General features: G+C 70.1%; 87 protein-coding genes, 1 tRNA gene and 1 pseudogene. 53 read left to right on the forward strand and 36 right to left on the reverse strand.

Annotation, left to right across the window (positions count from 1 at the left end; all coding sequences use genetic code 11):
* Nucleotides 1-541: 541 nt before the first annotated feature.
* Nucleotides 542-727: a hypothetical protein gene (locus CIW48_RS23560; RefSeq protein ID WP_149312920.1), complete on the reverse strand. Its 186-nt coding sequence runs from the start codon at nt 725-727 to the stop codon at nt 542-544.
* Between the two features lie 307 nt (nt 728-1,034).
* Here CIW48_RS23560 and CIW48_RS23570 point away from each other — a divergent pair, with 307 nt between their 5' ends.
* Entirely contained in the window at nt 1,035-1,571 is a 537-nt protein-coding gene (locus CIW48_RS23570) for a hypothetical protein (protein ID WP_149312921.1), read from the forward strand.
* A 64-nt stretch (nt 1,572-1,635) separates the two neighbouring features.
* Here the strand turns inward: CIW48_RS23570 and CIW48_RS23575 are convergent, their stop codons facing one another.
* The 8 genes from CIW48_RS23575 to CIW48_RS23610 all read right to left on the reverse strand — a co-directional run bounded on the left by CIW48_RS23575 (nt 1,636) and on the right by CIW48_RS23610 (nt 10,451).
* Nucleotides 1,636-2,817, reverse strand: coding sequence for a hypothetical protein (locus CIW48_RS23575; RefSeq protein WP_246695395.1), 1,182 nt, complete (start codon nt 2,815-2,817; stop codon nt 1,636-1,638).
* 335 nt (nt 2,818-3,152) lie between these two features.
* Nucleotides 3,153-5,195, reverse strand: a complete 2,043-nt coding sequence (locus CIW48_RS23580) for a hypothetical protein (RefSeq protein WP_149312922.1) — start codon at nt 5,193-5,195, stop codon at nt 3,153-3,155.
* The gene (locus CIW48_RS23585; protein ID WP_149312923.1) at nt 5,195-7,150 is read right to left on the reverse strand and encodes a hypothetical protein; all 1,956 of its coding nucleotides are present in this window, start codon (nt 7,148-7,150) and stop codon (nt 5,195-5,197) included. The genes CIW48_RS23580 and CIW48_RS23585 overlap by 1 nt, the downstream gene beginning before the upstream one ends.
* On the reverse strand, nt 7,150-7,428 hold the full coding sequence (locus tag CIW48_RS23590) for a hypothetical protein (protein ID WP_149312924.1): 279 nt from the start codon (nt 7,426-7,428) through the stop codon (nt 7,150-7,152). The genes CIW48_RS23585 and CIW48_RS23590 overlap by 1 nt, the downstream gene beginning before the upstream one ends.
* 11 nt (nt 7,429-7,439) lie before the next feature.
* Nucleotides 7,440-9,269: a tail fiber domain-containing protein gene (locus tag CIW48_RS23595; RefSeq protein ID WP_149312925.1), complete on the reverse strand. Its 1,830-nt coding sequence runs from the start codon at nt 9,267-9,269 to the stop codon at nt 7,440-7,442.
* 14 nt (nt 9,270-9,283) lie between these two features.
* A complete protein-coding gene (locus CIW48_RS23600) occupies nt 9,284-9,544 on the reverse strand; it encodes a hypothetical protein (RefSeq protein ID WP_149312926.1) in 261 nt (86 codons plus the stop codon).
* On the reverse strand, nt 9,544-9,744 hold the full coding sequence (locus CIW48_RS23605) for a hypothetical protein (protein ID WP_149312927.1): 201 nt from the start codon (nt 9,742-9,744) through the stop codon (nt 9,544-9,546). Before CIW48_RS23605 ends, CIW48_RS23600 begins: the two co-directional genes overlap by 1 nt.
* Nucleotides 9,745-9,836: 92 nt before the next feature.
* Nucleotides 9,837-10,451 carry a TraY domain-containing protein gene (locus tag CIW48_RS23610; RefSeq protein ID WP_149312928.1) on the reverse strand — a complete coding sequence of 205 codons (615 nt, stop codon included), beginning with the start codon at nt 10,449-10,451 and terminating at the stop codon, nt 9,837-9,839.
* A gap of 151 nt (nt 10,452-10,602) precedes the next feature.
* Here CIW48_RS23610 and CIW48_RS33450 point away from each other — a divergent pair, with 151 nt between their 5' ends.
* The 5 genes from CIW48_RS33450 (at nt 10,603) to CIW48_RS33460 (ending at nt 15,040) form a co-directional block, all read left to right on the forward strand.
* Nucleotides 10,603-10,863 carry a hypothetical protein gene (locus CIW48_RS33450; RefSeq protein ID WP_173009374.1) on the forward strand — a complete coding sequence of 87 codons (261 nt, stop codon included), beginning with the start codon at nt 10,603-10,605 and terminating at the stop codon, nt 10,861-10,863.
* Nucleotides 10,864-11,185: 322 nt separating this feature from the next.
* Entirely contained in the window at nt 11,186-11,470 is a 285-nt protein-coding gene (locus CIW48_RS23615) for a hypothetical protein (RefSeq protein WP_149312929.1), read from the forward strand.
* The gene (locus tag CIW48_RS23620) at nt 11,467-13,293 is read left to right on the forward strand and encodes a DUF927 domain-containing protein (protein ID WP_149312930.1); all 1,827 of its coding nucleotides are present in this window, start codon (nt 11,467-11,469) and stop codon (nt 13,291-13,293) included. Before CIW48_RS23615 ends, CIW48_RS23620 begins: the two co-directional genes overlap by 4 nt.
* Before the next feature lie 61 nt (nt 13,294-13,354).
* Nucleotides 13,355-13,849: a hypothetical protein gene (locus CIW48_RS33455; protein WP_173009375.1), complete on the forward strand. Its 495-nt coding sequence runs from the start codon at nt 13,355-13,357 to the stop codon at nt 13,847-13,849.
* Between the two features lie 144 nt (nt 13,850-13,993).
* Nucleotides 13,994-15,040, forward strand: coding sequence for a site-specific integrase (locus CIW48_RS33460; protein ID WP_246695396.1), 1,047 nt, complete (start codon nt 13,994-13,996; stop codon nt 15,038-15,040).
* Nucleotides 15,041-15,142: 102 nt separating this feature from the next.
* On the opposite strand, the gene CIW48_RS23635 is transcribed toward CIW48_RS33460, so the two are convergent.
* Nucleotides 15,143-15,217: transfer RNA gene (locus CIW48_RS23635), tRNA-Val, on the reverse strand.
* 342 nt (nt 15,218-15,559) lie between these two features.
* Here CIW48_RS23635 and CIW48_RS23640 point away from each other — a divergent pair.
* The 9 genes from CIW48_RS23640 (at nt 15,560) to scpA (ending at nt 27,839) form a co-directional block, all read left to right on the forward strand.
* Nucleotides 15,560-16,603 (forward strand): hypothetical protein, encoded by a 1,044-nt coding sequence (locus CIW48_RS23640; RefSeq protein ID WP_149312933.1) that lies wholly within the window; start codon nt 15,560-15,562, stop codon nt 16,601-16,603.
* A complete protein-coding gene (locus tag CIW48_RS23645; RefSeq protein WP_149312934.1) occupies nt 16,603-18,789 on the forward strand; it encodes a glycosyltransferase family 2 protein in 2,187 nt (728 codons plus the stop codon). Before CIW48_RS23640 ends, CIW48_RS23645 begins: the two co-directional genes overlap by 1 nt.
* Nucleotides 18,790-18,957: 168 nt before the next feature.
* Nucleotides 18,958-20,289, forward strand: a complete 1,332-nt coding sequence (locus tag CIW48_RS23650) for an MFS transporter (protein WP_149312935.1) — start codon at nt 18,958-18,960, stop codon at nt 20,287-20,289.
* A 113-nt stretch (nt 20,290-20,402) separates the two neighbouring features.
* Nucleotides 20,403-21,632, forward strand: coding sequence for a ubiquinol oxidase subunit II (gene cyoA / locus CIW48_RS23655; protein WP_149312936.1), 1,230 nt, complete (start codon nt 20,403-20,405; stop codon nt 21,630-21,632).
* A gap of 95 nt (nt 21,633-21,727) precedes the next feature.
* Nucleotides 21,728-23,728: a cytochrome o ubiquinol oxidase subunit I gene (cyoB, locus tag CIW48_RS23660; protein ID WP_149312937.1), complete on the forward strand. Its 2,001-nt coding sequence runs from the start codon at nt 21,728-21,730 to the stop codon at nt 23,726-23,728.
* Between the two features lie 4 nt (nt 23,729-23,732).
* Nucleotides 23,733-24,365 carry a cytochrome o ubiquinol oxidase subunit III gene (cyoC, locus tag CIW48_RS23665; RefSeq protein WP_149312938.1) on the forward strand — a complete coding sequence of 211 codons (633 nt, stop codon included), beginning with the start codon at nt 23,733-23,735 and terminating at the stop codon, nt 24,363-24,365.
* Nucleotides 24,362-24,766 carry a cytochrome o ubiquinol oxidase subunit IV gene (gene cyoD / locus CIW48_RS23670; RefSeq protein WP_149312939.1) on the forward strand — a complete coding sequence of 135 codons (405 nt, stop codon included), beginning with the start codon at nt 24,362-24,364 and terminating at the stop codon, nt 24,764-24,766. The genes cyoC and cyoD overlap by 4 nt, the downstream gene beginning before the upstream one ends.
* Before the next feature lie 74 nt (nt 24,767-24,840).
* Nucleotides 24,841-25,566, forward strand: a complete 726-nt coding sequence (locus tag CIW48_RS23675; protein WP_246695397.1) for an SURF1 family protein — start codon at nt 24,841-24,843, stop codon at nt 25,564-25,566.
* Nucleotides 25,567-25,673: 107 nt separating this feature from the next.
* Nucleotides 25,674-27,839 (forward strand): methylmalonyl-CoA mutase, encoded by a 2,166-nt coding sequence (gene scpA / locus CIW48_RS23680; RefSeq protein WP_149312941.1) that lies wholly within the window; start codon nt 25,674-25,676, stop codon nt 27,837-27,839.
* A 210-nt stretch (nt 27,840-28,049) separates the two neighbouring features.
* On the opposite strand, the gene CIW48_RS23685 is transcribed toward scpA, so the two are convergent.
* Nucleotides 28,050-29,162 carry an alpha/beta fold hydrolase gene (locus CIW48_RS23685; RefSeq protein WP_149312942.1) on the reverse strand — a complete coding sequence of 371 codons (1,113 nt, stop codon included), beginning with the start codon at nt 29,160-29,162 and terminating at the stop codon, nt 28,050-28,052.
* 217 nt (nt 29,163-29,379) lie between these two features.
* On the opposite strand from CIW48_RS23685, the gene CIW48_RS23690 reads away from it, so the two are divergent.
* Nucleotides 29,380-31,014 carry an alpha-D-glucose phosphate-specific phosphoglucomutase gene (locus CIW48_RS23690; RefSeq protein ID WP_149312943.1) on the forward strand — a complete coding sequence of 545 codons (1,635 nt, stop codon included), beginning with the start codon at nt 29,380-29,382 and terminating at the stop codon, nt 31,012-31,014.
* A 155-nt stretch (nt 31,015-31,169) separates the two neighbouring features.
* Here CIW48_RS23690 and CIW48_RS23695 read toward each other — a convergent pair whose 3' ends face one another.
* The gene (locus tag CIW48_RS23695; RefSeq protein ID WP_149312944.1) at nt 31,170-31,676 is read right to left on the reverse strand and encodes a GNAT family N-acetyltransferase; all 507 of its coding nucleotides are present in this window, start codon (nt 31,674-31,676) and stop codon (nt 31,170-31,172) included.
* Nucleotides 31,677-31,868: 192 nt separating this feature from the next.
* Between CIW48_RS23695 and rpsD the strand changes: the two genes are divergently transcribed.
* Nucleotides 31,869-32,486 carry a 30S ribosomal protein S4 gene (rpsD, locus tag CIW48_RS23700; RefSeq protein ID WP_007558459.1) on the forward strand — a complete coding sequence of 206 codons (618 nt, stop codon included), beginning with the start codon at nt 31,869-31,871 and terminating at the stop codon, nt 32,484-32,486.
* Nucleotides 32,487-32,597: 111 nt separating this feature from the next.
* On the opposite strand, the gene CIW48_RS23705 is transcribed toward rpsD, so the two are convergent.
* A complete protein-coding gene (locus CIW48_RS23705) occupies nt 32,598-32,903 on the reverse strand; it encodes a hypothetical protein (protein ID WP_149312945.1) in 306 nt (101 codons plus the stop codon).
* 102 nt (nt 32,904-33,005) lie between these two features.
* On the opposite strand from CIW48_RS23705, the gene CIW48_RS23710 reads away from it, so the two are divergent.
* From CIW48_RS23710 to CIW48_RS23730, 5 genes are all read left to right on the forward strand, one after another.
* Nucleotides 33,006-33,347 (forward strand): DUF2293 domain-containing protein, encoded by a 342-nt coding sequence (locus CIW48_RS23710; RefSeq protein ID WP_149312946.1) that lies wholly within the window; start codon nt 33,006-33,008, stop codon nt 33,345-33,347.
* Between the two features lie 97 nt (nt 33,348-33,444).
* The gene (locus tag CIW48_RS23715; protein ID WP_091776215.1) at nt 33,445-33,654 is read left to right on the forward strand and encodes a molybdopterin-binding protein; all 210 of its coding nucleotides are present in this window, start codon (nt 33,445-33,447) and stop codon (nt 33,652-33,654) included.
* 219 nt (nt 33,655-33,873) lie between these two features.
* Entirely contained in the window at nt 33,874-34,938 is a 1,065-nt protein-coding gene (gene tsaD, locus CIW48_RS23720) for a tRNA (adenosine(37)-N6)-threonylcarbamoyltransferase complex transferase subunit TsaD (RefSeq protein ID WP_149312947.1), read from the forward strand.
* Nucleotides 34,935-35,792 (forward strand): GNAT family N-acetyltransferase, encoded by an 858-nt coding sequence (locus CIW48_RS23725; RefSeq protein ID WP_149312948.1) that lies wholly within the window; start codon nt 34,935-34,937, stop codon nt 35,790-35,792. Before tsaD ends, CIW48_RS23725 begins: the two co-directional genes overlap by 4 nt.
* A complete protein-coding gene (locus tag CIW48_RS23730; RefSeq protein ID WP_149312949.1) occupies nt 35,789-36,787 on the forward strand; it encodes an NAD(P)H-dependent glycerol-3-phosphate dehydrogenase in 999 nt (332 codons plus the stop codon). The genes CIW48_RS23725 and CIW48_RS23730 overlap by 4 nt, the downstream gene beginning before the upstream one ends.
* A gap of 27 nt (nt 36,788-36,814) precedes the next feature.
* Here CIW48_RS23730 and CIW48_RS23735 read toward each other — a convergent pair whose 3' ends face one another.
* Nucleotides 36,815-39,181 carry an EAL domain-containing protein gene (locus tag CIW48_RS23735; RefSeq protein WP_149312950.1) on the reverse strand — a complete coding sequence of 789 codons (2,367 nt, stop codon included), beginning with the start codon at nt 39,179-39,181 and terminating at the stop codon, nt 36,815-36,817.
* Between the two features lie 229 nt (nt 39,182-39,410).
* Between CIW48_RS23735 and CIW48_RS23740 the strand changes: the two genes are divergently transcribed.
* Nucleotides 39,411-39,827, forward strand: a complete 417-nt coding sequence (locus CIW48_RS23740; protein WP_149312951.1) for an EVE domain-containing protein — start codon at nt 39,411-39,413, stop codon at nt 39,825-39,827.
* 23 nt (nt 39,828-39,850) lie between these two features.
* On the opposite strand, the gene CIW48_RS23745 is transcribed toward CIW48_RS23740, so the two are convergent.
* Nucleotides 39,851-41,386, reverse strand: coding sequence for a HAMP domain-containing sensor histidine kinase (locus CIW48_RS23745; RefSeq protein ID WP_149312952.1), 1,536 nt, complete (start codon nt 41,384-41,386; stop codon nt 39,851-39,853).
* Nucleotides 41,387-41,670: 284 nt separating this feature from the next.
* On the opposite strand from CIW48_RS23745, the gene CIW48_RS23750 reads away from it, so the two are divergent.
* The 5 genes from CIW48_RS23750 (at nt 41,671) to CIW48_RS23770 (ending at nt 46,339) form a co-directional block, all read left to right on the forward strand.
* Nucleotides 41,671-42,126 carry a (2Fe-2S)-binding protein gene (locus CIW48_RS23750; protein ID WP_149312953.1) on the forward strand — a complete coding sequence of 152 codons (456 nt, stop codon included), beginning with the start codon at nt 41,671-41,673 and terminating at the stop codon, nt 42,124-42,126.
* 61 nt (nt 42,127-42,187) lie between these two features.
* Nucleotides 42,188-44,383, forward strand: a complete 2,196-nt coding sequence (locus CIW48_RS23755) for a xanthine dehydrogenase family protein molybdopterin-binding subunit (RefSeq protein ID WP_149312954.1) — start codon at nt 42,188-42,190, stop codon at nt 44,381-44,383.
* A 137-nt stretch (nt 44,384-44,520) separates the two neighbouring features.
* On the forward strand, nt 44,521-45,138 hold the full coding sequence (locus tag CIW48_RS23760) for a uracil-DNA glycosylase family protein (protein WP_149312994.1): 618 nt from the start codon (nt 44,521-44,523) through the stop codon (nt 45,136-45,138).
* 69 nt (nt 45,139-45,207) lie between these two features.
* A complete protein-coding gene (gene pyrF, locus CIW48_RS23765; protein WP_149312955.1) occupies nt 45,208-45,900 on the forward strand; it encodes an orotidine-5'-phosphate decarboxylase in 693 nt (230 codons plus the stop codon).
* Nucleotides 45,901-45,994: 94 nt separating this feature from the next.
* The gene (locus CIW48_RS23770; protein WP_149312956.1) at nt 45,995-46,339 is read left to right on the forward strand and encodes a DUF1330 domain-containing protein; all 345 of its coding nucleotides are present in this window, start codon (nt 45,995-45,997) and stop codon (nt 46,337-46,339) included.
* Between the two features lie 195 nt (nt 46,340-46,534).
* Here the strand turns inward: CIW48_RS23770 and CIW48_RS23775 are convergent, their stop codons facing one another.
* Nucleotides 46,535-47,164 carry a TetR/AcrR family transcriptional regulator gene (locus tag CIW48_RS23775; RefSeq protein WP_149312957.1) on the reverse strand — a complete coding sequence of 210 codons (630 nt, stop codon included), beginning with the start codon at nt 47,162-47,164 and terminating at the stop codon, nt 46,535-46,537.
* Between the two features lie 152 nt (nt 47,165-47,316).
* Here CIW48_RS23775 and CIW48_RS23780 point away from each other — a divergent pair, with 152 nt between their 5' ends.
* Nucleotides 47,317-48,087, forward strand: coding sequence for a glucose 1-dehydrogenase (locus CIW48_RS23780; RefSeq protein WP_149312958.1), 771 nt, complete (start codon nt 47,317-47,319; stop codon nt 48,085-48,087).
* 85 nt (nt 48,088-48,172) lie between these two features.
* On the opposite strand, the gene CIW48_RS23785 is transcribed toward CIW48_RS23780, so the two are convergent.
* The 3 genes from CIW48_RS23785 to CIW48_RS23795 all read right to left on the reverse strand — a co-directional run bounded on the left by CIW48_RS23785 (nt 48,173) and on the right by CIW48_RS23795 (nt 49,814).
* A complete protein-coding gene (locus tag CIW48_RS23785; protein ID WP_012318739.1) occupies nt 48,173-48,370 on the reverse strand; it encodes a hypothetical protein in 198 nt (65 codons plus the stop codon).
* Between the two features lie 202 nt (nt 48,371-48,572).
* A complete protein-coding gene (locus CIW48_RS23790; protein WP_281407382.1) occupies nt 48,573-49,217 on the reverse strand; it encodes an isochorismatase family cysteine hydrolase in 645 nt (214 codons plus the stop codon).
* An 87-nt stretch (nt 49,218-49,304) separates the two neighbouring features.
* The gene (locus CIW48_RS23795) at nt 49,305-49,814 is read right to left on the reverse strand and encodes a ferritin-like domain-containing protein (RefSeq protein WP_149312996.1); all 510 of its coding nucleotides are present in this window, start codon (nt 49,812-49,814) and stop codon (nt 49,305-49,307) included.
* Between the two features lie 418 nt (nt 49,815-50,232).
* Between CIW48_RS23795 and CIW48_RS33465 the strand changes: the two genes are divergently transcribed.
* Nucleotides 50,233-50,409, forward strand: coding sequence for a hypothetical protein (locus CIW48_RS33465; protein WP_173009378.1), 177 nt, complete (start codon nt 50,233-50,235; stop codon nt 50,407-50,409).
* A gap of 12 nt (nt 50,410-50,421) precedes the next feature.
* On the opposite strand, the gene CIW48_RS23800 is transcribed toward CIW48_RS33465, so the two are convergent.
* From CIW48_RS23800 to CIW48_RS23820, 5 genes are all read right to left on the reverse strand, one after another.
* Entirely contained in the window at nt 50,422-51,012 is a 591-nt protein-coding gene (locus CIW48_RS23800; protein WP_149312959.1) for a PAS domain-containing protein, read from the reverse strand.
* Nucleotides 51,013-51,187: 175 nt separating this feature from the next.
* Nucleotides 51,188-52,045 carry an ABC transporter permease subunit gene (locus CIW48_RS23805; RefSeq protein WP_149312960.1) on the reverse strand — a complete coding sequence of 286 codons (858 nt, stop codon included), beginning with the start codon at nt 52,043-52,045 and terminating at the stop codon, nt 51,188-51,190.
* Nucleotides 52,042-52,833 carry an ATP-binding cassette domain-containing protein gene (locus CIW48_RS23810; protein ID WP_149312961.1) on the reverse strand — a complete coding sequence of 264 codons (792 nt, stop codon included), beginning with the start codon at nt 52,831-52,833 and terminating at the stop codon, nt 52,042-52,044. The genes CIW48_RS23805 and CIW48_RS23810 overlap by 4 nt, the downstream gene beginning before the upstream one ends.
* A gap of 23 nt (nt 52,834-52,856) precedes the next feature.
* The gene (gene tauA, locus CIW48_RS23815) at nt 52,857-53,870 is read right to left on the reverse strand and encodes a taurine ABC transporter substrate-binding protein (protein ID WP_149312962.1); all 1,014 of its coding nucleotides are present in this window, start codon (nt 53,868-53,870) and stop codon (nt 52,857-52,859) included.
* Nucleotides 53,871-54,687: 817 nt separating this feature from the next.
* Nucleotides 54,688-55,233 carry a TetR family transcriptional regulator gene (locus tag CIW48_RS23820; protein WP_149312963.1) on the reverse strand — a complete coding sequence of 182 codons (546 nt, stop codon included), beginning with the start codon at nt 55,231-55,233 and terminating at the stop codon, nt 54,688-54,690.
* A gap of 163 nt (nt 55,234-55,396) precedes the next feature.
* Between CIW48_RS23820 and CIW48_RS23825 the strand changes: the two genes are divergently transcribed.
* On the forward strand, nt 55,397-55,978 hold the full coding sequence (locus CIW48_RS23825) for a sugar O-acetyltransferase (protein ID WP_281407384.1): 582 nt from the start codon (nt 55,397-55,399) through the stop codon (nt 55,976-55,978).
* Between the two features lie 331 nt (nt 55,979-56,309).
* On the opposite strand, the gene CIW48_RS23830 is transcribed toward CIW48_RS23825, so the two are convergent.
* Nucleotides 56,310-57,971: an outer membrane beta-barrel protein gene (locus tag CIW48_RS23830; protein ID WP_246695398.1), complete on the reverse strand. Its 1,662-nt coding sequence runs from the start codon at nt 57,969-57,971 to the stop codon at nt 56,310-56,312.
* A gap of 378 nt (nt 57,972-58,349) precedes the next feature.
* On the opposite strand from CIW48_RS23830, the gene CIW48_RS34230 reads away from it, so the two are divergent.
* Nucleotides 58,350-58,865, forward strand: coding sequence for a hypothetical protein (locus CIW48_RS34230; protein ID WP_246695399.1), 516 nt, complete (start codon nt 58,350-58,352; stop codon nt 58,863-58,865).
* Nucleotides 58,866-59,042: 177 nt separating this feature from the next.
* Nucleotides 59,043-59,360, forward strand: a complete 318-nt coding sequence (locus CIW48_RS23840; protein WP_091776167.1) for a hypothetical protein — start codon at nt 59,043-59,045, stop codon at nt 59,358-59,360.
* 30 nt (nt 59,361-59,390) lie between these two features.
* Here CIW48_RS23840 and CIW48_RS23845 read toward each other — a convergent pair whose 3' ends face one another.
* Complete coding sequence (locus CIW48_RS23845; RefSeq protein WP_149312965.1) at nt 59,391-62,093, reverse strand: glucosidase; 2,703 nt, start codon at nt 62,091-62,093, stop codon at nt 59,391-59,393.
* 330 nt (nt 62,094-62,423) lie between these two features.
* Here CIW48_RS23845 and CIW48_RS23850 point away from each other — a divergent pair, with 330 nt between their 5' ends.
* The 6 genes from CIW48_RS23850 (at nt 62,424) to CIW48_RS23875 (ending at nt 69,315) form a co-directional block, all read left to right on the forward strand.
* The gene (locus CIW48_RS23850; RefSeq protein WP_149312966.1) at nt 62,424-63,557 is read left to right on the forward strand and encodes a branched-chain amino acid ABC transporter substrate-binding protein; all 1,134 of its coding nucleotides are present in this window, start codon (nt 62,424-62,426) and stop codon (nt 63,555-63,557) included.
* Nucleotides 63,558-63,677: 120 nt separating this feature from the next.
* Nucleotides 63,678-64,568 carry a LysR family transcriptional regulator gene (locus CIW48_RS23855; protein ID WP_149312967.1) on the forward strand — a complete coding sequence of 297 codons (891 nt, stop codon included), beginning with the start codon at nt 63,678-63,680 and terminating at the stop codon, nt 64,566-64,568.
* A gap of 131 nt (nt 64,569-64,699) precedes the next feature.
* Complete coding sequence (locus tag CIW48_RS23860; protein WP_149312968.1) at nt 64,700-65,464, forward strand: HpcH/HpaI aldolase/citrate lyase family protein; 765 nt, start codon at nt 64,700-64,702, stop codon at nt 65,462-65,464.
* Nucleotides 65,465-65,487: 23 nt separating this feature from the next.
* The gene (locus tag CIW48_RS23865) at nt 65,488-66,375 is read left to right on the forward strand and encodes a 2-hydroxy-3-oxopropionate reductase (RefSeq protein ID WP_149312969.1); all 888 of its coding nucleotides are present in this window, start codon (nt 65,488-65,490) and stop codon (nt 66,373-66,375) included.
* Between the two features lie 44 nt (nt 66,376-66,419).
* On the forward strand, nt 66,420-68,009 hold the full coding sequence (gene garD / locus CIW48_RS23870) for a galactarate dehydratase (RefSeq protein ID WP_149312970.1): 1,590 nt from the start codon (nt 66,420-66,422) through the stop codon (nt 68,007-68,009).
* 88 nt (nt 68,010-68,097) lie between these two features.
* Nucleotides 68,098-69,315 (forward strand): PepSY-associated TM helix domain-containing protein, encoded by a 1,218-nt coding sequence (locus CIW48_RS23875; RefSeq protein WP_149312971.1) that lies wholly within the window; start codon nt 68,098-68,100, stop codon nt 69,313-69,315.
* Between the two features lie 126 nt (nt 69,316-69,441).
* On the opposite strand, the gene CIW48_RS23880 is transcribed toward CIW48_RS23875, so the two are convergent.
* The 6 genes from CIW48_RS23880 to CIW48_RS23905 all read right to left on the reverse strand — a co-directional run bounded on the left by CIW48_RS23880 (nt 69,442) and on the right by CIW48_RS23905 (nt 77,796).
* Nucleotides 69,442-71,622 (reverse strand): TonB-dependent siderophore receptor, encoded by a 2,181-nt coding sequence (locus CIW48_RS23880; protein ID WP_149312972.1) that lies wholly within the window; start codon nt 71,620-71,622, stop codon nt 69,442-69,444.
* Between the two features lie 423 nt (nt 71,623-72,045).
* Complete coding sequence (locus CIW48_RS23885; protein WP_149312973.1) at nt 72,046-72,684, reverse strand: TetR/AcrR family transcriptional regulator; 639 nt, start codon at nt 72,682-72,684, stop codon at nt 72,046-72,048.
* The gene (locus CIW48_RS23890) at nt 72,681-72,980 is read right to left on the reverse strand and encodes a hypothetical protein (protein ID WP_149312974.1); all 300 of its coding nucleotides are present in this window, start codon (nt 72,978-72,980) and stop codon (nt 72,681-72,683) included. The genes CIW48_RS23885 and CIW48_RS23890 overlap by 4 nt, the downstream gene beginning before the upstream one ends.
* A gap of 377 nt (nt 72,981-73,357) precedes the next feature.
* Nucleotides 73,358-75,208, reverse strand: coding sequence for an NADPH-dependent assimilatory sulfite reductase hemoprotein subunit (locus CIW48_RS23895; RefSeq protein ID WP_149312975.1), 1,851 nt, complete (start codon nt 75,206-75,208; stop codon nt 73,358-73,360).
* Between the two features lie 191 nt (nt 75,209-75,399).
* Nucleotides 75,400-77,169 (reverse strand): flavodoxin domain-containing protein, encoded by a 1,770-nt coding sequence (locus tag CIW48_RS23900; protein WP_149312976.1) that lies wholly within the window; start codon nt 77,167-77,169, stop codon nt 75,400-75,402.
* A 111-nt stretch (nt 77,170-77,280) separates the two neighbouring features.
* A complete protein-coding gene (locus tag CIW48_RS23905) occupies nt 77,281-77,796 on the reverse strand; it encodes an Lrp/AsnC family transcriptional regulator (protein WP_149312977.1) in 516 nt (171 codons plus the stop codon).
* A 265-nt stretch (nt 77,797-78,061) separates the two neighbouring features.
* Here CIW48_RS23905 and CIW48_RS23910 point away from each other — a divergent pair, with 265 nt between their 5' ends.
* Genes CIW48_RS23910 through cysN form a run of 3 tightly spaced genes read left to right on the forward strand, consistent with a single transcriptional unit; the run spans nt 78,062 to nt 81,236 of the window.
* Entirely contained in the window at nt 78,062-78,886 is an 825-nt protein-coding gene (locus CIW48_RS23910) for a phosphoadenylyl-sulfate reductase (protein WP_149312978.1), read from the forward strand.
* The gene (cysD, locus tag CIW48_RS23915) at nt 78,883-79,833 is read left to right on the forward strand and encodes a sulfate adenylyltransferase subunit CysD (protein ID WP_149312979.1); all 951 of its coding nucleotides are present in this window, start codon (nt 78,883-78,885) and stop codon (nt 79,831-79,833) included. Before CIW48_RS23910 ends, cysD begins: the two co-directional genes overlap by 4 nt.
* Nucleotides 79,833-81,236, forward strand: coding sequence for a sulfate adenylyltransferase subunit CysN (cysN, locus tag CIW48_RS23920; RefSeq protein ID WP_149312980.1), 1,404 nt, complete (start codon nt 79,833-79,835; stop codon nt 81,234-81,236). The genes cysD and cysN overlap by 1 nt, the downstream gene beginning before the upstream one ends.
* Before the next feature lie 233 nt (nt 81,237-81,469).
* On the opposite strand, the gene CIW48_RS23925 is transcribed toward cysN, so the two are convergent.
* From CIW48_RS23925 to CIW48_RS23940, 3 genes are all read right to left on the reverse strand, one after another.
* The gene (locus tag CIW48_RS23925) at nt 81,470-82,501 is read right to left on the reverse strand and encodes a fumarylacetoacetate hydrolase family protein (RefSeq protein ID WP_149312981.1); all 1,032 of its coding nucleotides are present in this window, start codon (nt 82,499-82,501) and stop codon (nt 81,470-81,472) included.
* A gap of 106 nt (nt 82,502-82,607) precedes the next feature.
* Nucleotides 82,608-83,630, reverse strand: coding sequence for an LLM class flavin-dependent oxidoreductase (locus CIW48_RS23930; RefSeq protein ID WP_149312982.1), 1,023 nt, complete (start codon nt 83,628-83,630; stop codon nt 82,608-82,610).
* 392 nt (nt 83,631-84,022) lie between these two features.
* Nucleotides 84,023-84,304 carry a type II toxin-antitoxin system ParD family antitoxin gene (locus tag CIW48_RS23940; RefSeq protein WP_149312983.1) on the reverse strand — a complete coding sequence of 94 codons (282 nt, stop codon included), beginning with the start codon at nt 84,302-84,304 and terminating at the stop codon, nt 84,023-84,025.
* Nucleotides 84,305-84,474: 170 nt separating this feature from the next.
* On the opposite strand from CIW48_RS23940, the gene CIW48_RS23945 reads away from it, so the two are divergent.
* The 4 genes from CIW48_RS23945 to CIW48_RS23960 all read left to right on the forward strand — a co-directional run bounded on the left by CIW48_RS23945 (nt 84,475) and on the right by CIW48_RS23960 (nt 88,420).
* Nucleotides 84,475-85,677, forward strand: a complete 1,203-nt coding sequence (locus tag CIW48_RS23945; RefSeq protein ID WP_149312984.1) for a pyridoxal phosphate-dependent aminotransferase — start codon at nt 84,475-84,477, stop codon at nt 85,675-85,677.
* Nucleotides 85,678-85,705: 28 nt separating this feature from the next.
* Nucleotides 85,706-86,548, forward strand: a complete 843-nt coding sequence (locus CIW48_RS23950) for an NAD(P)-dependent oxidoreductase (RefSeq protein WP_149312985.1) — start codon at nt 85,706-85,708, stop codon at nt 86,546-86,548.
* A gap of 423 nt (nt 86,549-86,971) precedes the next feature.
* A complete protein-coding gene (locus CIW48_RS23955; RefSeq protein ID WP_149312986.1) occupies nt 86,972-87,352 on the forward strand; it encodes a hypothetical protein in 381 nt (126 codons plus the stop codon).
* Between the two features lie 114 nt (nt 87,353-87,466).
* On the forward strand, nt 87,467-88,420 hold the full coding sequence (locus CIW48_RS23960; protein WP_149312987.1) for a DMT family transporter: 954 nt from the start codon (nt 87,467-87,469) through the stop codon (nt 88,418-88,420).
* A 20-nt stretch (nt 88,421-88,440) separates the two neighbouring features.
* Here CIW48_RS23960 and CIW48_RS23965 read toward each other — a convergent pair whose 3' ends face one another.
* Nucleotides 88,441-88,710 (reverse strand): hypothetical protein, encoded by a 270-nt coding sequence (locus CIW48_RS23965; RefSeq protein WP_149312988.1) that lies wholly within the window; start codon nt 88,708-88,710, stop codon nt 88,441-88,443.
* A gap of 332 nt (nt 88,711-89,042) precedes the next feature.
* Between CIW48_RS23965 and ileS the strand changes: the two genes are divergently transcribed.
* The 7 genes and pseudogenes from ileS to CIW48_RS24000 all read left to right on the forward strand — a co-directional run.
* The gene (gene ileS, locus CIW48_RS23970; RefSeq protein ID WP_149312989.1) at nt 89,043-92,009 is read left to right on the forward strand and encodes an isoleucine--tRNA ligase; all 2,967 of its coding nucleotides are present in this window, start codon (nt 89,043-89,045) and stop codon (nt 92,007-92,009) included.
* A 508-nt stretch (nt 92,010-92,517) separates the two neighbouring features.
* Entirely contained in the window at nt 92,518-93,033 is a 516-nt protein-coding gene (lspA, locus tag CIW48_RS23975; RefSeq protein WP_149312990.1) for a signal peptidase II, read from the forward strand.
* Between the two features lie 160 nt (nt 93,034-93,193).
* Nucleotides 93,194-93,859, forward strand: coding sequence for a hypothetical protein (locus CIW48_RS23980; protein ID WP_091776100.1), 666 nt, complete (start codon nt 93,194-93,196; stop codon nt 93,857-93,859).
* 160 nt (nt 93,860-94,019) lie between these two features.
* Nucleotides 94,020-95,429: a pitrilysin family protein gene (locus CIW48_RS23985; RefSeq protein WP_149312991.1), complete on the forward strand. Its 1,410-nt coding sequence runs from the start codon at nt 94,020-94,022 to the stop codon at nt 95,427-95,429.
* Between the two features lie 106 nt (nt 95,430-95,535).
* Nucleotides 95,536-96,831 carry a pitrilysin family protein gene (locus CIW48_RS23990; protein WP_091776094.1) on the forward strand — a complete coding sequence of 432 codons (1,296 nt, stop codon included), beginning with the start codon at nt 95,536-95,538 and terminating at the stop codon, nt 96,829-96,831.
* 247 nt (nt 96,832-97,078) lie between these two features.
* Complete coding sequence (locus CIW48_RS23995) at nt 97,079-98,029, forward strand: ring-cleaving dioxygenase (protein WP_149312999.1); 951 nt, start codon at nt 97,079-97,081, stop codon at nt 98,027-98,029.
* A 313-nt stretch (nt 98,030-98,342) separates the two neighbouring features.
* Nucleotides 98,343-98,494 (forward strand): annotated as a pseudogene (locus CIW48_RS24000) (ferredoxin--NADP reductase); the annotation flags it as partial.

A 98,494-nucleotide genomic window follows, 5' to 3' on the forward strand; every position in this document is an offset into this window, starting at 1 on the left:
GCGGGGCGGTCGGATCGGATGACATAGCCTTACCCATAGGCCAACGCCTATGCCTTCGTGAGCTATGCCGCCTGTCCGGTCAAAACGGGGTGCGGTTCAGCATGCCTGCGCAGCATGACCACAGCAACGCCTTCCAAGAGGAGCAGCCCACACCTTTAGTGCGTGTGGTGTGATATCCGTCCTCTTGCCGAACCCGCTACCGTACCGCTGCCGTGGGCTACCGTTCGCTGCCGTGCCCTGCTTCATAGAGGGGACGATGAGTTCGTGGCGACGCCGTTATCCCCGAGCCTCGAACGCAGTCTCGATCATCTCGAACCCTACCTTCTGCGGCCAGTGCGTCATGACCCCGGTGCAGGAGTTACAGCGAGCATCATCTTCCGTCAGAACAGAGTCCTTCTCTGCCGTAGCCGCATAGACGGCGCCGCAGGCGAGGCATTCGAGGCTCTCGCCGTAGTCATAGTCGCTTTGCATGCCCTGCCGTGACACGCTCACGCCTCGGGACCAAGCGAAGCCGGGATCAAATCAACCCACTACGTGACGCTCAGCTCTTGGATTGACGATCCCGTGCGGCCTCCTCAGCCGCAACCGCAGCGATGACGTTCTCCAGCTCGGCCACTTGGCGCAACGCGCTCCTGGCCGGCAGTCCATCGTGCTCAGCCATCGCAAGAATGAGCGTTCGCTGGTGCGCGTTGAGGCGTTCGAGGAGGGCGTCGAGCTTGTCGGACATGGGCGGCCTGTAAAGGCCCGGTACATGCCTCGCAATGCGACGCGTTCTTCAACCGCGATGCCGCTCGTGGCGCCAAAGCGCGACCGCGACACGCCGAGCCTCATAGGTCTGCCGAAGGGTCGTTCCGAGTCCGCCCTGGCCTTCCGGCGAAAAGGCGTAAATCAGCACCCCGTCCGGCCCATAGTTTCGTTGCATCTCCGCTCGCCAGAGGCTGTCGGCGGAAGTGAGGGCTGACTCAGTCAGAGCTAGGCGGGCGACGTCCGGCGCAGGTGCTTGATGAGCGTTCATCTCTCCCAACGTGCTGATCATGCGGAAGGTCCGTATCGACACCACCGGTGGCATTCGCCATCTTGAGCGTATGCCTGGACAGAACGGCCAGACCTACGAGCCTCGAGAAAAATCAGCTTCTCGCAGAGGCGTGGCACAAAGCGTGCGATCTCTCGCTGTCAGTCGCCTCTCCGTGGCACGCTGTGCGCTGACCATATTCACGCTCGCGATCTGCAATGCGGTCGCCGGGCCGGCCAAGGCGCCTGAAGCTGCGCTGCATAAAGATACTACTCGCCTCGATCAAGCCGCACGGATGATCGTCCGCGTGACCCTCATCGGTCGGAATTGCGCGCCGTTTTACGCTGTCGATCAGGCCCAGCTGCAGGAGATCGGAACCACGCTCTTTTCGCAGTCGCTCGACCGCTTCGGCCAGGACCGGCTGTTGAAGGCAATGAACGTCGCCGAGACCGAAGACACGGCGGCGCTCCGCGAGAGCGGTGCCGCATTCTGGTGTCCTCTCCAGCGGGCCTACCTCAACAGCCTGAGAATGCGAGGCCTGATCGGGGGACACCGGTAAGGGTTCGGGCTATCCCAGCCGCTTTGCGCAGCTCACCCGACGCTCGGATCCCGACGGCAACGCCTCAGACGCCACGCAACCCCGCACCGCGCAGCATTCCATAGAACCGGCCCGGGTCGAACAGCGCCTTGGCCTGCTGCAGGCCAATAGGGCTCGGCCGCCCTGGTTGGGCGAGCTGCATGCCGCCGCCCTTCTGCCCCTGCTTCTGCTGGCCTGCCGCCGCGGCTTTCAGGGCATTGCCGATCTGAGCGTACTGGTTGCTCGGCTGCTGGGGCTGGGCAGCAGGGTCTGACGAGAACGCGATCGGATCGGGTGCGAGCGCTGTCGGCTCGGCAGACAGCGAGGCCACGCCAGGCACGGGCGACGCCTGCCCCGGCACGGCCGAGCCCTGGCCGACAATGCCGTTCAAGCCGAAGCCGCCGCGCTGCGCGGTCGAACCCATCGAGCCCCCGCGCGGGGCTGCCAGCGCCGGTAAGGCTCCCCCACCGCCGCCGAAGCTGTTCGCATAAGCCTGCGTGGTCGCCAGTCGGGCGGCGTTCTCTCCCCCAGGGCGGTTGTAGCCCGCGAACTTCCACGCATCCGCCATCAGGCGGTTGGCCTCCTGCGGGCTCTGGGCGTTCTGCAGGGCCTGCGTGAGCTGCGGGTTCTCCTGCAGCAGGAAGTTGGCTTGTGCCGCCACCGGGTCGGCGGCGCCCCGGGTGAATGCCCGCATATTGGCCAGGCGGTCAGCACGCCACGACAGGATGCCTCCGGACGTGCCGGCCTGCCCGCTCTCGCTCGGATCGGACCATGAGCCGGTGATGTTCGAGGGGTTGTACCGGCTCTCGTGCTGGGCGTAGGCCGCGACGGCACCGAGGCCGTTCGGGTTCGTGAGACCGCCCTGCTGCAGCGTCGAGATGAACCGGCTGCGGATGTCGCCCTGATCCGGGGTCGCCGCCTGCGCGCTTGACGGCCCCAGCGCATTCAGAGCCGCCACGCCGATCCCCTGCGCTTCCGGCCGGACGACACCCGTAGGGGCGCCCGTCGGCGGGGTTGGCGGATTGTAGCCGGTGAAGCCGGGCGGAGAGGCCGGCGGAACATCCTGCGGGCCCGGCCCAGGCATCTGAGGCGCTGCCTGCATCTGGGACTGAGCCTGGGCGAGCTGCTGCGCCTGAGCTTGCTGCAGCAGCCAATCCTGGATGGACGGGCTCAGTCCGAGATCGCCGCCCGCGAGAGATGGCAGGCCGCCGTAACCACCATCACTCATCCGAAATGCCCCTCATTTGCGAAATCCGGCCCGCTCACGGCGTTCGAGGGTTTGCGATGCGCCCTAACTGCGTATCGGCCAGACGGCCCCTGCAGACCATTCCTGCGCCTATCGACAGAACGGAGAGGCGGGGCCACATTCTCAGGCATGCGCCGCACGGCTGAGATCCTGACCACCCTCATCCTGTTCGCCGTCGTGATGACGGCACTCGGGTGGGCCCTGAACGTCACGGTGCCCCAGGGCGTCGATTGGATTGCAGACCGCATCGGCGATGCTGCGTTCCTCGGGATCCTCGGAGTGATCTTCATCGCGGCTGTTGCCTTTGCATGGCGCGGTCACCGCCCGAAGGCTGGCAGAGCAGCCGGGAAGTAGGGACGCGCCCGCTCCGACTGAGACAGGAGCGCTGCCTGCGTGCCGCGCCCTGCGGCGTTGCCGAGAGCCGCCGCCCGCTGCTGCATCGCCCCTCTCGCCTCAATGGCGTTCAACAGCATGTTCAGCCGGTCGCCTTGGGTCAGGGTGACGGCGTCCGCGAGCTGCCGGTTTCGAGCGAGGTCCGCGGCCTGCCCGGCTGCGTTCACGCCAGCACGGGCGACGCGCCCAGCCTGCGCCAGCGCCCAACCCTGAGGTCCACCGATGGCCCCAGCCACCGTGCCGCCGATGTCGTTGCCGAGCGTCGTGCGCGGCGCCACCCGATCGGCCGCCTGGGTCCGCTGTGCGGTCTGCGAGCCCTCGACGATCCGGCGGTTGGCCTGATCGAAGGCCGCTTCCCGGTTCACGGCCCCGACGATGCGATCAACCGGCGCCTGACCGTGGACCTTCGCGAGGTTGGCGGTGTTCCACCCGCCCTCCCCCTGCAGTAGGTTCTGCATCGCAGTGAGATCGTTGCGGCGAGTGCCGACGGCTTGGTCGATCGCCCCGCGGGTGCCGACGGCCATCGCGTCCCGCTCGCCCTGGGACATGCCGGCAAGGCGCGCAGCGAGGTCGGCCGGGGGCGTGGCGCTCTGGCCGCCCCGCAGAAGCTGCGATCCCGCCTCGACGGCCTCCATGCGCCGCGCGAGCGCCGCCGACACGTCGTTGGCTGCGCCGTAGCCGGCCACCTGGTCGCGCAAGGCCCGGTTGAGATCGGCCACCGTGGCGCCGAGGCCGCCCTCGCGCTGCGCCACCGATCCGCGCGGCACGCCTAACGACTCCGCGCCGTGCTCCATCATGCCCGACAGGGCGATCTTGGCGTTCTGCAGGTTCTCCGCGCTCGTCTGCGGGATCGCAGCGCCGGTCAGTGGGTGCTCGGTCATCAGCATGTTCCGCGCCTGCATCAGGGCGGCACGCTGCGGCCCCTCGGCAGTCCGGAGGCGGTCGGCGAGGTTCGCCAGCACGTCTGTCGTGTCGATCGGACCAGCGCCCCGCACGGCATCGCCGATGGCCTGGTTGGGGATCTGCCGTGCCGAGGCGAAGGCACTGGTGGCAGTCTGCGGGCTGACGGCCGGGCCGAATGCTCCGTTGATGTCGGTGGCGAGCCGGTCCGTCATGCCGGCGGCACGAGACACGATCGGCGCCGTGACGGCCTCCCGGGTCTCCGGGCGGACGGCGAGGCCCTGCGCCTGCCCCTGGAAGGAGGGCGAGGCGTCCAGCAGCATCGCGTCGGATCCAAGCTCGCCCATGCGGGAGCGGATCTGCGGCACGCCGCCCGAGTTGGCCGCATCCTCTGCCAGGACGCGCGTCGCGGCTGGGCCGAACCCGCTTGAAGGCCCCATGCGGGAGCCGATCATCTCGTAGAAATTCCGGATCCCGGCGCCGAGAGCCGAGCCGGCGGCAGGGGCTGCGCCGCCGAACCCGCCACCGATCGCAGCCCCCTTCCCTATTTCGCGCAAATCCCCACTGCTGCGCACGGCGGCATCAGATCCACCTAGAGCCAGCCCAGACGCTAGAGATGCAGCCGAACGCGCCGCAAAGCCTCCCGTCCCTGCCCCGAATGCAGCGGGAGCCGCCGCGATAAGGGGCGCGGTCCCGGCGATGCCGCCTGCAATCTCGCCGGCGGTATTGGCGTAGGGGTGTGCGGCCTTCACGTCGGCGCCGTACCGCTGCGCCTTCGCCACCTCGGTCCCGTAGTCCGTACCGCCCTGGTAGGACCGCAGGGCCGCGTCGGCGCGATCGATCCCGCCGAGGATGTACGGGCCAGCCACCGGGATCCCGTCGACAAAGCCACGAGCGGCGGCGTTCATGGCGCCGGCCTCGCGCCCCATGTCGGTGCCGATCTGCGAGGCCTTGTAAGCTGCGAATTCAGCCGGATCGAACCCGCTGGCGGCCGGAGCCGCCGGAGCGCCGGCCGCCTGCTTGAACGCCTCGAACTCGGCCGGGTCGAAGGTGATGCCGGACGCCATTACAGGCCCTCCTTACGCATCTGGGCGAAGGCGTCGGCCTTCGACATGCCGCTATTCATCAGCGCCTGAAAGCGAGCCGCGGCACCGCCGCCGGACTGCCCCTGCTGTCCGATCTTCGGCGGCGTCGGCGCTTCCGGCAGGTAGACCGACCGGCCCGGGTCGACCCCGTAGGATGTCGCGAGGTTGCGATAGCGGTCGGCGACGCCCTCGGCGGTCTTGCGGGCGGTGCCGTACAGCTCGGACGCCTGATTGAGGAAGTCGCGCCGCTGGGTGTCCGTTAGGAATTCGCCGTTCAGGGCCTTGTTGTAGGCGTTCGTCACCCGCTCGGGGATGCCGGCCGCGTTCTTGGCCGTCGCATACTCGCCCTCTCGGACCACCGAGCCGGGGTCCAGCATCTTCATGTAGCCGAAGATCAGCGAGATGTCGGAGGCCGGGGAGACCGAGCCCGGGTTCTCCTGCCGCTGCTTCGTGGCTGCGATCAACCGGCCGTAGCCGTCGTGCACGTCCGCGAAGCTGCCGAGCTGCTTGGAGAACTCGCCCCGCAGCTTCGTCTCTGTGTCGTAGCCGTCGGGCTTGGCCGGCGGAACGGTCAGGAGTGGCCGGAGGGAGCCGCGCTCGTAGACGGTCTGCCCCGGGCGGCCCTGGATCAGCGGCGGTCCATCGTTGAACGTCACCTTCCCATTCGGGTCGGCCCAAGCTGCCCGGGTGTCGCTGTCGGGGATGCCGACCTTGCGCCGCGCCTCGATGTCGAGGAGCGGGGTCTGCTCCTTGTCGGTGGCGACGGCCTTCGCGTTCCGCTCCTTCACGGCCGGATCGGCCTCGCCGCCGGGGATGAACTCCAGGCTCTGGCCGTCAGCCGCGAGGCGGTAGCCGGTGGGTGGCCCGGAGCTCGGACCGAGCTTCTGCCAAGTCGACGGATCCTGATCGGGGCGCCCGAGGAACACGTTGCCGCCGACGGTGAACTGCTGCGGGTCCTTGTTGATCTGCGCCAGGAGCGACGGGTTGAGCGTGCCTGCCTCGACGGCAGCCGGAGACAGGCCCTTGCTCCGCAGGAATGCGCGCGTGGCCTGCTGGCCCTGGATTTCCTGCTGCAGCTTGTACTGCTCGAGGAGCGACTTCACCGAACCCGTCTGGCTCTGCTGGTAGCCCTGCAGACCTGCCGCGATGCCGGGGCCGAAGCCGCGGTTCGACATCAGGCCGATGCCGACGTTGAGCAGCAGGTTGCCGACGGCCGGGTTGTTGAGGCCCTGCGCGAACCGCTCGAGGAAGCTCCCACCTGGCGAGGCGCTGCCCGCCGTCGACATCTGGCCACCACCCGCCGTCGGGCCGCCCATGCCAGGCGCCTGCAGCATCTTCGGCGAGCCCGAGACCGGCTGCCCCGTCAGAGGATCGAAGCTGTTCACCGGCTGCAGGTTGCTCGATGCCGGGTTGCCGGTGTCGGCTGCCGTTACGCCAGGCGCTGGGGCGACGTTCGAGCTACCGGACGGCCGACGGGGCGCGGACACAGTGCCTGTCGCCGAAGGAGATGCCAGCAGATCCGCATCCGACGGCCGCGCCGGCGGCACCGGCACGTCGCGCGAACCATAGGGGTCGGCGGAGCCTGTGAAACCGCTGGCACCACCTCCAAACCCTGACCGGTCGAACAGGAGCCGGTCAGTCGGCGAGCCACCGAGGGCAGAGAGCCCCTGCGGGTCGGCCTGCATCCGCTCGAGGGCCTGCGTCTGGTCCTCGGTCATCGCGATCGACGGCCGGCGCTGGTCCACCGGGCCGGTGCCATTCCCGGAAGGGCCGACGTCACCCGCCCCGCGCGTCGGCTGGAACGGGTTGATCCCCATCCTCGGGGCCGGCACGGCGGCCCGCGGATCGAGCCCCTGCGGAGCCATCCGCAACTGTTCGAGGAAGGTCCCCAGATCGAAGCTGCCCAGGTCGCCGAGGAAGGAAGGACCGCTGCTCATCACGCCACCCCCTGCGTAGAGATCAGGACGCCGTAGCGGCCGGCGAGGTCGGTCGCCTTCGCGTCGAGCTGCCCGAGGGCGCTGAATAGGCCGCAGAGGTCCTGCACAGAGCCGCCTGTTTCGAGGTTGCACGCAGCCAGGCCGGCGATGCCCTGAATGCCCCGGAACAGGGTCGCCAGTTCGGTCCGGCAGGCGAGCGTCTGCATCTCATGCTCGGACAGCGCCGACAGGTCGGCAGGGGCATCCTGTGCGGCTTCGGTCGCGTCGAGGTGTTCCATCGGTCTATCCGTCACGCTGCGGCGCGGCGCTTGCCGCGGATCGGGGACTTCGAGGAGCCGGTACGGACAGGCGGAAGCTCCGACGGTATCGCGGCGCGCAGGGCGTGGCCCATAAGGCGGTCGGCCTCGGCCCCGCTGGGGAGCATCGCGGCGAGAGCTCTACCGAGCCCGGCGGGCAGATCCGACGGAGCCCCGGAATGATCCGAAAGGACGAACGCCATCCGCGGCGGCTCGGCCGGGGGCGCTGCGGGCGAGGAGCCGCCCGGCTGGCCGCCCTTCCGCTTGCCCTTGGCCGCGAGCCGGGCTGCCTCGGACGTCGCCTTGCCGTAGTCCACGCCCAGCAGGTCGCCGAGGCCGATCGGGCCGACAGCATCCGGGTTCTTCTCAGCCACCTCGTGAGCCAGAAGCCTGATCTGTACCCGCGGATCGCCCTTGTAGCGGTAGGAGTAGATCGGCTGCCCGTCCTTCAGCTCGCCGACCGGATGGATGTCCTCCTTCAGGCGCTCATCCGAGCCGAGGAGGCCCATAGCCAGCGAGCCACCGAGGGTAGCGCCACCGCCGGTCCCGAGGCCCAGGAGCGAGGTGCCCAGCCCAAGAATGGATTGCAGGGGGCTGGCGCCGCTCGTCCGTGTCTGCTGCGTGCCACGCGAGACGGTCTGACCGCCCATCGACCCGATAGCCGTCGGAAAGGACGCATATTCCGAGAGGGCCTGCCACGGGGTCTGCTGAGTCTCCTGAAACCTCTGCATGTCTGCGTTGATGAGGTTCTGAGCCTGCGACTGCTGCAGGCCGCCGACCTGCAGGAGGTTCGAGGCGGGGGCGTAGCGCAGCGCATCGACACCCGGCAGGGCACCGGCCGCCGCCAGCCCCGCATTCGTCCCCTGCTGCCCCGCACCGATGAAGCCGTTGGCCTTCGTCACCCCCAGGTTGCTGTTGAACTGGTCCCCGCCGAGCACCTGACTCAGGACACCGGCAAGGGCCGACTGCTGCGCCTGCCCAAGGCCGGCACCGGCAAGCCGCTGCTGGTTGTTTGTCCCCTCGACGCTGCCGATCTGGCCGAGGACGTTGGACCCGAGGCCTAGGCGCCCCTGCATCGCCGCATCCATCTGGGAGTTGGCCGACGCCTGATTGGCCCGCTCCTGATTGTACTGCGAGGCGTAGAGCTGGCTCTGGGTGTCGTTCACCGCCTTGTTGGCCGCCCCCGCGAAGCTACCGGAGCCGTACCGCCCGGATGCCGCAAACGCCTCTTTCTGCGCCTGGAGGGCGTTGTGGGAGGAGGTATCTACGAAGTTCTGGAAGATCTTGTTCTGGGTCGGGTCGAGGTAGTCCCCGCGTGCCACCCCAGCGAGGTTCTGCTCCGCGTAGCTCGGCGCCTGCGTCTGGTTGAACAGGCTCTGCAACTGCGGGATCGTCGTGAGATCACGAGCCCCCGACATGAAGCTGTTAGCGGTCTGGTTGATCGGGTTCGAGGCCGAGCCGATCTGATCCGCGAGGGCTGATAGCCGCGCCGTGCTCGCCTCCGGCACGGCCGCCAGCATGTTTAGGCCCTGCTGCGTCGTCGGCGAGATCCCGCCGGACGCCATCAGGTTCTGGAGGTAGCTGACACCCTGCGCACCGGCATTGTCGGACGCAGCTTGGTCAATGGTGCCCTGGATGCCGTTCTGCTGCGCATCGGACAGGCCAGCGACGCGGTTGCCGCCATAGATGCCGTTACCGATGCCGGCGTCGTACAGTGTGCCCGCGTCGGTCAGGGCCTTCATCAATCCAGGCTGAGCCGGGTTCCACGGAGACTGCTCCGTGGTCTGGATCGAGTTCTGCGTTGAGGTCTGTCCGCCACCCATGAGGCCGGATCCTTTCAGGCGGCCCCGGCCGGGTGCTCGTCGCCGTACAGGGCGAGGGCGAGCGGCCCGACGGGCGCAAGCTGGGCGTCGAGGCGCCCGATCAGGGGGAAGATGTCGGCCGACGGTGCGCCGGCCTCAATAGAGGCAATGGTCTCGCCCATGGTCGCGTGAGCCGCCCGCAGACCGGTCAACAGCACGTCCCAGGTCTCAGCCGTGGAGAGCGCGCGGGCCGCAGGGGCATCCTGGCGGGGCTTGAGCGCCCGGACCTCGCCCATCAGGCGGCAGCCTGCAGAACAGCGGCGGGGGCCGCGGGCGGGGTCGGGAGCGCATCGTCCAGCGCTACGATCGCGGCGACGGCCTTGCGCACGAGGGCGCTGGCGGTGGTGCCTTCACGACGCGCGGCACCGTGCAGGGCCGTGTGCAGTTCGCGGTCGGTCCTGACGATTAGAATGGTGTCGAGGTTGAGCGGTCGCACGGGCGCCTCCCTTTCCATTTGGAAAGATTAGACGCCCAGGCTCATTTGTATATACGCCTCAATGAAGATTGTGCGCGCGAAGTTTACTGTGTTTAAGCTTCTAAACTGGCGTTCAATTCTTTTAGGGCGATGTCCCGGCGCGCTTTCTCCGGCGCGAGAACATCACCCAAGCCGACATTGCTTGGCGACAGGATGCCCCTGAGTTCATTAAGCAGGAGATCCCCGCCAGGGGTTGCGCTCAGATCGCCCATCAGCCGCCCGAACGCCTGCCCGATCCGGGTGGCATGGGACAACCGCTCAAGGTCGAGCCCATCTTTGGCCAGATCAATTCTGTTGTTCGCAACATAAGAGCTGAAAGCTTCAATGATCGCTGACTTCACGGCGGCGCGCGCATAGATATCGTCCACCCAAGACGCATCCAGCTTTGTCATAACGGTGCCAGCAGCCATCGAGATCGAGCGGAATAGCGCTTCGGACTTCTGATCGAGCGGACGCATCGGCGTCTTAGCCTTTGTTTCTGCCTCTACTTTCTCGGCCAGAAAAGATTTCTCAAGGCGAAACTCAATCTCTTGAGAAACAGAGCGCCCGCTGGTCTGAGCCGCATCTTTCAAGATTTGGTTCAGCTCGGCAGTTGTGCGGGCGCTGAGCCAATGACGCTTCGCGCCTTCTTCCTTCGCCTCTTTCGGCTCTTTCAGGGCTCGCGCCATAGGTGACACTCCGTCGGTCCGTGAAACTCGGTGCACGTATCGCAACAAAGCGCCCGACGGTCAATTAGTGTGGCAACAGGTTGCCACGTAGGGCTTGCCGATTAGCTGTTGACCTGTCATATGTGTGGCTACCAGTAGCCACGGAGGCCTCATGTCGGCCAATCCTCAGGTTCATAGCCCTGCGCAGGCCCCCGCCGTCAGCTCGCACGCTGCGGTGTTCGATCGGATCCGGAATGGTCTGAACGTGAGGGTCAGCGACCTCGCCCCGGTGATCGGCATCACCGAACAGGGCCTCTATCGCGCGATCCGCGAGAAGCGGGTCGAAGCCATCAGCATCGGACGGGCTGTGTTCGTGCCCGCTCGTGTCGCGGCGCCGCTCGTCGGCATGAGGGCCGACGCCATCGCCGCATGAAAAAGCCGCCGGCCCGAAAATCGGAGACCGGCGGCGGATGCTTTTCAGCGTCTGGACAACGCATAGATAGAGCATCCGACGTTTTGCGCCAACGATTTTCGACCGGCACCATACTGAGAGGTGCCACCATGCAGTCGAAAACCAAAATTCGATCCGTCTGCCGCTCGCGACGCCGGTCTATGCCGACTGCGCCGCCTGACTTGCCGCCCGTCGAAGATCTGCGGCTGCGCGCAGTTCTCGGTCGGGTTCGGAGCCCAGCGCTCGCCTCTGTGATCGCAGGACACTGCTTCGGCCTTGAGGTTGAGACCTGGAGGACGGCGCGATGAGTGCTTCTGATCCGCACAGCTACGGCACGCCTGAGGTCTATCGGCAGTTCATTGTCGAGACTCTGGCGGGCGCTGAGATCCACGCACGCATCGGCCAGAACTATGCCGAGATCGGTGACGATCCCGGCCTCGACTACGCGATCCGCTGCCTAGTTGCGAACACGCGAGCTGCGGTCTCAGTGCTCGCAAACTTGAAGGAGATGAATGCGAAACAGGCGCGCCGACGCGCTGAGACTGCCGCGATCTTAGCAGGGGGAAGTACGGTGGAGGCGCGGCCATGATGCGCTGCGACCCCTTCAGCGCTGAAATGGAACGGCTCGGTCCGCCCGAGTCGGATCCAGAGGAGTTCGCCGCTTCATCGGGTCGGAGCGGCAAGCCTGAGCGCCTACCCTCTGAGCTAAAATGGCCGCCCGCGTTTCAGATGCGGGCCTCCGGCCTTTGGTACGATCCTGAAGGCGATGAGCCGCCAGTGCAGTTGTCTGGTCCGTTCACCGTCCCGGGCCTCGCCCGGGATCCGAGCGGCGCAGGCTGGGCCACCACTATCGAGTGGAACGATCGCGACGGCATCCAACATCGCGCGTTCGTCCCACACGGTGATCTCGTCGGCGACGGCACTGAATGGCTGCGCCCACTGGTTGATGCGGGACTGCCTGTCACCTTCGGCCGCAAGCCGCTCGCTCTGCTGAAGCGCGCTCTCTTCGACCTCGACTGCCCCACCCGCGTTCGGCTCGTGAAGCGCTCCGGCTGGTTCGGGGCCGCCTTCATTCTGCCCAAGGTCACTATCGGCGAGGTAGATGACGAAGAGGTGCTGTTCGACGGACGCGCAGACGCGGCACGTTATGCTCAGGCCGGGACGTTGGAGGAATGGGTCACGGCCGTAGCCGTGCCCGCCGCCGGCAACTCTCGGCTGATCCTCGCTCTCTCAGTCGCCTTCGCTGGTCCGATCGCCGACCTGCTGCAGGACGAGGGCGGAGGCGTGAACCTGCGTGGCGGCTCCTCGACGGGCAAGTCTACAGGCCTAATCATCGCCGGCAGCGTTTGGGGCGGAGGTGGCCGCGCCGGCTTCACCCAAACCTGGAGAGCTACTGGCAATGGCTTGGAGAGCGTCGCCCGCGCCCACTCTGGCACTGTGCTGGTGCTGGACGAGCTAGGCGAACTCGACGCCCGCGAAGCTGGGGCGACCGCTTACCTGCTGGTCAACGGACAGGGAAAAGCGCGGGCGACCAAGGAGGCAGAATTGCGCGCCCGGCACGAGTGGCGGGTGATGCTGCTGTCGGCTGGCGAGATCGGCTTGGCCGATAAGATCGCTGAAACCGGTAAGCGGGCGCGCGCCGGCCAGCTGATCCGCGTCGTCGACGTCCCAGCCGACGCCGGCGCTGGGGCGGGGATGTTCGAGGACACGAAGGGCGCGGAGCCGGCGGCGTTCGCCAAGCGGATCAAGGGCGCCGCACTGAGACACTATGGCGTCGCCGGCCCGCAGTTCGTGTCGGTGCTGGCCGATGACCCTGACAGTACGGCTGAGGCGGCAAGAACGATGATCGCCGAAACCGTGCGCATCTTACTCGCGGACGTATCGGAGCCTGATGGTCAGTCACACCGTGCAGCAGAGCGATTTGCGCTAATCGCCACAGCCGGCGAGATGGCAAGAGTAGCTCTCGGACTGCCTTGGGACGAAGGCGAGGTGGTGCGCTCTGCCAAGGTGTGCTTCGCAGCTTGGCGCGGCACCCGTGGCGGCGATGGACCCGGCGAGTTCCTGGCGGCACGCGAAGCCATCCGCAGCGCAGTCGAGCGGCATGGTGAGGCGCGGTTCCGCAACCTGGACCTGCCCGAGCCGAGCGCCACACCAGTTCGCGACCTGATTGGCTACCGGCTCCGTCGCGATGACGCTCTGGTCTACGCCTTCACCGCCACGGGCTGGTCCGAAATCCTTAGCGGTGCCGCGGACCCTGTCAGCGCTGTCGCCATGCTGTTCGAGCGCGGGTTCCTGGTCTGCGGCAGAGACCGTACGCATCGGCTGTTTCTAAAAGTCGACGGCCGCTCGGTACCAACGTATGCGATCCGCGCCTCCGCCCTGTTCGACGCGGAGATGTCCGATGCCAACTAATCGTACGGCATTCCGGAAGCTCGTTCCGGTGCACACCATACCGAAAACGCGCGTGACTTGCGTGACCCGTGTGACCGCCAATCAAATCAGTGGCTTAGCTGGTCACATGGCTGATGTGGCGTGCGTGACCTGCGTGACCGAAGCACCTGTGAGGGCGGGTAGTCATCCACCGCGTGACCGGTTTGAGCAGGAGTGCGTGACCAGAAAAGACAATAACAGACAAATACTTATCTATCTTGGTCACGCAGTCACGCGGTCACGCACAAAAAGTGGCTGGGAGAAAAAGGAGTTGCTCGGCGGTGCGCCCCAGGCGGTCGGGCTGATCGATTGGCTTCCCTACTACGAGGAGCGAGCAGCAATCCGCGAGTACGATGGCGGCTTTGATCGTTCCGAGGCTGAGCGGCTGGCACTCGAAGACACGGCGGCAGAATACTTTGAAACTTGCCGTTTCAACGGTGAGCAGTACCGGCGCGAAGTTGAGTTGGCTGATTGGATTGGGTGCCGGATCTACGACTGGATGTCAGAAAAAGAGCAGGAGGCGCTGGATGAGGCCTGACATTCTGACACCTGGCGAGGTCGCCGAGGAATGGGGCTGCTCCGAGCAGCACGTCCGCAACATGGTCAATCGCGGCGAGCTTGGGCACTTCCGGCTCGGCGGCAAGCTACTCAGGATCCCTCGTTCAGCCGTGGAGGCAGCAGAATGCGCCGTGATAAGCGCCCCTATGACATCGGACGGCTCAAGACCCCGAGATTTCCCAGAGGCGAATGCACTCTCACCTTCTACCAAGAGGGTAAGCGACACCGGCTCCGGCTCGGCACAGATAATGAGGCTGAGGCAGAGCGTCGTGCGCCAGCGCTTTACGCCGAGGCCCTAAGGCCGACCGGCACCAGCGTCCGTGAGCTGTGGGACGCCTACTGCCGGGACAAGAAGGGCAACCCGTCTGTCGCGATCATGGCGCACCAATGGAAGGCTTTGGCCCCCTGGTTCGGAGACATGAATGCCGAGGACATCCGCATTGCTGACTGCCGCGCCTACACGGCTGCGCGGCGCGAGCGGGGGATCAAAGATGGAACGATCATCACGGAACTGGGCCGCATCCGGACGGTGCTCAACTGGGCCGTGAAGCACAGCCTGATTGAGAAAGCTCCGCACATTGAGCGGCCGCGAGAGGTCAAATCGGCCACTGGCCATTTGACGCTGCAACAGGTTCGGGCGCTCGCCAACGCCTGCACGGCGCCGCACCTGAAGCTGTTCGTCTGGCTGGCCTACGCCACCGCCGGGCGCGCAGGGGCCATCCTCGACCTGACGTGGGATCGTTGCGATTTCGAGCGGAACAAGATTGATCTGGAGAACCCTGAGATCCAGGTGGCGCACAAGGGTCGCGCCGTGGTCCCGATGAACCGGTCGATCAAACTGCGCTTGCTCGCGGCCCGAGAGGGCGCGCGTTCGGAGTACGTGATTGAGTGGGCGAAGCAGAAGGTCGGATCGGTCAAGAAGGGGTTGGCGAGCGCCGCCAAAGCGGCTGGGCTCCCGCACGTTCACCCGCACATGCTCCGTCACTCGGCGGCTGTCCGCCAAGCCGAAGAGGGCGTGTCGATGGAGGAGATTGCCAGCTACCTCGGCCACTCGAATTTGAACGTGACCCGCCGCATCTATGCGCGGTTCAGCCCCGAGGCTTTGAGCAAGGGCGCGAACGCCCTGGAATTCGACGATTTGGAGCCTTCGGAGGTGCGCCGTTCGGCTTGAGCCGACTGGCACGCTTTTGGTCCAACTGGCACTCCGCGACAGAGGTAACTACCCAATGTCGGCATTCTCGAAACTTAAGCCACTGTCCCCGTTGGAGAAAAGTGGTGGGCGCGACAGGGATCGAACCTGTGACCCCTACCATGTCAAGGTAGTGCTCTCCCGCTGAGCTACGCGCCCGGGCCGGAGCCGTGCAGCTCCGGTGGGCGGGGCCTATACCGGCTGCCCGGCGAGGGCGCAAGCGGAACCTGCATGGCGGGAGGGATCGAGCGCATCCGGCGGGAGCGCGCGCCGATCGGATCGCACCGGGATCCGATCGGATCCGCCGTTCTCGATCAAGGGTTTAAGGACGGAAATACCGGGCCGGTCGGATCAATCGGCGCGGATCCGGCACCAGGCAGAAGCCGCCCTGGTGCACGCCGACGGAAAAATGCGCTATGGCCCTGCCGCTCGGCATCCGGCCGCGCCGCCACACAGGGCGGACATAGGGCGCCGGCATGCCGCCGCCTCACGCTTCAGGACATGCGCTACTTCATCGACCACGATCAGGGCGATTCGATCCGCGGCTGGATCGTGCCGGACAATCCCCTCGCCATCAGCCGGGTCGTGGTCGCGGTCGACGGACGGCGCGTGGCCGAGGTCCCGGCCAGCGTCATCGACGAGGCCTTCAAGCGCAACGGCTGGCACGCCACCGGGCAATGCACCTTCGTGGTCACGGAGGCCGAGGTGCCGGGGTTGTCCGAGATCCCGCGGCTCGAACTCTACGACGCCGACACCAACGTGCTGGTCTACCGCCGCATGCCGGCCGAGGGTCAGGTCCGGCTGCGGACCATGCTGATCAACACCGGCATCGAGCCCGAGACGGTGCTCCAGACGGCGCTCTTCCCGTATTTCCAGCACTGCTATTTCGGCATCCACAAGCTGCCGGACGAGATCCTGAGCTGCGTGCTGGCCGGCCCGGCCGCCCCCTCGGCCTTCCTGTCGGGTGCCGTGACGATCCCGCGCTACGAGAACTTCATGACGCCGGACCTGATGGTCACGGCCATCCTGCTCCAGGACCCGCAGATCGAGATGGCGACCCGGATGCGCTGGCTGAAGGCCCGGACGGCGGATGCCGCCGATCCCGCGCGCAGCTGGCGCCTGGGTCCCCTGACCGAGGCCGCCGCCTTCGCGGACGGGTACGACTTTTCCGACGTGAAGAGCCTCAAGCGCTTCTTCCGCATGCTGCCCGAATCCGCCTACCGGCTGCTCTACAACCCGCTGACCCGCCAGCTCGGCACCCGCATGCCGGACGACCGGCTCCATCCGGGCAACTCGATCGCCGCAATCGAGATTCTCGCCCGGGTCGGGATCGTCGGCCACAAGACCCGGTTCACCGCTTTCGCGTCGACGCTGTTCGATCGCCTCGGGATCGGCACGCCGATCCCGGCCCTGCCCCCGGTGCCGGCCGAGACGCTGGCGCTGGCCGAGCGCCTGAAGAGCGTCAAGGCGGTCGAGGACATGATCGTGTTCGATGTGGCCATGTCGGATGCCGTGAAGGCCTCGGTCGACAAGAGCTGGAGTTGATGGTGCGTGCGACCGGGCCGGCGGTGCCCGAATTCCGCCTCCCGACGGCGCAGGTCACGGGGCTCTGGGGCAAGCGGCACCCCCTCGCGGCGCGGGCGGGCTCCGACGGGCTGCGCGTCGCGCTGCCGGATCTCGCTGGCCGCTGGGTCGAGATCATCCTGTCCAACGATCCGACCGAGGCCCGCGACACCCTGCCCGACATCAGCTTCGTCGGCCCCGACGGGCGCCCGGGCACGCTGCTGCCCCAGGAGGCCCGGGGGGGCGGTGCCTTCGCGTGGATCGGCTGCCTGCCCCAGGACGTGGTCGAGCTGCGCGTCGCCGATCCGGCGGGGCGCGTCCCGGTCCGGCTGCGCCGGATCGCCGTGCGCCGCCTCGCCCGGCCGGTCCTGGCCGCCCGCGGCCTCCTGCGCGATCCCGGCCTGACGATGCAGGCCTTCACCTGGCGGATCCTCGGCAAGAAGGTGCGCGCGCGGGGCTTCCTCGGCCGTGCGCTGCGCCACCGGCGCGTGAGCGGCTACGAGGCCTGGCTCGGCACCCACACGCTGCGCCGCGCCGAGCGGGACGGCATCACCGCCGAGATCGCCGCCTGGGCCGATCCGCCCCTGATCTCCGTGCTGATGCCGGTCCACAATCCCGACCCGAAGGTGCTGCGGGCGGCCCTGGCGTCGCTGCGATCGCAGCTCTACCCCCACTGGGAATTGTGCGCCGTCGACGACGCCTCCACGCGCCCCGAGATCCCGCGGATCCTGAGCCGGGCGGCCGAGGCCGACCCGCGCATCCGCGTCCTCACCCGGTCGGAGAACGGCCACATCGCCCGGGCGACCAACGACGCGCTGGGCATGGCCCGGGGCGCGGTCTGCGCCTTCATGGATCACGATGACGCGCTCACCGAGGACGCCCTGTACGAGGTCGCCCGGGCGCTGCGCCGCGATCCGGACCTCGTGCTGATCTACAGCGACGAGGACAAGATCGACGGGCGCGGCCGCCGGTTCGACCCCCACTTCAAGTCCTGCTTCGACCGCGAGCTGCTCTACGCGCAGAACTACATCAACCATCTCACGGTCGTGCGCACCGAGGCCTTGCGCGCCGTCGGCGGCCTGCGTCCGGGTTTCGAGGGCAGCCAGGACCACGACCTGCTGCTGCGGCTGACCGACGGGCTCGACCCCGCCCGCATCCGCCACATCCCCCGGATTCTCTATCACTGGCGCGCCGCGCAGGGCTCCGGCACCTTTTCCGACCGGTCGCTCGCCCGGGCGGAGGCCGCGCGCCTGCAGGCCCTGGAGGAGATCGTGGCGCCGTGGGGCGGCCGGGCGGAGCGCGGTCCCGGCGGCTTCAACCGCCTGATCCGGCCGCTGCCGGCACCGCCGCCGCGGGTCTCCGCGATCATCCCGACCCGGGACCGGGCCGAGATCCTGTCGGTGACCCTCGACGGGCTGCTCGGCGCGACCGATTACCCCGACATCGAGGTGATCATCGTCGACAACGACAGCCGCGAGCCCGAGACCGCCGCGCTGTTCGCCCGCTACCGGGACGATCCGCGGGTGCGCGTCGTGCCGGTGCCGGGGGCGTTCAATTTCTCGGATCTGTCGAATCGCGGCGCCGCCGCCGCCACGGGCGCGGTGCTCCTGTTCCTCAACAACGACATCGAGGTGCTCGAGCCCGGCTGGCTCGCCGAGCTGGTCCGCCACGCGGTGCGGCCGGAGATCGGGGCCGTCGGGGCCAAGCTCCTCTATCCGGACCACACGATCCAGCACGGCGGCATCGTCCTCGGGATCGGGGGCGTGGCCGGCCACAGCCATCTCGGCGCCGCCGACGCGGATCCGGGCTATTTCTGCCGCATGGTCATCGCCCACGAGGTCTCGGCGGTCACGGGCGCGTGCCTGGCCATGCGGGCGGATGTCTTCGCGGAGGTCGGCGGTTTCGACGCGCAGGCCCTGAAGGTCGCCTTCAACGACGTCGATCTGTGCCTGAAGATCCGCCAGGCCGGCTACCGGATCGTCTGGACGCCCTTCGCCAAATTGATTCACCACGAGTCGAAGAGCCGCGGGGCCGAGGACACGCCGGAGAAGCAGAAGCGCTTCGAGGGCGAGGTGCTGACCATGCTCGACCGCTGGGGCCCGGAGCTGCGTGCCGACCCCTATTACAACATCAACCTGTCACGGAATTCGGCGCATTACCGCGTGTGAGCGGTCCTCGCCCCGTGGCGCCGCCGGTGGCCGCGACCACGCGGTGCTATGCATGCGTCAGTGGGTGAACTTGCGTCCGGAGCCGGTTGCGATACCTCTGGACATGCCGCAAGAGGCAGTTCCGGCCAAGGCGTCCCGACGGGCGCGCGGCGAGGGCGACAATCAGAGATGAGTGCGAACACCCCTACGGTCACGGGCCTGGAGCGCGACGCCCAGCAGGCGATGGGAGACCACAAGGTCCATCCCAACGAGATCGCCATCGGCGTGGTGATCGGTCGCGCCTCCGAATACTTCGACTTCTTCGTGTTCGGCATCGCCTGCGTGCTGGTCTTCCCGAAGGTCTTCTTCCCCTTCGTCGACCCGCTGAAGGGCACGCTCTACGCCTTCTCGATCTTCGCCCTCGCCTTCATCGCTCGGCCGGTCGGCACCGTGCTGTTCATGGCGATCGACCGGCGCCACGGCCGCAGCGTCAAGCTGACCACGGCCCTGTTCCTGCTCGGCGGCTCGACCGCGGCGGTAAGCTTCCTGCCGCGCTACGACAGCATCGGCATCTCGGCGGTCTACATCCTGGCCGGCCTGCGGATCCTGCAGGGCCTGGCGCTGGGCGGCGCCTGGGACGGCCTCGCCTCGCTGCTCGCCATGAACGCCCCGCGCGAGCGCCGCGGCTGGTACGCGATGATCCCGCAGCTCGGCGCGCCGCTGGGCTTCATGGTGGCGAGCGCGCTGTTCGCGTTCTTCCTCGTCAACCTCGACGAGGCCGACTTCATCGACTGGGGCTGGCGCTTCCCGTTCTACTGCGCCTTCACCATCAACGTGGTCGCCCTGTTCGCCCGGCTGCGCCTCGTCGCCACCGACGAGTTCGCCCGGATGATGGACCTCGACCGGCTGCGTCCGGTCCCGGCGCTGGAGCTGTTCCGCCACCACGCGGGCGACGTGGTCCGCGGCGCCTTCGTGCCGCTCGCCGCCTTCGCGCTGTTCCACCTCGTGACGATCTTCCCGATCGCGTGGCTGGCGCTGAATGCCACCACCCGCTCGCCGGGCGAGTTCCTGATCGTACAATTCTCGGGTGCTATCGTCTGCGCCGGCGCGGTCGCGGCCTCCGGGCTGATCGCCGACCAGATCGGTCGCCGCAACTGCCTGATCATGAGTTCTTCGCTGATCGGCTTCTTCGCCGTCGGCAGCATCATCGCGCCGCTCCTGTTCGGCGAGAGCGCCATCGGCCAGACCATCTACGTCACGATCGGCTTCATGCTGCTCGGCCTCGCCTACGGCCAGACCGCGGGTGCGGTGAGCGCCCGCCTCGGCAACCGCTACCGCTACACCGGTGCCGCGCTCACCTCCGACTTCGCGTGGCTGCTCGGCGCCGGCTTCGCACCGCTCGTGGCCCTGTTCCTCTCGCAGCGCTACGGCTTGGCGATGATCGGCGTGTACCTCCTGTCGGGCGCGGTCTGCAGCTTGGTGGCCCTGTTCACCGACCGCTCGGAAATGCGTCAGATGTAGCCGGTCCGGCCGGCGGCGAAGGCCGCCGGCCACCCTTTGGCTGACAGGAACGCCGCCTCGCGCGGCACGGCAGAAGCGCCGCGGCAGCGGCATGGGATAACGAGACGCGTGCTGTGACCTCTAAGACCCATCGACCGGACAGGACCGACACCGCGACGCGCCGAGGCGGCCGCGGGCGGCGCCTCCTGCCGCTCCTGACCCTGCCGCTCCTGACCCTGCTCGGCGGCTGCAACTTCGTGGTCCTGCATCCGGCCGGATACGTGGCCGAGCAGCAGCGCAACCTCGTGCTGGCGGCCACAGGGCTGATGCTCCTGATCATCGTCCCGGTGATCGCCTTCACGCTGATCTTCGCGTGGCGCTACCGCGCCACCAACGAGGACGCGGTCTACGATCCCGAATGGCACCACTCGACGCAGCTCGAGGTGCTGATCTGGACGGCGCCGCTGATGATCATCATCGCGCTCGGCGCGCTGACCTGGATCGGGACCCACACCCTCGATCCGTTCAGGCCGCTCAGCAAGATCGACCCGAAGCGCGACGTCCCGGCGGGCACCGTGCCGCTGGAGGTCGAGGCGATCGCCATGGATTGGAAGTGGCTGTTCCTCTACCCGCAATACGGGATCGCCACGGTCAACGAACTGGCGGCGCCGGTGGACCGGCCGATCCGCTTCAAGATCACCGCGACCGACGTGATGAACACGTTCTACGTGCCCACGCTCGCCGGCATGGTCTACGCGATGCCCGGCATGCAGACGCAGCTCCATGCGGTGATCAACCGGGAGGGCGCCTACGAGGGCCGCTCGGCGCATTACAGTGGCGCCGGCTTCTCCAACATGTTCTTCAAGTTCCACGGCCTGACCAACGAGAGCTTCGACCAGTGGATCGCCAAGGCCAAGGCCCAGGGCGGCGAGCTGACCCAGGAGGCCTATCTGAAGCTGGAGGAGCCGAGCGAGGCGGAGCCGGCGCGGTTCTACAAGTCCTACATGAAGGGCCTCTACGACCGGATCATCGGCATGTGCCCCCGGCCCGACCAGATGTGCGTCGGCGAGATGGTGAAGATCGACGCGCAGGGCGGTGCCTCGGGCGCGGAGGCCGCCGAGAACTACAAGCGGCTCCAGTACGATAACCGCCTCGCCGAGCGCGGCGTCGAGGCGCCGGGCGCCACGGCGCCGGCCTCGGAGACCGCCCCGCACGGCCAGACCCAGCCCCAGGGCATGCAGCCGCGGCCCGACATGGGCAACCCGGATGTCCGGGAGCAGAAGGCGCCCGACAGCCAGGGCAAGGGCTCCGGCGAGGGCCAGAGCGAGGGCGGCCAGATCGCCCCGAAGCAGCTGAATCAATGATCAAGCAGCAGAACCAATGATTCCGCGCGTGACGACAGCGGACTCCACACACATGACCGGCGGTCGCCGTCGAACCCACTGAACGGGCCGATCCCATGTTCGCAAACCTGGACCTCCAGCAGCTGCTCTTCGGTCGATTTACGATCGAGCAGATCCCCTACCATGAGCCGATCCTGCAGGGGACCTTCGCCGGCGTGGCCGTCGTCGGCCTCACCGTCCTCGGGGTCATCACCTATTACCGCTTCTGGGGGCCGATGTGGCGTGACTGGATCACGTCGATCGACCACAAGAAGATCGGCATCATGTACTGCATCTTCGCGGGCGTGATGCTGCTGCGCGGCTTCGCCGACGCGATCCTGATGCGCTCGCAGCAGGCGGTGGCGTTCGGCCAGGAGCAGGGCTTCCTGCCGCCGCACCACTACGACCAGATCTTCACCGCCCACGGCATGATCATGATCTTCTTCGTGGCGATGCCGTTCGTCACGGGGCTCATGAACTTCGCGGTGCCGCTGCAGATCGGTGCCCGCGACGTCGCCTTCCCGTTCCTCAACAACTTCAGCTTCTGGATGACGGTCGCCGGCGGCATGCTGGTGATGGTCTCGCTGTTCGTCGGCGAGTTCTCCCGCGCCACCTGGCTCGCCTACCCGCCGCTCTCCGGGGCTGCGATGAGCCCCGGCGTCGGCGTCGACTATTACATCTGGGCCCTGCAGATCGCCGGTATCGGGACGCTGCTCTCAGGGATCAACCTGATCGCCACCATCGTGAAGATGCGGGCGCCCGGCATGACCATGATGAAGCTGCCGATCTTCGTCTGGTCGTCGCTCTGCACCAACATCCTGATCGTGGCCGCCTTCCCGATCCTCACGGCCGTTCTCGCGATGCTGTCGCTCGACCGCTACGTCGGCACGCATTTCTTCACGAACGACCTCGGCGGCAACGCCATGCTGTACTTCAACCTGATCTGGATCTGGGGTCACCCGGAGGTCTATATCCTGATCCTGCCGGCCTTCGGCGTGTTCTCGGAGATCACCTCGACCTTCTGCGGCAAGCGCCTGTTCGGCTACACCTCGATGGTCTACGCGCTGGTGGTCATCACCATCCTCGCCTACCTCGTGTGGCTGCACCACTTCTTCACCATGGGCTCGGGCGCGGACGTGAACTCGTTCTTCGGGATCACGACCATGATCATCTCGATCCCGACGGGTGCGAAGATCTTCAACTGGATGTTCACCATGTACCGCGGCCGGATCCGGTTCGAGGTGCCGATGCTGTGGGTGGTGGCGTTCATCGTCACCTTCGTGATCGGCGGCATGACCGGCGTCCTCCTGGCGGTGCCCCCGGCCGACTTCGTGCTGCACAATTCGCTGTTCCTGATCGCGCACTTCCACAACGTGATCATCGGCGGCGTGCTGTTCGGCATGTTCGCCGGCGTGACCTTCTGGTTCCCCAAGGCCTTCGGGTTCAAGCTCGACGAGTTCTGGGGGAAGATGGCCCTCGTGTTCTGGGTGACCGGGTTCTACGTCGCCTTCATGCCGCTCTACGTGCTCGGCCTGATGGGCGTGACCCGGCGCATGCAGCATTTCGACGACCCGTCGTTGCAGATCTGGTTCGTGATCGCCGCCATCGGCGCGGCGCTCATCGCCTGCGGCATCGCCTCGCAGATCATCATGTTCGTGGTCTCGATCCGGAACCGCGACAAGCTGCGTGACCTCAGCGGCGATCCGTGGGGCGGCCGGACCCTGGAATGGTCCACCTCCTCGCCGCCGCCGGACTACAACTTCGCCTTCACGCCGGTGGTCCATGATTCCGACGCGTGGTGGGACATGAAGAACCGCGGTTTCGACCGTCCGCTCAAGGGCTACCGGCCGATCCACATGCCCAAGAACACCGCGGCCGGCGCGATCCTGGCGGCCCTGAACTTCACCTTCGGCATCGCCATGGTGTGGTACGTCTGGTGGCTGGCGGCGCTCAGCTTCGTGGCGATCTTCGTCGTCGCGATCGCTCACACCTTTAATTACAATCGCGACTACTACATTCCCGCCGACGTCGTTAGTCGGACGGAAGGTCAGCGGACGCGCGAACTGGAGATGGCGTGATCCGATGATGCACGCGGAGACTGCACCCCCCGGCGCCGCGGCGCCGGTCTTCTACCAGACCGACGAGGAGGGCCATCATTCCGAGGGCTCGACCATGCTCGGGTTCTGGCTCTACCTGATGAGCGACTGCCTCATCTTCGCGACCCTGTTCGCGACCTACGGGGTGCTCGGGCGCAGCTACGCGGCCGGCCCCACCCCGAAGGAGCTGTTCGACTTGCCGGGCATCGCGGTGAACACCGCCATGCTGCTATTCTCGTCCATCACCTACGGCTTCGCCATGCTGGAGATGGACCGGGACCGGGTGAAGCAGACGCAGATCTGGCTGGCGGTGACCGGCCTGTTCGGCGCGGCCTTCGTGGCGCTGGAGATCCGGGAGTTCGTCCACCTGTTCCACGAGGGCGCGCCGCCCTGGCGCAGCGCGTTCCTGTCGTCGTTCTACACCCTGGTGTCGACCCACGGTCTGCACGTCTCGATGGGCATCCTGTGGCTCGTCGTGCTGATGGTGCAGGTCGGCAAGCGCGGCCTGATCGTCGAGAACAAGCGCCGGCTGATGTGCCTGTCGATGTTCTGGCACTTCCTCGACCTGATCTGGATCGGCGTCTTCACCGTCGTCTACCTGATGGGAGTGCTCGAATGAGCGCCGACGCACACCGCCTCACCGGCCACGGCCAGGACACGCACGACGCCCACGCCCACAGCGAGGGCGGCCACGGCAGCTTCCAGAGCTACATGACGGGCTTCGTCCTGTCGGTGATCCTGACGGTGATCCCGTTCTGGCTGGTGATGGGCAACGTCCTCGACAACAGCCTCGTCACCTCTCTGGTCATCCTGGCGCTCGGCGGCGTCCAGATGGTCGTGCACGTCATCTACTTCCTGCACATGAGCACGAAGTCGGAGGGCGGCTGGACCTTCATGGCGCTGATCTTCACCATCACGCTGGTGGTGATCATGCTCGCCGGCTCAGTGTGGGTCATGTACCACCTCAACCACAACATGATGCCGATGGATGCCCACGACGTCATGAACAACGCCCGCTGAGCGCGCGTTCGGAGACGGAACCCGCGGGGTCGGGAGGGGGGGCTGATCCGGGCCCGGCCCCCTCCCCGGCCCCGATGTCGTTGCTGCGGCGCGCCGTGTTCGGCGTCGGCGCGGGCCTCGTGTTCGTCGTCCTGCTCGGACTCGGCACGTGGCAGGTGGAGCGGCGGGCCTGGAAGCTCGACCTGATCGACCGGGTCGATTCCCGGGTCCACGCCGCGCCGGTGCCGGCGCCGGGCCCCGCCGACTGGCCGCGCGTCGGCCCCGACGACGCCTACCGGCACGTCCGGCTCTCCGGCACCTTCCTGAACGATCGCGAGACCCTGGTTCAGGCCGTCACCGAGCTGGGCGGCGGCTTCTGGGTGCTGACGCCCCTGCGGCGGCCGGACGGAACCCTCGTGCTAATCAATCGCGGCTTCGTGCCCGGCGACCGCCGGGATCCGGCGACCCGCGAGGCCGGGCAGGTGGCGGGCGCGACGAATGTGACCGGCCTCCTGCGGCTGACCGAACCCAAGGGCGCGTTCCTGCGCGCCAACGATCCGAAGGACAACCGCTGGTATTCCCGCGACGTGGCGGCCATCGCGGCGGCCCGGGGCCTCACCGACGTCGCCCCCTACTTCGTGGACGCGGATGCGACGCCCAATCCCGGCGGCCTGCCGGTGGGCGGCCTCACGGTGATCGCCTTCCCCAACAACCACCTCGTCTACGCGATCACCTGGTACGGGATGGCGCTGATGCTGGCCGGCGCCGGACTCTACCTCCTGTGGCGCGGCCCGAGGGACCGGGCCGCCGAGGCGCGCTGAGGCACCGGCGCTGCGCGGCCTTCCGCGGAAGCTTGACCGATAGGGGAGTAGCCCGCTCCGAGCGGGTCCCTATAATGGCGTGACAAACGCCACAACGAGTCAACGCCATGACCTCCCGCATCCCGAACTTCGCCGGAATCCCGCTCGCCGGCGACTCACTCGCGATCGCGGCCCCGGCGCTCGGCGAGCCCTGGATGACGCCGGAGGGCATCCCGGTGAAGGGCCGCTACGGGCCGGAGGACCGGGAGGGCATCGAGTTCCTCGACACTTATCCGGGGATCGCGCCGTTCCTGCGCGGCCCCTACCCGACCATGTACGTCACCCAGCCCTGGACGATCCGGCAATATGCCGGCTTCTCCACGGCCGAGGATTCGAACGCCTTCTATCGCCGCAACCTCGCGGCCGGGCAGAAGGGCCTGTCGGTGGCCTTCGACCTCGCCACGCACCGCGGCTACGATTCCGACCATCCCCGCGTCTCGGGCGATGTCGGCATGGCGGGCGTGGCGATCGACTCGATCTACGACATGCGGACGCTCTTCTCGGGCATCCCGCTGGACGAGATGACCGTCTCGATGACGATGAACGGCGCGGTCCTGCCGATCCTCGCCCTCTACATCGTCGCCGCCGAGGAGCAGGGCGTGCCGCCGCAGAAGCTCGCCGGCACGATCCAGAACGACATCCTCAAGGAGTTCATGGTCCGCAACACCTACATCTATCCCCCCAAGGGATCGATGCGGATCATCTCCGACATCTTCGCCTACACGTCGAAGAACATGCCGAAGTTCAACTCGATCTCGATCTCCGGCTACCACATGCAGGAGGCAGGCGCCACGAACGACCTCGAGCTCGCCTACACGCTCGCCGACGGCGTCGAGTACATCAAGGCGGGGCTGGCGGCCGGGCTGACCATCGACCAGTTCGCCCCGCGCCTGTCGTTCTTCTGGGCGATCTCGACCAACTTCTTCATGGAGGTCGCCAAGATGCGGGCCGCGCGCCTGATCTGGGCGAAGCTGGTCAAGAGTTTCGATCCGAAGTCGGAGAAGTCGCTGGCGCTGCGCACCCACTCGCAGACGTCGGGCTGGTCGCTCACCGCCCAGGACGTGTTCAACAACGTCACCCGCACCAACATCGAGGCGATGGCGGCGACGCAGGGGGGCACGCAGTCGCTCCACACCAACGCGCTGGACGAGGCGCTGGCGCTGCCCACCGACTTCTCGGCGCGGATCGCCCGCAACACGCAGCTGTTCCTGCAGCAGGAGAGCGGCACCACCCGGATCGTCGATCCCTGGGGCGGCTCCTACTACGTCGAGAAGCTCACCGCCGACATGGTGGCGCGCGCCTGGGAGCATATCCGCGAGGTCGACGGGCTCGGCGGCATGGCCAAGGCGATCGAGGCCGGCATCCCGAAGCTGCGGATCGAGGAGGCCGCCGCCCGCGCCCAGGCGCGGATCGATTCCGGGCGCCAGACCATCGTGGGCGTGAACAAGTTCAAGGCCGACGACGAGATGGCGATCGAGCTGCTGCGGGTCGACAACGGCAACGTCCGCCGGCTCCAGATAGACAAGCTCAAGCGCCTGCGCGCCGAGCGCGACGAGGCCGCCGTGACGGCCCGGCTCGACGCCCTCACGAAGGCCGCCGACGGCGCCGGCAACCTGCTGGAACTCGCCGTCGAGGCGGCCCGCGCCAAGGCGACGGTGGGCGAGATTTCCGAGGCCCTGGAGAAGGCCTGGGGCCGGCACCGCGCCGAGATCCGCTCGATCTCCGGCGTCTACAAGCGCGAGGTGGGGGGCATGTCGCCTGTGGTCGAGGAAGTCCGGGCGCTGGTCGAGGCGTTCGAGGAGAACGACGGCCGCCGGCCGCGCATCCTGGTCGCCAAGATGGGCCAGGACGGGCACGACCGCGGCCAGAAGGTGATCGCCTCGGCCTTCGCCGATCTCGGCTTCGACGTGGATATCGGGCCGCTCTTCGCCACCCCGGCGGAGGCTGCCCGGCAGGCGGTGGAGAACGACGTCCACATCGTCGGCGTCTCGTCCCTGGCGGCCGGCCACCTGACCCTGGTGCCGGAGCTGAAGGCGGCGCTCACCGAGCAGGGCCGCGACGACGTGATGATCGCCATCGGCGGCGTCATCCCGCCGGGCGACTACGCGGCGCTGACGGCGGCCGGCGCGGCGGCGATCTTCCCGCCCGGCACGGTGATCGCCGAGGCGGCGGCCAAGCTGATCCGCGCACTGAACGAGCGGCTGGGCTACGCGGCCCGGCAGGCGGCGGAATAGGGCTCGGCCGCCGGGGCGGCCGGGCTGGCCGCCCCGCCCCGAGCCCACCTGTTCGTGCCGTCATCCTGAGGTGCCGGAGCGGAGGCCTCGAAGGAGGCCTCCAGCCAGCCGGCCGCGCGATCCCTGGAGCCCGCCTGCGAGGCCCGCTGGCGCGGGCACCTCAGGATGAGGCAACGGTATGGGAAGGGCCGGCCCCCCGGGCACGGCCGCTCAGTTCAGCGCCTGCGGGTCGGCCTCCGTGAGGAAGGCCCCGACCTCGTGGAGGAACTGCATGCGGTTCTTCTCCATCATCACCGTGTGGGTGCCCTCGCCCAGCTCGACGAAGCGCTTGTAGGGCGCGTGCGTGAGCTTGGTGAAATACTCCTGCGCCTGGTAGCTCGGCAGATCCGCGTCCCACTCGGCGTGGATGATCAGCACCGGCACGCGGATCTCGCCCGGGTCGTAGAGGGGCTTGCCCGCCGCCCAGTAGGCGTCCTTGTCGGCGACCGTGCCGTTCGGTGCGCGCAGGACCGGTGGCGATCGCTTGGCTCCTGCTGTGTCGGTGGCGAAGGTCGCGTCGGCCCATTGGTCGAACCAGCCTGCCGGGATCAGGTCGGCCTTCTTGTCCTCGGGCACCCCGGTCAGCCAGCGCGCCCGGGCGCTGTCGCGGCTGACGGTGCGGTAGGCCCCCACCTTGCCGCCGCCGCCGATCAGGCCCGGCGTGCGCGCGAGCCATTGCGGCGCGTAGAGGACGAGGCGGTTGACCGCGTCGTTGTGGGTGCTGGTGTAGAGCCCCATGGTGGAGGTCCCCCAGGACCAGCCCATCAGGTCGATCTTCTCGACGTTGCGCCGCTTCCGGATGAAGTCGACCACCTGCCCCACCACCTTGGCGGCGTCGGGCGTGCGCATGAGCGGCGGGTTGTCGTCCGGCGGCGCGTCCATGGCGGCCGGGCGCCCGGACAGGCCGTAGCCCGGCAGGTCCACGCAGTAGACGTCGAAGCCGAGGCCCGCGAGGTAGTCCATGGCCGACATCCCGCCGAGCGGCAGGTCGAAGGCCGTGGAGGACGGGTAGGTCGAGCCGTGCACGTAGAGCAGGATCCGGTCGCCCGGGAACCGGTCGGTCCCGGCCGGGCGCTTGTTGCGCACGTAGATGTCGACGCCGGGCTCGCTCCAGGGCAGGCGGAACTCCTCTGTCGTCAGCCGGGCGGATGAGGCGGCGACGGCCGGTGCCGCTGCGGCCGCGACCGCCGCACCGGCGGCGAGCGCCCCGACCAGGTCGCGCCGGGCCAAGCCCCGGCCCTGCCGTGCCGCGTTCGGATCTGTCCGCATCGGTCTGTCCGCCATGATTTCCTCCGGGCCGCCTTGTCTGGCGGCTCGCGCGATACAACCGGCGGGTGTCGGCCGGCGCAACGCCTCGAGCCGACCGCCGGCGGACAGGCGGCGGATTCCGTCGCCCGATCCGGCGAAACCGCGTGAAAAAAGCCCGCCCCTGTCGCCGGGGCTGGTGACGCCGCGCCTCCGCACGGGCATGGAGGCGCAAGATTCCGGGAGACGCCCGCTCATGACGACTCCGACCACCGTCGCCACCACGCCCTTCCCCGACCAGAAGCCAGGCACCTCCGGCCTGCGCAAGAAGGTGCCGGTGTTCCGGCAGCCGAACTACGTCGAGAACTTCATCCAGGCGATCTTCGACACCCTGCCCGACAAGGACGGCGCGACCCTCGTGCTGGGCGGCGACGGCCGGTTCCTCAACCGCGAGGTGGTCCAGAAGACCCTGCGCCTCGCGGCCGGCAACGGCTTCGGCCGGGTCCTGGTCGGGCAAGGCGGCCTGCTCTCGACGCCCGCCGCCTCCTGCGTGATCCGGAAGGCCAGGGCGCTCGGCGGCATCGTCCTGTCGGCGAGCCACAATCCGGGCGGGCCGGAGGGCGATTTCGGCATCAAGTTCAATGCCGCCAACGGCGGCCCGGCGCCCGAATCCCTCACCGACGCCATCTTCGCGCGCGCCAAGGCGCTGACGGAATATCGCCTCGTCGAAGCCCCGGACCTCGACCTCGACACGCTCGGCGACACTCGCCTCGGCGCCATGACGGTCACGGTGATCGACCCGGTGGCCGACTATGCCGCGCTGATGCGCACGCTGATCGATTTCGACGCGGTGTCGCGCCTGTTCGCCTCCGGCTTCCGCATGCGCTTCGACGCCATGAGCGCGGTGACCGGACCTTACGCGACGGCGATCTTGGAAGGGATGCTGGGCGCGCCCGCCGGCACGGTGGTCAACGCGGTCCCGAAAGAGGATTTCGGCGGCCATCACCCGGACCCGAACCCGGTCCATTGCCACGACCTGTTCGACCTGATGCAGGGGCCGGACGCGCCGGATTTCGGCGCCGCCTCGGACGGCGACGGCGACCGCAACATGATCGTGGCCCCGGGCCTGTTCGTGACGCCGAGCGACAGCCTCGCGCTGCTCGCCGCCCATGCCCACCGGGCGCCAGGCTACGCGGGCGGCCTGTCGGGCGTTGCCCGCTCCATGCCCACGAGCCGCGCCGCCGACCGGGTCGCGGCCGCCCTCGGCATCAAGGCCTACGAGACGCCCACCGGCTGGAAGTTCTTCGGCAACCTGCTGGATGCTGGCCTCATCACCCTGTGCGGCGAGGAGAGCGCCGGCACCGGCTCGAACCACGTCCGCGAGAAGGACGGGCTCTGGGCGGTGCTGCTCTGGCTCAACATCCTGGCCGCCACCGGCGAGCGCGCCGACGCGCTGGTGCGGGCGCATTGGCGGACCTACGGCCGCGACTACTACGCCCGGCACGACTATGAGGAAGTGGATTCGGACGGCGCCAACGGCCTGATGGACGCGCTGCGCGAGAAGCTCGCCGGGCTGCCGGGGACGCGGATCGGCGATCTCACGGTGTCGACCGCCGACGAGTTCGCCTACCGTGACCCGGTGGACGGCTCGCTGACCGAGCGCCAGGGCATCCGGATCGGCTTCGCCGAGGATGCGCGGGCGGTGTTCCGCCTCTCGGGAACTGGCACCGCCGGGGCGACGCTGCGGGTCTACCTGGAGCGCTACGAGAACGCGCCGGACCGCCTCGATCTGTCGGTGGCCGAGGTGCTGGGGCCGGTGGCGGCGGCGGCCCGCGCGATCGCCGAGATCGAGCCCCGCACCGGCCGGGCCGAGCCGAGCGTAGTGACCTGAGGGGAGCCGGGAGACCGGGCTTTCACCGTGGGCCGGGGGGAACACGCCGGCTTTGCGAGCGCAGCGAAGCAATCCAGCGGCGCCACGCTCTGCGGCGGCGCGCCACCCTGGGTCGCTTCGCTGCGCTCGCGATGACTGGGGGCCGGGTCGATGAGTCAGGCCTGCCGGCGCTCAGCCATGTCGGCCGCGAGATCCTTCACCATGTGCACGGTGATGTCGTCGTCCCGCGTCCGGCCCGGGCCGGCATAGGGCTCCTCCCGCTCCACCCTGTAGCCGAGCGCGCCGTAGAGGCGCAGGTTCGCGACGTACTTCTTGTTGGTGTAGAGGCGCAGCCGCGCGAGCCCGGCTTCCGCCGCGATGGCGTCCGCCCGCTGCATCAGCCTGACGCCGAAGCCCCGGCCCTGGAAAGCCGGGTCCACCGCCACGTTCACGACCAGCAGGTGGTCGGCCTCCGCCTTGGTCTCGATCAGCCCGGCGAGCTCCGGGCCGGCCAGCAGCAGGTCGAAGCGGTTCTCCAGCACCGCCTGCGCGTAATCCGCCCGCATCGGGATCGGCAGGCGGCCGATCACCGGGATCCACTTGGTGTAGGCAGCCTCGACCAGCGCCCGGATCACCTCCACGTCCGCGGGCGCACCGCGCCGGACCGCGACTGACTCGTCCATCTGACCTCTCACGGTTGACCGCGGCGGCCCCGTCCCCTAAAGACCCGCCCGTCGATGGGGCTCCGCACGGGGCCCCGTCGCGTTTTCACGCGCACCCGTGGGCGGGATCCTCCCGCCCTGTCGTCCCGGACCTGACGTCCGGGAAAAGGAGGGCGCGTTCCTCATTCTCGGTCTCGAGAGGACGCGAAAGATATGTCGAAGCGGATTCAGGCGAAGCACAAGCTCGACCGCCGCATGGGCCAGAACATCTGGGGCCGCCCGAAGAGCCCCGTCAACCGCCGCGAGTACGGCCCCGGCCAGCACGGCCAGCGCCGCAAGGGCAAGATGAGCGATTTCGGCACGCAGCTGCGCGCCAAGCAGAAGCTCAAGGGCTACTACGGCAACATCACCGAGAAGCAGTTCCGCCGCTACTACGCCGAGGCGATCCGCCTGCGCGGCGATTCCGGCGAGAACCTCGTCGGCCTGCTCGAGCGCCGCCTCGACGCCGTGGTCTACCGGGCGAAGTTCGTCGCGACCCCGTTCGCCGCGCGCCAGTTCGTCAACCACGGGCACGTCAAGGTCAACGGCGTCCGCGTCAACATCCCGAGCTACCAGGTGAAGGCCGGTGACCTGATCGAGGTCAAGGAATCGTCCCGCCAGCTCGAGATCGTCATCGTGGCGACCCAGCTCCCCGAGCGTGACGTGCCGGACTACATCGAGGCCGACCACGCCAAGATGACCGCCCGCGTCACCCGCATCCCCAGCCTGTCCGAGGTTCCTTACCCGGTGCAGATGGAGCCGAACCTCGTCATCGAGTTCTACTCCCGCTGATCCTGTCGCCCCGGCGACCGATGGAGGGGCTGCCCATGCGGGCGGCCCCTTCGCGTTTCCGGAGCCTCAAGCCGAGCGGGCACTCCGGCCTCCGGCATGACGTGCCGGGCCTCAGCAGCCGTGGCAGATCGAGCCCATCGTGTGGCGCATCTTGCTGTCCCAGGCCTTCGAGCGGGCCTCGGCGGCCTTTTGAGCCTTGATCATCTCGGCCTGGTTCACGGGCTGCGGCATTCCGGTGGCTGCGGCGGCGCCCGGCGGCTTGGTCTGGCCCGTGGGGGGCACCCGGCGGCCGCCCACGATGGGGCCGGTCGGGCCGGCGGCGGGGCCGGGACCCGCACCCGGAGCCGGGCCCTGGGCCAGCGCCGGCGCGGCCCCGAGCAGGAGACCGAGAAGCAGCGCGGGACGAAGACTTGCCATGGACCTGATCTCCCCGGCGGAGGATCCTGTGCCGGCCCCGCCTTATCGAGCGTCGATCCTATCCGATCGCGCGGTTAAAAGCATGCCGTCGCCAGGCCCCCGATGAGTGCCGGACCACCGCCTTCGAACCGCCGGGATGCCGTCGCCGCCGCGCTGGCCCGGCTCGCCACGCGCCTGCCGGATTTCGAGGCGGAGGCCATTCTCGACCGGGCTCTGGCGAGCCCGGGCCTGCGCCGGGCCGCCCCGGAGACCGCGGCACGTCTCGCCCTCGTCACGTATGCGCGCCACGTCTTCACCGATTACGACGACCTTCTGGCCGACGGATACGACCGGGACAGCGCCCGGCACTTCGTCCTCGACGACCTCAACGCCGCGCTGGCCGCCTGGGGCGCCGCGCCGATCCCCGAGGACGAGGCCGGCGAGCCCGACGCCGATCCGCGCTGAGGTGGTCGCGCGGGGCCCCGCCATGCTGTAGGAGACCCGCCCGAGGCCGCCCGAGGCGGCCTGTTCCGGTGCGGCTTATGAAGCTGGGCAGCAGACCATGAAGATCAGCGCGCGCAACGTTCTCAAGGGCACGGTCCTTTCGGTGGGGAAGGGGGCGACCACCTCCCACGTCAAGATCGAGATCAGCCCCGGCCAGGTGGTCACCGCCTCGATCACCAACGAGGCCGTCGAATCCCTCAAGCTCGTCGCCGGCGGTCCCGCCTATGCGGTGATCAAGGCCTCCGACGTGATGGTGGCGGTCGACTGAGGGCGACCGGGGTCGCGCACCTGCCGGGCGGGGCGGGCCGGCGATGGCCATTCCAGCCGCGCCCTCGACCCGAGGTGCGGATCGGAGAGACGGCCGAGCGCTGCGTCGTTTTCCGAAGGCCCGAGGCCGTCGTTCGGGCCGCTGCGCTCGACGAGGCTCCGCCTTCGCGCCGTGACCGCCGGCGGATAGGATGCGGTTCGGATCGGAGGAGTTCCACCCGTGCAGAAGACCGTGCTCGGCATTGAGACCACCTGCGACGAGACCGCCGCCGCGGTGGTGTCGGTCGACGAGGAGGGCGTCGGCCAGATCCGCGCCAACGAGGTGCTGAGCCAGATCGCCGAGCACGCGGCCTATGGCGGCGTCGTGCCGGAGATCGCCGCCCGCGCCCACGTCGAGGTGCTCGACCGGCTGATCGCCCGCGCCCTCGACCGGGCCGGAACCGGCTTCCAGGATCTCGACGGCATCGCGGTTGCGGCCGGCCCGGGGCTGATCGGCGGCGTGCTGGTCGGACTCGTCACCGCCAAGACCCTGGCGCTCGTGACCCGCAAACCCCTGCTCGCCGTCAACCATCTGGAGGCCCACGCCCTCACGGCCCGGCTCACCGACGGCATCGCCTTCCCCTACCTGCTGCTGCTGGTCTCGGGCGGCCACACCCAGCTCATCGCCGTGCGCGGCGTCGGCGATTATGTGCGCCTCGGCTCCACCGTGGACGACGCCATCGGCGAGGCCTTCGACAAGGCCGCCAAGCTCCTCGGACTCGGCTATCCCGGCGGCCCCGCGGTCGAGCGCATGGCCGAGGCCGGCGATCCCGAGCGCTTCGCCCTGCCCCGGCCGATGCTCGGCCGCCGCGAGGCCGATTTCTCTCTCTCGGGCCTCAAGACCGCCCTGCGGATCGAGGCCGAGCGGATCGCCCCGCTGGCCGAGCGCGACGTCGCCGATCTCTGCGCGAGCTTCCAGGCCGCGGTGGTCGACGTGGTGGTGGACCGCGCCCGGGTCGCCCTGCGGGCCTTCTCGGACGTGGCCGGACGGCCCACCGCCCTGGTCGCGGCGGGGGGCGTGGCGGCCAACGGCGCCATCCGGCGGGCGCTGGCCTCCCTGGCCGGCGAGGCGGGCCTGAGCTTCGTGGCGCCGCCCCTGCCGCTCTGCGGCGACAATGGCGCGATGATCGCCTGGGCCGGGCTGGAGCGCCTGCGTCTCGGGCTGGTGGACGACCTCACCGCCCCGGCGCGGCCCCGGTGGCCGCTGGCGGCCGCTCCGGCCCGGCCGGCGGTCCCGGCCGGATGAGCGCGGCGGAGCGGCGCGCGCACTGGCGGGACTTGGTGGAGCGCCGGCTGCCCGAGGCCGCCCGTCCGGGCTGGCCGGTGCGGCTCGACCATTGCTTCGCCCGCATCCTCCTGGACCAGGCCTGCGGCGGGCCGTGGCGCGACCATGTCCGCCCGCCCGCCTACGCCACCATGCCCCCCGAGCAACTGGAGCTGGCGATCACGCTCGGCGAGGCCGTGCTCGCCGGCGAGGCCGATCTCGCGCTCCTGAACCGGCGCTCGCTGGCGTGGCGCGGCAAGATCCCGCCCGCGCCGGTGCCCGACGCCCTCCGGGACGGCGACCTGATCCTGCGCCGCTGGCGCCCGGATGACACGGCGCCCTTCGCGGCGCTCAACGCCGACCCGAGGGTGATGGCCCACTTCCCCCGGCCCCGGACCGAAGCGGAGAGCGCCGCCGAGGCCGGCCTTTTCGACCGGCGCTTCGTGGCGGACGGGTTCGGCCCCTGGGCCCTGGAGCACGCTGGCCGCTTCATCGGCTTCGCGGGCGCGATGCGGATCCTGCGCCCCCTGCCCTTCCCGGGCGGCGACCGGCCCGGAACGACGGTCGAGCTGGCTTGGCGCCTGGCGCGGGGATCCTGGGACCGGGGCTTCGCCACGCGCGCCGGGCGGCTGGCGCTGGCCGATCTCGCCGGGCGCTGCGGCATCCGCGCCGTCGTGGCCTTCACGGCGGCCGGCAATGCCCGGTCCCGGGCCGTGATGGAGCGCCTCGGCATGGCGCCGTCCGGAACGTTTCCGCATCCGGCCGTGCCGGAGGGGCCGCTGCGCGCGCACGTGCTCTACCGACTGGACTGCGCGGACAGGGAGGACGCGGCATGAGCGCGCAGAGCCCGATCAACGTCGTCGGCGGTGGCGCCTGGGGAACGGCGCTGGCCAACGCCGCCGCCGGGGCCGGCCACCCCGTCACCCTCTGGCTGCGCGACAAGGAGGCCGCCGCCGCCCTCCAGGCGGACCGCGAGAACCCGCGCTACCTGCCCGGCGTGCCGCTCCATCCGGGCATCGCGGCGACGGCCGATCCGCAACAGCTCGCCGGCGCCCGGGCGACCCTGCTGGTCGTGCCGGCCCAGACCGTGCGCGGCGTGCTGGCGAATCTGCACGGCCCCCTGGCCACGGCCGGTCCGGTGATCGTCTGCGCCAAGGGGATCGAGCGCGGCAGCGACAGCTTCATGAGCGCGGTCGCGGCGGAGGCCTTGCCGCCGGGCACGCCCGTGGCGGTCCTGTCGGGCCCGAGCTTCGCGGCCGACGTCGCCCGGGGCCTGCCCACCGCCGTGACCCTGGCGGCGGCCGATCCCGGTCTCGCCGCGTCGTTGAGCGGGTTGCTGTCCGGTCCGAGCTTTCGGCTCTATCACACCGACGACGTGCGCGGCGTCGAGATCGGCGGTGCCGGCAAGAACGTCCTGGCCATTGCGTGCGGGATCGTGGCCGGGCGCGGGCTCGGCGAGAGCGCCCGGGCGGCGCTGATCGCCCGCGCCTTCGCCGAGCTGATGCGCTTCGCCCGCACCTTCGGGGGACGACCCGAGACGCTGATGGGCCTCTCCGGCCTCGGCGACCTCGTGCTGACCGCCTCCTCGCCGCAATCGCGCAACTTCGCCTTCGGCCAGCGCCTCGGCGCCGGGGCGAGCCCGGCCGAGGCCGCGGGCGGCAAGCTCGCCGAGGGGGCGTTCACCGCCACGGCGCTGGCGGGCCTCGCCGCCGCCAAGGGCGTCGAGATGCCGGTGGCGGAGGCCGTCGCCGCCATCGTGGCGGGCAAGGCCAGCGTCGACGACGTGATCGCGGGGCTGCTGGCCCGACCGCTGCGCGGGGAGTCCGACTAGGTCGCGCGGCCCGGGCCGGAAACCGCCTCACGCCACCGAGGCCGCCCGCTCAGGCTGGGCGCCGTGGGTGTGGGCGGAAAAGCGCCCGATCGGCGCGGGGCGGCCCAGCAGGTAGCCCTGGGCGGAGGTGCAGTTCTCCGCCGCCAGGAAGGCCAGCTCATCGGCCGTCTCCACGCCCTCCGCCACCACGGCGAGCCCGAGGCCGCGCCCCAGCCCCAGGACGGAGCGCACGATCGCGGCCCCCTGCGGGTTGTTGTGGACCGCCCTGATGAACGAGCCGTCGATCTTGATTCGGTCGAACGGGAAGGAGCGCAGGTTCGACAGCGAGGAATAGCCGGTGCCGAAATCGTCCATGGCGATCCGCACGCCCAGGGCCTTGAGCTGGCGCAGGGTGAGGAGCGCCCGGGCCGGATCCCGGATCAGCGCCGTCTCGGTGATCTCGATCTCGAGGCGCTCGGCCTTCAGGCCGGATTCGAACAGGGTCCCGTGGACGAACTGCACGAAATGCGGGTTGTGGAGCTGCACCGCGGAGACGTTGACGGCGATCGCCAGCGGGTTCGACCAGCGAACCGCCGCCCGGCAGGCCTCCCGCAGGACCCAGGCGCCGATCTCCAGGATGGCCCCGGTCTCCTCCGCGATCGGCACGAACAGGGCCGGGGAGATGCTGCCGCGGTCGGGGTGGCGCCAGCGCAGCAGCGCCTCGAAGCCCGTCACCGCGCCGGTCCCGATCTGGGTCTGCGGCTGGTAGACGAGTTCCAGCTCGCTCCGCGCCACCGCGTGGCGCAGGTCGCGCTCCAGCTGCCGCCGGTCGCGGATCTGCGCGCCCATGCTGGCGTCGTAGCGCCGGCAGATGCCGCGCCCCTCGTTCTTGGCCCGGTACAGGGCAGCGTCCGCGTGGCTCAGGAGCGCGTGCTGGTCCGCGGCGTCGTCGGGATAGACCGCGATGCCGATGCTGGTGGCGATCACCGGGCCGGAGGCGGCCGGAACCGCGGCCAGGGTGGCCAGGATCCGCTCGGCCAGCCGCTCGGCGGATCCGTCCACCTGCGGCGTCAGGATCGCGAATTCGTCGCCGCCGAGCCGGGCCATCAGCTGCTTGGGGTCGAGGAGGCCGCCGACCCGGAGCGCGAGGTCGCGCAGCATCGCGTCGCCGGCCGCGTGCCCGAACAGGTCGTTGACCTCCTTGAAGCGGTCGAGGTCGAGGCACAGCACGGCAAGCCGGCTGCCCTGGGCGTCTGCGGCGCGGATCTCCCGCTCGAGCCGCGCATGGAAGCTCGTGCGGTTGGCCAGTCCCGTGAGCGCATCGTGGTGGGCGAGGTAATGGATCTCGCTCTCAGCCCGGCGACGGGCGCGCAGGTCACGCACCGCCACGGCGTGGTGCGGCAGGCGCCCGTACTCGGCTACGGGGCGCATGATCACCTCCACCGGGATGGGGCCGCCCTCCGCCGGTACGAGTTCCGCCTCGAGCGGCTGGTCGACCGTTCCGGCCCCGGCGGCGACGCCGGGCAGGTACGCGGCCAGCTTCGTGCCCACGAGGTCGGACGTCCCGGTGCCGGCGAGCCGGGCGAAGGCCTCGTTGGCGCTGACGATCTCGCCACCGCGGCAGACGACGAGGCCCTCCACCGCCGCATTGGCGAGGCTGCGCAGCCGCTCGCGCTCGAACTCGGCGCGCCTGCGCTCCCGCAGATCGAGCGCCAGCGCTGCCCCGGCGAGCAGCAGGATCAGGACACTCGCCGCCGCCACCGAAGCCGCCATCCACGCGGTGCTGATGGCGCTCGGGTGGATCGCCACAATGGGATCGGGCCGGATGGTCACGGCGGCCATCCCGGTGAAGTGATGGCCGCAGATCGCCAGGATCAGCAGCGCGCCGCCGCCGAAGCGGCCCCGCACCGTGGTGGCCGACAGCCCCACCGCCAGGGCGGCGGCGCCGAATGCCGCCCCGAGGCCGACCGAGATCACGACCGGGAGCGGATTCCACACGAGGTGCCCCGGCACCTGATAGGCGGCCATGCCGGTATAGTGCATCGCCGCGATGCCGCCGCCCACCACCGCACCGCCGAGCGCCGCCTGGACCGCCCGGCCGGTCGTGGCCAGGGCGAAGCCGAGCCCGGTGATCGCCACGGCATCGGCGTAGGAGAGGATGGTCAGCCCGACGCCGTAGCCCGACGGCAGCCCCGGCTCGAAGGCGAGCATCGCCAGGAAATGCGTCGCCCAGATCCCCGATCCGCCGGCGGCGGCGGCCACCGCGAGCCAGGTGTAGCGGCTGCGGTCGCCCGCCCTTTCGGCATGGATGAGCAGTTCCATCGCCGTCGCGCTTGCCAGCGCACAGACAAGCGCCGCCAGGGCTACAAGCCAAAAGTTATGTTCTCCGGCGAAGCAGCCGACCAGGGACAGCATGTATGCAACCGGAGATAATTACTGGGCGTTCCTCTCCGAGGTGTGGCATTCAGAATTTAATATTCAGCCAACATCATTCCTCGATAAACCAGATGTTACTGATTTTTTAACGGTGACTCAGGGCTTGCCCGGATGCGGGTGGGCCGCAGCGTCGACCTGTCCCGCGGGGGCGAAGCTGGGCTATGGCGGGGCCTGCCGCCCGGCCGGGCGGTCCTCGGGGATCTCAGCGATGGCGTACTGGCTGTTCAAATCCGAGCCCGCGACCTGGTCGTGGGCGCAGCAGGTCGCGGCCGGAGACGCCGGCACGTACTGGAACGGCGTGCGCAACCACCTCGCCAAGAAGCAGCTGATGGCGATGCAGGTCGGCGAGCAGGGCTTCTTCTACCACTCGAACGAGGGCAAGGCGGTGGTCGGCATCGTCGCGGTGATCCGCCCCTACTATCCCGACCACACCGACGAGACCGGCCGCTTCGGCATGGTCGACGTGAAGGCCGTGCAGGCGCTGCCGCGCCCGGTAACGCTCGAGGCGATCAAGGCCGACCCGGCGCTCGCCGACATGGTTCTGGTCAACAATTCCCGCCTGTCGGTTCAGCCGGTGACCGAGGCCGAATGGGCCAGGATCCGTGCGCTCGGCGGTCTCGCCTGAGCGCGGCCGCCCGGACGGGCGGCTCACGCCGCGCGGTTGAGGGGGCTGCGCAGGGGGCCCACGAATTCCGGCTCGACCTCTACGGGCGGCAGCGTGTCCATGACCCGGGCGGCCGGCAGCGTCACCACCACCTCGGTACCCTCGCGGGGCTTGGAGGAGAGCTGGAACTGCCCGCCATGCAGCTCCACCAGGCCCTTCACGATCGGCAGGCCGAGGCCTGAGCCCTGTTCGGCGGTCTTGATCGCGAGCGAGCCGCGCCCGAACGAGGACAGGACCGTGCCGAGTTCGTCCTCGGGGATGCCCGGGCCGCTGTCCTTCACCGACACGTATTGTCCGCCCGAAGCGGTCCAGCCGACCTTCAGCCAGATCTCGCCGCCCGGCGGCGTGAACTTCACCGCGTTCGACAGGAGGTTCAGCACGATCTGGCGGAGTGCCCGCTCGTCCGCCCAGAGCCGCGGCAGCGAGCCGTCGACGAGGTCGTGGAAGGTCTGGTTCTTCGCCTTGGCCCGCAGGCCCATCATGTGGCGGCACTCCTCCACCACGTGGGCGAGCTGAACCGGCTCCTCGTTGAGCTCGTAGCGCCCCGCCTCGATCCGCGACAGGTCGAGGATCTCGTTGATCAGGTTGAGGAGGTGCATCCCGCTGTCGTGGATGTCGTGCGAGTACTCGCGGTAGGACGGCGCCGTGTGGGTGCCGAACACCTCGTTCTTCATCACCTCCGAGAAACCCAGGATGGCGTTGAGCGGCGTGCGCAGCTCGTGGCTCATCGTGGCGAGAAAGCGCGACTTGGCGAGGTTGGCCTCCTCGGCCCGGCGGCGGGCCTCGTCCGAATTGGCCTTGGCCTGCTCCAGTTCGCCGAACACCGCGTCCTTCTCGGCGCGGGAGCGCAGGGCGCCCACCGTCGAGGTGTAGAGGCGGCGGGACAGGCCGAGGAAGAAGATCTGCGCGCCGCCGGCCATCACCACCAGCATCAGCAGGTCCATCCCGCGGGAGAAGGCGGCCAGCGACGCGGTGGCGAGGGCCAACGGCACCAGGGCGGCGATGGCGGCCAGCGGCACCGTCGCGGCCAGCATGGTGGTGACGGCGGAGGCGATGACGAGGCCGAACAGCGCGAAGGTCCAGCCTCCGGTGGTGCCGAGCCCGATCATCGCGGCCCACGACAGGCTCTGCAGCACCTCGCCGATCAGGAAGCGGCGGCGCCAGCGGGCGAGCGGGATCGTGGCCGGGTCGGCGCGGAGGAAGCGCCGGCTCAACGTCGTGTTGAGGGTGATCATCAGGAAGACGCCGAGCGCCCAGGCCGCCGCAACCGGCGGCGCGATCCAGAAGGTCGCCGCCGCGGCCAGCGCCGCCGCGAACCCCGCCAGCGGGATCCCCGCGCCGGCCCGGTACTGGGCATAGTGGCGCAACAACTCGTAGTCGAAAGCCCGCTCCAGGCCGGTCTGCGAGGTCAGCTTCTCGCGGGCCGAGCGGATTTCCCGGGCGACCCCGAGGCGGCGCGCCGCCTCCTCCGTCGAGGGGCCGCGACCGCGCTGGACCATCTCGACGGTGAGATCGGACATGCGCGTCTTGAAACTCGGCTCGAATGCGCGGACGGGCGGCGGTGGCTGGGTAGCACTCCGTGAGGATGAGGCGGATGTGTTAAGAAGCGGCTGCCGATATCGCTTCAATCTTAAGCATCGGGGGCTGTATCGAGGCTGTTCCGACGCCGGATCGGCGTGCGGTGCCGCACATCGTGTTCGGGCCCGCGCTCGCTATTCTGGGTTGCGGGCTCGCTTGCCCGAGCGAAGCCGCACGTCGCGATCCGGGGTGCCCGGATGCACGCGTCGACAGAGGGTCGCCGACCATGCCGAATCTCACCGTCAACGGCGTCACGCACGCGATCGACGCCGATCCCGACATGCCTCTGCTCTGGGTGCTGCGCGACCGGCTCGACGCCACCGGCACCAAGTACGGCTGCGGCATCGCGCAATGCGGCGCCTGCACGGTCCATCTCGACGGCCAGCCGGTCCGCGCCTGCCAGACCCGGCTCGGCGATGTCGGCGCCGCCCAGGTGACGACGATCGAGGGCGTGTCGGGCCGGGTGGCCGAGGCCGTCCAGGCGGCGTGGCGCAAGCTCGACGTGGTCCAGTGCGGCTACTGCCAGTCCGGTCAGATCATGTCGGCGATCGGCCTGCTGTCCGGCAACGCCAAGCCCACCGACGCCGATATCGACGGCGCCATGGACGGCAATATCTGCCGCTGCGGCACCTACCAGCGCATCCGCGCGGCGGTTCACGAAGCCGCGCGCAGCCTCGCCTGATCCGTCCCGGCGCCCACCTTCCCTCGCCCTGCCCCGCGGTCCCGACCGGAGCCTCGCCGCCATGCTGAACGCCCGTCGACCGAATCCCCTCCCCGCCCGTCCCAGCCGCCGCGGCCTGCTCGCCGGCGCCGGCGCCCTCGTGGTCGCGTTCCGGCTCGACCCGAAATCCGCCCGCGCGGCGCCCGGCCCGAACCTCGCCGACGTGAAGGCGCAGCCCAACGCCTTCGTGCGGATCGGCGCGGACGACACCGTGACGGTGGTGATCAAGCACCTCGACATGGGCCAGGGGAACACGACGGGGCTCGCCACGATCCTGGCCGACGAGCTCGGCGCCGACTGGGCGAAGGTCCGCACCGAGTTCGCCCCCGCCGACGCGACGCTCTACAACAACACCCTGATGGGCCCGATCCAGGGCACCGGCGGCTCGACCGCGGTGGCCAATTCCTGGTTCCAGCTGCGCAAGGCGGGCGCGGCCGCCCGCGAGATGCTGATGGCCGAGGCCGCCTTCCGCTGGAAGGTGCCGGTCTCCGAGATCACGGTCGCCGACAATCTCGTGCGCCACGCCCCGTCCGGCCGGCAGGCCCGGTTCGGGGAGCTCGCGGCCTCGGCGGCCTCGCTGCCGGTGCCCTCCGAGCCGCGGCTCAAGGATCCGAGCGAGTGGCGGCTGATCGGCCAGACGATCCCGCGCCTCGATTCGGTCGCCAAGACCAACGGCACGGCGGTCTACTCCCTCGACATCCGCCGCCCGAACCAGGTCACGGCCCTCGTGGCCCGCGCGCCGCGCTTCGGCGCCACCGTGAAGGGCTTCGACGCCGCCGCCGCCCGCAAGGTCGCGGGCGTGCTCGACGTGGTGCAGGTGCCGACCGGCGTGGCGGTGATCGCCCGCGACACGTGGTCGGCCATGAAGGGCCGCGAGGCCCTCACCGTCGCCTGGGACGACAGCACCGCCGAGACCCGCTCGTCCGACGCGATCCTGGCCGAGTACCGGGAGCGGGCCAAGGGCCCCGGCCTCACCGCGTCCGAGCGCGGCGACCCGCAGGCGGCGCTGAAGGGCGCCGCCAAGGTCGTCGAGGCCGAGTTCACCTTCCCCTACCTCGCCCACGCCGCGATGGAGCCCCTGAACGCGACGATCGAGCGGGCGGCCGACGGCGGCTACGACGTCTATGCGGGCTTCCAGTTCCAGACCGTGGAGCAGGCGACCATGGCGGCGATCCTCGGGGTAACGCCCGACAGGGTCCGTCTGCACAGCAACTGGGCCGGCGGCTCCTTCGGCCGCCGGGCAACCCCCACCGCCGACTACCTCGCGGAGGCGGCCGCCGTCTTCAAGGCGTCCGGCGAGAAGGCCCCCCTGCACCTCGTCTGGACCCGCGAGGACGACATGGCCGGCGGCTATTATCGCCCGACCGTGCTGCACAAGGTCCGGGCCGGCATCGACGGCAAGGGCGCGGTGGTCGGCTGGGACCACGTGATGGTCGGCAAGTCGATCATGATCGGCTCGCCCTTCGAGGCGATGATCGTCAAGAACGGGATCGATTCCACCACCGTGGAGGGCGCCTCCGACACGCCCTACGCGCTGCCGGCCTATCGGTTCGGCGTCCATAACGGGCGCGAGGGCGTGCCGGTGCTGTGGTGGCGCTCGGTCGGCCACACCCACACGGCGCACGTGATGGAGGTGATGATCGACGAGCTGGCCCATGCCGCCAATGTCGACCCGGTGGCCTACCGGCTCTCCCTCCTGACCCAGGCGCCGCGGCTCGCCGGCGTCCTGAAGCTCGCCGCCGACAAGGCCGGCTGGAGCGCCAAGCCGCAGGATCCGGGTCGCGGCCTCGGCGTGGCGGTCCACGAATCCTTCGGCTCCTACGTCGCCATGGTGGCCGACGTCACCGCGCAGGCTTCCGCTGTCCGGGTGAACCGGATCGTGGCGGCGGTGGATGTCGGCGTGCCGGTCAACCCGGACGTGATCCGCGCGCAGGTCGAGGGCGCGGTGGGCTTCGCTCTGTCGGCGGTGCTCCGGAACCGCATCACCCTCAAGGACGGGCAGGTGCAGGAGCACAATTTCGACGCCTACGAGCCGACCCGGATGAGCGAGATGCCGAAGGTGGAGGTGCATATCGTGCCGAGCCAGGTGGCGCCCACCGGGATCGGCGAGCCGGGCGTGCCGGTGCTGGGCCCGGCGATTGCCAACGCGGTTTTCGCCGCCACCGGCCGGCGCCTGCGCTCGCTGCCCCTCGACCTGTCTGGCGTGAAGGGCGCGTGAGGAAACGCACGTTCCGGTCGCCCGCATCGGCGTAGGAAAGTGGGGCCTTCCCCCCAAGGCAAGAGACCCGACTGACGACGGCGCGGCGCGACACCGCGCCGTTTCTTTTTTTGGCGCCGATGCGCCATCTCCGGGCCATGCTGGCCTTCGACGATACCGCCGCGCGCCTGCGCGCCTGCCGCCTCTGCCGGGACACCCCGCTCTACGGCCCGCCCCTGCCCCAGGAGCCCCGGCCGATCGTGCAGGGCTCGGCCACGGCCCGCCTCTGCATCGCCAGCCAGGCGCCGGGAACGCGCGCGCACCGCACGGGCCAGCCCTTCACCGATCCCTCGGGCGTGCGGCTGCGGTCCTGGCTCGGCCTCGACGAAGCGCGGTTCTACGATGCCGCCCGGGTCGCCATCGTGCCGATGGGGTCGTGCTTTCCCGGGCTCGACGCCAAGGGCGGCGACCGGCCGCCCCGCCGGGAATGCGCCGAGCGCTGGCGGGCGGAGCTGTTCGCCGGCCTGCCCAACCTCGAACTGATCCTGGTGATCGGCCAGTACGCGCAAGGTTGGCATCTGGGAAAGATGGAGGGGGGCCTCACCGGCACGGTGCGGCGCTGGCGGGAGATCCTGTCCGAGCCGCGCCGCCCCCTTGTCCTGCCCCTGCCCCACCCGTCCTGGCGCAACAACGGCTGGCTCAAGCGCGAGCCCTGGTTCGAGGCGGAGCTGCTGCCGGTGCTGCGCGCCGAGGTGGCGCGGGTGATGGCGGGGTGAGGGGGCCGTGGCGGCATTGACCTCGCACTCGTTCCGCGGGATCGCTGCCGCGACTCCGAAGGACAGCCGATGACCGAGAGCACCGACCCCCGGGACCGCCTGATCGTGGCCCTCGACCTGCCGAGCGTGCAGGCGGCCGAGGCGCTGATCGACCGGATCGGCGACGCCGCGACCTTCTACAAGATCGGCTACCAGCTGGGTTACGCGGGCGGCCTCGCCCTGGCCGAGCGGCTGGCGGGCCGCGGCCTCAAGGTCTTCCTCGACCTGAAGCTCCACGACATCGGCAACACCGTCGAGGAGGGCGTGCGCTCGGCCTCGGGCTCCGGCGCCACATTCCTCACCGTCCATGCCTACCCGCAGACCATGCGGGCGGCGGTCCGCGGCCGGGCTGCGGGGCTCAGGATCCTCGCCGTGACGGTGCTGACCTCCTACGACGATGCCGACGCCGCGGAGGCCGGCTACGGCCTGCCGGTGGCGGAACTCGTCGCCAAGCGCGCCGCCCAGGCGGCCGAGATCGGCATCGACGGCCTCGTCTGCTCGGCCGCCGAGGCGGGTTCGGTCCGGCGCATCGTCGGTCCGGACCGGCTGATCGTCACCCCGGGCATCCGCCCGGCGGGCGCCGAGGCCGGTGACCAGAAGCGGGTCATGTCACCGGGCGATGCGCGCCGGGCCGGGATCGACCACGTGGTGGTCGGGCGCCCGATCACGGGCGCCGCCGACCCCCGCGCGGTGGCGCAGGCGATCGTGGCGGATCTCGCCTGATACCGCGCCTGATCCGGACCGGGATTGCCTTCGCGCGGATCGGATCCACTTGCGCACCGCAAGGCAAATCGCCCCGCAGGACAGGAGACGCAGCATGACGAAGGGCTACTGGATCGCACGGGTCGATGTCCGCGACGCGGAGGCCTACAAGGACTACGTGGCGGCCAACGGCGCCGCCTTCGCCAGGTTCGGCGGCCGCTTCCTCGTGCGCGGCGGCGCCCACGAGGCGGTGATGGGCCCGGCCCGCTCCCGCAACGTGGTGATCGAGTTCCCGAGCTACGCCGACGCCCTCGCCTGCTGGAAGTCCGATCTCTACCAGGACGCGAAGGCCAAGCAGCGCGGCGGCGTCGAGGCCGAGATCCTGGTCATCGAGGGCTATGACGGCCCGCAGCCCAGCGCCTCCGAGCCGGCGCCGGACGCGGGGCCGGCCTCCGAGTAGACCGCGTCGAAGGAGCACCGAGCTTGATCGGGACCCAGCTCCGTCGGGACCGGCGGCGTGGTTCTGGATTCCGGGCCGTGCTCCGCAGTCCCGGAATGACGAACGTGGCCGCTCCCCGGAGCGGGATTGGGGGCGCGGGTCGTCCGAGGCGACAGCGCTCCTGCCGTCGACGGCCCCGGACTGCTACCGGTTGCGCTACGACAGAGATCTCCGCGGGGCGAGGCTCCGCAGCAGGAACGCCGACATCGCCGCGACCGGTGGCACCGGCTGAAGGCTGGAACAGCCCACCAGCAGCGGGTGGGTGTAGCGGGCGATGGCGACGTGGATGCAGGCGGCCGCCTCGGCCGGATCGGCGGCCTCGAACTCGCCCCGCGCCACGCCGTCGCGGATGATCCGCTCGAACCCGGCGGTGATCCGGGCCACGTGATGGCGGCAGACGTCCCAGCTCTCCGCCATGGCCGCCTCGATCATCTCGTGCAGGCGGGGAAATGTCTCGCAGCGCCGGGTGCAGTCACGATGCAGGGTCTCGATCGCCGCGACGAGGCGCGCGGTGGCGTCGAGGCCCGGCCGGTCGGCAATGCCGACGATCACCGCTTCGCTCTCGCCGATCAGCCGCTCCAGCACCGCCTCGTTGATCGCCTTCTTCGACTCGAAGAAGCGGTACACGTTGGCCGGGCTCATCTTCAGAGTCCGGGCGATGTCGGCCACGGTCGTCTTCTGGTAGCCGATCTCCCGGAAATACGCATCCGCCGTCGCGAGGATGCGGCTTCGCGTGTCGGGCGCGCACTCCTCCGCGATCGAGGGGGTCGTATCTTCCAGGGACATGCGTCCTCACTAGGCCATGCGGCCGCGGCGCGTCAAAGACGCGAGCCCGGATCCGGTTTCCCTGCGGCCGGTGCGCGCGCCCGGAACCGGCTTCGGCGGCACCCATTGCCCCGGCATCCGGCCGCCATGGCGGTGCCAGCGAGAGATCCGCGATGCGCTTCACCGACACCCGTGTCCTGGTCACCGGCGCCGATTCCGGCATCGGACAGGCGACCGCGGAGCTGCTCGCCCGCGAAGGCGCCGACGTGGCGATCACCTATCACAGCGACGCGGACGGCATCCGCGAGACTGCCGCGCGGATCGAGGCCGCGGGGCGCCGGGCCGTGGCGCTCCAGCTCGATGTCGGCGATCCGGCGGCGGTGACGGCGGCCTTCGACCGCATCGGCAGCGAGTTCGGCACCCTCGACATCCTCGTGGCCAATGCCGGACAGGCCATGAGTGGCATGCCGGTCGCGGAGATGGACGACGCGGTGCTGGAGCGGATCCTGCGGGTGAACCTGATGGGTCCGCTCTTCTGCGCCCGCCCCTTCATCAAGATGCGCCGGGCGCAGGGCGGAAACGGCAAGATCGTGTTCGTCTCCTCGGTCGCCCAGCACCTTCCCACTCCGGAGAGCGCGCCCTACGGCATGTCGAAGGCGGGGCTCGGCTCCCTCTGCCGCTCCCTGTCGCGGGAACTCGCCGGGGACCGGATCAACGTCAACAATGTCGCACCGGGCCTGATCGAGACGCCGATGACCGCGGACCGGTTCGAAAAGCCGGAGGTTCTCGACCAATCCCTGGAGCGGATCCCATGGCATCGGGCGGGCCAGCCGGAGGAGATCGCCCGGGCGATCTGCTATCTGGCGTCGGACGATGCGGCCTATGTCACCGGCCATACCCTGGTGGTCGATGGCGGCCTGACGATGCAGTGGGGCGGTGCCTGAACGACGACAAGCGGCGCCGGGGTTGCGCCCGGCGCCGCTTCAAAGATTCAGCGATGGCGGGCCTGAGGGCACCGCCGTCGGGGCCTCAGGATCCGAACTGGGAGCCCAGCCGCTCGAGGTACTCGGCCAGATCGACGCCCCCGACGCGCTTGCCGTAATCGAAACGCATGCCCTGGCGAATGTCGACGCTTGCATCCCGCGTGGTCAGGGTGAAAGGGCGCACGCAGACCCAGGCCCCGTCGCGGCGGTGCTCGAAGTAGCCGAGGATCTCGTGCTTGGCCATAACCTTTCCTCCAGAACCGTGTTCAGGAACATAACGGTCAGGCAGGCCGCTGGTTCGCGCGGCGCGACTGTTTTTCGCGTGCGACGGCGCACGGATCGAGTGTTCGTGAACCGGGAGGGTCGCGGACGGTGCCGGCAGTTCTCGCCTGAGCTTGGCTATTACAGCGGGATGTTCGGTCCCGACCGGCAGCCTGCCGGCGGGTTCAGTGCCAGCGATCGAGGATCTCGGCGGTCGACATCGTCTCGACCTGGTGGCCGTAGCGCATCCGGTACATCAGCAGGAGGGCGTCGTGCGCCTCGTCGCAGGAGCTGCACAGGGCGTCGGTAGCCAGCACGATCCGATAGCCGAGATCGACCCCGCCGAGCACGGCGGCCAGCACGCAGACATCGGTCTCGGCGCCGGTGACGATCAGCGTATCGACGTCCCGCGCCCGCAGGCGTGCGTCGAGATCGGTCTCGAGCCAGGGCGAGTAGACGGTCTTGTCGACGACCTCCGCGGCCGGAGCCAGCCGGGCGAGATCCGGGACGAGGTCGATCATCTCCGGGGCGAGGCGCTCCCGCGTCATCGTGGCCCAGCGCTGCGAGTAGCTCGACCAGGTGCCGCGGCCCTCCCCCGGCCGAGCGGCCGGGATGAAGCGGGTGAAGATGGTCCGCTCCGGGTGCGCCGCCGCGAGGCGGCACACCTGCGGCAGGACCCGGTTCATCCACGGGGTCTGCCAGTCTGTGGGCTCGGCGAACATGCGCTGCATGTCCACGCAGAGATGGACGCATCCCTTACCCAGGCTTCCACCGGGGGACGGCGCCTCCGGCCGGTGGCCCTCCGTCGGTCGACCACTTTCAGTGTTCATGTTCGCGCAATCAGGCCGGGGCGGCGTTGTTCCTGGGGGTGAAGGCGGCCGTCCCCGCCCCGCTTCCGGAGTGGGGACGGCGAGACCTCAGCGGTCGGCCTTCGCGCCGGACAGGGTCAGGGAAAGGTAGCGCTCGGTGGTCGGGCGGATCAGCTTGCGCACCGCCTCCGCCATGGCCTGCTCCTCCTTCAGCGACTGCTCGAAAGCGGTCCGATGGCCCTGCTGGCCGACGACGTCGCCGATTGTGAGCAGCGATTCGTAGGCGGCGATCTCGAAATTCTCGAAGGCGTGGTTGGCGTAGGTGTTCTTCAGGATCTCGTCCTGGGCCGGAGTATGGCCGAGCGCCATCATGTTGCCGACGAAGCCCAGGAACCCCTCCTTGAGGGCCGAGGGGCTGTCGCCCAGGCTCTGGAGCGCCTCCTCCAGGCGCTGGCGCTGGCCATGCGTCTCCTCGATGTGGCGGCGCAGGGCCTGCTCCATCTCGGGATAGCGTTCCAGGCGCTCGACCTGCCGCTCCATGATCTGCAGCGCCTGCATCTCCACAGCATGGGTGTTCTTCAGGGCCGTGACATAGATCTCGCGGGCGTCGATGGTCATGGGGTTCACCTCGTAGCGGTTGCGAGCCCGGGGGCTCATTCAACCCGTAAACTCGGGCGCCGCACGGCCAAGTTCCGGTCGGAAGGTCGCAGGGGCGGAGCCGCCCGGCCCGGCAGGGCGGCTCAGGCGAGCCCTCCTCCCGGAGCGCCTGCCGCACGGTCGCGCGGGCTTGACGATGCGGCAGGCGCTCGACGCGGATCCCGGCTTTGTCGGTCGATGTCCGCCGGGAGGCTTGGCCCCGGTCCGGGTCCGCGCAGGGGCAGGCGTCGGTGCAGGAATTCGGGCTCTGGCTGAAGCAGCGCGGCGCGGGGGGGAGCGCCGCTCCCGATCGGGACCCCCGGGGTCCTTCGCGGGGTTCTGGTCCGATGAGGCGCGCCCGGCATCCGGCCGGGGCGCTGTCACGGGCCCGGAGGCGCAGATGGATCAGGATCGCGAGATGTCGAAGGAGCCGCCGATCTCGGACGGGCCGAGCTACCGCCCGCGCGACGAGACCATCGCGCAGACGGGAGGCGGCCTGCCGAACGATACCGGCCAGCCGGTGGAGATCGACGACGCGGAGGCCGCGCGCATCGAGCAGAAGATCCGCGACCTCTAGCGCCCGTCCCGGTCAGTGCAGGGCCTCGCTGCGCTGGCGTGCCGCGAGGCGCCTGCCGATCTCGACCAGCAGCGTCTCGCTCAGCGCCACCAGGGCGGTGTCGCCGAGGCGCGAGACCGTGTCGTGCAGCGAGAGGCACAGATCGGCGGTCCGGCTGAGGGCGTCGTCGATCGTCGCTCCGTCGCGCTCCGCGAAGGCCGTGCCGGCCGACTTGCTGTCGGAGATCTCGACGATCACCCCGCGGCCGGTGGTCGGCCGGCCGTCCTGGTCCAGGTAGAAATGCCCGCGGGTGAACAGCCACCGCAGCCGGCCCTCCGGCGAGCAGACGCGGTATTCCGCCGTGTAGGAGCCGCCGGTCCGGACGCAGTCCAGGATGACCTGCGCGATATGCGGCTGATCGTCCGGATGGACGGCCCTCAGGATCTCGGCGAGGCTGACGCCGGCCCGCGACCGGGCCGGGCTGATGTTGAACAGCAGGGCGCTCACCGGATCGGCCCGCGCCTCGTCCCGGAGGACGTCCCACATCCAGAAGCCGACGCCGCCGGAGGCTTCCAGCGCCGCGACGCCCGCCGCCTCGGACACATCGTCGTCCGCGTGGGCCATCCGAGGCATCCCCGAGCGCATCGCCACCACGGCCGCCGCAGCGCGCCGTTGATGATCGTACATACTCCGTTTCCCGGTGAGATCTGCAATCGATACGATAGTGTCTACAAGTATACGCGCGCGGTGTCCCGTCCCCGCTGCCGCTTCGGCGTCCCCTCCGAGCCCACGCCGTCGCTCAGGCCCGGCCTTTCCAGGGCACCAGCGCGCGCTCCAGACACCGCATCCCGAGCTCGAACAGGCCCGCGAACAGGCCGATCAGCAGGATGCCCATCAGCACCACGTCGGTGCGCAGGAAGTTGGAGGCGTTGAGGACGAGCTGGCCGAGCCCGGCCTGGGCCGCCACCATCTCGGCGGCCACCAGCGTGGTCCAGCCCACGCCCATGCCGATCCGCAGGCCGATCAGGATCTCCGGCAGCGCCGCCGGGAAGACCACGTGGCGCAGGAGCTGCCAGCGGCTCGCCCCCAGGGCCCGCGCCGCGTTGATCTGGTCGATCGAGGCGGAGCGCACCCCCGCGCGCGCGGCGAGCGCCACCGGGGCGAGGCAGGCGAGGAAGATCAGCAGCACCTTCGACAGCTCGCCGATCCCGAACCAGATGATCATCAGCGGCAGGTAGGCGAGCGGCGGCAGCGGCCGGTAGAACTCGATCGGCGGGTCGAGGATGCCCCGGGCGATCCGGCTCGTGCCCATGGCGAGCCCGATCGGGATCCCGACGAGGGCGGCGAGCCCGAAGGCGCCGAGGACGCGCAGGAGGCTGTCGCGGATGTGGATGCCGAGCGGGGCGCCGTCGACCGCCCCGCGCCAGGCCTGCGCGAAGGCCGACAGGACCGCCTCCGGCGGCGGCAGGAACAGCGGCTTCACCCAGCCGGCGCGGGTGGCGATCACCCACAGACCGAGGGCCGAAAGGACGGTGGCGGTGCTGATCGCCGGCACCAGGATCAAGCCGCCGCGGCGCCTAGGGCGGGCCGGGGGAAGGGCTGCGAGGTCCGAGGCCGCGTGCGGCGCAGCGCGGGGCGGCCGGTTCGACCCGGTCATCGGGCCGCCTCGGGGAGCGCGGCTGCGCCGTGGCGGATGCGATCGAGCACGCGCTCCCGCACGGCGATGAAGGCGGGGTCCGACTTCACCGCCCGCGCGTCGCGGCCCTCGATGAACGCCCGGGAGAAGGGCAGGTCCAGCGTCTCGACGATGCGGCCGGGCCGCGGGCTCATGATCACCAGCCGCGTCGCGAGGAACACCGCCTCCTCGACGTCGTGGGTGATGAAGAAGGCCATCTTGCCGGTCCGGTGCCAGATCCGGAGGATCAGCTCCTGGATCTGCTCGCGGGTGAAGGCGTCCAGCGCACCCAGCGGCTCGTCCATCAGCAGGGCGCGTGGGTCTCCGGCCAGCGCCCGGGCGAGGCCGACCCGCTGCTGCATGCCGCCCGAGAGTTCGTAGATCTTGCGGTCGGCGCAGTCGGGCAGGCCGACGAGGTCGAGCATGGCGCTGGCGATGCGGCGGCGCTCCGGCCGGGGAACGCCCCGCATCTTCGGACCGAAGGCCACGTTCTCGGCCACGTCCAGCCAGGGCATCAGGGCGTGGCGCTGGAACACCACGCCCCGCTCGGCCCCCGGTCCCCGGACCGGCACCCCGTCGAGGAGGACGCGGCCTTCGGTGGGCGCCAGGAACCCCGCGATCGCCGAGAGCAGGGTGGTCTTGCCGCAGCCCGAGGCGCCGAGCGCCACCACGAACGCCCCGGGACCGATGGTCAGGTCGATCCCCGACAGCGCGGCGACCGCGTCGGCGCCCGCCCCGTAGCGGACGCTCAGGTTGCGGATCTCGATCATGGGCCCTCCGGTCCGGGGACAGGCTATTTCCGGGCCGCGTCCACGTAGTCCGTCGTGACGAACCGGGCGTAATCCGGCGCGAGCGCCTGCACGCGCCCCTGCGCCTTCAGGAATGCGGCGGTCTCGGTCAGGGCCTTGGCGGCGCCGCCGCCGAGCCAGGCCGGGGAAGCCTGGGCTTCCAGGGTCGGGAACCGGTAGGCCGCGAGACTCGCCGGCACCTCCGCGGGCGCCGAGCCGGTGATCCGGGCCACCGCGGCCACCTCCGGCGCGTCGGTGGCCCAGGGCTTGGCGGCGTAGGCCGCGTCCTGGGCGGCGATCAGCCGGACGAGCGTCACCAGGAAGTCCCGGTTCTGCGCCGCCCAGGCCCGGTCGACCACGAGGCCGTCGAAGGTCGCCTTGCCCCGGCGGGCGAGGTCGCCGGCCGAGACCACCACCGTGCCGGACTTCTTCACCCGCGCGAGCACCGGATCCCAGATGAAGGTCGCGTCGATGTCGCCGCGCTCCCAGGCGGCGGCGATCTCGGGCGGGCGCATGTTGAGGATCCGGACATCGGCTTGGCCCAGCCCGGCCTCCGCCAGGGCGGCGATCAGCTGGTAATGCGCGGTCGACACGAACGGCACCGCGATCGTCTTGCCGCGCAGGTCGGCCACGCGCGTCACGCCGCTGCCGGCGCGGGCCACGAGCTGCTCGGCATCGGCGATCTCGTCGAGGATCCAGAACAGCTGGATGTCGAGCCCCTGCGAGGCGGCGGCCGCGATCGGGCTCGATCCCGCTTCGCCGATCTGGACGCTGCCCGAGGCCATGGCGCGGATCACGTCGCCTCCGCCGCCGAACTTGCGCCACTGCACCGAGTAGCCGGTCGCCTTCTCGACGGCGCCCGATTCCATCAGCGCCCGGAACGGCACCACCATGTCCTGGTGGGCGAAGGTCACAGCCCTGTCGGCGGCCCGGGCGGTGCCGGGCCCGTGCGCGCCGAGAACCAGGGCGGCCAGGGCCGCCAGCGCGACGGCGCGGCGGTGCGGACCGGCTGATGTCATGAGATGTCCCCCTCTCCGGCCGGTTCGACGCGGATGCGACTCGGCCGGCCAGGTTCAGGGTCGGCCAAGCGTGGCTGCGAAGGCAAGGGCTCGGGCCGTGATCGCGCCGCGCGACACCCCTTGGCCCGCGGCCCGGGCGCCGTCCGAGTCACGCCCGGGACATTCGCCGCGCGGCCTGGGGCGGTGACGGGATCCGGGTCGGAGACCGCCGCCCGCGGATTCAGGCGGGGTGGCGGCGTTGGGAGTTTCATCGTCCCAAGGCACGAAATCCCGGGTCCTGTTCTCTGGTACGCCGGGAGCGGAGGTGCCTGTCCTCGTCGGACCGGAGCCACGAAGCGGAGCCGCGAATCCAGCTGCGTCGATCCGCCAGGACAGGGCACGGCCTGCGGCCCCGGATCCCGGCCGCGCCGGCGCCGCGCGGGACTGGATCTTTGCCCCTGGCCTTCGCGGGCGCGGGAGAAGAAAATTTCGGCGTGCAAAACCCGGGTTCCGGTTCCTGGGGCGGTCCCGCACGCGGCACCGGCCTCTCCGGCCGCGCAACTGGAGAGCGGGCGCAGCGATCGGCGGTGTCGTCCGCTTAGATCCCGGTTCGATGATCCCGCCCCGGGGCGCGTCCCCTCACGGAGGCGGTCCTGCCCAGGGGCAATGACGGCCGGATTTCGGCCAGCTGTCGGAGACGAAGCCCTTCCCGCCCGGCGGGACTGACTGATCATCGCGACGGTCGGGTTCAGGGGCTGGGCCGCACGGTCGTCCCGGCCGGAACCGCGCTGTCACCGGCCTCGCCGATGCCGTCGGCGCCGATCCGGGGTCCGACCCCTCAGCGCACCAGCCGTTCGACGATCGCCCGCACCTGCGCCCGATCCGCCGGCTGCGGGTCGACCGAGCGGTGGATCGTCAAGCCTTCGATCATCGCGTCGAGGGCCTTGGCCGTCTCCGGCGCGAAGTGCCGCTCCAGGGCGGCCCGGCTCTTGGCCATCCAATCCTGCATGACCCGGCGCAGCGGCGGGTTTCGAGCCGCGAAGGCGTAGAGTTCGTAGCTCAGCAGCATCGTGCGCGGGCTCGCCCAGGCGTCGCTCACGACGAGGTCGACCACCGCCTCGCAGGCCTCGTCGAAGGTCGCGGCCGCGGCGAGGCGGTCGGCGAACCGCGCCGAGACCGTGTCGGCCAGCCCGGTGAACGCCTCCGTCAGCAGCGCGTCCAGGCTGTCGAAATGGTAGGTCATGGAGCCGAGCGGCACGTCGGCCGCCGCCGCGACCCGGCGGTGGGTCGTGCCGGCGACGCCGTGCTCGGCGATGACGTCGAGCGTCGCCTGGATGATGCGCGCCCGGCGATCCGGGTCGAAACGGCGCTGGGCGGCGGGCAAGGGAATCTCCTCGAATCCGGGATCACGGCAGCCGAGCCGTGACGCCCGCGGCCTTGATATGTACATATGTACGCATAGCTAGGTCGCGCGGTGCCGGTCCTGGCGGCCTGCGCGGGATCGCCGTCCCGGCGCGGGCCGACGAGGCCGGAGGGGAACCCTCGCCATGAAGACAGGGATCATGAAGACCCAGAAGCAGAAGATGCTGGCCGGCGAATTGTACTGCGCCGACGACCCGGAACTGGCCGCCGACAACCGGCGCATCTCGGAATGGATGGACCGCTATAACGCCACGCATACGCGGAGCCAGCCCGAGCGTCAGGCTCTGCTGGCGGAGGTCTTCGCCCGCGTCGGCGACGGCTGCAACATCCGACCGCCCTTCCACTGCGACTACGGCTACAACATCAGCCTGGGACGCGGCGTGTTCCTGAACTTCGGGTGCTCGATCCTCGACGTGGTGCCGGTCACCATCGGCGACATGACCCAGATCGGCACGGCCGTGCAGATCCTGACGCCCGACCATCCGCGCGACCCGGCTCGGCGCCGGCAGATGCTGGAATTCGGCCGTCCGGTGGTGATCGGCGCCAATGTCTGGATCGGCAGCGGCGCCATCATCCTTCCCGGGGTGACGATCGGCGACGACGCGATCATCGGGGCGGGCAGCGTGGTGACGCGCGACGTCCCGCCCGGCGCGACCGTCGTCGGGAACCCGGCCCGGCCGCGAGGCGGGAAGCGCGCGGCGGGGTAATGCGGGACTGCATTCCGGCCGCTCCGCGCCTGTCCCGTGCGGATCGGGCCGGGGCTCGCCGCATCATGCCGGATCGCCCGTCCGGGCGGGGTCAGTCGTAGATGCTGAGAGCCTCGATGCTGACGGCTTGGCCGCGGCCGGCCCTTAAGGCTCGCGGCTGCGCTGAACGGGCCCGCGGCATCGGCGCGACGGCTTCGCATGGCGGGCGGGACAAGGGCCCGCATCGCGGTGCCGGGACTGCCGTGTCGGCACGGTCCGCCGGTTCGGCGCGGTCCGGCCCATCGCCCGCCACGACGGAGCGGCCTCTCTCGGGCGTGCGCCGGATGCGGGATCAATCCTTTCGGATCAGGGCCTCCGGGGTCGCCGCTTCGCCGAAGCCGAAATCGGCCAGGCGGTAAGAGAGCTGTGCGAAACCGCCGTAGCGGCCGGTCTCGAACTTCATCGGGCTGGGCGGCGAGAACGGGAAGGCCGTCGTATGCGCCTTGTCGGCCTGAAGCTGCCAGTAGCGGCCGCCGACACCGACGCTGACGGATGGCGTGAGATCATACGCGATGATCCCCTCCAGGAAGTAGCCGTCGCCGAGACCCCCTTCCGGTCCCGGTTTGATGTCGGGCCGCAGCCAATGCCTGTCGACGCCGCTCAAGCTCACGACCGGGAGATAGGCGCCCTCCAGGCTCAGCCGGACCCGGTCGAACCGCGCCTCGCCGATCACGCCGACGCGCAGCGCGTTCCACTGCATGTTCTCGCCGAGCGTCTTCATGCTGGTCGGGTACGGTCGGGCGCAGGGCGCCCCACCCGCCACCTGACGGCAGCCGAACCCGTTATACAGCTCGGAGGCGTACTGGTAGCCGAGGAAGCCCCCGAGCTTGAACCCATCCCGACGCAGCACGTCGTAGCCGACATCGATCGCGCCGTTGCTGATGTCGCCGTCCTTGATCGGCGACAGCGTCTTGGAATAGCGGCGCAGGGCGGGCGGGAAGTCCTCGTCGGCGAGGCGTCCGCCCGTGACGCCGCCCGTTCCCAGGAATCCCTTGGCGAACAGGCCGGTCGGGTTGTGCTCGAGCCGGGCGAAGCTCTCGCCGGCATGGGCCTGGCTGTTGTTGTAGGTCAGGCGGGAATTGAGCTGCCCGGGCGCATCGGGATCGCCGAGCTTCTCGCGCGCGCGCCCGGAACAGAAGACGTAGCGCAGGCCGCCCTCGAAATCCCAGGTGGCCGGGCCGGCCGATGCCACCGGCGGCAGGCTGGGCAGACCGGCTCCGAACCGATAGTTGAGGCCGACGCGGGTCAGGAAGCCGTCCGTCGCGATCCGCGTGCCAGCGTGATAGCCGGTCAGCAGCGGATAGGACGGGGCCGGGAGAACCGCCCGGGACCCGAGATCGTAGTAGAGACCCTCGACCTCGGCGGAGAGGTGCTCGCTGAAGGCATGCTCGATGCCGGCGCCGGCCACGTAGCCGAGGCGCGCCTCTCCGCGACGGCCGTCGAACAGCGGGAAGCCGGCCAGCGACAGATTGTTGTCGGTCCGGACGTTGCCCGCAGCCAGCCCGCCCGTGGCGTAGACGAGGGTGCGGTCGACGGCGAAGCCGACCCTGCCGCGGATCGTGGCGAGGTGGTCCAGCCTCTGGCCGGAATGGGCGACGCTGCGGCGATAGAAGCCGCCGCTTGCGGCCGGAACGGTGCCCGCCTGGCGATCGTAGCCCCACAGCCGGGTGACCTGGTAATCCGCGGCTGCGCCGGCGACGAACCCGGAATCCAATTGCCAGTCGTAGCCGACCTCGCCGCCGCCGATGAAGCTGCCGTCCGAGGCCCGCTTCGCGGGAATGACCGGGCAGTACCGGGCGCCGGGCTGTCCGCCCGGACCCGTGCAGACGAACTGCGTGGCGCGATCCAGGGCGCCGTACCCCGCGAACAGGCCGGCATGTGCGCCGGTCCAGGAAAAGACCGGCGGCACGACCGGGGGCGCCGGAAGGGGCCTACGCGGAAGGTCCGCCGCCATCGCCGTCTGCGATAGGAGAATGAGAATCAGTCCAGAGCCCGAGATTCGATGCATAGACCCCCAGTCGCACGAAATATCAATATCAATAGTCATCTTCTCCAACGTTTCGACGATTCTCGGAGGATGATTTGATGTTGTTCTACGATCCAGCGCGACTCATTCCGGTGCATCGATTGGGATAACGCATCACAATCTGATTCTGGAATCGCGATTCTTGGTGGCTTAATTTTGTATTGCGGTGATAGATAATACAGATATCAGATTTCATCTTCTGATAAAGAAAAACACGATTGGCATGAGCGTTCGTCAAGCCAATGGAAACACAAATCCTGCCGGGACGATTGCTTTGAAAACCCGTTGTGCGCCGATCGGAATGTCGTGGATTTCATGGCCGGTGATGCATTCTTGCATCATCTGCGCCCGGCGCGTCTGTCTCCGGCCTCGTCCACAGAAAGCCCGGTCCGGCGACACCGCTTGCCCGGCGGCGCGAACGACGCGACGCGCGATCCGGGAACCATCCGGGCAGCCCGTGCCTTCCTGGGCGGGCTTCGGGTGGACCTGATCCGGCCGCGAGCCCGTGGGAAGCGCCTGCCCTTCTCCCCGGGCAGCGAAGAGAGGAAACCTCCTGTGCGTTCAACGATCATCACCGCCGCCCTGCTGGCGATCCTCGGCGGCGCTGTCGCGATGCCGGCTTCCGCCGCGCCGATCGGCCCCGGCACCGGCGTGTCGGCGCCCGCCGACATGGTTTCGACCGTCCAGATGGACCCGATGGAGCGCCACATGATGCGGCGTCGCATGGAACGCCGGATGATGCGCCATCGGATGGAGCGGCACATGATGCATCGGGAGATGCGCCACCGGATGATGCGCCGCGAGATGATGCGCCGCATGTGAGGGTGATCCGTATCGGGACTGGCGAAGGCCGGACCCGATGCGTGCCACGCGGGTGTCGGAGCGGCCATGGCCCCGGTTTGGATCTCGGATATCCGCGGTGCGCGCTGCCACGCCCGAGGCGATCGAACCATCCGCGCCTCAATGCGTTTCAAGCCACCGAATGGGAGGATTGGTACAATGAAGGCGATTCTGGCAGCGGCCGCGGTGAGCCTCGGGATCCTGAGCGTGGTCGGCCCGGTCTCCGCGCAGCCGCGCCCCGATTACGATGATTACGGCGGACGCGGGTACCGTGATCGTGGCGACTACGAGTACCGCGACCGCGGCTACCGCGATCGGGACGACTATCGAGGGCGCGCCAATTACGGGTTCGACGAGCGGGAGTACCTGCGTTGCAACCCGGATGTCCGCCGCGCCGTGGCCAACGGCCAGATGGAATCGGGCGCCGCCCACTACAAAGTGTTCGGGCGCCGCGAGGGGCGGCGGCTGAGCTGCTGACCGGATCGGCCGGTTCCCGGCCGGGCGCGCCTATCGCGCGCGCGCGCGGTCGCGCAGCAGGTTGATGATGAGGGCCGTCCAGCCGGTCTGGTGCGCGGCGCCGAGCCCCCGGCCGGTATCGCCGTCGAAGAACTCGTGGAACAGCAGCGGCTCCTCGGCGCCCGGCGCCGGGGCGATCGGCGGTCGGGTTCCGAATGTCGGCCGGCGGCCGGTCTCGTCCTTAGCGAACAGGGCGATCAGACGGTCCTCGAGGGCATCCGCGATGGCGCTGAGTGTCAGCATCGTGCCCGAGCCCGTCGGGTACTCCACCCGGAAGTCGTCGCCGTAATAGGTGTGGAAGCGCCGCAGCGCCTCGACGATGAGGTAGTTCATTGGCATCCACACCGGGCCGCGCCAGTTCGAGTTGCCGCCGAACATGTTCGAGGTGGAATCAGCCGGGTCGTACCGGACCGTGAAGCAGGCGCCGAGCTCGTTGAGCACGTAGGGCGCGCCGCGGTGCACCTTCGACAGGGAGCGCACGCCGTAGGGCGAGAGGAACTCAGCCTCGTCGAGCATGCGGCGCAGCAGCGCCTTCATCCGGTGGCCGCGCAGCAGCGACAGCAGCTTGCGGTCCTTCACGCCGCCCTCGGTCCAGCGGGAGACCAGCCGGGCGAGGTGTGGCCGGTTCTCCAGCACCCAGTTCAGGCGCCGGGCGAAGTCCGGCAGCCGCTGGAGCACGGAGGGCTCGATCACCTCGACGGCGAAGAGCGGGACCAGACCGACCATGGAGCGGACCCGCAGCGGCAGCATCCCGCCGCCGGGGATGTCGACCTCGTCGTAGTAGAATTCGTCGATCTCGTCCCAGAGGCCGAAGCCCTGCCCGTCCCCGCCTGACCCGCCCATGTCGGTCATGGCCTCGGCGATGAGCAGGAAGTGCTCGAAGAACTTGGAGGCGGTGCTCTCGTAGACGTCGTTGTGGAGGGCGAGCTCCAGGGCGATGCGCATCATGTTGAGCGCGTACATCGCCATCCAGGCGGTGCCGTCGGCCTGGTGCACCACCCCGAAGCCCGGCGGCGGGCGCGAGCGGTCGAACACGCCGACATTGTCGAGCCCCAGGAAGCCTCCCTGGAAGACGTTGCGCCCCTGCGCGTCCTTGCGGTTCACCCACCAGGAAAAGTTGATCAGGAGCTTGTGGAACACCCCTTCCAGGAAGGCGAGGTCGCCGCGGCCGCCCCGCCGGTCCCGGTCGATCTCGAACACCCGGTAGGTGGCCCAGGCATGGACCGGCGGGTTGGCGTCGCCGAACTCCCACTCGTAGGCCGGGAGCTGGCCGTTCGGGTGCATGTACCATTCGCGGGTGAGCAGCAGGAGCTGCTTCTTGGCGAAGTCCGGGTCCAGCAGGGCCAGCGGCAGGCAGTGGAAGGCGAGGTCCCAGGCGGCGAACCAGGGATATTCCCAGGTGTCGGGCATCGACAGCACGTCGGCCGCCGCGAAGTGGCGCCACTGGCCGTTGCGGCCGCCCGCGCGCGCCCGTGGGGGCGCTGGCTGGAGCGGGTCGCCCTCCAGCCAGCGCCGCACGTCATAGCGGTAGAGCTGCTTCGACCAGATCAGGCCGGCGGCGGCCTGGCGGAAGATGGCGCGGGAATCCGGGCTCGCGATGCCGTCCTGCAATTCCTCGTAGAACGCGTCCGCCTCGGCCACCCGGCGCCGCACCAGGGATCCGTCGTCGACGGCCCGGGCACGCAGGCCCGCCGACAGCCGCAGGCGGATCCGGGCGGTCTCCCCGGGCCCCAGCCGCAGTGCGTAGTGCAGGCCGAGCTTGGTGCCCGCGTCCCGGCGCACCGAAGCGGGATCGCCGTCGACGATCGCCGCGTGGAGCCCGTCCTTGAACGGCCCGGCGGCGTCCGGCTGCCGGCCGTGCAGCCGCAGGTTGGTGTCGTTCTCGCAGAACAGCAGGTCCGGCGCCCCGTCGAAGGCGAACCGGTACGGCCCGAGCCGTTCGTGGGTGCAGACCACGCCCCCGTCGGGCGCACGGGCGATCCGCGGACGCGCCTGCCCGGCCTGGCCGGCCTCCCAGGACCACGTGTTGCGGAACCAGAGCTGCGGGACGAGGTGGAGGTCGGCGGCCTCGGGCCCCCGGTTCAGCGCGGTGATTACCGCGTGGACGTCGTCGGCGTCGGCCTTGGCGTACTCCACCGTAACGTCGAAGAACCGGTCCCCGTCGAAGAGGCCCGTCTCCTCGATCTCGTACTCGGGCTGCTCCCGCCCGCGCCGCATGTTCTCGTCGACGAGGTCCGCGTAGGGAAAGGCCGCCTGCGGATAGCGGTACAGCATCTTCAGGTAGGCGTGGCTCGGGACCGCGTCGAGGTAGTGGTAGACCTCCTTCACGTCCTCGCCGTGGTTGCCCTCCTGGTTGGTCAGGCCGAACAGCCGCTCCTTGAGGATGCGGTCGCGCCCGTTCCAGAGGGCGAGGGCCAGGCAGAGGCCGCCGCGCTCGTCGCAGATCCCCGCGAGCCCGTCCTCGCCCCACCGATAGGCGCGCGAGCGGGCGTCCTCGTGCGTCAGGGCGGCCCAGGCGTTGCCGCAGGGGCTGTAATCCTCCCGCACGGTCCCCCATTGCCGCTCGCTGAGATAGGGGCCCCAGAGCGACCACGCCCGGTCGCCCCGGCCCTGCTCGGCGATCCGGCGGCGCTCGGCCCAGTCCACCGACGCGTCCCGGAATTCGTCACGCTCCTCGTTCCCGCGCGGCCCCATCAGCCGCGTCCCGGAAGCGGGCTCGGTCGGCTGGGGCTGGGGGCGCGGCGGGGACAGGAGGCGGCCATCGGTCACGGCGGGTTGCTGCGGATGCGCCGGCCCGATGCATCATTGACGCCATCCCGGCCTGGCGGGTCCTCGCGGAGCCGCCGGCCGAGCGGCGCGCTCACGCCGGTGAACATCCGGGGCCGTCCCGGAAACCTTGACCCTGGTGAAGGTGAGCGACAGGATCACGCCTCGTGATCTGCGACGCGACGCGCGGCGATCCGCTTTTGTCTGCCCGAATGCAGCGATCGTCGGCGATCTGACCGGCCACATCTTGGGGGAAAGATGACGCAATTACTGATGGCCGGCTTGGCCGGGCTGCTGTTCATGACCGCGGCGCAAGGTCAGGCGGGCGGCGCGCCGGTGAAGATCGGTGTCGCCGCGCCCATGACCGGGCCGAACGCGGCCTTCGGCGCCCAGATCCGGAACGGCGTGAGCCAGGCGGTCGAGGACCTCAACAAGGCCGGCACGCTGAAGGGCACGACGCTGACCGTCACGGTCGGCGACGACGCTTCCGACCCCAAGCAGGGCGTCTCGGTGGCCAACAAGTTCGCCAGCGACGGCGTGAAGATGGTCGTCGGCGACTACAATTCCGGCGTCACGATCCCGGCCTCCGACGTCTACCTCGACGCCGGCATCATCCAGGTCACGCCGGCCTCCACGAGCGTGAAGTTCACCGAGCGCGGGATGTGGAACACGTTCCGCACCTGCAGCCGCGACGACCAGCAGGGCGCGGTGGCGGGCAGCTACCTGGCCGCGCACTTCCCGGGCAAGAAGATCGCCTTCGTCCACGACAAGACGCCCTACGGCAAGGGGCTGGCCGACGAGACCCTGAAGGCGTTCAGGGCCAAAGGCGGCAAGGACGTGCTGTACGAGGGCATCAACCCGGGCGAGAAGGACTACGCGGCCCTCGTCTCCAAGATGAAGTCCGCCAACGTCGACGTCGTCTATTTCGGCGGCGTGCACACCGAGGCCGGGCTGATCATCCGGCAGATGCGCGACCAGGGTCTGACTGCCCGCATGATGAGCGGCGACGCCATCCCCGACAAGGAGTTCGTCCAGATCGCCGGCCCAGGCGCGGCGGGGACCCTGATGACCTTCGCGCCGGATGCCCGCAAGAACCCGAACGCCAGGGGCGTGGTGGCGGCGTTCAACGCCCGGGGCATCGATCCCGAGGCCTACACGCTCTACGCCTACGCGGCGGTGCAGGTCCTGGCGAAGGCGATGGCCGAGACGGGCTCCAGCGACGGCAAGAAGCTCGCGGATTGGCTGCACCAGGGCAAGCCGGTGGACACGGTGGTCGGGCCGATCGCCTACGACAGGAAGGGCGACCTGACCCGGCCCGACTACGTCATCTACGAGTGGACCAAGGGGCCGGACGGCCGGATCGACTACGCCGGGCACGAGGTAACCCCGTAGGCCGGCGGGGCCCGAAGGCCGCCGCCTCACCTAATTGGATGAGGGCGGCCCTCTGAACGTGACCGCCGCGAAGGCTTTATGCTCCCCGGACCGCGCCGCGGTCCGGGAGAGGGGGCCTTCATGTTCGACTTCAGCCAGCTCCGGTGCTTCGCCGCCGTGGCGGAGGAGCTGCATTTCGGGCGTGCGGCCGCCCGGCTGAACATGACGCAGCCGCCGCTGTCGCGGCAGATCCAGGTTCTGGAGCGCGTCCTCGACGTGCAGCTCCTGGAGCGTACCAGCCGCACCGTCCGGCTGACCGCCGCCGGCCGCAGCTTCCTGCCCGAGGCCCAGCGCATCCTGCGGCTCGCCGAAACCGCGACCCACGTCACCCGGCAGGTGGCGGCGGGGCGGGCGGGCGTCCTCAAGTTCGGCTTCACGGCGGCCTCGGCCTACGACTTCCTGCCGCGCCTCGTCACCGCGTTCCGGCGGGCGCTGCCGGACGTGACGCTCGCGCTGCGCGAGATGGTCAGCAAGGACCAGATCGAGGAACTCCTCGCCGGCCGGATCGACGCCGCGCTGGTGCGCCCGCCGGTGACGCATCCGGACCTGATCGCCGTCCGGGCGCTCGCCGAGCCCCTGGTGGTGGCCCTGCCGGCCGGGAACCCCCTGGCCCTGCGCGACGGGCTCACCCCCGTCGATCTCGGGCGCGAGCCGCTCATCGGCTACGCGCCCAACGAGGCGCGCTACTTCCACGACCTCGTCCTCGGCCTCATCGCGGAGGCCGAGATCCAGCCGCCGATGGTCCAGCAGCTCACGCAGATCCACTCGATCCTGGCCCTGGTCCGGGCGGCGCTCGGCATCGCCCTGGTGCCGGCCGCCGCCGAGCGCCTGCGCTTCGAGGGCGTGGTGTTCCGCCCCCTCGCCCTGCCGGCGCCGCGACCGGTGGAACTGCTCCTCGCGTGGCGGCGCAACGCGGACGATCCGCTCATCGCCCAGCTGGTCTCGATCGTGACGGGGATGCCGCCCGCGTGAGCCTGCGCGGCCGATCGATGCGCGATCCGCATCGATCGATCCAGTGTTTGGCTTTGACCTCGCGGCGGATGGCTGCGCGTGATGGGGCGGACGGCGCGCAGACGCCGCGACGCCCCCCAGGGAGGATCGTGATGGACAGCCTCACCAACCGCTTCAAGGCGGCCCTCGCCGAGGGGCGCCAGCAGATCGGCCTGTGGTGCAGCCTCGCGAGTCCCATCTCCACCGAGGTGGTCGCCGGGGCCGGGTTCGACTGGCTGCTCCTCGACATGGAGCACTCGGCCAACGACCTCCGGGACATCTACGCCCAGCTCCAAGCGATGATGGAGGGCGACACGCACCCGATGGTGCGGGTGCCGAGCGACGACCCGATCACGATCAAGCGCATCCTCGACGCCGGCGCGCAGTCGCTGATGATCCCCAACATCGACGATGCCGCGCAGGCCGCCCGGGTGGTCGCGGCGACGCGCTACGCGCCCCGCGGCATCCGCGGCTTCTCGCAGGCGCCCCGCGCCGCCCGGTTCGGCCGGATCAAGGACTACCACACCCGCTGCGAGGCCGAGATCTTCGTGGCGGTGCAGGTCGAGTCCCGGCGCGCCCTCGACAATCTGGACGCGATCGCCGCCGTGGAGGGCGTGGACGGCGTCTTCATCGGGCCCGGCGACCTCTCCACCAGCCTCGGCTACGTCGGCCAGCAGGGCCACCCGGAGGTGGTGTCCACCATCGAGGCGGCGGTCGCCCAGATCGTCCGGGCCGGCAAGCAGGCCGGCATCCTCACGCCGAGCGAGGAGCTCGCCCGCCGCTACATCGCGGCCGGCACCCGCTTCACCGCGGTGGGCTCCGAAATGGGGCTGCTCGCCCGCAGCTCCGAGGCGCTCGCCGCCCGCTTCCGCGCCTGAGTTCCGCAACCGGGATCGCACCCATGAACATCGGATTCATCGGCCTCGGCATCATGGGCGCGCCCATGGCGGGTCACCTGATCGCGGCGGGCCACAGCCTGTTCCTCAAGAGCCGGCGCAGCGTCCCGGACGCGCTGCTGGCGGCGGGTGGGACGGCCTGCGCCACCGCCGCCGAGGTCGCGAAGCGGTCCGACACGATCATCCTGATGCTGCCCGACACCCCGGACGTCGAGCAGGTCCTGTTCGGTCCCGGGGGCGTCGCCGAGGGGCTGTCGCCCGGCAAGACCGTGATCGACATGAGCTCGATCGCGCCGCTCGCCACCAAGGATTTCGCCGTCCGGGTCGCCGCGCGGGGCGGCGCCTATCTCGACGCGCCGGTCTCGGGCGGCGAGGTCGGGGCCAAGAACGCCGCGCTCTCGATCATGGTCGGCGGCGAGGCCGAGACCTTCGCGCGCGCCGAGCCCCTGTTCGCCGCGATGGGCAAGACGGTCACGCATGTCGGCCCGGTCGGGTCCGGTCAGGTGGCCAAGGTCGCCAACCAGATCATCGTCGCCCTGACCATCGAGGCGGTGGCCGAGGGGCTGCTCTTCGCCTCGAAGGCCGGCGCCGACCCCGCCAAGGTGCGGCAGGCGATCACCGGCGGCCTCGCCACCTCGCGGATCCTGGAGCTGCACGGCGCGCGGATGATCGAGCGGACCTTCGACCCCGGCTTCCGCATCGGCCTGCACCAGAAGGACCTGAACCTCGCCCTGGACAACGCCCGGACGCTGGGCCTCAGCCTGCCCGCCACGGCGCTGGCGCAGCAGCTGTTCTCGGCCTGCGTGGCCCAGGGCGGCGCGGGCTGGGACCACTCCGCCATGGTGAAGGCTCTGGAGGCCCTGGCGAACCACGCGGTCGGCGACGCCGCCTGAGCCCGACAGAAGCCCGGACGGGCGCGTCACGGAAGGAGCACCCGATGCAGGCTGAGATCGAAGCCCCGACCCGCGCGCACCCGGCCGCCGCGGGAGTCGGAGCGGTCGGAGACGTGCCGCGCACGATCCGCCTGAGCGACAGCGACAACGTCGCGATCGTGGTCAACGCCTTCGGGCTGCCGGCCGGCACGGTGTTCCCGGACGGGCTGGAGCTCGTCGAGTTCGTGCCGCAGGGCCACAAGGTCGCCCTCACCGGCATCCCGGAGGGCGGCGAGGTCCGCCGCTACGGCGAGGTGGTGGGCATCGCCACGCAGGCGATCCCGCGGGGCGCCTGGGTGGAGGAATCCCGCGTCGCGACGCCGGTCGCCCCCGCCCTCGACGCCCTGGAGATGGCGACCCGCGTGCCGGCCCCCCTGCCCCCGCTCGAGGGCTACACCTTCGAGGGCTACCGCAACCCGGACGGGTCGGTCGGCACCAAGAACATCCTGGCGATCTCGATCAGCGTGCAGTGCGTCGCCGGCACCCTCGACGTGGCGATCCGGCGGATCAAGCAGGAACTGCTGCCGCGCTACCCCAACGTCGACGACGTGGTCGGCCTGACCCACGCCTACGGCTGCGGCGTCGCCATCAACGCCCCCGAGGCGGTGGTGCCGATCCGGACGCTCCAGAGCCTCGCGCAGAACCCGAATTTCGGCGGCGAAGTCATGGTCGTCGGCCTCGGCTGCGAGAAGCTCGTCTCGGAGCGGCTCCTGCCCGACAACGGCGCCGCCGGCGACGGGGTGGTGCGGCTGCAGGACGAGCGCCACCGCGGCTTCTCGGCCATGATCGACAGCATCCTGGCGATGGCGGAGGCCCGCCTGGCGGTGCTGAACCGTCGAACCCGCGAGACCTGCCCGGCCTCCGAGCTGGTGGTCGGCCTGCAATGCGGCGGCAGCGACGCCTTCTCGGGCGTCACCGCCAACCCGGCCCTCGGCTTCGCGGCCGACCTGCTGGTCCGCTGCGGCGCCACCGTGATGTTCTCGGAGGTGACGGAGGTGCGCGACGCGATCCACCTCCTCACCCCCCGGGCCAGGAGCCCGGAGGTCGCCGAGGCGCTGGTCCGCGAGATGGCGTGGTACGACGCCTATCTCGCCAAGGGCGAGGCCGACCGCCGCGCCAACCCCTCGCCCGGCAACAAGAAGGGCGGGCTCAACAACATCGTCGAGAAGGCGCTGGGCTCGGTCGCCAAGTCCGGCACGAGCGCGATCTCGGGGGTCCTGGCGCCAGGCGAGCGCGTCCGCGAGAAGGGCCTGATCTTCGCTGCGACGCCGGCGAGCGACTTCGTCTGCGGCACGCTGCAGCTCGCCTCGGGCATCACCCTGCAGGTGTTCTCTACCGGCCGCGGCACGCCCTACGGTCTCGCCCAGGCGCCGGTGATCAAGGTCGCCACCCGCACGGAGCTGGCCGAGCGCTGGTCCGACCTGATCGACCTCGATGCCGGCCGCATCGCCACCGGCGCGGCCACGATCGAGGAGGTCGGCTGGGAGCTGTTCCACCTGATCCTCGACGTGGCGAGCGGGCGCAAGCGCCCCTGGTCGGACCAGTGGGGGCTGTTCAACGACCTGACCCTGTTCAACCCCGCGCCGATCACCTGAGACCGGCGGACGGCCGGACAGACGGGCGGGGCATGCGTCCCGCCGCGTCGTCAGCGTGGCCGGACTCTGCTAGGCAGCCGGCACTGCCATGACGCTGCCGATTCCCTCCCTCCGGACCCTGCTCTTCCGCCTGCACTGGGCGCTGGGCCTCACCGCCGGTCTCGTCCTCGCCCTGATGGGCCTGACCGGGGCGCTGATGAGCTACGAGGAGGCGGTCACCGCCTTCGCCAACCGCGACCGGCTGGAGGTCACGCCCGGCGCGCGGACGGCGCTGTCGCCCGCGACCCTGGCGGCGCGGATCGACGCGCAGGCGGGCGGCCGCGTCGCCAACGTGCTGACCCTGTCGGACGACCCGCGTGCGAGCGTCCATGTCCGCTTCGCCCGCGATCCCGAGACCCGCGCGCGGCCGCCCGCCGCCTACGCCGACCCCTACGACGGCACGCTGCTCGGCCCAGTGCGGCTGGAGGAGGCCTTCACCACGGTGCGGGACCTGCACCGCTGGCTGCTGCTCCCCGGCGGGTCCAAGGGCTGGGGCCGCACGATCACGGGCGCCTGCACCCTGGCGCTGTTGGCCTTTCTGGCGACCGGCCTCTACCTGCGCTGGCCCCGGATCCATCGCTGGCGGATCTGGCTGAAGCCGGCCCTGTCGCGGCCCGGCCGGCCGCGCTGGTGGTCGCTGCACGCCGTGATCGGGACGTGGCTCCTGCCGGTCTACCTGGTCGTCGCGCTCAGCGGCCTGACGTGGTCCTACCCGTGGTTCAAGGACGGCGCCGCGCGGCTGCTCGTGGGCGCGCCGGAGGCGGCGAAGCCCGCATCCCCGGGGGGCGGGAAGGCGGCCGGGCGGCGGGCCGAGGGCGCCGGCGACGCCGCGGCCGGCGGTGCGGCCGTCGACCGTGCCTGGGCGGATTTCCGCGCGCGGACCGGCGACGCGGCCGGCACGGCGGTCCTGACCCTGCCGGGCGCCGACACGAAGGCGATCCGCATCCGCTGGCTGCCGAAGGGCGTCGACGCGCCGAGCGCCCGCAACGAGGCCCGCTACGATCCCGCCACGGGCGCCCTGCTGGCCTCCGAGCGCGCCGCCGACGCGCCCCTGGGCCGGCGTCTCCTGGACAACATCCTGGAGGTGCATCGCGGCCGCTTCTTCGGCGACCTCGTCGCGCTGCTGTTCTGCCTCGCGGCTTTGGCCATGCCGGGTTTCGCGGCGACCGGCCTGACGCTCTACGTCCTGCGCCGCCGCGCCGGGGCCCGCCGGAGGGCCGTCGAAGCGGCCGCGCCAGCGGGCGCCGTCCGCACGGCCAGCCCCTGACGGTGGCGTCCGGCAGGGCCTTCATTCGCGGAAGCCCGCCCCGTCGACGCGCGTCGGGCGACGTGTCGTCCGGACTGCGATGACGCGCGGCAACGGGTCCGCCGCTCGGGCGATGCGGCCCGCCCGTCAGAGCCGGGCGGTGATCGTCGCCAGCACTGTGAACGGCGCGCCGGGGGTGTTGTTGGTCGCGTTGGTCGGCGCCTCGATGTAGCGCACGTTCGTCAGGTTGCGCATGTTCACCGACAGGCGCCAGTGGGCGTCGAAATCGTAGTACACGAGCGCGTCGAGCCGGTTGTAGGCACCTACGGTGAAGCTGTTGTCGAGGTCGCCGTAGCGTCGGCCGACATGGGTGACGCCGAAGCCGAGCCCGAGCCCGCGGAGCGGGCCCTGCTGGACATCGTAGGTCGTCCACAGGCTGCCGCTGAACACCGGCACGCCGGTGAGCCGGTTGCCGACCGCGAAGGTCGTGTCCTTGGTGATCCGGGCGTCGATCAGGCCGACGCTGCCGATGATGTTCCAGCCGGGCAGGATCTCACCGGCCAGATCGGCCTCGACACCCCGCGACCGCTGCTGGCCGGTGATGACCGAGAAGGTGGGATTGCGCGGGTCGGTGGCCGCGACGTTGTCCCGGACGATCTGGAAGGCGGCCGCGCTCAGGGTCAGGCCGGGCGTGAGATCGACCCGGGTGCCGGCTTCGACCTGCTCGCCCGTGCTGGGCGGGGGGCTCGCCACGTTCAGCACGCTGGCGGTCTGCGGCAGGAACGACGTGGCGTAGCTCGCGTAGAAGGTCAGCGGCTCGAACGGCCGGTAGATCAGCCCGACCCGGGGCGAGGCGCCGAACAGGTTCTGCTCGGGCGGCTGGATCCGCGAGGCCGGCTGGCGATTGAAATAGTACTGGCTGCCGAGATCGAACCGTGCCCCGACGACGAGCTGCAAGCCCGGCGCCAGCACGATCTGGTCCTGGGCGTAGAACCCGAACACCTCCAGCTTCTGCTTCAGGTCGGCCTGGAACTGGAGCGGCTGGAAGGCCGCGCCGAACATCGGGTTCAGGAAGCTGACCGGAGCGAGGTTGCCCTGCTGGGAGAAGGCATGGCGGAAGCCGTTCGAGTACTCGATCCCGAGAAGCGCCGTATGGGCGAAGCCGAAGGTGTCGAACTTCATCACGGCCTCGGTCTGGCTGTCGACCGCGGCGAAGCGCGAGTTGACCGTGGCCTCCCGCCGGGTCAGCAGCGTGCCGGCATTGTTGACCGATAGGGCACGGGCCGCGAACACGTCGAACGTGCCCCATTGCCCGGCGATGACCTGCCGGAGCGTCAGGTTCTCGTTGACGTCGTGCTCGGCCCGCAGGGTGATCGTGTTGAATGCGCCGAAATAGCGCGAGGACGGCTCGCCGTAGAACCGGCTGATGTTGTCGAGGGGGACGCGGCCGCGGAAGGCCACCAGCCCCTCGTCGTACTGGGTGTGCTGGTTGGTGAATTCCGAGTTCACGTAGACCCGGGTGTCGGCACTCGGCGTCCAGCTGAAGGCCGGCGCCACGAAGACGCGCCGGTTGGTGTCGCCACCGTAATTGCGGAAGGTCGGATCCTCCTGGGCGGCGAAGCTGAGACGCGCGGCGAGGCCCTCGACGGCGGGCAGCGCGCTCGACACGGAACCCTGGAAGCGCCGGAAGCCGAAGCTCCCGCCCTGGACGCTCGCGTCGGCCGTGGGCTCGAATGTCGGCCGGCGGGTGACGATGTTGATGACGCCGCCGGGATCGCCCCGGCCGAACAGCACGGAGGCCGGCCCCTTGATCACTTCGACGCGCTCGGCATCCACGAGGTCGCGCGTCACCGGGTAGAAGTTGATGGCCGGATCGACCAGCACGCCGTCGACGGCGAAGACCTGGGTGGAGAAGCCGCGGATCAGGTAGTTCTGCGACCGTCCCTGCACCGTGCTGCCGAGGACCACGTTGCTGACGTTGGTCACGGCATCGGTCAGCCGCAGGTCCTGCTGGTCGGTGATCACCGAACGGGGCACGACGTTGATCGATTGCGGCGAGTCGCGCACCGGCGTGTCGGTGCGCGTGGCGGTCGCCGAGCGCGTTGCCCGGTAGCCGACGACGGGACCGTCGGCCCGCTCGCTGACAGGGCCCGTGCCCGTAACACTGAGTTCGGAGAGAATGACCTCGTCCGCCGCCGGCGCAGATTGCGCGCGGATCTCCGTCGGCGCGAGAAGAAGGAGCGATGCTGCGAGTCCGGTGCTGCAGAATTTCAGGCGCGTTCGGCAGTATTTGATGTGATCGAAGGTGTCGATCTGGGCAACGAGCATGATTTAAAATCGTTCTTAAGAGCGGCGTATCCGCGCGGTGCGTTGTTTCTAGAGTGCAAACACCGCCAGCTCTCAATGCCGATCGGAAAAGAAGCGGGTAGCGCGCGCGTCCTCTGCCAGGATGTGGCGCGGAAAACACGCTTTGAGGGGCAATACTTTGAAATCATTCAAAGTTGCCAACTTTAGCGTGTGATTTGCCGAGGTTATGCAACCGGACGCATCTGGGACTGGGGCGGAAGTGGCCCGACTCACGGCTCGGGCTCCGCGCTGGCGCGCAGCATTGCCCCGAACGGCCAGCCGGCCCGCGTGAGGGGGATCGCGGACCGGCCGGCCCACCGCGCGCCGGAACCGGCGCGCGATCGCGGATGGCGGGCGTGCGGGCTCGTCGCCGGTGCGGCCCGGAGAAGCGCCGCGGCGCCGGGATCAGCGGGCCGCGGGCCGATCCGGGGGCGCCGAGGACGGCAGGCGGCCGTCGAGCCCGGCGTCGAGGAGCGCGTGGAGCTGGGCGATCGCCGCGGCGACGTCGTAATCGGGTAGCGCGGCGCGGCCCACGACGATCCCCTTCATCAGCGGCGCCAGCAGCGCGTAGAGCCCTGCCGGGTCGCAGTCGGGCGCGGTGGCGAGTTCGGACAGGGTCGTCACGAACCAGTCGCGGCTCTCGGCCTCGGTTCGCGCCGTCATGGCGGCAATATCCGGGTTGCGGGTCGATTCCGACCAGATCTCCACCCGCAGGGTCGCGGCCTCGCGGGTGATCGACGCGAAGTATCGGGCAATGATGCCCAGCAACGTCCCGCGCGGGTTGCCGCTGCCGTCCATCTCGGCGACCAGGAGCGTTCCGCGCTCGCGCTCGCGCTCCACCAGTCCGAGGACCAGGGCCTCCTTGGATTCGAAGTAGCGGTAGAAGTTGCCCGGACTCATCGCGGCCTCGCGGGCGAGGTCCTGCATGGTGGTGCGATGGAAGCCGTTGCGCGCGAAACAGGCCTCGGCGGCGTCGAGGATATGCGCGCGCCGGGCGGACGGGCCGCCGCGGGCCTCCGCGGACCTGTCCGCCGCGCCGGTCACTGTCCGGTCTGCGCGGTGACGGCGACCGGCGCGACGCGGCTCTGGTCCTTGCCCAGGCTGGCGATGGCGCAGGATTGCGGTCCCTGATGCAGGTCGGCGCAGATCCGGGCCTGCCAGCCGTCCGGTCCGGCCCCGGTCCAGCCGATCAGCGCCAGCCAGGCGAGGGCCAGAACGGCGCCGAAGGTCAGGTTGGCGGGGGTGCAGACGGCCCGGACGAGGGCGAGGACGCCCGAACCGCGGGCGCCGAAGCGCTCCGTATCGAGATCGGACCAGCGGCCTTCAAGGGTGAGAGCCATCGCGCGCTCCTGTGTGCCCCAGCGTTGTAATGAACGTTCATTCTCATGTCAATGAACGTTCATTCTCATCTTGGCCGGGGGGCCACGGCGACGGACGGCCGGTCGAGTTCGGCCTCAGGAGCGGGTGTGTGCCGAGCAGGCCGACGGCGACCGCGCGGGGCGTCGCCGTTGTTGTGCGCGGGGGTCAGGCAGATGGGATGGCGTTCTCGGGCCCCCTCGGGCCCTTCCTCCCGAGCGGGCAGCCGCCTCGGAGGCGATGCCCAGGGACTGCCCGGCCGGCAGGCGGCCTCCGAGACCTGCGCGGCGCTCGGCCTCTCGGGATGAGGCGGGATGAGGCGGGATGAGCGGACCGGGTTGGGCTCGGCCCGCGTCCTGCTTCAGCCGAGCGTGGCCGGCTTGAGGGCGCCGGTCCGGTCGTGGAAGTCCGGGCCGTTGGTGGTCCGGGCCACGTGGCCGGCGCGGATCAGGTAGTCGCCGAAATGCTCGCCTGGCTGCCGGCCCTTGGCGTAGTCCGCGAAGAGCGGGTCGAGGGTGTCGCGGATCTCGGACGCCGCCACGTCCTCCTTGTAGAGCTTGCTCAGCCGCGAGCCGTCATGAGCCGCGCCGAGATAGAGGTGGTAGCGCTCGGGGCCGCGGCCGACGAGGCCGATCTCCGAGATGAACGGCCGGGCGCAGCCGTTCGGGCAGCCGGTGGAGCGGATCGTGATCTCCTCCTCGGCGAGCCCGTGGGACGCGAGGCTCTCCTCCAGCTCAGTCATCAGGTCCGGCAGGTAGCGCTCGCTCTCGGCCAGGGCGAGGCCGCAGGTCGGCAGGGCGACGCAGGCGAGCGAGCTGCGCCGCAGCGCGCTCGCGCCGCGGGTCAGGCCGTACTCGTCGACAAACGCGTCGATCTCGGCGCGCTTCTCGGCCGGAACGTTGGCGATGATGACGTTCTGGTTGCCGGTGAGACGGAAATCGCCCTGATGCACCTCGGCGATGCGCCGCAGGCCCGACAGGAACTGCGGGCCGCCCTCGATGTCCTTGATCCGACCCGCGGGCACGTAGAGCGTCAGGTGGTGGCGGCCGTCGTCGCCCTCGACCCAGCCGTAGCGGTCGCCGTTGCCGGTGAAGGTGAAGGGCTTGGGCGCGCCGAGCGGCTTGCCGACCCGCTTCTCGACCTCGGCCCGGAAGGCGTCGAGCCCGTAGCGCTCGATCGTGTACTTGAGCCGCGCGTTCTTGCGGTTCTTGCGGTTGCCCCAGTCGCGCTGGACCGTCATCACCGCCTCGGCGACCTTGATGGCGTCCGCGGGCTCCACGAAGCCCATCACGTCGGCGGTGCGCGGGAAGGTGTCGGGCTCGCCGTGGGTCATGCCCATGCCGCCGCCCACCGTGACGTTCCAGCCGGTGACCTGGTTCTTCTTGTCGAGGATCGCGATGAAGCCGAGGTCGTGGGCGAAGACGTCGACCTCGTTGGAGGGCGGCACCGCCACGACGGTCTTGAACTTCCGCGGCAGGTAGGTCCGGCCGTAGACCGGCTCGACCTCGGCCGCGTCCTCGCCGCCGACCACGCGCTCGCCGTCGAGCCAGATCTCGCGCCACGCGCTGGTCTTGGGCAGCAGCGAGTCGGAGATCTCCTTGGCGAGCTGGTAGGCGGCCTTGTGGGCGCCGACCTGGGCCGGGTTCGTCGCCGCCATGACGTTGCGGTTGACGTCGCCGCAGGCCGCGATCGTGTCGAGGAGCGCGCCGTCGATGGCGGCCATCGTGCGCTTCAGGTTCGACTTGATCACGCCGTGGTACTGGAAGGTCTGGCGCGTTGTCGCGCGCAGCGCCCCGCCCGCGTAGGTCCGGGCGATGTCGTCGAGGATCAGCCACTGCTTCGGGGTGATGACGCCGCCGGCGATGCGCAGGCGGATCATGAAGCTGTAGGCCTTGTCGAGCTTCTTCTTGGTCCGCTCGGGGCGCAGGTCGCGGTCGTCCTGCAGGTACATCCCGTGGAACTTCACGAGCTGCCCGTCATCCTCCGAGATCGCCCCGGTGGCGTGCTTGAGGAGGCCGTCCGCGAGGGTCCCGCGCAGGTAGCCGCTGGCGATCTTGATGTGCTCGTTCGCCGCGAGTTTTTCCGCTCGCGCGGCCTCGGCGTCCGTGATGGGGCGCGCGGTCGGCGGGGTCTCGTAGACGCGCTTGGCTGGCGTGGCGGCCGTGCCGGGGGCCGGGGTCTCAGCGGCGTCGCGGGGGCTGTGGTCGTCCATGGGGTGAATCCGTCTGTCTGAACGCGTCTCCCATCCCTCGCGTCGGGGGTGGGTGCCGCGCGGAACGCGTGCCGGTGCACGGACTTGGCGGGATCCGCGACGGTCCCCCCTCTCCCGTGCGGGAGAGGGGGGACCGCGCCCTGTCCTGCTCCGCTGCAATCTCGATCCTGCGGCCTCGTGAGGCCGATCCGTTAGTAAACGTCCTGCTGGTAGCGGTGGCTGCGCTCCAGCGACGCGACCTGCGCCTCGGCGTCGGCGGCGCTGAGACCCTTGGCGGTCTCGTAGGCCTTCACCACCGCCGCGCGCACGTCCTTGGCCATGTTCTTGGCATCGCCGCAGACGTAGAAGTGGGCACCCCCGTCCAGCCAGGAGACCAGCTCCTGCGCGTGCTGGGTGATCCGGTCCTGCACGTAGACCTTCTCCGGCTGGTCCCGCGAGAAGGCCACGTCGATCTTCGTGAGCGACCCGTCCTCCAGAGCGTCCTGCCACTCGAGCTGGTACAGGAAGTCGTGGGTGAAGTGCCGGTCGCCGAAGAACAGCCACGAGCGCCCGGGGGCCTCGATCGCCCGGTGCTCCTGCACGAAGGCGCGGAACGGCGCGACGCCGGTGCCCGGCCCGACCATGATGATGTCGGTGGCCGGATCCTGCGGCAGGCGGAAATGGCGGTTCGGCTTCAGCCGCACCCGCAGCTTGGCGCCGTCGCGGATCCGGTCCGCGACGTGGACCGAGGCGACCCCTGAGCGGGCGCGGCCGTGGGTCTCGTAGCGCACCGCCGCGATGGCGAGGTGGACCTCGTCGCCCACCTCCTTGCGGGAAGACGCGATCGAGTAGGCCCGCGGCGGCAGCGGCCGGGTGATGGTGCCGATATGCTCGGCCGTCAGCTTGGCCGGGTAGGTCTCCAGCAGGTCGATCAGGTGCCGGCCCTCGATCCAGGCCTTGGCCTCGCCGCTGTCGATCAGCGTCTGCGCGTCCGTGTGGCCGGTGGCCTTCACGAACCGCTCGATCGTGGCGGCCGACAGCGTGGTGATGTCCCGCTCGGCGAGCAAAGCCGTGCGCAGGGCCTCGTCGCCCGAGAGCCCGGCGGCGTTGAGGATCTCGTCCACCAGCTGCGGGTCGTTCTCCGGGAAGATTTCCAGCGAATCGCCCGGCTCGTAGGCCGGCGCGCCGTCCTCGAAGGCCAGCGCGAGGTGGATCGTCTCCTTGTCGGAGCGCGAGGAGTTGAGGTTCACGTGCTCGACGACCTCGACCACCATGGGCTCGCGGCTCGGCTCAGACTCGTCGTCCTCGCCGGCGCCGGCGCGGGCGAAGTCCACCGCCACGACGTTGTCGGGCTGCTCCGCCGGGGCTAGGGCCTTCAGCGCGCCCTTGATCCAGTCGGCGGCGGGCTTCTCGAAGTCGAGGTCGAGGTCGGCCCGCTCGGCGGCGCGCTTGCCGCCCAGCGCCTCGAAGCGCGCGTCGAGCGCCTTCCCGATGGCGCAGAACTCCGCGTAGGACGTGTCGCCGAGCGACAGGACCGCGAACTCGACGCCGTCGAGGCGCGGGGCACCCTCCCCCATCAGCTCGCCGTAGGCCCGCACGGCCCGGGCCGGCGGCTCGCCCTCGCCCCAGGTGGCCGCGATGGCGATGAGCTTGCCGGCCTTGGGCAGGGTCGTGAGGTCGAGGTCGGCGAAATCGACGACCTTCGGCTTGAAGCCTTGCTTGCGCGCCAGCTTCGCGACGTTGCCGGCGAGCGCCTCCGAGTTCCCCGATTCGCTGGCGTAGATCACCGTCAGCGGCGCGGCGGCCTTGGGCGGGGCGGCCGGGACGGCGGCTTGCTGGCCGCCCGCGGCGTCCAGGCCCGCCAGGAAGCCGGCCAGCCAAGCGCGCTGCGTAGGGCTTGCGGCGCCGAGCACCGCATCGAGGCTGGCGCGCTCGCCATCCCCGAACGGGGCGGTGCGCGGGAGGAGATTCTGGCGGGACATTACGGGACCATGTCGTGGCCTGCAGGGCCGGTGTCAATCGAGAAACGTTCTTTTTGTAGAACGGGCGGAGATTAGAACGTCACATTCGCTGCGCTGCGAAAAAAGAGAACATCATTCTCCAACTACGGAGAGCACGGGAGTCGTCCCCGGCAGGTGCCGTCCGTTCTTCGGAGGCGCCGGCAGCGGCAGGGCCGTGGTGGATTTCACCTTCTCCATGGCGAAGCGAGAGGTAACGTTCTTGAGCGGCAGCACCGCGATGAGGTGCTTGTAGAAGCTGTCATAGGCCTGCATGTCGGCAACGACGACCCGCAGCATGTAGTCCACGTCGCCGGCCATCCGGTAGAACTCGAGCACCTCCGGCATAGCCGAGACGGTTGCGGCGAAGCGCTGCAGCCACTCCTGGGAATGGTCGGCCGTCTCGATGGAGACGAACACGGTCAGCCCGAGGCCGAGCTTCACCGGATCGAGCACCGCCACCCGGCGGTCGATGACCCCGTCGGCCTCCAGCTTCTGGATGCGCTTCCAGCACGGGGTCTGCGACAGGCCCACGCGCTCGCCGATCGCCGCGATGGAGAGCGTGGCGTCCGTCTGCAGCAGGGCGAGAATCTTCAGATCGATCGCGTCCAAAGCTGTCTCCGTGCACTTCCGCCGCGCGAGAGGCGCGGGCGCATATACGAGGCCACCAGTACCGGTGAGAAGAATCTTTTACCTTGAGCCCAGGCTGCCGGCGCGGGTCGCTGTGCGCAACCGCACACCGAACCCCAGGGCCGGGCCCGGCAAGCGCGCCGAACCGCCTTGACTTCGTTCGGTATAGCGAACATTTCGACCGTTCGACAACAGGCACGGCGCGGGCCGTGGCCTTTCCACCACGCGAATCCCGGGACATGGCACGATGACCCGTCCGGACCGACAGACGGCCGAATCCCTGGCGGAACGGCTGTCCGGGCTCGACCTTGCAGGCCGTCTCAACCTGATTGCCGCCGAGGTCCCCGGCCGCCTCGTCTTCACGACGAGCCTCGGGGTCGAGGATCAGGCACTGACCCACGCGCTGGCCATGGCTAAGCTCGCCAAGGGGCTCGCCAAGGGCCGCATCGAGATCGTCACCCTCGATACGGGCCGCCTCTTCGCCGAGACCTACGACGCGTGGACCGAGACCGAATCGGCCTACGGCATCCGGATCACCGCCTATGCACCCGAGCGCGCGGCCGCGGAGGCTTTCGTGCGGGACGAGGGCATCAACGGCTTCCGGCGCTCGGTCGCCGCCCGGCAGGCCTGCTGTGGCTTCCGCAAGGTCGAGCCGCTAGGCCGCGCGCTTGACGGTGCAAGCGGCTGGCTCACCGGGCTGCGGGCCGGCCAGTCGGCCAACCGAGCCGAGACGCCGCTCGCCGAGTTCGATGCCGGCCGCGGCCTGATCAAGCTGAACCCGCTGGCAGACTGGTCGCGGGCCCAGGTCGACAGCTTCGTGCGCGACAATTTCGTGCCCTACAACGTCCTGCACGATCGCGGCTTCCCGTCGGTCGGCTGCGCCCCCTGCACCCGGGCCGTGAGGCTCGGCGAGCCTGAGCGGGCCGGCCGCTGGTGGTGGGAGCAGGAAGAGAAGAAGGAGTGCGGCCTGCACGTCGGACGCCCGCTCGCGTCGGTGCAACCGGGCCAGGAGCCCGCCGCCTTCGAGACCACCTCGAATCAGACAGCCCGCCAGCCGGAGTTTGCCCGATGAGCGCCGCCCTCGCCGCTGCCGTGCAGCCGAGCGCCCCTGCCCCGACCGACCGCCTCAGCCACCTCAAGCGGCTGGAGGCCGAGAGCATCCACATCTTCCGGGAGACGGTCGCCGAGACCGAGAACCCGGTGATGCTCTACTCGATCGGCAAGGATTCCTCGGTGCTGCTGCACCTCGCCCTCAAGGCCTTCGCGCCTGGGCGGCTGCCGTTCCCGCTGCTGCACGTCGACACGACGTGGAAGTTCCGCGAGATGATCGCCTTCCGCGACGCCCGCGCGAAGGAACTCGGCCTCGACCTGCTGATCCACACCAACCCGGACGGGCTCGCGCGTGGCGTCGGGCCGGTGAGCCACGGCTCTGAGGTCCACACCGACGTGATGAAGACGCAGGCCCTGCGGCAGGCGCTGGACAAGCACAAGTTCGATGCCGCCTTCGGGGGCGCCCGCCGCGATGAGGAGGCGAGCCGCGCCAAGGAGCGGATCATCTCCCTGCGCACTGCGCAGCACCGCTGGGACCCGAAGCGCCAGCGCGCCGAGCCCTGGCACCTCTACAATCTCAAGAAGAAGCGCGGCGAGTCCCTGCGGGTCTTCCCATTGTCGAACTGGACCGAACTCGATATCTGGCTCTACATCGAACAGGAAAACATTCCGATCGTGCCGCTCTACTTCGCCAAGGAGCGGCCGGTGGTCGAGCGGGACGGCCAGCTCATCATGGTCGACGACGCGCGGCTGCCGCTCGCGCCCGGCGAGACCCCGCAGCAGCGCCTCGTCCGCTTCCGCACGCTCGGCTGCTACCCGCTCACCGGCGCGGTGGAGAGCGACGCCGCGACGCTGCCCGAGATCATCGGCGAGACGCTCGCCGCCCGCACCTCCGAGCGGCAGGGCCGGGTGATCGACAAGGACGGGGCCGGCGCCATGGAGCGCAAGAAGCAGGAGGGCTATTTCTGATGACGCTCCACCAGGCTCCCACGGCCTTCACCGACCGGGCCTCCGGCTACGCGGCGTTCCTGACCGCCCATCGCAACAAGGCGGTGCTGCGCTTCATCGCCTGCGGCTCGGTGGATGACGGCAAGTCGACCCTGATCGGGCGGCTCCTGCACGACACCAAGCAGATCTTCGACGACCAGATCTCGGCGCTCCAGCGCGACTCGCGCAAGCACGGGACGCAGGGGCAGGAGATGGACCTCGCGCTGCTGGTGGACGGACTCCAGGCCGAGCGCGAGCAGGGCATCACCATCGACGTCGCCTACCGGTTCTTCTCCACCGACAAGCGCTCCTTCATCGTGGCCGATACCCCCGGCCACGAGCAGTACACCCGCAACATGGCCACGGGCGCCTCGACGGCCGACGTCGCGGTGATCCTGGTCGATGCCCGCCAGGGCCTGACCCGCCAGACAAGGCGCCACGCGCTGCTGGTCTCGAATCTCGGGATCCGCCGGGTGGTGCTGGCGGTGAACAAGATGGATCTCGCCGGCTGGTCGCAGGGCACCTTCGACGGGATCGTGGCGGGCTTCTCCGATTTCGCCCGGGGGCTAAATTTTTCCGAGGTGAAGGCGATTCCGCTCTCGGCCAAGAACGGCGACAACGTCGTGGAGCCGGGCATCGCGGCGCCCTGGTACACGGGCGCGCCCCTGCTCACCTACCTGGAGACCGTGCCGGTCCATACGGAGGCGCTCAACGCGCCGTTCCGCATGGCTGTGCAATGGGTCAACCGGCCCAATTCCGAGTTCCGCGGCTACAGCGGCCGGATCGCCAGCGGCCGAGTGCGGCCGGGTGATTCGGTGACGGTCCAGCCGTCCGGCCGGACCTCCACGGTGGCGCGGATCTACACCGCCGACGGCGACCTGCCCGAGGCCGGTGAGGACGAGTCGGTGACCCTGGTGCTCGCCGACCAGATCGACGCCTCCCGCGGACAGGTGATCGTCGCCACCGACGCCCCGATGCGGGTCACCGAGATCCTCGACGTCCGCCTGTTCTGGGCGGCCGAGACCGATCTGAGCCCGGGTGCCAGCCTGTTCGCCAAGATCGGCACCGCTACGGTCACCGCGACCGTGGAGCGGATCGTCTCGCGCATCGATCCTGAGACCGGCAAGCCCGGGCCGGCCGAGCGCCTGTCGGCGAACGACATCGCCGACGTGTCCCTGCGCCTCGATCGCCCCGTGGCGATCGACGCCTACGCGGAGAACCGCGAGACCGGCAGCCTGATCCTGATAGACCGCGAGACCACCGATACGGCGGCCCTCGGGCTGGTGCTGGCTCCAAAGGCGGAGGCTCCGAAGGCTGCGCCCGGTGCGAAGCCTGCGGAAGGGGGCGGCGTTCTCGCCCGCCTCGGCCGCCTGTTCGGGCGCTGAGGCCGAGAGCCGCGCGGCGAGCTCCCTCTCCCCTGCGGGGGAGGGCTGGGGTGAGGGACGAGACGGTTCAGAATCGAGCGTGCCAGCGAAGTGCGGTCCGGGTGCGCCTTCTCCGGAGGCCGCATGCCCCTCACCCTGTCCCTATCCCGCAGGGGAGAGGGGGCCCGCACTCAATTCGGATGGCGTCTCTGCGCTCGTGATGATGCGGCGGGCAGCGTCGGCGCAGAACCCGATCAGACCAGCTTGAAGCGCAGCGCTCCGAGCCCTTCCAGTTCCGAAACCACCTCGTCGCCGGGCTTCAGCCAAGCGCGATCCTTGCGCGGGATCTTCTCCCCGAAGATCACCCCCTGCGGGGTGCCGGTATAGAAGATGTCTCCCGGCTTGATCGTCATGACCTTCGACGCGAAGCTGACCAGCTGCCGGCAATTGAAGATCATATCGTTGGTGCTCCAGTCCTGGCGCACCTGGCCGTTCACCAGCGTCTTGAGCTTCAGGTCGTTCGGGTCCTTCACCCGGTCGGCGGTGACGAGGTAGGGGCCGAGCGGGGCGAACCCGTCGGAGGTCTTCCCGATCATGAACTGCGAGGTCAGCGTCTGGAGATCCCGGGCGCTGAAATCGTTGCCCGTGCAGTAGCCAGCGAGATAATCGAGAGCGTCCGCCTCGGAGACGTTCCGGCATTCCCGGCCGAACACCAGAACCAGCTCAGTCTCGTAGTCGAATTCCCGCGCCGTCTCGGTCGGCAGCGTGATCGTGCCGCCGTGATAGTTCAGGGCGTTGTTGTACTTGTTGAACAGCGGCGGGTCCTTCGGGATTGGCGTGCCGGTCTCCTCCGCGTGGTGGCGGTAGTTGAAGCCCATCATGATGATCTTCTCGGGCCGCGTGACCACGGGCCCGTAGGCGATGCCGGATTCCGACAGCATGAACCGCCCATCAGGTGCCGCCTCGACCGCGTCGACCAGCGCGCGCAGCATCGGGCCGCGCCCGTTCTGCAGCAGGTCGTCCATGTCGGCCGGGACGGGTATCCCGAGTGTCCGGCCGGCGGCGGCGACGTCGAGCACGCCGCCCGTCATCTTCACGCCCAGCGTATAGGCATTGCCGCGGCGCATGTTGATGAGGACCATGTCCCGAGGCATGCCGAAGGGCGTCGGTGCGTCCGGCTTGCCGGGCCCGGGTGCTGCCGTCCGCTCCTCGGCCGCCCGGACGGGCGTTGCCGCCGCGGCGAGCCCCACGGCCGTGGCGGTCAAGAATTCGCGTCGGTTGCCCATGCTACCTCTCCTCCGGTCTGCCCGTCTGGCGGGGCCTGATCCGAAAGAGAGCCTGCACGGGCGACGGCAGCGTCGCCAGGGCCTGAAGCGGGCGGCGGGTGACGGGTCAGGCCGCCTGTGAGGTGGCGCCGAGCCCCCAGGCCTGCGCCAGCAGCGCGTAGGATTCGTGCCGCGCTGCCTGGTCGGGGATGGCCGAGACGATCATCACCTCGTCGGCCTGCGTGCGCGCTACCATGTCGGCGATTCGGGCTCGGAGGGTCTCGGGGCCGCCCACGTGAAGGCGGTCGCGGCCGCGCTCGATCTGCATCCGCTCGCCATCGGAATACGGGTAGGCGAGCGCCTCGGAGAGGCTCGGCAGCGGCCGGTACTCGCCGCGCTCCCGCCGCAGCGTCGCCAGCCGCGCGCTGGACGCCAGCCGCTCGGCCTCAGCATCCGTGGGGGCGCAGATCGCCGCCACCGCCAGGATCGCGTGGGGCTTCGCACTGAGCCGCGTCGGCCTGAACCGGTTGCGGTAGTCCAGCATCGGGGCCTCGGCCGGCATCCCGGAGAAGTGCTGCGCGAAGCCGAAGCCACAGCCGATCTCGCCGGCGAGGCGGGCGCTGTAATCGGAGGAGCCGAGCAGGAAGATCGGCGGCAGCGGCACCCCCGCGGGACTCGCCTCGATCCGCCCGAACGGATGCCCCTCCGGGAAGCCCCCGTCCCAGAACAGCAGCTCCTGCAGCCGGTCCAGGAAGTCGTCGCCGCTCTCCCCCGGCGCCTCCCGACGGCGCAGAGCCCGGGCGGTGAGGCCGTCTGTGCCGGGCGCGCGCCCGAGACCCAAGTCGATCCGGCCCGGGAACAAGGCCTCCAGCACCCGGAAGCGCTCGGCCACCATCAGGGGCGGGTGGTTCGGCAGCATGATGCCGCCCGAGCCGACCCGCAGGGTCCGAGTCGCGGCGGCAATCTGGCCGATCATGATCTCGGGGGCGGGGCTCGCCACGTTGGGCAGGGCGTGGTGCTCGGCGAGCCAGTAGCGCCGGTAGCCGAGGCCGTCGACGTGGCGGGCGAGCGCCAGGGTGTCGTGCAGCGCCTGGGCCGGGGTCGAGGCGGCGCTGACGAAGGAGAGGTCGAGGACAGAGAGCGGGGTCATACCGGGACAGATGGGGGTGACGCCCGGCCGGTGCGAGAGCGGCCGGTCAGCACTGCCGCTCTTGTGCCTCGTCCGCCGTGTCGCCGAGACAGAAGCCTTCGGCATCACGGCCGCCGTAGAAGATGTTCGGGTTCCGCACGGATCTATGCTCCACGCGGTATGCGATGACTGCTGACCTCTCGAAGGCCACGGTCCACGAGCCCTCAAGCAGATCATCGTGTGGTTGGCCCGCATGGGGTGCGTCGCCGATGCAATCGCATCGGTCCTAGATCCGCTGTGTAAGACGCCGCGCGGTCGCGACGTCTTGGCTCCGATGCAGAATCGCCCGAACGATGTCGGCTAAGTCAGCCCGTGCTTGCGCGCGAAACTGCGCGCGAAACACGACCGGACGTCTACGCATGGCCGGCTTCGTGCTCGGCAGCGGCGAACAACCTGTCGAGTTCCTCCTGGACCTCCTTGCTGCTCAAGTCCGGCCGCGGATCGTCCAACGATTGCCGGATGCGGGCGCGGATGTCATCGAGCCGCTCGGTATCCTCGTGGCGCTGGCGCTGCGGGGTGTGCACGGCCTCGTCGAGCCTCGCGTCCACCGAGGCGTACTCGCCGGACTCGCTCGCGCGCGCGGTGCGGAGCGTGTCCGGCGCCAGGGCGATGCTGATCGTCTCGTCTGAGGACATGGTCATCTGTCCCGTTCGACGCGCTGAAGGATAGCAGAGAGCGCGGTCCCGCCCCCATCCCGGCGTCTCGCGCTTGCCGGCTCAGCGTCCCGGGCCTAGGGTCCGCCGCGCCGCAAAAAGGGGCGGCGCACGGGCATCCTTCGCCCACGAAATCTGGAGCACCGCACGCCATGGCCTTCCTCGCCGACGTCCTCTCGCGGGTGAAGCCGTCCGCGACCATCGTGATGACCCAGAAGGCTCGGGACCTGAAGGCCTCCGGCGTCGACGTCATCAGCCTGTCCGTGGGTGAGCCCGACTTCGACACGCCCGAGCACATCAAGCAGGCGGCGATCGACGCGATCCACCGGAACGAGACCCGCTACCCGCCGGTCTCCGGCATCGTGCCCCTGCGCGAGGCCATCGTGCGCAAGTTCAAGCGCGAGAACGGGCTCGACTTCAAGGTCTCGCAGACGATCGTGGGCACCGGCGGCAAGCAGGTGCTGTACAACGCGTTCCTCGCCACCCTGAACCCCGGCGACGAGGTGGTGATCCCCCGCCCCTACTGGGTGTCCTACCCGGAGATGGTCGGCCTGTGCGGCGGTACGCCGGTCTTCGCCGACACCGACATGGCGCACGGCTTCAAGCTCCAGCCCGAGGAGCTCGACCGGGTCCTGACCCCGAAGACTAAGTGGATCGTCCTCAACTCGCCCTCGAATCCGTCCGGAGCCGCCTATTCCCGCGACGAGATGAAGGCGCTCACCGACGTGCTGCTCCGCTACCCGGACGTGCACATCCTCACCGACGACATCTACGAGCACCTGACCTACGGCGATTTCGCGTTCGTCACCCCGGCCCAGGTCGAGCCCCGGCTGATCGAGCGGACGCTGACCATGAACGGCGTCTCGAAGGGCTACGCCATGACCGGCTGGCGCATCGGCTACGCGGCCGGACCGGAGAAGCTCATCAAGGCGATGGATTTCGTCCAGGGCCAGCAGACCTCCGGTGCCAGCACGATCGCGCAATGGGCCGCGGTGGCCGCCCTCGACGGGCCGCAGGATCACCTCGCCACGTTCCGGGCGGCCTTCCAGGGGCGGCGCGATCTCGTCGTGTCGATGCTCAATCAGACCAACGGCCTGACCTGCCCGACGCCCGAGGGCGCGTTCTACGTCTACCCGTCCTGCGCGGCGCTGATCGGCAAGAAGACCGAGGCCGGCAAGACCATCGAGACCGACGAGGACTTCGTCATGGAGCTGCTTCAGACCGAGGGCGTGGCCGCGGTCCACGGTTCGGCCTTCGGGCTCGGCCCGAACCTGCGCATCTCCTACGCGACCTCGAACGCGGTGCTGGAGGAGGCCTGCCGGCGCATCCAGCGCTTCTGCGGCTCGCTGCGGTAGCGGCCCGATCGTTCCCCGGAGGCGTCCCGTGCCCACCATCGCGGTGATCGCCCCGGGCGCCATGGGCAGCGCCATCGGAGCCCGGCTCGCCGGCCACGGCGCGCGCGTGCTGACCTCCCTGGACGGGCGCGGGGCCGCGAGCCGCGCCCGGGCCGAGGCCGCCGGCATGGCGCATGCCGGGGACGGCGACCTCGCCGCCGCCGACCTCGTGCTCTCGATCGTGCCCCCCGCCGACGCGGAGGCGCTCGCCCGCCGCCTCGCGCCCGCCCTCGCGGCTGCCCCGCGCAAGCCGGTCTACATCGACGCCAACGCCGTCAGCCCGGAGACGGTCGGGCGCGTCGCCGGGATCGTCGCGGCCACCGGCACGCCGTTCCTCGACGGCGCGATCCTGGGCCTGCCGCCCAAGCCCGGCAGCCGGGGGCCGGGCGTCTACATCTCGGGTCCGGACACGACCCCGGCCCTGATCCTGCGCGACCTCGGCCTCGACCTGCGAGTCTGCCCCGGCGCGGTCGGCGCTGCCTCCAGCCTCAAGATGAGCTATGCCGGCCTCAACAAGGGCCTGACGGCGCTCGCCGCGCTCATGATCCTCGCCGCCGAGCGCGCCGGCGCCGGCGAGGCGCTCCTCGCCGAGCTCGCCGAGAACGAACCGGCGCTCCTCGCCCGGTTCGCCAAAGGCCTGCCCGACATGGTGCCGAAGGCCTATCGCTGGGCGCCCGAGATGGAGGAGATCGCCGGGTTCCTCGGGCCCGACGCGGCCGGGCGGCAGATCTTCGCCGGCTCTGCCGAGCTCTACCGTCGCCTCGCCGCCGAGGACGGCGCGGCCGAGATCGCCGCGCTGATACGCTTCGCCGCGGCCGCGGCGGAGCGCTGATCGCCGCGGCGTCCGCCGAAACGGCTCCGCCTCTGTTGCCGGCTCGGCTGTCACCCTCTACACGGGCTGTCCCCAGCGGCCGATGCGCCTGAAGGTTTCGCGAGCCCGCTCGGGCCTGCATGGCGGCGGGGTCGGCAGTGACGGGGCGGCCCGGACCAGTTCTCTGGGCCGTTCCTGTGAGGCTCAGTGGGCCGAGTTGCTGCAGGAGTGTCGGGAACGCGGGGAACAGGAACCGCGGGTCCGGCGCATGGCCCACACAAGTCCCGATCGAGCGCGCAATCCGGCCTGAACAGGGCACGGCCTGCCCCGTTTCGGGACAGTTTCTGCTGCGGCTGTTGCGGCTTCGTTCACGCTCCTGCGCGATGATGTGTCGGGGCCGGGGATCCGGTTCCGCGTAACCGCGTTCTCTCGGGCCTGACGACCATGCGAGCCCTGCTCACCAGCGGCATCAAGGCGATCCTTGGCATCGCCGCGCTCTCCACCGCCGCCCACTGGACTTTGCGCGTGCAGCGCGAATCCGCGGTGCCCGTCGCGACGGCGAGCTTGGCCGAGCCGGCCGCGACCGGTTCCATCGAGCCGCGCCGCGTCGAGCGTGCCGCCGCGCTGGCTCCCACTTCCGCGCCGGCCTCCGTCTCGGCGCCGGTTCCGGTAGCCGCGCGCGTCCCTGCGGGGCTCGACCAGTCGCATCTGGCCGCCCTGATCGCCGGCGCGACGCCGTCCAAGCCGAAGCTCGCCAAGACCGCGACCAAGACCGCATCCGCCGAGAAGACGCCCTCTGCCGAGAAGGCCGCGGTGAGGCGCTGAGGTCAGCGCCTCACCGGATGACGGTGCCGGCTGCATGGTTCCCCTGCGCGGCGGCGGATACCGGCGCGGCGCAGGGCGTGGCAGGAAGCCGGCCTCTACCGAGATTGGTCAGGCATGAGCACGCAGGTCGCGACCTCCGTCCCCGATGACAGCGCTTCCGCGCGCGCTGCTCCGGAGGCCGACCTCGCCGGCCGCCGGCGTATCATCGGTATCGCCCTGATGTGCGGGGCGGTCGCCTTCTTCGCGAGCCTTGATGCCTGCGGCAAGACCCTGGCGCGGGCCGGCGTCGACCCGCTGGTCACCACCTTCATGCGCTACGCGGCGAGCGTCGCCATGATCTCGCTGTTCATCAACCCGGTGCGCACCCCAGGCGTCGTGAAGAGCCGGCGCCTGCCGCTGCAGATCGCGCGCTCCCTGTTACTCTTTGCCTCCACGGCGCTGAACTTCCTGGCCCTGCGGTATCTGCAACTCGCCGAGACGATCTCGATCCAGTTCGCTGCACCGCTCACCGTGGCGCTGCTCGCCGGGCCGCTGCTCGGCGAATGGTCCTCCCGGGCGCGGCTGGCTGCGATCGGCGTCGGCTTTCTGGGGGTGCTGGTGATCGTGCGGCCGGGCGTCGGCGGGATGCATCCCGCCGCTTTGCTCTGCGTGGCCAACGTTGTGGTCTACGCCTTCTACGCGATCATCACGCGCAAGCTCGCCGCCTACGACTCAACCGCCACGACCATGTTCTACACGGGCCTCGCGGGCCTCGCGCTGATGGCCCCGCTCCTGCCCTGGATCTGGACGAACCCGGCGAGCCTGGCCCACTGGGCCCTGCTGTTCGGGGTGGCGCTCTTCGGAACGCTGGGCCACTGGCTGCTGGTGATGGCCCATGCCCGGGCCCCGGCGAACGTGCTGGCGCCGTTCATCTACACGCAGCTGCTCTGGTCGGTGACGCTGGGCTTCCTGCTGTTCGGCGACGTCCCGAGCCGCTGGACCGTGGCGGGCGCCATGATCGTCGTCGGCTCTGGCCTCTATCTCCTGGCGCAGGAGACGATTCGCCGGGAGGCGCGGCCGGCCGCCTGAGGCGGCCGGCTCAAATCAGCTTAGCGGCCGAGACGCTCCTGGCGCTCCATCCGCTCCTCGCGGCGGTTCTCGCGGGCGCGCCGGGCCGGATCCGGATCGGTGCCGAGCACGCCGCCGACCGTGCCAGTGGCCGCGCCCACCGCGCCGCCGACGACACCGCCCACCGGGCCGGCGGCGGCCGAGCCGTCCTCGACGCCGCGCTGGGCACCGCGGGCCGTGCCCTGGGCCTGCGCGGCACCCGCGAAGGCGAGGGGCGCGAGAGCGAGGGTCGCGATCAGAAGCTTCTTCATGGGGCTACTCCCGTGGGTCGATCTGGGTCTGCTCCGCCTCTGGTCCGGGGCGGAGGGCGTGCCCATCAACGGCTCAGGCGCCGATTGGTCCCATCCACGGTCACGGGCGCGTGATCCGCGCTGCCGCTGGCCTCGGGCCGGGGCGGCTGGTAGAGAACGCGTCATGCACGCTTCGCGCGCCCTGCGCGGCCTTGGCCGCCCGATCCGAATTACCGGCCCGGCCTCCGCCTGAGGGCCCGCTTCGGCGCGGCCGCGCGGAGGTCCGGGATCCTCCTGCCGCCTGACCCGAATCCGCCGGCCTGCCGCCGGCCCGACCGCCGATGCGAGACCCGATGACCGCCCCCGAGACCGCGCCCGCCCGCGACTATTCCAAGACCCTGTTCCTGCCGCAGACCGAGTTCCCGATGCGCGCCGGCCTGCCGGTGCGCGAGCCGCTCTTCATCGAGCGCTGGAAGCAGATGGACCTCTACGGGAAGCTGCGCGCCCGCGGACAGGGCCGGCCGAAATTCGTGCTCCACGACGGCCCGCCCTACGCCAACGGCAACATCCACATCGGCACGGCGCTCAACAAGATCCTCAAGGACGTGGTGGTCCGTTCGCAGACCGCCCTCGGCTTCGACGCCAACTACGTCCCGGGCTGGGACTGTCACGGCCTGCCGATCGAGTGGAAGATCGAGGAGCAGTACCGCGCCAAGGGCCGCAACAAGGACGACGTGCCGGTGATCGAGTTCCGGCAGGAATGCCGGACCTTCGCGGCCCAATGGCTCGACGTGCAGCGCGAGGAGTTCAAGCGCCTCGGTGTCACCGGCGACTGGGACCATCCCTACGCCACCATGGCCTTCCCGGCCGAGGCGGTGATCGCCGACGAGCTCATGAAGTTCTCGATGAGCGGCCAGCTCTATCGCGGCTCCAAGCCGGTGATGTGGTCGGTGGTCGAGAAGACCGCGCTCGCCGAGGCGGAGGTCGAGTACGAGGAGCATGTCAGCGACACGGTGTTCGTGGCCTTCCCGATCCGCTCCGGCGCCGAGGGCGACCTCGCGGCGGCCCGGGTGGTGATCTGGACGACCACGCCCTGGACGATCCCCGGCAACCGCGCCGTCGCGTTCTCGAAGAAGATCGCCTACGGCCTGTACCGGGTCACGGAGGCGCCGGCCGACAACTGGGCGACCCCCGGCCAGACCTACGTGCTCGCCGACAGCCTGGCCGCGACCGTGTTCAAGGCTGCCCGGGTCGACGCGTTTGCGCGCGTCGGCGACGTGCGCCCCGAGGCGCTCGCCGGCCTGACCCTGGACCATCCCCTGGCCGAGCGCGGCTACGGCTTCGCCGTGCCGATGCTCGACGGCGACCACGTCACGGATGAATCCGGCACGGGCTTCGTCCACACGGCGCCGAGCCACGGCCGCGAGGATTTCGAGCTCTGGATGGCCAATGGCCGGCTGCTGCGTGAGCGCGGCATCGACGCGACCATCCCCTACACGGTCGACGCCGACAGCGTGCTCACGGAGGCCGCTCCCGGCTTCACCGGCACCCGCGTGCTCACCGCCAAGGGCGAGAAGGGCGACGCCAACAAGGCGGTCATCGCCGCGCTGACTGAGGCCGGGGCGCTGATCGCCCGCGGGGTGCTGCGCCACCAGTACCCGCATTCCTGGCGGTCCAAGAAGCCGGTGATCTTCCGCAACACGCCGCAATGGTTCATCGCCATGGACCGGCCGGTGGACTCGCTCGGCAACCGGACGCTCCGCGAGGTGGCGCTCCAGGGCATCGACGACACCCAGTGGGTGCCGACGCAGGGCAAGAACCGCATCACCGGCATGGTCGCCAACCGGCCGGACTGGGTGGTCTCGCGCCAGCGCGCCTGGGGCGTGCCGATCACCGTCTTCGTCCACCGCGAGACCGCCGAGATCCTCAAGGACGAGCGGGTCAACGCCCGCATCCGCGACGCCTTCGCCGCGGAGGGCGCCGACGCGTGGTTCCGCGACGACGCCGCGCAGCGCTTCCTGGCGCCGGACCACGACCCGGCGTCCTACGAGAAGGTCACCGACGTCCTCGACGTCTGGTTCGATTCCGGCTCGACCCACGCCTTCGTGCTGGACGATCCGGAGGCCTTCCCGGGGCTGGCCGGCGTCACGCGCGTCCGCGACGGCGGGCAGGACCGGGTCATGTACCTGGAGGGGTCCGACCAGCACCGCGGCTGGTTCCAATCCTCGCTGCTCGAATCCGCCGGCACGCGCGGCCGGGCGCCCTACGACGTCGTCCTGACCCACGGCTTCGTGCTCGACGGCAAGGGCCTGAAGATGTCGAAGTCGAAGGGCAACGTCGTCGCGCCGCAGAGCATCATCAAGGATTCCGGCGCCGATATCCTGCGCCTGTGGGTCGCCGCCTCCGACTACACTGACGACCTGCGCATCGGCCCGGAGATCATCAAGACGTTTGCCGAGACCTACCGGAAGCTGCGCAACTCCCTGCGCTGGATGCTCGGCTCCCTGGCGCACCGGGTGCCGGGCGACGATGTGGCGTACGAAAACATGCCGGAGCTGGAGCGGCTGATCCTGCACCGGCTGGCCGAGCTCGACGGTGAGATCCGCGAGGCCTACGCGACCTTTGATACCAAGCGGGTGGTGGCGCTGCTCAACGGCTTCATGACCGGCGATCTGTCGTCGTTCTACTTCGACGTGCGCAAGGACGCCCTGTACTGCGACCCGATCTCGTCGGTGCGTCGCCGGGCAGCGCTGCAGGTGATCGACGAGGCCTTCCGGCGGGTGACGGTCTGGCTCGCCCCGGTGCTCGCCTTCACGGCCGAGGAGGCGTGGCTCGACCGCTACCCGTCCGAGGACGGCTCGGTGCATCTTCAGACCCTGCCGGAGACCCCAGCAGAGTGGCTCGACCCTACCCTCGCGGAGCGCTGGCACAAGATCCGGCGGGTCCGGCGTGTCGTCACCGGCGCCCTGGAGATCGAGCGCGCGGCCAAGCGCATCGGCGCGAGTCTGGAGGCGGCGCCGCAAGTCTACATTGCGGATCCCGAGCTGCTCGCGGCGCTCGAGGGCTGCGACTTTGCCGATACCTGCATCACCTCGGACATCTGCGTGGTGGCGGGCGCCGGACCGGCCGAGGCCTTCCGCCTCGACGAGGTGCGCGGCGTCGCCGTGGTGCCGAGCCCGGCCGAGGGCCGCAAATGCGCCCGTTCCTGGCGGGTCAGCCCGAGCGTGGGCAGCGATCCGGACTATCCGGAGGTGACGCCCCGCGACGCCCAGGCCCTGCGCGAGTGGGACAGGGCGCATCCGGAGGCGAGCGCGGCGTGAGGAGGCTCGCGACGGTGCTCTCTCCCCCCCTTCTTCGGGGGAGCGTGGCCCTCGCGCCAGCGAGGGTCGGGGCGGGACGTAGTCCCGCAAGGGGGGAGCCCGGCTTCCGGATGCGGCGCGACCGTTTTGAAGCCCGCAGCCATTTTCTGCACCGTCGCTCCCCTCTCCCCCCCCGCTGCTCAGGGTACCTTCCCCCGAGCGGGCTCGCGGAATTACACATCGGCTCCGGCCACACCGGCTCAGGATCGAGCGCGGGTCCCCTCTCCTGTGCGGGACAGGGACAGGGACAAGGTGAGGGGCGAGAACGGTCCGGAATAGGCGCAAACGACGCGCGCGGCGATCGCGTGCTTAATCCTGAAGCTACTCGTCCCTCACCCCAGCCCTCTCCCGCACGGGAGAGGGAGCAGGGCGCGCTCCATCGCCAGCGGCGGTGCTCAACAGAGATGCGTGACCATCGTAGCCTGCGGAGAGGGACGCCGGCACGGTGCGGGTCACCGGGTCGCCGCCCATGACCCCCTTCCGCGCCGGCCTCACGGCCCTCGTCCTCACCCTGGTCCTCGACCAGGCCACCAAGCTCGGCCTCTATTTCGGCACCGATCTCGTGCTGACGCAGCCCTGGCAGCTGGCGCCGTTCGCCGACCTCGTCGTGGTCTGGAACCGGGGCGTCTCCTACGGCCTGTTCCAGCAGGAGGGCGGGCTCGGCCGCTGGCTCCTCGTCGCCCTGTCGCTCGTCGCCGCCATCGGCCTCGGCATCTGGATGCGCCGGGCCTCCTCGCGGCTCCTCGCCGTCGCCCTTGGGCTCATCGTCGGGGGCGCCCTGGGCAACGCCATCGACCGCACCGCCTACGGCGCCGTCTTCGACTTCGTCCACCTGCATGCCGGCGGCTGGTCGTGGTACGTGTTCAACGTCGCCGATGCGGCGATCGTGGCGGGCGTGATCGGCCTGATCCTCGACAGCCTGTCCCCGGACAGCCGCAAGGAACGGACTTCTCCGCCGCAGGGCGATCCGGCGCCGCGCCTGTGATCCCTGCAACACACAGGTCCAGCCGCATCCCCCTCCTGGCGCGACGCAGTCAAGGCGCCATACGATCGCCGGAAACCGGTCTCAGGCCGGGACCCGTCGGATCAGGCCGCGCCGCGGCCATCCCAGAGCCGGACGCTCCGTCCGGAACCCGTGAGGCAGCATGACTGGGCATCGCAGGCTTCGTCCCCTCCTCTCCGCCGCGGTGGCCCTGGCTCCGCTCTGCGTCGTCGGGCCCGCGCACGCGCAGGAGCGCGGCGAGTTCATGCGCGACGCCCTGTCGGGCATCGGCCTCCTGGAGAAGCGCCAAGATCCGATCGACTATCACGAGCGGCCGCCGCTGGTGATGCCGCCCAAGATCGACGGCAAGGCCCTGCCCCAGCCGCGGGCCCGCTCCAGCAGCTCCGCCTGGCCGAAGGATCCCGAGATCGTGAATCGCGAGCGCGCCGCCGTTGAACGGCGCAACCCGAAGGGCTCCCAAGCTCAGGGTCGCTACGACGACAACAATGCGACGCTCTCCGTGGACGAGATGCGGGGCGGCCGCCGCGCCGGAGCGGGCCTCACGACCACCGCCGAGCGCAAGCCCGGCGACAACAACCGCGACGACAGCCTGCTCAGCCCCTTCGAATTGCTCAAGGGCAAGAGCGCCAATGCCGAGCCCTCCGACATCGAGCCGAGCCGCGATACGCTCACGGATCCGCCGACCGGATACCGGCAGTCGCCCAAGCAGCTGGTCCGTCCGCCGTCGAGCGACCCGATTAACAACGCCAGCCGCGAACGCGAAGAGGCGGATCCCGGCGCGTATCTCCGTCAGCGCGCACAGCAGTAAACGGGGGCGCCGTGTCGCCGTTGCAACGACGACACGGCATGGCAACATGAGATGATCGTCCCGGTGCGGTTCTTGCGCGCCGGCGACCAGGACGGCCCCGATCCATGGATGCGTCCCGACGCGGGACGCTTCGATCCGGGGCCGGCAAAAGGAAAGCGGAATGCACCTGTTCAGGAAGGCGACGCCCCCCCTCTTCCCGCTGCGTCCGGGCTCGTCCTACGGCGGCAGCGCCGGCCGGGGCGAGGCTGCGCCGTTCGGGCGTTCCGAGGCGGGCGGACCGGAGGTGACGGCCTTCACCCTCGACAACGGCCTCGACGTGGTGGTCGTCCCCGATCACCGGGCCCCCGTCGCCACCCACATGATCTGGTACCGCAACGGTTCGGCCGATGATCCGCTCGGCCAGTCGGGCATCGCCCACTTCCTTGAGCACCTGATGTTCAAGGGAACCGAGAAGCACCCGGTCGGGGCCTTCTCGAAGGCGGTGTCAGGCCTGGGCGGCCAGGAGAACGCCTTCACCAGCTACGATTACACCGCTTATTTCCAGCGGGTCGCCCGCGACCATCTCGGCACCATGATGGAATTCGAGGCCGACCGCATGAGCGGCCTCGTCCTCGACGACGCCGTCGTGGCGCCCGAGCGCGACGTCGTGCTGGAGGAGCGCCGCATGCGGGTCGAGACCGACCCCTCCGCCCAGCTCTCCGAGGCGATGGCCGCCGGCCTGTTCGTGCACCATCCCTACGGCATTCCGATCATCGGCTGGATGCACGAGATCGAGGGCCTGAACCGCGAGCACGCGCTGGCTTATTACAAGCGCTTCTACACCCCGGAGAACGCCATCCTGGTGGTGGCCGGCGACGTAACCCCCGACGAGGTCCGGCGGCTGGCCGAGACTACCTACGGCTGCGTCGCCCCCCAGGGGACCCGGCCCGAGCGTGTGCGGGCGCGGGAACCGGAGCCGAGGGCCCTGCGCCGCGTCGCCGTCGCCGATCCAAAGGTCGAGCAGCCGACCCTGCAGCGGCTCTACCTGACCCCCTCCTGCATCACCGCCCGGGACGGCGGCTGCCACGACCTCGAGTTGCTGGCCGAGGTGCTGGGCGGCGGCTCGACCTCCTACCTCTACCGCAAGCTGGTCATGGAGACCGGCCTCGCGGTCAATGCCGGCGCCTGGTACATGGGCTCGGCGATCGACGACACCCGCTTCTCCGTCTATGCGGTGCCCGCCGAGGGCGTGCCGCTGGAGAAGCTGGAGGAGGCCGTCGACAAGGTGCTGCGCCGCGCGCCCGCGGAGGCCCTGGACGCCGAGGCGATCGAGCGCGCCAAGACCCGCCTCGTGGCCGAGACCGTCTACTCCTCCGACAGCCAGTCGTCCCTCGCCCGGATCTACGGCTCGGCGCTGGCGATCGGCGAGACGATCGAGGAGGTCCGCCGCTGGCCGACCGACATCGAGGCGGTGTCGCAGGACCGCCTCAAGAGCGCCGCCGAGCGCTGGCTGACGCCGGCCCGCTCGGTCACCGGCTACCTGACCAAGGCGCAGGATCCCGACGCCCCGGTTGCGATGGCCGCCGAGTAACCCCGGGTGCGTCCCTCCGGGCCCGTGACGGGTCCGGGCGGGGCGTGTGCCGAACGCGAGCCCTGGCCCGCTCCGCCGTCGCCCGAGAAAGAGACACGAGGTTCCCATGAGCTTGGCCGAGACCCTGGTCGAGACCACCGCCCAAACCGTCAGCTCGCCCACCACGGCGCTGCCGGTGACGACCGCCCCCGGCATCGAGGCGTGGCACGTCGAGTCGCCGGTGGTGCCGATGATCGCCCTGGCCTTCACCTTCGAGGGTGGCGCCGCCCAGGATCCGGCCGGCAAGGCCGGCTGCGCGCAGATGCTGGCGCGGCTCCTCGACGAGGGCGCCGGCGACCTCACCTCCGACCTGTTCCAGGAGCGGCTCGCCGCCCGGGCGATCGAGCTGTCGTTCCACGCGGGAGCCGACGCGGTCGGCGGCTCGCTGAAGATGCTGGTCAAGCATGCCGACGAGGGCATCGCGCTCCTCGCCCTGGCGCTCGCCAAGCCCCGCCTCGACCCCGACGCGATCGAGCGCGTCCGCGGACAGATCATCGCCGGCCTGCGCTACCAGCAGAACGATCCGGGCGTGCTCGCCTCCCGCCGCTTCTTCAAGGAGGCGTTCGCCGGCCATCCCTACGCGCGCCCTTCCTCCGGCACCGTGGAGAGCGTGACGGCGATCACCCGGGACGACCTGCTGGCCATGCATGCCCGCATCATCGGCCGCGGCCGGGTGAAGGTGGCGGCGGTTGGCGCCATCGGCGCCGAGCAGCTCGCCGAGGGCCTGAACCGCGCCTTCGGGGCCCTGCCGGAGGCCGGGGAGCTGAAGGCGGTGCCGCGCACCGAGGTACACGAACTCGGTAAACGCGTCGTCGTCGACCTCGACGTGCCCCAGTCGGTGATCCGCTTCGGCATGGCGGGCGTGCCCTGGCGCGACCCGGACTTCATCCCGGCCTACGTGCTGAACCACATCCTCGGCGGCGGTGCCTTCACGTCCCGCTTGTTCCAGGAGGTGCGCGAGAAGCGCGGGCTGGCCTACTCGGTCGGGACCTCGCTGGTCAGCCACCGGTCGGCCGCGATGACCTGGGGCTACACCGCCACCAAGAACGAGCGCGTCGGTGAGGCCCTGTCGGTGATCGGCGACGAGATCGGCCGGCTGATCACGGACGGTCCGGACGACGAGGAGCTGCAAAAGGCGAAGGATTACCTGACCGGCTCCTACGCGCTGGGCTTCGACACCTCGACCAAGATCGCCCACCAACTGGTGCAGATCGCCTTCGAGGAGCTGGGCATGGACTACATCGCCCGCCGCAACGCCATGGTCTCGGCCGTGACCCAGGCGGATATCCGCCGTGCCGCCGCCCGCACCTTCGCGGACGGCAAGATGCTGGTGGTCGCCGCCGGCCGGCCCGTCGGGCTCTGAGGGGCAGGGCTCGGGACCGCCGTTCACCGGAATCCACCGCGTCCGGGAGTAGATCGTCGCGTAACGGCCGCGCCGTCGTTCCGGGGCGCGGCCGGGAAGGGCGTGGCGCCTCTCGGACGGCGATCGGTGCATGTCGACCGCGGAGCTGCACCAGAGGAATTGGTGCCGGCCTCCTGATCCGCGGGTCGCTCGCAAAGCCGCCGCCGCTCCCCACCTGAGGCGCGACGCGGCCAACCCCTGGACCGACATGCAGCTCACCGGCATTCACCACCTCACCGCGGTGACCGCCCGCGCGGCGGAGAACGGCGCCTTCTACACCGGCACGCTCGGCCTGCGGCTCGTGAAGAAGACGGTGAACCAGGACGACGTCTCGGCCTACCACCTGTTCTACGCCGACGGCCTGGCAAGCCCCGGCACCGACATCACCTTCTTCGACTGGCCGGCCCCCCGGGAGCGGCGGGGCTCCAGCAGCATCACCCGCACGCATCTGCGCGTCCCGGGCGAGGGCGCTGTCGCGTGGTGGCACGCGCGCCTGCGCGAGGCCGGCATCGTCGAGGCCGAGCCCGTTGCGCGCGACGGGCGCCTGACCCTCGACTTCGAGGATCCGGAGGGCCAGCGCCTCGCCCTGGTGGACGATGGCGGGACCGGGCCGGAGCATCCCTGGGACGGGTCCCCGGTGCCGGCCGCTTACCAGATCCGCGGCCTCGGCCCGATCCGGCTTTCGGTGCCGGACCCGGCCCGCACCGCCGCGGTACTCACCCGGGTGCTCGGCATGCGCCGGGACCGCGCCTTCGAGACCGGCGAGGGCCGAGTGGAAGTCTACGCGATGGGGCCCGGCGGTCCGGCCGCGGAACTCCAGCTCCTGGCCGACCGGTCCGCGCCGGCCCGCCAGGGCGCGGGCGCGGTCCACCACGTGGCCTTCCGCATCCCGGACGCGGATCACGATTCCTGGGCCGAGCGGCTCAGGGCCGCTCCCGTGCCGAGCAGCGGGCCGGTGGACCGCTACTACTTCCGCAGCCTCTACTTCCGCGAGCCCAACGGCATCCTGTTCGAGATCGCCACCGACGGGCCGGGCTTCACCGCGGATGAGCCCCTTGAGAGTCTGGGCGAACGCCTCGCCCTGCCGCCGTTCCTGGAGCCGCGCCGCGCCGAGATCGAGGCCGGGCTGACGCCCCTCCGGCCCGGACCCGTCGGCTGATCGCGCCGCGGGGGGCGGCCGGCGGCAACCCTCCCATGTCCGGAGCGGCGCTGCGGACCATCCGCAAAGACGCTAAATATTCGAACGATTCCAGGCCGTTCACTTCTTTCGCCAGTGTGATCCCGGCACGCCTTGACGGGCGTGCTGCAACTGCGAAAGAAGCAACGCGCGTGTGTTTGTATCCGGATCCGGGCGGGTTCCCTGCCGAGGATCCACCCCGCCCGAGCGGGGCGGCGGGGATCCGCCGCAGCACGGCCTCCGAATCGTCGGGACCGTGAGCCGAGCGTCAGAGGTTTCGAGGACTGATCCGTCGATGAGCAAGTTCTACGAGGAGCGCGTCCTGTCGGTTCACCACTGGACCGACAACCTGTTCTCGTTCCGCACCACCCGCGATCCGGCATTCCGCTTCCGCAACGGCGAATTCACCATGATCGGCCTGGAGGTCGAGGGCCGGCCGCTTCTGCG

Origin of the sequence: Methylobacterium sp. P1-11, assembly GCF_008329595.1 — a bacterium.
In the GTDB taxonomy this organism is placed as follows: domain Bacteria; phylum Pseudomonadota; class Alphaproteobacteria; order Rhizobiales; family Beijerinckiaceae; genus Methylobacterium.

Bases quoted from the DNA above. Each gene is read 5' to 3' on its own strand.
- CIW48_RS23925 (WP_149312981.1), bottom strand. From the start codon at position 82,501: ATGGGCAACCGACGCGAATTCTTGACCGCCACGGCCGTGGGGCTCGCC.
- CIW48_RS23795 (WP_149312996.1), bottom strand. From the start codon at position 49,814: ATGACCATCGACGCCCGCGAGATCTATGTCACGGCCCTGAAGAACACC.
- CIW48_RS23710 (WP_149312946.1), top strand. From the start codon at position 33,006: ATGAGTGCCGGACCACCGCCTTCGAACCGCCGGGATGCCGTCGCCGCC.
- CIW48_RS23690 (WP_149312943.1), top strand. From the start codon at position 29,380: ATGACGACTCCGACCACCGTCGCCACCACGCCCTTCCCCGACCAGAAG.
- CIW48_RS23600 (WP_149312926.1), bottom strand. From the start codon at position 9,544: ATGGGCGAGGTCCGGGCGCTCAAGCCCCGCCAGGATGCCCCTGCGGCC.
- CIW48_RS23575 (WP_246695395.1), bottom strand. From the start codon at position 2,817: ATGAGTGATGGTGGTTACGGCGGCCTGCCATCTCTCGCGGGCGGCGAT.
- ileS (WP_149312989.1), top strand. From the start codon at position 89,043: ATGACCGCCCCCGAGACCGCGCCCGCCCGCGACTATTCCAAGACCCTG.
- CIW48_RS33465 (WP_173009378.1), top strand. From the start codon at position 50,233: ATGGATCAGGATCGCGAGATGTCGAAGGAGCCGCCGATCTCGGACGGG.
- CIW48_RS23695 (WP_149312944.1), bottom strand. From the start codon at position 31,676: ATGGACGAGTCAGTCGCGGTCCGGCGCGGTGCGCCCGCGGACGTGGAG.
- CIW48_RS23735 (WP_149312950.1), bottom strand. From the start codon at position 39,181: ATGCTGTCCCTGGTCGGCTGCTTCGCCGGAGAACATAACTTTTGGCTT.
- CIW48_RS23560 (WP_149312920.1), bottom strand. From the start codon at position 727: ATGTCCGACAAGCTCGACGCCCTCCTCGAACGCCTCAACGCGCACCAG.
- CIW48_RS23960 (WP_149312987.1), top strand. From the start codon at position 87,467: ATGAGCACGCAGGTCGCGACCTCCGTCCCCGATGACAGCGCTTCCGCG.
- CIW48_RS23610 (WP_149312928.1), bottom strand. From the start codon at position 10,451: ATGGCGCGAGCCCTGAAAGAGCCGAAAGAGGCGAAGGAAGAAGGCGCG.
- CIW48_RS23860 (WP_149312968.1), top strand. From the start codon at position 64,700: ATGGACAGCCTCACCAACCGCTTCAAGGCGGCCCTCGCCGAGGGGCGC.
- CIW48_RS23650 (WP_149312935.1), top strand. From the start codon at position 18,958: ATGAGTGCGAACACCCCTACGGTCACGGGCCTGGAGCGCGACGCCCAG.
- rpsD (WP_007558459.1), top strand. From the start codon at position 31,869: ATGTCGAAGCGGATTCAGGCGAAGCACAAGCTCGACCGCCGCATGGGC.
- CIW48_RS23675 (WP_246695397.1), top strand. From the start codon at position 24,841: ATGTCGTTGCTGCGGCGCGCCGTGTTCGGCGTCGGCGCGGGCCTCGTG.
- cyoD (WP_149312939.1), top strand. From the start codon at position 24,362: ATGAGCGCCGACGCACACCGCCTCACCGGCCACGGCCAGGACACGCAC.
- CIW48_RS23590 (WP_149312924.1), bottom strand. From the start codon at position 7,428: ATGGAACACCTCGACGCGACCGAAGCCGCACAGGATGCCCCTGCCGAC.
- CIW48_RS23930 (WP_149312982.1), bottom strand. From the start codon at position 83,630: ATGACCCCGCTCTCTGTCCTCGACCTCTCCTTCGTCAGCGCCGCCTCG.
- CIW48_RS23895 (WP_149312975.1), bottom strand. From the start codon at position 75,208: ATGGACGACCACAGCCCCCGCGACGCCGCTGAGACCCCGGCCCCCGGC.
- CIW48_RS23845 (WP_149312965.1), bottom strand. From the start codon at position 62,093: ATGGGGCCGCGCGGGAACGAGGAGCGTGACGAATTCCGGGACGCGTCG.
- CIW48_RS23805 (WP_149312960.1), bottom strand. From the start codon at position 52,045: ATGACCGGGTCGAACCGGCCGCCCCGCGCTGCGCCGCACGCGGCCTCG.
- cysD (WP_149312979.1), top strand. From the start codon at position 78,883: ATGAGCGCCGCCCTCGCCGCTGCCGTGCAGCCGAGCGCCCCTGCCCCG.
- cyoB (WP_149312937.1), top strand. From the start codon at position 21,728: ATGTTCGCAAACCTGGACCTCCAGCAGCTGCTCTTCGGTCGATTTACG.
- CIW48_RS23620 (WP_149312930.1), top strand. From the start codon at position 11,467: ATGATGCGCTGCGACCCCTTCAGCGCTGAAATGGAACGGCTCGGTCCG.
- CIW48_RS23810 (WP_149312961.1), bottom strand. From the start codon at position 52,833: ATGATCGAGATCCGCAACCTGAGCGTCCGCTACGGGGCGGGCGCCGAC.
- pyrF (WP_149312955.1), top strand. From the start codon at position 45,208: ATGACCGAGAGCACCGACCCCCGGGACCGCCTGATCGTGGCCCTCGAC.
- CIW48_RS23990 (WP_091776094.1), top strand. From the start codon at position 95,536: ATGAGCTTGGCCGAGACCCTGGTCGAGACCACCGCCCAAACCGTCAGC.
- CIW48_RS23985 (WP_149312991.1), top strand. From the start codon at position 94,020: ATGCACCTGTTCAGGAAGGCGACGCCCCCCCTCTTCCCGCTGCGTCCG.
- CIW48_RS23830 (WP_246695398.1), bottom strand. From the start codon at position 57,971: ATGGCGGCGGACCTTCCGCGTAGGCCCCTTCCGGCGCCCCCGGTCGTG.
- CIW48_RS23910 (WP_149312978.1), top strand. From the start codon at position 78,062: ATGACCCGTCCGGACCGACAGACGGCCGAATCCCTGGCGGAACGGCTG.
- CIW48_RS23865 (WP_149312969.1), top strand. From the start codon at position 65,488: ATGAACATCGGATTCATCGGCCTCGGCATCATGGGCGCGCCCATGGCG.
- CIW48_RS23775 (WP_149312957.1), bottom strand. From the start codon at position 47,164: ATGTCCCTGGAAGATACGACCCCCTCGATCGCGGAGGAGTGCGCGCCC.
- CIW48_RS23750 (WP_149312953.1), top strand. From the start codon at position 41,671: ATGCCGAATCTCACCGTCAACGGCGTCACGCACGCGATCGACGCCGAT.
- CIW48_RS23780 (WP_149312958.1), top strand. From the start codon at position 47,317: ATGCGCTTCACCGACACCCGTGTCCTGGTCACCGGCGCCGATTCCGGC.
- CIW48_RS23640 (WP_149312933.1), top strand. From the start codon at position 15,560: ATGCGCTACTTCATCGACCACGATCAGGGCGATTCGATCCGCGGCTGG.
- CIW48_RS23705 (WP_149312945.1), bottom strand. From the start codon at position 32,903: ATGGCAAGTCTTCGTCCCGCGCTGCTTCTCGGTCTCCTGCTCGGGGCC.
- CIW48_RS23800 (WP_149312959.1), bottom strand. From the start codon at position 51,012: ATGGCCCACGCGGACGACGATGTGTCCGAGGCGGCGGGCGTCGCGGCG.
- CIW48_RS23825 (WP_281407384.1), top strand. From the start codon at position 55,397: ATGAAGACAGGGATCATGAAGACCCAGAAGCAGAAGATGCTGGCCGGC.
- CIW48_RS23875 (WP_149312971.1), top strand. From the start codon at position 68,098: ATGACGCTGCCGATTCCCTCCCTCCGGACCCTGCTCTTCCGCCTGCAC.
- CIW48_RS33460 (WP_246695396.1), top strand. From the start codon at position 13,994: ATGCGCCGTGATAAGCGCCCCTATGACATCGGACGGCTCAAGACCCCG.
- CIW48_RS23740 (WP_149312951.1), top strand. From the start codon at position 39,411: ATGGCGTACTGGCTGTTCAAATCCGAGCCCGCGACCTGGTCGTGGGCG.
- cysN (WP_149312980.1), top strand. From the start codon at position 79,833: ATGACGCTCCACCAGGCTCCCACGGCCTTCACCGACCGGGCCTCCGGC.
- CIW48_RS23730 (WP_149312949.1), top strand. From the start codon at position 35,789: ATGAGCGCGCAGAGCCCGATCAACGTCGTCGGCGGTGGCGCCTGGGGA.
- CIW48_RS23685 (WP_149312942.1), bottom strand. From the start codon at position 29,162: ATGGCGGACAGACCGATGCGGACAGATCCGAACGCGGCACGGCAGGGC.
- CIW48_RS23900 (WP_149312976.1), bottom strand. From the start codon at position 77,169: ATGTCCCGCCAGAATCTCCTCCCGCGCACCGCCCCGTTCGGGGATGGC.
- CIW48_RS23770 (WP_149312956.1), top strand. From the start codon at position 45,995: ATGACGAAGGGCTACTGGATCGCACGGGTCGATGTCCGCGACGCGGAG.
- CIW48_RS23715 (WP_091776215.1), top strand. From the start codon at position 33,445: ATGAAGATCAGCGCGCGCAACGTTCTCAAGGGCACGGTCCTTTCGGTG.
- CIW48_RS23725 (WP_149312948.1), top strand. From the start codon at position 34,935: ATGAGCGCGGCGGAGCGGCGCGCGCACTGGCGGGACTTGGTGGAGCGC.
- CIW48_RS23840 (WP_091776167.1), top strand. From the start codon at position 59,043: ATGAAGGCGATTCTGGCAGCGGCCGCGGTGAGCCTCGGGATCCTGAGC.
- CIW48_RS23645 (WP_149312934.1), top strand. From the start codon at position 16,603: ATGGTGCGTGCGACCGGGCCGGCGGTGCCCGAATTCCGCCTCCCGACG.
- CIW48_RS23580 (WP_149312922.1), bottom strand. From the start codon at position 5,195: ATGGCGTCCGGCATCACCTTCGACCCGGCCGAGTTCGAGGCGTTCAAG.
- CIW48_RS23945 (WP_149312984.1), top strand. From the start codon at position 84,475: ATGGCCTTCCTCGCCGACGTCCTCTCGCGGGTGAAGCCGTCCGCGACC.
- CIW48_RS23965 (WP_149312988.1), bottom strand. From the start codon at position 88,710: ATGAAGAAGCTTCTGATCGCGACCCTCGCTCTCGCGCCCCTCGCCTTC.
- CIW48_RS23790 (WP_281407382.1), bottom strand. From the start codon at position 49,217: ATGAACACTGAAAGTGGTCGACCGACGGAGGGCCACCGGCCGGAGGCG.
- CIW48_RS23855 (WP_149312967.1), top strand. From the start codon at position 63,678: ATGTTCGACTTCAGCCAGCTCCGGTGCTTCGCCGCCGTGGCGGAGGAG.
- lspA (WP_149312990.1), top strand. From the start codon at position 92,518: ATGACCCCCTTCCGCGCCGGCCTCACGGCCCTCGTCCTCACCCTGGTC.
- CIW48_RS23995 (WP_149312999.1), top strand. From the start codon at position 97,079: ATGCAGCTCACCGGCATTCACCACCTCACCGCGGTGACCGCCCGCGCG.
- CIW48_RS23755 (WP_149312954.1), top strand. From the start codon at position 42,188: ATGCTGAACGCCCGTCGACCGAATCCCCTCCCCGCCCGTCCCAGCCGC.
- CIW48_RS23595 (WP_149312925.1), bottom strand. From the start codon at position 9,269: ATGGGTGGCGGACAGACCTCAACGCAGAACTCGATCCAGACCACGGAG.
- CIW48_RS23615 (WP_149312929.1), top strand. From the start codon at position 11,186: ATGAGTGCTTCTGATCCGCACAGCTACGGCACGCCTGAGGTCTATCGG.
- garD (WP_149312970.1), top strand. From the start codon at position 66,420: ATGCAGGCTGAGATCGAAGCCCCGACCCGCGCGCACCCGGCCGCCGCG.
- CIW48_RS33450 (WP_173009374.1), top strand. From the start codon at position 10,603: ATGTCGGCCAATCCTCAGGTTCATAGCCCTGCGCAGGCCCCCGCCGTC.
- CIW48_RS23745 (WP_149312952.1), bottom strand. From the start codon at position 41,386: ATGTCCGATCTCACCGTCGAGATGGTCCAGCGCGGTCGCGGCCCCTCG.
- CIW48_RS23850 (WP_149312966.1), top strand. From the start codon at position 62,424: ATGACGCAATTACTGATGGCCGGCTTGGCCGGGCTGCTGTTCATGACC.
- scpA (WP_149312941.1), top strand. From the start codon at position 25,674: ATGACCTCCCGCATCCCGAACTTCGCCGGAATCCCGCTCGCCGGCGAC.
- CIW48_RS23570 (WP_149312921.1), top strand. From the start codon at position 1,035: ATGCGGAAGGTCCGTATCGACACCACCGGTGGCATTCGCCATCTTGAG.
- tauA (WP_149312962.1), bottom strand. From the start codon at position 53,870: ATGACATCAGCCGGTCCGCACCGCCGCGCCGTCGCGCTGGCGGCCCTG.
- CIW48_RS23585 (WP_149312923.1), bottom strand. From the start codon at position 7,150: ATGAGCAGCGGTCCTTCCTTCCTCGGCGACCTGGGCAGCTTCGATCTG.
- CIW48_RS23880 (WP_149312972.1), bottom strand. From the start codon at position 71,622: ATGCTCGTTGCCCAGATCGACACCTTCGATCACATCAAATACTGCCGA.
- CIW48_RS23760 (WP_149312994.1), top strand. From the start codon at position 44,521: ATGCTGGCCTTCGACGATACCGCCGCGCGCCTGCGCGCCTGCCGCCTC.
- CIW48_RS23980 (WP_091776100.1), top strand. From the start codon at position 93,194: ATGACTGGGCATCGCAGGCTTCGTCCCCTCCTCTCCGCCGCGGTGGCC.
- CIW48_RS23940 (WP_149312983.1), bottom strand. From the start codon at position 84,304: ATGTCCTCAGACGAGACGATCAGCATCGCCCTGGCGCCGGACACGCTC.
- cyoC (WP_149312938.1), top strand. From the start codon at position 23,733: ATGATGCACGCGGAGACTGCACCCCCCGGCGCCGCGGCGCCGGTCTTC.
- CIW48_RS23890 (WP_149312974.1), bottom strand. From the start codon at position 72,980: ATGGCTCTCACCCTTGAAGGCCGCTGGTCCGATCTCGATACGGAGCGC.
- CIW48_RS23785 (WP_012318739.1), bottom strand. From the start codon at position 48,370: ATGGCCAAGCACGAGATCCTCGGCTACTTCGAGCACCGCCGCGACGGG.
- CIW48_RS23955 (WP_149312986.1), top strand. From the start codon at position 86,972: ATGCGAGCCCTGCTCACCAGCGGCATCAAGGCGATCCTTGGCATCGCC.